Origin of the sequence: Buttiauxella sp. B2 (assembly GCF_006376615.1) — a bacterium.
Taxonomy (GTDB): Bacteria; Pseudomonadota; Gammaproteobacteria; order Enterobacterales; family Enterobacteriaceae; genus Buttiauxella.
Window position 1 is genome coordinate 57,672 of record NZ_VEXQ01000005.1, and the last position, 115,343, is coordinate 173,014.

A 115,343-nucleotide genomic window follows, 5' to 3' on the forward strand; every position below is an offset into this window, starting at 1 on the left:
CTTTTAATCCAGTTATCGCACTGCTGTGAGGATGAAACTCTTGAAGGCGTTTTAGCGGGAATGACCGGGGTAATCATGCGCGGAGAAACGCTTGCAGCCAGTGCTGGAACACGTGAGGTTTTAGGCTGGCAGAAGTAAAAATGCCCGTGCTCTTGCTTGAGTTTCAGGATGCCAAAGTTATTGGCCAGCGTTTCGGCATTGCCAAAGAACAACGCCCCATCATATTCGAGCATGGTTAACAAATTAAAATGCAGCAGGCGCCGTGTTTCGACATCAAAATAAATTGAGACGTTGCGTAGCAAAATAATGTCGAATTTCGGTTGGAGTTGTTCTTTGACAATGTTTGAACGGTGGAATTGCACCTTATTACGAATCACATCGTGCAGCTGGAACTGGTTACCGTTGCATGTGAAATAGGTTTGCTGCAATAGCGAATCAACACCCCGAAAAGAGTAGCTGGAATAATTTGCCATTCGGGCTTTATCCAGAATCTTGGTATCAATATCACAACCATGAATTTCCACGCATTGCGCAAACGCCTCGCGGTATTTCTGATGGAGTTTGATTGCCAGAGAATACGCTTCTTCACCCGATGAACAGCCTGCACTTAAAATACGCACCGGCCCGCTACGTTGCCCAAGAATGCGGGGCACCAGCAAATCGCAGACGATATCCAGCACTTCCGGCTCACGGAAAAAGTAGGTTTCGTTGATAGTCAGCAGGCTTAAAAGCTTGTCGAACTCAATCGTCGAGACGCAAAGTTTCTCATAGTATTCTTCACTGCTCTCTTTGCCCCACTCGGACATGCGCTGATGCAAAGCCGCATTGAGCAACCCTTCCATACCGTTAAAAAAATGCAGACCGACTCTGTCTTTAATCAGTGTCTTAAAGGCCGCTATATTGGGGATCATGGCAGTTTTTCCTCAGTTTGACCGAGATGCGCCATCGCCAGCAAAGCTCCTGCCAGTTTTTCCAGCGGAAGAATTTTATGGATAACGTTTTTATCAATGGCGAATTTATTCATGCCAAACACCACCGAGGTGGCTTCATCCTGAGCCAGCGTTTTGCCACCTTTTTGAAAGATGGTTTCCATTCCACGACAGCCATCGCTGCCCATGCCGGTCAAGATAAGCCCGACCGCTTTTTCACGATAAACATCAGCGACTGACTCCAGCAACAAATTACAGCTCGGGTGGTAAACGTCATTAGCTTGACGAGGAATGGAGGCTAAACGGTGGTGCTTTTTGACCACCAGATGGTGTTCCGGGGGCAAGATATACACGCGGCCCGCTTTTAAAACGTCATTCTCTTGCGCGAGTTGCACCTGAAGTTCACTGACGCTATCCAGCCATTGCACCATGCTTTTTGCGAAACCATCGGCAATATGCTGCGCGATAAGAATGGGGCATGGGAAAACCGCTGGCAGAGCCTGCAATAATTTACTCAGTGCCTGCGGCCCGCCGGTTGAGCAGGCAATGGCCAGAACATAAGGCCATTCGCGATGAACGGCCTCGATAACATCGGATGTCGAGCCGCACTTTGGCGAGGCCTCTGCATGGTGGCGCAATCCCTGGATATGGCGAATAACTTTAACACCCACCAGCATTTCGACCTGGCGGTGTAAGTCCTGGGTCGCCTGTAGTGACTCGCCCTGATTGTTGACCACTGCCAGCGCGCCATGGGTGATGTATTCCGCATCCCATTGAGCATCAGAGTAGTAACGCATCACCATGATGGGGATAGCACAGGTCGCCATAATCGTTTCAACGGTTTCCACGTTTTCACGATCCGGCGCGCCTAATGTCAGAACCAGAATATCGGGAACCATTTTTTGAACCAGGCTCGCCGCTTGTTCGCGATGCACAGCCTGGCCAACCACGGCAATATTCTTATTAATCTCAAGCTGTCGTATCAAATCATTGCGCGGTTTGCTGCCATGATCGACGATCAGCACACGGATCTTAGGCCTTATCATCAGGATTATCCGTCAATTTGAAGGACCCTGCGGCTTGGTTCAATTCTTCAGACAACTGCGTCATATCCTGGCTAATGGATAGAATGTCTTTAATTGACTGAGAGGTATAATTACTGGCTACCACGATTTCACGAAGTGCCATAACAACTTGATTACTTGCAGTTTTTTGCTGCTGAGTTGACAGGGAAATTTGCATCGCAGCCGTTGAGGTTTGTTCCGCCGTAGCAACAATGTCATGCAAGCGTTCAGAGCTGACTTTACAGGCTTTAGTCCCTGCTTTTATGCTGTTACTGCCTTTTTCGGCGTTGAGAACCAGTCGATTAATCGAATTCTGAATTTCACTGATTTTGTTTTCAATCTCAAAGGTCGATTCCGTGACCGAATCCGCCAGGCGACGGATTTCTGCGGCAACCACAGAGAAACGTTTACCGGACTCACCTGCACTTGCCGCTTCCAGTGCTGCATTAAAGGCGATGAGCTTAGTTTGATCCGCAACGTTGTTGATGATCACCATCACGCGGCTAATTTCTTTTGATTTGTTCCCCAGCATCATGATTTCTCGCATGCTTTGCTGGTTGTCACTGTCGATATCAGCCATGCGAGTGAGCAACTCGCCCATCGAATCAGAGCCTTTATTACAGTCATCGAGGGTGACATTGGCGATATCCACCACCGCGCGAGAATGTTCTGCAATTTGTGTTGAGGAGGCCGACAGCTCTTCCATCGTCGAGGTAATTTCTGCCACCGAAGAAGAGGTTTCCACGCTAGTGGAGGCTTGCCCATCCACCGCTTCAGTGATGTTTAACGCCGCTTCATGCACATGCTGAGCATGGGAAACAACCCCGCCCACCAGTGCGTGCAAAGACGCTCTCATCATTTCATTGGCGCTGAGTAACTCACCAATTTCATCATTGTGATCAACATGCACATCAACGGTGAGATCGCCCAGGGCAATAGATTGCGAAATTTTCAGCACGTTATTTAAACGTCTTGAAATCAAGATGCGGCTAGTGATGGTAATCAGCAACAGAATCACCGGCATCAACAACAAACTGAAAAGCAGCAGGCTATTGCGTACCAGATTGCTGCTTCGGGCAACGTCATCGACATAACTGGTGGTAGCGACTATCCAGTTGATACCCTCAATATGTTCAAAGACAGCTACTCTCTGACGCGGAGCAGCACCGTAACCACTGACGGTTTCGTAATAAATGGTGCCGTTTTTCTTCGCAAGAATGTCGGAGAAGCGTTTGTAGCCGTGGGCATCGGTAAGATTTTCAACATGCTGATTGGCAAGCGTTGGGTGCGAAACCATCGCACCAGGGCTAAATCCAGCATCCATCACATAAGCGTAACCCCCTTCGCCGATATGAACCGCTAACAGTTCTTTAATCACCGGCTGCAAAGCAAGCTTCACATCAAAACCAATCGCTACGGCACCCACAACCTGGCCATATTTATCGGCAATCGGTTCATAGTGGCTAATGAACTGCTTTCCGTATAACACCACCACCCCAGTGTAAGGTTTGTTTTTGATAAGCCCTGCCAATGCTGGGTTGTCATTGCTGAGCACAGTGGAGGTGGCAATTCTGCCTTCTTTGCCCTGAAGTGAAGTGGAAACGCGAACAAACTGCTCGCCTTCCCGCACGAAGGTAGAAGCGAATACGCTGGTTAATTCGGTGAAGTGAGCATTAATTTTGGTATCGCTTAATAAGGCTTTTAACGCCTCTCCATCCAAAGAATGCAATGGTGCCGGGGACATGTTCTGATAATTGTTAATATAAACGTTGCTGTAACGTCCAGCGTCCCTCGTTATCCTTTTGTATTCCGTCAAAATATTGTTATGGAAGATCCTGGTGTTGGAGCGCAGAACTTCCAACGCATTATTTTGCAGTTGCGTCGCTAAATAAGACGAGAGCAAAAACGAAGCGCCAATCAGTAGGACTGCAATGCACGAGACCAGCATTAGCCCCAGTTTCATGGCGACGCCCACGTGCAACTTATGCAGCCATGATGTGAAAAAATTTTCTTTGCCTGATGCCTGTTTCACTTCTGAACGGCTCTGCATTGTTAGAAATCTGTGCATGGGTTTCCAGTTATCTAAAGAGTTTGAATAGATGTTTCTCGCGCACAACGTGGATATCGCTTCCGCTAATTCACCCTGCAACGGCTAAATATTTGCTGTTCATACCAGCGAAAGTAACGGTACAGGCTTACCAATGTGATAACCCTGTAGCCAATCCACATTCATTCTTTCCAGACAGCGTTGGATTTTTTCGTTTTCAACATACTCGGCGACTACCTGCATATTTTTCATTTTTGCCACATGGCAAAATGATTCAACAATGTAGTGGCTGACTTCACTCTCAGTAATTTCACGAATAAAAGAGCCGTCTATTTTGAGAATATCCGCGCTGACATCCCTTAAGCGGGCATGGCTTGAAAAGCCGGTACCAAAGTCATCAATGGCGACCCGGCATCCCAGACTTTTGAGCGAACGAACCGTGTTCTGCGACTGTTCGGTATCAGACAGTGCATCAGCTTCCGTGATTTCAAAGATAATGCGCTGTGGGTTGACCCCAAATTCCGTAAGCAGTAACTGAACGTGATGCACAAAACTTCCACGGCAGACGGTCACAGGAGCCAGGTTGATTGAAAAACTGCGCTCAGGGTGCTGCTGCATCGTTTTTAAGGTGTTTCTAATCACCCACAAATCAATATCCGGGGCAAGGCCGGCTTCAGTTGCCACCGGAAGAAACCTGTCAGGTGGAATAAACCGCCCTTCCTCATCCAACATGCGCAGCAGTATCTCGTGATACCGTTCTTCCCCGCGAGTGCTGACAATGGGCTGCGCCATTAAAACGAATGCATCGTTATCCAGCGTTTTCTGCAACACCGTGCGAATATCAGTGCGCCCAACGATATAACTTTCGATGATGCGACTGGACTGCGCCTCGAGGTTTTCAGGTTTACCGTTCACCAGCGATAACCCGGAAACGATACCCAGCTTGCCGGTCAGGCTATAAACGTCATTACAAAACTGGGTCGCCCGGCAGTATCCAAGACCGCTTCGAAATCCAAGCTGCTGATTGTTATGTGAATAGCGAAACGTATTGGCTGCACCGTACAGAATGCTGAGCCGCCCCCAACTCGGTTGTTCCAGTTTAAGCAACAAGCCAAATCCCGCATGGTAGTAAACTTTTTCATCGGCATTCAGCGTGGCGCCCAAGTGTTCTGCCAATTTTTTTTGGTATCTGGCACGGAAGTGCAAACCATAACGGCGGGAGAATAATTCCATTTCCGGAACCTGAATCAGGCAAACAGTAGAGTTCGGAGAGGCTTTGATGTCTGCCTTTAATGCCCGCAGATTTGGCATGTTTGTCATCGGATCTGTCAGACCCATATGCAGCAACTGTTCGAAACGTAACGTGTTGAATCTGGCCAACACACCCATGATGACTAGAGTCAGAGTGAAAATAAAAATGACCGTTGAAACCAGCACCTGATGCAGCATGAAGTCGTCGTTTAGCGCGATATAGTTTTCGTTATTCTTCGCCAGCACGATCATCATTACTGTCCAGACGGGACTGGTAAAAACATAACCAATGCGCACTGCGCTCCATAGCATGAGCGGGAAAATGAGTATCAGGCTATAAAAAGTGAACAGGATATTGCTCTGGTATGAGATGTTCAGACAGACCATCAGGCCAATGACTAACGCTGACCACACGGTAAACTGTAAAAGACTCACATTTGCTGAAAACTGGGCTTTCATCGCCCTTGCGCAAGTAAACCAATACTTTGGGCGATCGATTATCCGCAGCACCGTATAAAACAAGGGAATACCGGTTGCACAACCATTCATAATCCCTTGTAATCTAACCAAAGTCTCAGCGCTGAAAAGATCGGAATACCTTATTGTTGAAGGGGTTCTGTGGTACATAAGCCAGCAAACTACTTCACAAAAAATAATGCTCAATACAGCATTGCAACCGCACAGCCAGACAATTCTTTTGCTTGTTAGCTGAATGCGGCCAAAACTTGCAGAACTACGCCAACCGGCACTTAAGCGGTAGAGGTAAGTACTGATGAGTGAAGCCGCCAAATAGCACAATAATTCATTCACTTCAGCTTGTGGGCGCAAGAGCAGTGTGTAAGCCGCAAGAAGAATGAATCCAGGAAAGACTCTGTAACCAAACAGCACCAACAGCGCGGTTAATGCCGCTAATTTCAGGTCATAGACCACCAAAATATGGCCTTCAAAAACCCGCTGGCTGCTGAGAAGCTGTGCTAGTAAGTAAAGCAGGCACGGGAGGATCAGCGGTAAACCCCACCTTTTATTGGTACGCGCTGCGCTGTTGCTCGTTGTAGAGTCCAAGTTTTTAACCCGTTATGTATACCCATCGTCTTTCAAGCAGCAGATGCGTTGGATATAGGCTTTAGTTACTATTCATGCAGTTTGGTACGTGCATTGTTAAATTGTTAAACATCCACGGCAGATATATTTAAATAAAGAATGCCGCAATTAATTAACATTTACACATGAGGGAAAAAGAACATGCCTGTTTTTCAAGTTAGCTTAAAAGCAAACAAGAAATTAACAACCGGCCATGAACATTTTTAATAATTTTGGTGACAAATGAAGGGAAAATCCATAACCACTCTCAAGTCATTTTTAATTGTATTCATTTTTCGAACAAAAAAGAACTGCCATATATAGGCAGAAATGGACATTTTTAAACACAAAAAAAGCATCATCCCAGCAAATAGCAGAAACCATAACAAGCTGAAAATATTGAATTATTTTATAGAAACGAAAAAGGAGTTGAGTTTTATATTGTTTATTGAAAGACAATGCCATGCGGTATCTGCCCGCTTTATTTAATAGCAGTACTAAAGAGAATCACTCAAGATCCTCGTTAGCGTTTAATATACATTCTTTATGATTGACTTGACCACAAGTGTTATCTATAGTCCCGGCGCGTCTTTTATATACCTATATTTATTAGCTCATCAATAATGTTACACAACCGTTCATTATTGTTGATACAACGCCTGACACACTTCATAAAAACTCACATATAAGCAACAGCCAGAAAATATATAACAATGAGTTAATATCAAATCTTTAATTCATGAGTCTTTCGCATTTATCAGGAAACCAACAATCTGTGGCTAAAAGTTTTTTCTCGCTTAAAAGCGTAAAAGGTTGGCACCATTCTATTGCAGGGAAAATCACCCAGTTTTTGCTGGCGGGTATTCTTATTGCGTTTGGTGCGGGTGCATGTGCCGGTTGGGGCCTGATCGACAGTTTTTCGTACCAGCAATGGGTACATCAAGCTGAAGCGAACGCTCAGATAATGACTTACATCGTGCGAAATGTTTACACCAATGTCGCGGTGGGCACCAGCCCAACGGGGCAAATTACGCGCATCGTCTCTGAGCACAAATTGGGTGACCCGGATTCCGTGATTCAAACTGGCTACAACCCTGTCGATGTGTTGGCGCTGGCCTCAGTGCAAACGCGTAACCCGACATGGCTTTTCCTTTATACGCCAGAGAAAGGTTTCCAGGGCATCAGCAATAGCTCAGAGTCACCGGAAGCAAAAATCAAGTTCAAACACGAAAGAGCCACCGAAGCCCTGGCGAACTATTACATTGGCTTTGCCTCCATCAATGGAAAGGAATGTTTTATTAGCGCAGTCCCTATTCTTGCACCGTCAGGCGAACTTCTTGGCAGCTTAATCAGCAGTATTGGCAACAAAAGCCAGCTGTACGCGGCATACGACGCCATGCTAAAGAAAACGCTGGTGATTCTGGCGCTGATTTTGCTGGGGACCCTCGCGCTGGTAACAGTGTTCATGCGCCGCATGTTCCGCCCGGTTCCATTGCTGATTAACTCTTTAACCCGCATTGCGCACGAACAAACCGATCTCATTACCCCTTATTTAGATCAGGATGACGAAATCGGTAGGTTAGCAGCAGCGATAGAAAAACTCCGCGTAGCGATGGTGGAACGCGATTACCTGCAACGTATGCAGGACATGTCGCAAAAAATGGAATACATGGCCCACCATGATTCGCTCACCGGGTTCCCGAACCGTGCTTCCTTCAGCCAGGCACTGGATAAATGCATCCGTGAAATGAATCAGAATGGACAATCATTCAACCTGCTGCTGATAGACCTCGATAACTTTAAACCGGTTAATGACACCTTCGGCCACTCCGCCGGGGATGAAGTGCTCATTGGAGTGGCACAGCGTTTGTCATTACTGTTAGGGCCGATGGACTTTGCCGCCCGCTTAGGCGGAGATGAATTTGCCATTCTTCAATGCGTGAAGTCGGACAATTGCCAGGAAGCCGCGGCGCTGTCGAAGAAAATTGTGCGCGCACTGAGCATTCCATTTACTTACGGCAGCAACTCTTTTGCTATTAGTTGCAGCGTAGGCATTGTCACAGCACCTTATCAGGGCAATAGCGCAACAACCTTAATGATTAATGCCGACCTGGCATTGTATGCCTCAAAACATAGCGGGCGCGGCTGCTACCACTTCTTTGAAGATGGCATGATGATGAAGCACACCAATAGCGTGTTCGTTAATCAGGAAATTATTAACGGCATTGATAACAATGAGTTTGTGCTGCATTACCAGCCAATTATCGACCTGGAAGATGAAAGCGTTTGTGGTTACGAATCACTTATCCGCTGGAATCATCCAACCAAGGGGCTGATATATCCAGACTACTTTATTAATATTGCCGAAGAATCCGGTCTTATTATCCGTCTGGGTGAGTGGATTATTCGCCAGTCTTGCATGGCTGCCGCCAGGTGGCCGGATACAACAAAAGTTGCGGTAAATATTTCGGCCTATCAATTACATGGCCCAGGTTTTATTGATGTGATTGTTGATGCACTAAAGACCAGCGGTCTGGCCGCTAATCGCCTGGAAATAGAAGTAACGGAATCTGAAAAACTGGATCAGTCTATCGCGCTGCCGGTATTCAAAAAAATTCGTGAGATGGGCATTTCCATTGCGATGGATGACCTTGGAACAGGATACGCGGCGCTGGATTACCTGCTTATTTATCCCTTCACGCGCATTAAAATTGCCCGCACGCTGATTATGAAACTGGAGCAAGAAAGTGCTAGCCAGTATCTGGTAGTAATGCTGATTCAGTTTGCCCAGAAATATGGCATGAGCGTGACGGCAGAAGGGGTTGAAACTGAGCAGCAGCGAACCATTTTGCGACGTATTTCCTGCCAAAATGTTCAGGGTTACTACTACAGCCGACCACTACCTGAGAAAGACTTACCGTCAACTTTTGGTGATAAAGTGCTCGATGGGGAAGTTTGCAATGTTTAATAAATCATCTTTGTCTAAAGCATCAACTATTGCGGCTTCGTTATTACTATTGGCAAGCCAAATATGTCAGGCGCACCCCATCCACAGTAATAACACGCTGGAGAAAATAGCAAAAACAAAGTCAATATCACTGGGTTATCAAGATGATGCGTTCCCATTCTCCTATCTTGATGCTCAGCGCCCTGCGGGTTACTCCATTGATATTTGTAATAAAATAGTTGATGCCGTCAAAACAAAACTAAAAATTAAAGACCTTAAAGTCCACTGGATTAAAAGCAGCACCGCGTCACAGTTCGTGTTAATCAAGAATCATGTGACGGATGTTATGTGCATCCCGGCTTTTTATTCAGAATTACGTCATCAGCAAGCTGAGTTTTCCCTGCCCTACTTTTTCTCGCGTACTCGTTTCGTTACCCGAAAAAACAACCACACTGACACAATTGAGGATTTAGCCGGGCATAGCATACTGGTTAAAAGCGGCACCATTTATGTTGAGCAGATTCATAACATCAATAGAGTTAACGATCTCAATTTAAATATCGAACTTGATAACAATAATAACGTCGCATTCAATGATATTGAAAGTGGTGAACTACCTGCATTAGTTTCAAGTACTGTTTTCCTGAAAGGAATGATTGCACTTTCTGCCAAAGCGGAAGAGCTTGAAATATCAGATGAGGCATTAAGCCCACCGATCCCTGCTGGATTATTGCTGCCATTGAATGACAGTGAGTTCAAAAACTTCCTGGACAGTACTATGCAATCACTTTTTTCCAGCAAAGATTTTACCGCCATTTATCAGCGATGGTTTCAGTCCCCAATCCCACCGAAAGCAATAAATCTAAATATTCCGATGTCGACGGATCTAAAAGCACTCATCACATCAACGTCACCTTATGTGTACTAATATGAAAAAAATATTTTCCTGTAAACTAAAACTTTTGTTCCGAACGACAATGTTGCTCGCGTTGGCTATCGTCTCCCGAAACATGTGGGCAGCCCCGGTTTCCCCCACGCTTGAGCATATTAAGCAAAGCAACACTTTAAACATTGGTTACCGTCAACTCGCGCCGTTCTCTTTCCGGGATAATGATGGAAAAGTCACCGGTTACACTATTACGTTGTGCAATTTAATTGCTGATGAATTACGCCATTCGCTGGGTCTGAAAAAGCTCGCTATTAACTACATTCCTATTTTATTTACCGATCGCGTCTCATCACTCAATAGTAGCAAGATAGATATGGATTGTAGCGTCAATACTGATGCACCCGAAAGAAAGAGCAGTGTCTCTTTTTCCAACGATTATTATGTTGCTAATATGCGGATCGTTTCCTTGGGCAAGAATAACATTAGATCGCTCAATGATTTGAAAGGCCGTACCGTGAGTGTGCCGCGTGGTTCTAAAGATCTGTTAGAGCTGAATAGAGTTAATCGTGAGAAACATCTCAGCCTCTCAATCATTACGTCAGATACGATGGAAGATGCTTTTAATATGATGGCCCAGCATAGCACCGCCGCCGTCATACTGGATGATATATTGGCTTACCCATTTATCAACCAAAGCGAACACCCTGAAGATTTCACCGTTTCGCATGAAACGGTGGGTGATAAAATGAAGTATGCGATCATGATGAAGAAACAAGACCCCATGTTTGTCGCATTTGTCGATAAAACGCTTGAGCGCATTTTAGAGTCCCCACAAAACATGCAGCTGGTGAACAAGTTGTTAGTGCAAAAAGTGGTCATAAAAAATAAGCATAGCGACTAAATACGGGCGTTTTAATTGAACTCAGTCAGGTGGTATTCCAGGTATTCTGCATCTCTCATATTTGTGGGTGTGCTGTGGTTGTTATTTGCAGGCAGCTCATTACATGCTGCCTGGGATTTCACCACCATTCAACAGCGGGCCGACAAACTGTATGGCCCGGCGAGCCAAAATGCTGAACAAAGAATTAATGGCTGGCAGCAGTTACTTATTCAGCAACGTAACGAAAGTGAGCTTGCACAGCTCAATGCGGTGAATCGATTTTTTAACCAACAACTTCACTACCGTGAAGATATCGATATCTGGCATGTAATTGATTACTGGGCAACACCAATAGAATCATTACGCAAAGGAGAGGCTGATTGCGAAGATTATGCAATAGCCAAATATTTCACACTACGTCATTTGGGTGTTTCAGGAGAAAAGCTACGTATTACCTACGTTAAAGCTATCCGCCTTAACAGGGCGCACATGGTATTAACCTGGTATGCCACACCCGATGCTATTCCAATCGTGCTTGATAGTTTGACGGATAATATTTTACCCGCCACGCAGCGCCCAGATTTATTACCGGTTTATTCCTTTAATGATAGTGGGTTGTGGTTGCCAGGTAGTCAGAATAATAAACGTGTCGGAGATAGTAAGCGCCTTTCTCGCTGGCAGGATGTATTGAAAAAAATGCGGGAAGAAGGATTCCCGATTGATGAATAGGAAAAGCCTGTGTCTCTTTTTAAACAGCTTCTTATAGCTATCTTTATGTTTATGCTGATTATTTTCAGCGGTAGTTTTATTGTTAATCTCGAAAGCTCACGGGAACAATACAATAATCAGCTTCTATCTCATGCGCAGGACGCCGCAACCGCATTGGGTTTATCGCTTACACCGCACGTTGACGATCCGGCGATGATCGAGCTGATGGTCAGTTCTATTTTTGATAGCGGTTATTACGATGCTATCCGCATTATCGATCAGGATAACGACAAAACTATTCTTGAACGTACCACGTCGTCGTCGATACCTGAGGTTCCGCACTGGTTTGTCGGCCTGGTCAATGTCGCCCCCCAAGCCGGTGAAGCCACTATTATGCGCGGCTGGCAGCAGGCAGCCCGCGTGGAAGTGGTGAGTAACCCCGAATTTGCGATAAAGCGCTTGTGGGAAAGTACGCTTGCCAATCTGTTGTGGATGCTGGCCTGTAGCGTAGTTTGCATTCTGGCTGGCGCTGCGTTACTCCGTCGCCAGTTACGCCCGCTTAACTATATGGTGAAGCAATCTCAAGCCATTACGCGCCGCGAATATCTCACTCAGCTCGATTTGCCAAATACGCCTGAGCTGCGCCGCGTGGTTGAAGCCATGAACTTGATGGTTACCAAGCTCAAATCGCTGTTTGAAGATCAAGCCGAGCATAGTGAGCGTTTACACAATGAAGCGTATCTCGACAGCCAGACAGGGGTCGCTAACCGCCGCGCTTTCGACATGCAAATGCAAACGCGTTTAAGCGATGAAGAAACGGCGTCGGGATATTTGCTGTTGCTGCGTATTCAGGATCTCGGCGGTTTGAACCAGCGTTTTGGCGGCCCGCATACCGATAACCTGCTCAAGCATGTTGCCGATATGATGAATGTGGTGAAAAACCAACATGCTAACGCAGACAGTATTCTTGCCCGTATCCGCGGGGGTGAATTCGCCCTGCTCTGCCCTGGTGTTTCCCACAACGAAATGCTGAATCTGCAACATTCGCTTAATCAGCAGCTTTCTGCTTTCTACGCTACCGGTATGTCGGACATTAATCCTGTCGCACACACCGGAATGGTGCCGTTCAGTTACGGAGATTCTCCGCAGTCGTTGTTTGTTCAGGCAGACCGTGCGTTGATGGAAGCAGAAACACACACGGCTCACGAGACGAACATAGTCCCTGAGGTTAACGCCGCCACTGAAGACCAGCATTTGTGGTTTACCCGTCTTGAGAAAGCGCTGGATAAAGAGCAATTCCAGTTATTCTTCCAGCCGGTCGTGGACTGTAAAAATCCGCAGAAAATTCTTCATTACAAAGTACTTTCGCGCATCGTTGATGAAGAAGGTAACAGCATTACCGCAGGCCGTTTCTTGCCCTGGATTCATCGTTTTGGCTGGAGCCAACGGCTTGATCAGGTGATGTTAAGTCTGACGCTGAAACAGTTGAAAAGTTATCCGGGATATCTGGCACTCAGCCTGTCGGGGAATTCCCTGGCAAATGAACAGACCATCAAAAAACTGCTCAGCCCACTGAAGCTGAAACCACAGCTTGCCAGCCGGTTAATTCTCGAACTGGACGAAAACCAACTGCCAGAACCCGAACAGATGGAAGTCTTTATTAAATCACTGAATCAATATGGTTGTGGCCTCGGACTGCAGCACTTCGGTAGCCGCTTCGATATGATTGGTCATCTGTCGCAATGGGGCCTGGCGTATCTAAAAATCGATTCCAGCTATATCCGCCATATTGATATTGAAAGCGATAAGCGCCTGTTTATTGATGTGTTACACAGTGCGACCAACAATATTGATTTGCCATTGATTGCCGAGCGCGTTGAAACGCAAGGCGAGTTACGAGTGCTGCAAGAAGTGGGGATTTATGGTGCGATGGGCCAGTTACTTGGTGAACCTGCGCCGTTTTGATCAGTCTTTGTAAAAGGCGGATATCGCTTGTGAGAATCCCTCGTACAAAACCGATATTCGTAGGGTGAGATCTGTGGCTACACAGGTTTCCCGTTCACCGGTTCGGTAGTTACATAAAACACATATCGCCTGGATGTGGCCCAAGGGCCGCATCTGTGGGTGTTGCTAAAGGGGTAATTTCAGCTTCGAGTAGACCATTTAAATCTGGTTGAGCTGCCCAACGGATGTTTGAGACTGGGCATCACAAGCCAATGTGTTTTTTTGGCCATCCGTAAAATTCAGTGTGATGCGGTTTGGTTACTGGAGCCGCGAATATTGGTATGGATTATATGGCGCCCCGAACCCTTTATTGAATCTCATCGTTATTTTTAGTTGCCCGTCATACTTCACGCAGCAGAAGTGTTGGCTGCAATTCAAATTATATTGGGTATAACACCGCAATAAATTAAATAATTAACAATATTATCTTTTCATTCACAATGCATAGCTAAAAATATAAAAGCCCATTAATGGACAGTTTCTTATTCTGAGCATTTAATAAATGTAGAAAAAAACACAGTTATTAAAATGCTATTATCCGGAGCTTGACTGAGCGTTAAATATAATCAAAAATGAGCCAAAGTGAAACATGATGTGACAAAACACTCACTACTATTTCGAATGAAAGCCTCATTCCATTCTAATTAATATAATTAGGATATTATTCCTGTGTTTGTTAGTAAGCATGATGCTTCTTGTTAAAAATTAAAATGGATATAAAGCGTGATATAGGGATATCGTTAACGCGCGTAATAAGGTTTCAGTGAAATGCAGAAGTTTTTCGTTTTTTTACTCACCTGTTTTTCAATACAGTCAGTAAACGCAGAAAGCTTACAGAACACCGTAAAGCAGGCCTTATCCAGTCATCCGGAAGTTAATGCATCGGTAAACAGCCGTTATTCTGCTGAACAAGATTTGCGTGCGGCACGCGGTGGTTATCTCCCTTCTTTGAACGTAAATGCCGAAGCAGGCCAGAAAAATATTAACGATGCGACTACGCGCGCAGGCGGCAGTAGCAATGGGATGAATCTTTCCCCGAACAATGCCACGCTCAGTCTCGATCAGAATTTATTCGACGGTTTTGCAACGACCAGCGAAGTTGGCCGTCAGAAAGCCACCGTCGACTCTCGCGCTTTCAATGTGTTGAATGTTAGCGAAACCACCGCGTATAACGTGGTTCAGGCCTATGTTGATGTGTTGCAACGTCAGGAATTTGTTCGCCTGGCACAGGATGATCTGGCAAACCATGAGCGCATCTACGACCAAATTCGTTTGCGTACCGATCAAGGCGTTGGCCGTTCTGGCGACCTGATGCAAGCAGAAGCCCGTCTGGCACAGGCTCGCAACAATTTGCTGACTGAACAGACCAACCTTGAGGATGCAAATACCTCGTTTGAAAGTGTGACGGGTGAAGCTCCTGAAAATTTAAGCCAGCCTGAAAATGTAAACACCATGCTGCCAACTTCATTGACGGATGCTAAGCGCATCATGGAATCCAACAATCCGTTGTTGAAATCAGCAAATGCGGATATTGAAGCAACCCGCCAGCAATATGAAGCTTCAAAATCAACGTTTTATCCACGTGTAGATGTTGAGCTTTCACGCAGCATCAGTAATGACACCGACACCACCCGCGCCCATACCGAAGAATGGCAAGCGATGGTGAAAATGCATTACAACCTTTACCAGGGCGGTAGCGATAAAGCAGCAATGGAATCCCGCGCATACCTGGAGAAGCAGGCTCAGGATGTGCGTAATAACACGTTGCGCCAGATGAACCAGGAAATCGGTCTGGCATGGTCGGCTTTAAATAGCGCCCGTGACCAACTGCCTGCGGCAGAAGAATATGCCGACCGTAGCGTGAAAGTTCGTATCGCATACCAGGATCAATTCAGCTTGGGTGAACGCACACTGCTTGATTTACTGGACAGTGAAAATGAAGTCTTTTCCTCAAAACGTCATTTGGTTGAATTACGTTACCTGGAAATATCAACCGGGTACCGAATTTTTGCGCGCATCGGTGAATTATTAAAAGTATTAAAAATCACGCCAACCACAGCAGGTCAACCCATCGATTCTGCCGATAAGAATGCACTGCCTGAACTTAAATAGTTCTTATTAAATGGTAATGATTATTAGCCGGATTATTTTTATTAGCCTGCCATTAATTTTTATAGCACCACTGCGTCGGGAATATTCTTACTAATGAATTCGCAAGTAGAACACATGAATACAATGTCAGAGGCACCTCCTGTTGAGGCGTCTCATTATCATGACCCGCGCAGCCGCAATGATGATCCATTACTTGATTGCCTGCTGGTTCTTTGTTCTTTGCATGGTAAATCGGCAAGCCGCTCAACATTAAGTAGCGGATTACCGCTGGAAAACGATCGACTAACGTTGCCTATTTTACCTCGAGCAGCAGCTCGAGTCGGGTTTAAAGCGCGTGTCGTAAAACGTGCGTTGGATAAAATCCCTGCGATGTCCCTGCCCGCCATCATTGAGCTCATTGATGGCGGTGCGGCAGTGTTACTAGCCTGGAACGCAGACGGCTCGGCACGCATAATGCCAAGTGAAAGCGAAGGCGGCGAAATCAACATTGGTTGTGCTGAGCTCGAGCAACTCTACGCAGGCCAGGTTATCTTTGCCCATCCTCGCCATGAATTTGATTTACAGTCTGAATCCTTCCTGCCGCGCACCAAATCCTGGTTCAAAGATACGCTGATGTTGTCGCGGTATCTCTACATGGATGCGGTGTTAGCAAGCCTGCTGATTAACCTGATTGCTCTGGGAACACCGTTGTTCACCATGAACGTTTATGATCGGGTCGTTCCCAATCATGCGACGGTGACCTTGTGGGTTTTAGCTTTAGGTATCTGCCTGGCATTTATTTTTGATTTGATATTAAAAATGCTGCGCGGTATCTGCCTGGATATCGCAGGGAAAAAGAGCGACCTGGTTATCTCTGCCACTTTGTTTGAACGCATCACAGGTATGGAGATGAAAGCACGCCCTGCCCGTGTCGGCAGCTTTGCGCAGAACATTCATGAGTTTCAGTCACTGCGTGACTTCCTCTCATCACTCACATTGACCACGCTTATCGATTTGCCATTTACGCTGTTGCTATTGCTGGTTATTGGCATCATCGGTGGCTCGCTCGCCTGGATCCCACTGCTGACTTTCCCGATAGCGTTACTGATCAGTTGGGCTTTGCAAAAACCGGTTAATGCCGCCGTTGCTAAAACGATGAGTCTGGCCAGTGAACGCCAGTCGCTGCTTATAGAAACCCTTAGCAGCCTGGATGCCATCAAAGTTAACAATGCCCAAAGCGAACGTCAGTATCAGTGGGAACAAACTCTGGGCAGTTTAAGCCGCCTTGAATTACGCGTAAAAACCCTATCAAGCCTCGCCAATAATCTGACCGGCTGGTTCCAGCAGATCTCTGGCGTCATCATGATTATCGTCGGCGTTTATATGATTATTGGCGGTAAGTTGAGCATGGGTGGGCTGATTGCCTGCTACATGCTTAATGGCCGCGCGCTGATGCCAATGGGCCAGCTCACCGGGCTTATCGCACGTTATCAGCAAGCGCGTCTGACCATTAAAAATACTGAACACATGATGTCGTTGCCGCAAGAGCGCCGTGCGGATGAACATCCGCTTAAACGCGAAAATCTCCGCGGCAGCATTGAGTTCAGAGACGTTGAATTCAGTTATCCCGAGCAGAAAAATCCGTCCTTACAGAAGATCAACCTGACCATCCAACCGGGTGAAAAGGTCGGAATTATCGGGCGTAGTGGCTCGGGCAAAAGTTCTCTGAGCAAATTGATTATTAATCTCTACCAGCCTACCGCCGGGAATATTTTGATTGACGATGTGGATGCGCGCCAGTTGGACGTTAACGATTTACGCCACAGCATTGGCTTCGTCCCGCAGGACATTCAGCTATTCAATGGAACGCTGCGCGATAACCTGGTTTCCGGTGCGCGCTATGTTGATGATGAAACAATGCTGCGCGCCGCAGAACTTGCGGGCGTGAACGAATTCGCCCGTATTCATCCTGACGGTTACAACCTGCAAGTGGGTGAACGCGGCATGCAATTGTCCGGTGGGCAACGTCAGGCAGTTTCGCTGGCACGTGCCCTGTTGCTGGAGCCGCCGGTTCTGCTGCTGGATGAACCGACCAGTTCGATGGACAACACCAGTGAAGACAAGATCAAACAAGCGTTGGTACCGTTTATTGCAAACAAAACGTTATTACTGGTCACCCACCGTGCGTCAATGCTGTCTCTGGTTGATCGTCTGATTATTGTTGATAAAGGACGCATTATCGCCGATGGCCCGAAAGCCATTGTTATGGATGCGCTGAAGAAGGGTCAAATCAATGCGTCTCGCTGAGTTATTTGGACGTTACCGAGAACAGCTTCGCCACTATTTTAACGGTCGCGATGAGAATCAAGTCGATAATATTAATGAAGTCAGTCATGCGCTTATTGATGATGCGCCACGCGTTATCCGTCTGACGCTGTGGACTATTCTTGCGTTAGTTTTGTTGGCGATATTATGGGCAGGATTTGCCAGGCTCGATGAAGTCACTCGTGGTGAAGGCAAAGCGATTCCTTCTTCACGCCTGCAAAAAATCCAGAACCTGGAAGGCGGAATTGTTACTGAACTCTTTGTTCATGAAGGACAAATTGTTAATGCTGGCACGCCGCTGTTGCATCTGGATGATACGCGGTTTGCCTCAAATGTTGGTGAAACTGAGGCCGATAAACTCGGTTTACGAGCGAAAATCGATCGTCTGACAGCAGAAGCTGAAGACAAAGACTTTGTGATATCTGATGACATCGTGAAGCTTGCACCTGATGTTGCACACGGTGAACTTGATTTATTCAACAGCCGTCGCAGGCAGTTCCAGAATGAAATTTCGGGTCTTAACGAACAGCTCGTGCAGAAGAAGCAGGAATTGCGCGACTTCCAGTCCAAGCAGGATCAATACAAGCACAGCCTGAGTTTGCTGCAACAAGAAATTAAAATGTCTGAGCCGCTGTTGGCTTCTGGCGCAATTTCTAAAGTAGAAATTCTGCGTTTGCGTAGAACAGAAGTGGAAACTAAAGGCCTACTGGATTCAATTACTTTATCCATTCCAAAAGCCGATTCCGAAGCCAAAGAAATTGACAACAAAATTGGTGAAAGCCGCAACCGCTTCCAAAGCGATGCGCTGTCTCAGCTTAATGAAGCTCGTACCAATCTGAGCAAAGCAGAATCTACAGGTAAAGCGTTGAAAGACCGGGTCGACCGTACGATGGTGGTATCCCCGGTTCGTGGCATCGTACAACAGGTGATGGTCAATACTATTGGCGGCGTTATTCAGCCAGGCAGTGATTTGGTTGAAATCGTTCCACTGGATGACAAATTGCTTATTGAGGTCAAAATCCAACCGCGTGACATTGCTTTCCTGCATCCAGGCCAGCATGCCATGGTGAAATTTACCGCTTACGATTACACCACTTACGGTGGCTTGAATGGCGAACTGGTGCAGATAAGCCCGGATACTGTGACCGATAAAGAAGGGCACAGTTATTATATTGCGCGCTTGAGAACGGATAAAAACTACCTTGGCACGAAGGAGCATCCGATGCTTATCATTCCTGGTATGGTTGCCACGGTGGATATTCTGACAGGCAAGAAATCTATTCTTAGTTATTTGCTCAAACCGATTATTCGAGCCAAAGCTGAAGCATTACGCGAACGATAAAAAAGAAGCCGCAACGGTCTACGTTGCGGCTTCTTTTTAGGCTTTTGGGCCTGCTAATATTTTATAGAGCGCCACACGTAGACAGTTTCCCGCGGTTCAGGGTTATCTTGCCTTCGTTAACAAGCTCCTGTAATACCTTATGGATAGCACTACGAGAAATGTGGTTCCGGCTAAGAATAAACGTGTAAACCGATGTTTTATCGCGAATTTCTGGGGCCAGGGACCAGATGTGCTTCACATGCTCCGTCACTATTTCGCGAATTGTTTTATGAGATCGTAGATTTTCACGCTGGAAATAGCGATGGAGATGGTGGGTTAAAATATCAAACGCATGCATCCACAAATTTTTCTTCGTAAGCAATTCATTGATATTATTGGCACCCATAACCCACACTTCGCAGTCTGTATCACAACGCATATAGTGAGATGACACATCACTACGCATCTGTGCCAGGCCCAGTATCGCAGGTGCTGTAATACTTATCGTGACAAGATCGTTTTCAACTCTGTACACAGAAATAGAGCCTTTTTCCAGAAAGAATATGTTGCCATCTTTTTTAAGCTCAATGCGTTGACGTTTTTTTCTCAGTGCGAAATATGCATTCTCTGATTTTTTTATCTCGTCACCAATGAGCATTACAGATTCATCTAAATTGATCCGGGGCATCAGTTTCTCTTATTCGGTTATGGGATTGAGATTATCGTTGAAAGCAACAATTTCCATTTTTTGTCCCTAAAAGAAATATGCCTTAAATAATTCAAGTTGTGGATAGGCGGCAAGGTAGCTTATCCACAAGCGTTTATTTTAGTAAGCGACAGGGATAAGTGAGTGAATCCAACACTCCTACAACTTTAAGTATGACGGGTATAATAACTATGGAAACATTTATGCTCTCGCAGTATTGTGCAAATAAGTATATTTACCTGTTGGTAAAAATGTAATATTTTTACTCTTTGTATCAAGCCGTTTCTCTTTGTGATTACAAAACAACCACAAAAAACATATAATTAATTGATTTTTATATATTTATTTTGTTTAAATTGGGTGTTAGTTTTGTTATGTACTTTGCGCTTGTACCAGGCAAAAAGTGGACTAATGGGCACGTGTCTATACCCTAAATAATTCGAGCGGCCGCCAGGGGATGACAAATTTGCAGGTAGCAGAATTGAACCCAGTTGCAGCAGCCCCAAAGTGTGAGGCCAAATAATCTCCAGGAGCATACTTTAGTCAATGAACAGACTTTGTGAGTGCAGCCAACACCCGTGCAATTTGAAGTATGGCGGGTATAAAACTCTGGGTTATTCCTGGGTTTATTATGTCTATAATGGGCTGGTTAAATCCTGCCTGAGTCAACGAGAGTACTGGCAACATGTCCGAAGCAGATAATTTATGCTATCTCATTGAAAATAAAATAACATTTTCACCAGAAAAACAAACTCTGGTGCATGCTGACAGCCATGAACAGATAAAACTCAAACCGACAGCTTCATTATGTTTACTGTTATTGCTCAGAAATCACGGTGAAATTGTCACACAGAATGAGTTGCTCGCTTTTGCATGGGGAGAAAGCCACCGGCAGGTTAGCTTTAACGCTTTTTATCAAAGCATTCTCTCTTTGCGAAAGTCCTTTTTACAAATGAATGTGGAGAAACAAATAATCACCACAATCCCGCGTAAGGGTCTGCTCATACAACAAGAAATAACCATAGAAAAAAAATACGAACCTGTTTTTGACGTAGAACCTGAGATAGAACCAGAAATATTACCCATAGAAATAATAAGTGATACTGCGACTTATAACGCTCCAAAGGTAAAGCGACCTCTATTGAACCTGACAGAAGCAGTTATTATTATCCTCACCGTGATAATAGCGGGCGTGATGATTTACCCTTTGATGTTTACCGGACAATACTTTTCAAGTTACGTCCCCTCTTTGAAGTATGATGGCCAATGCCACTATTTTGTTAACAACGATGCCAGCAATCGCAACCGCCACGAAGGTTTTATCAAGGAGCACCCTGAAATCTGCCGAGATGATAAATTCCTTTACCTAACGGCTTACCCCGAGACGAAAAACATTTCTATCATTCTTTGTACAACTCGTATGGAGTTGTCACATGATAATTCTTGTCAGTCCGTCTATTATCCTCGGTACGATAGTCAATGAAGATACTCTCATCGATTGCCTCTTTTAGAATGCAGACACGCATCATTTTTTTAGTATGCCTGGTGGTTCTTGCAAGCCTGGCATTGAATCTTTACCTGAACGCTGACGAGAAACAAAACAACCTCGTATGTAGAGCCACTTTGCAAATTGTCAGAGATAACGCTTCATTTCGTGGGATTGTCGATTTTAAATCCGGTGACGATAAAGGCATCGCGCACATTAACGGCATCATCAATGTTACCCCACAAGAAGAGTACACCGTCCAGCGCACCATTCTTTTTACTCACACAGATTACGGCCTCAGCCCAGTCTGGATATCTCGCCAGATTGTCATTTCCAATCGTGAGACGGCTCCTTCTGAAGTGCTCCAGCAATTCCTTCCTGACTTTTACCTGAAAAATTCCGGTGTCACCGATATCGATATTTTTGCGCTGAATAAAGATGCAAACCTCATAACCCGAGAAGGCATTCCTTACCTGTACTGCCAGAAATATAAACTTCAAGATAACCAGTAGCCCTCGTCCAGAAGGAACATCAATCTGGTTGTCTTAATTTTTGCAAAAAATCTCTTGAAGATAATAAATATATGTTTATTATCCAACAGGATATTTCTGGTTATAATAAATGCGCACACCTTTCAAGCGTAAATTTTAAGTTAAATATGTTATTTCATTATGATATTTCATTAGCATTACTCACTCTAATTATTTCGCACCTTGCTTTTTATGTCTCTTTTTGGCTGTGTAAGGCTGATTCTCGTAAAAAACGTATCCTAAATACTCATTCTTAAGCAATGGATGCTTGTGAATTCTTCTATCACTATGGAATTAGTGAATAAAAGCAGACATTGATAATGAAAGTTTCTTCGCTGTATAACAAATATAAAGATAAATGGTGGGCACTGCCCCTTGTGCTGCCATTTCTTCTCTATCCAATCACTGAACATATGAGTGCCTATGGGATGGTTGACGGGTTCGAAATACCTATCTTTTATCTCAATATGGCTCTTACCACAGCTCTCACCCTTATTTATGGCTTTAAATCCCTACCAGGGATCATTTTGTGTCTGTTCATCCGGGTCGCACCGGACCGTGGCATTGAACCTGCTTTAATGTCGTTACTGCACTATTTCACATCAGTTGCCATCAGCTGCGCCGGATATTACTGCTTCACCGGGAAAAGAGGCCGAGCCAGCTTTGGGCATTATAGCCTTACCTGGCAGCGCATGCTTTGGCTGATATTCATTAATGCCACTTTATTCCTCAATTATTTCCATGCCGAGCTTTATCTTGGACTGTATGGTGTGCATCAGACAATGATGTATGTTAGCCCGTTAACAACCGGAACATTAATTAACTTCCAGGGTATGCTAGTTGGAAATATGGTGGGATTACCAATGTGTTACCTGGTCATTCGTTCTATCAGAACACCGCTATATTTCATCAAATACATTAAAAAAATTCGGACTCAAGTTTCGGAAGACTTACGCCCATTAGAAGTCGTTTTTTTATTCAGTGCTATTATCCTGCTGACGACATTAATGATTTCCCCAAGAAGCCATACGTTAACATTGATGAACTCAATTTATACGCTGACATTATTGTTACCTGTAATGATATGGGGAACATTGCGTCTGGGTCATGCGGCTATTTCGGTAGTATGGTGGGTTGTATTGATCGTGTTGTGTAATCATTATCACAGATACATCCCTAATGATGCTAATTACAAATTGCACCTTGCAGTAGCAACCTCTTGTTTTTCGGCATTCTCAATAACAATTACTCTGATGGCAATAAACATCACCCGCCAACGTGCTTTGAATATAAAAACTAAGCGTTTGATGTATATAGATCCAGTGGTACATTTACCAAACTTACTGGCACTGGATACAGATTTGAAGAAAAAAACCATCTCTGTTTTGTGCCAATTATATATGCCAGATCTTGAGTTACTAGGCCGCCATTATGGTTTGCTGATGCAAGTACAATATAAACAAGCACTGGCACATTTCTTAAAACCCGTATTGAATAAAGACGAACTGATCTATGTTAGCTCCGGGCATGATCTCATTGTGCGCATCAATCCGTTAAATGCCGAAAAACGCATCACAGCGCTGTACGGCAAAGCCAAAGAATTTCGTTTTATTCGCGATGGTGCAAAGATTTATCCACAAATTGGTTTTAGCTACTGCACGATAAACTACCCAGTAAATCATCTTTACTTATTAATCGGTGAGCTACGTGCGCTAGCTGAGATCTCACTCGCCACAAATTTACCGGTAGACCTCAGAAAGCAAAGCAGCCGTCAGGTGCAGAATCAGGTTAAAACCAAAGTCGATATGATGAACCTGTTGCAACGGGCGCTGGAGTTGGACCGCTTTGTCTTAATGGCACAACCCATTGAAAACAAGGACGGTGATTGTTATCACGAAGTCCTGCTGAGGATGCGAGATGATAACGATGAAATTATTTTCCCAAATACCTTCCTACCAATGGCTGACGAATTTGGTATGTCATCCAGTATCGATTTGTGGGTTTTAAACAACACCATGAAATATATGGATGAAACACGCTACTCACGGCCAAACCAGCGGTTTGCCATTAACCTGACTACGGCGTCGATTTGCCGTACTGACATGGCTGGCCATATTGAGAAATTGTTGGTGAGATATGGTATTTCACCTGCTCAGATTGTTTTAGAGGTTACCGAAGCTCATGAACTTACCAACAATTTACAGGCTGAAAAAACATTAGATGCCTTGCAACGTTTAGGCTGCAAAATCGCTATTGATGATTTTGGTGCTGGTTACGCCAGCTATGCACGCTTGAAAACGATGCGTGCTGATACCCTTAAAATTGATGGCAGCTTTGTTCACAATATTATTTCCAGCGAAATAGACTACAAAATAGTCGAGTCGATTTGCGAACTCGCAAGAATGAAGAACATGACCCTGGTGGCTGAATTTGTCGAAACAGAAGATATTCGCCACATGCTATTCCTGATGGGAATCGATTATGTGCAAGGCTATTTAATTGGCAAGCCTGCACCAATTGAGACACTACAAGCGACAGTTTAGAGATATTGCGCTGACAGCAGAAAGCTCGATATTTTGGCTTTCTGCTGGTTTCGGTTAACTTCTCCTACTTAACTGGTTTGCTGTATAATAAGAACGATTTTTCCCAACACCTTCCCGCCCAAATATAGATAATATCATCGCGCTACACCCGATTAGATTCTGTAATAGCGAACTGGCGTTAAAGATCGTTGCACTCGTAATCTCAGTGAGCTGTTCGAATACGTCAGCATTATTGGTTACCCCGGCTTATGGTATGTCTTCTGATAAATATAATAAATGCGCAAGCATATGCTATTACAGTGACAGAAAACATAAATATACTTTGTGATAAATACACAGACCCGGACTGCATCAGCGGTGCACTCAATGCCTGGCCTAAAAAATATGACATGACAAAGCCACTCAATAACTGTGGGCGATAATGTACTGGGCTTCTCTCAATGACGATGCCAGTCAAGGTAGGAAGTAATATTCCGAACCCCATGCCAGCACATATGATGCTTATAACAGGTGAAATAACGCCAGGTAAAAACACGTAAGGTATTAATGCAGTCCCAAGACAAACAAAACAGAAAGCAAGAAGCCAGGCTTCACCGATATATATTTTCAATCTGTGATTGAATAAAGCGGCAAATGCAGAAATAAGGCCCATGATTGCCATTATTAATCCTATGTTTTGTGCACTTAATGAGTAGTTATTGCTCAATACAAAGGGCATATGTATTAATGTAATATAATAAATCAACATCCCGACCCCACCTAATACATAGGCTGGCAACATTGGTTTAATGGCTCGTCTGGTTATTTTATCTTCGTGCTGCATCTGTGGCGTATCGCTTATTGAAATGTACGCGAGAGCCAGTACGGGTAATGAGAATAAATATAATGAAAAAGGAACTCGCCAGTTAAGCTCTGCCAACACGCCGCTTAATAGTATGAACACTATTCCCCCAATATTCACAGCCATTGATTGCTGCGAAACCAGACGAGATCTCTCATGCCCATGAAAATGATATCCAATCAAGTGATTGATAACCGTCATACAGATACTGATAGAAGCACCGAGCAGCAGTCGACCAAACAAAAGCAGATAAAGAGAATTGCACCAGAGCCCACTACTCCCGGTCAGAGCATATAAAAAAAGCCCCATAAGCAGAGCCTTTCTTTCCCCATAACGGTTTATCAATGGCCCAACAAATGGCGAGAATATGACTACTGCTATAGCAGGGAAACTCATTAAAAGTGAAACACCAAAAACGGTATTGAATGCCTTACTGATACTCACCAGGGAAGGAATAATGGCCGCGTTCGCCATAACCAGCAGACTACTCCCAAGGAGTAAGCTTATACGTAAGAAGACGCTTTTTTTTATTTGAAATGTACTTTCTCTCGCATCTGAGAGACAAATGTTTTTTTTCATAATTTAGCTCAGGGGCAATAAATCTGGCGGTCACTATCCTTCATACTGGATTGTGCTGATAGAGGCATTTCTGGAACGCTGCGTTGCTTAACTTGAGCTATGCTTCAGATGCAAGATGCCATAAAATCGCGATCAATGAATTCTCTGCTCCCCGGATTATTCCTGCGTATTAATAATTAACTTACAGTGCAGAGTATGCAATATGGACTGGAACCTAAATGATCTACCGGTATTTGTAGCAGTTGTTGAGTATCAGGGTATAACTATCGCCGCCCACAGATTAGGGATTCAAAAATCGAGTGTCAGTCGTGCCCTCACCAGACTGGAAGCAGAGCTAGGATTCCTTTTGCTGGAAAGAAATAGTCGACATATACGGCCAACTGTTGAGGGGAAAAAACTCTATGAGCAGCTCAAGCCTACTTTAGGGAAATTAGAGGATATAGCCCACTCTTTGAATCATCGCGAATTAGATGGTGAATTTAATTTGGCTTTAACCCTGGCTTTTTCTCGTGAAATATTCTCACCATCTGTAGCAACATTTTCTGAACGTCACCCCAAAATAATTTTAAATGTCCGCACCATTGCACAAGAGCTTAGTATTTTTAACGATGATCTTGATTTAACCATTCAATTGGGGTCATTAATTCCATCAGGCTTTTATGCTCGTCACCTTTGTAAGGTTAAATTACAATGGATGACATCCCCTGGCTATCTCAATAAAAACCCTGATCTTTCTCATTCAAATATTGCTGATTTAGCCAGCCATGTACGATTTTTCCATAGTCAAAATAATTACCCAGAAAAATTCTATGTGAAACATAATACTGATGAGATTACCGAAATACGTTTCCCATTAGCAAATGTATTAGAAGATGTTCTTATGGTTCGTGAGGCTGTAGAGCATGGGGCTGGCGTAACGTTACTTCCTGATATCTATTGTCAGCGTTCCATAGCCGAGAAAAAACTTGTCATAATATCTCCACTGGTTGAAGTGACTCCTGATGTGAGCATTTATGCCGTTTATCCAGGCCGTAGTAATATGTCGCCAAGGTTGAATATTGTGCTTAACTTCCTTGAAGAAATAACATCAAATTATATAAAAAAGAACAACTGCAATCCTGATTGCTCAAGGTACAACAATACTGTTTGATCTTACCTATTTATACTTATACGCAGGGTTTTTCCTGGTATTTTTCAAGTGCGAATATTCTTGATAAGGATAAAAAAATATCTGAAAATGTAACCTGGTAGATAACCTTGAATATAAAAAAATAATGACAATCGAAAAGTGAACAAACATTTTGGAACTGTAATTTTTCTGCGCAGACCTCATCTTTAGATACTCAGATAAAGAGCCGCTATCAATCCGCAAGGACATCTTCAGGATACGGTTACTGCACGCGCAGGGCGTTTTCGATCACTTGATGTATGAATCCAGTACTTTCAGTACCACTTCAAGATCTTCCTCGCGCCTCACCTCGTCGTTCTCATGAACAATATGTTCAGTAAGATGACCTTTGATCACTTCTCGCATTAAACCGTTTACAGCACCACGTATCGCCGCAATCTGTTGCAACACTGCAGCACATTCATGCGGCTCGTCGAGCATCTTTTTCAGTGCAACCACCTGGCCCTGAATCTTATTGGTGCGTGCTTTAAGTTTTTGTTTATCCCGGATGGTATGCGACATACAGCAGCCTTAATGAGTGAAATACATGTCAGATTATAGCATTGCAATTCTACTGGGGGGTAGTATTGTCTACTGGGGGGGAGTAGAATCGCCGCTGTCGCTTAATTACTAAGAATTATTCTCATGACTGATTTTTCAACTTTGATTCAGCAAGGTAATGCCTGGTTTTTCATTCCTAGCGCTATTTTACTAGGTGCCTTACATGGGCTTGAGCCGGGTCATTCAAAAACCATGATGGCCTCCTTCATCATCGCGATTAAAGGAAGTATCAGACAAGCTGTGATGCTGGGCGTAGCTGCAACGATTTCACATACTGCGATTGTATGGTTGATTGCATTTGGCGGGATGTATTTAAGCAAACAATTTACCGCTGAATCAGTGGAACCGTGGTTACAGTTAATCTCAGCAATTATTATTCTGGGTACTGCTATCTGGATGTTCTGGCGTACCTGGAAAGGTGAGCAACTCTGGAAATTAGATCAAGAAATGGAATACCACTCGCATGATGAAACCAAAATCATCAATACGGGTCATGGTAGCGTTGAACTCTCTATTTTTGAGGAAAACCAGGCCCCACACTGGCGCTTGCGCACTCTTTCTGGCAACACATCGAAAGCGAATGAAGTTTCTCTGGTGACAAATCGCGGTGCAGGCACATTTTCGCAGATGTTCGATTTTATTGATAACGAAGGTTTCTTAGAATCGAAACAGTCCATTCCAGAACCCCATAACTTTAATGTTCGGTTGTCTTTAGGTCATCGAGGTCATGTGCATGACTACGATGTCGAGTTCCACGAGCACGGACACGATCACGACCATTCAATACTTGAAAGTTTGGATGTGAATTCTAAAGAGTACCAGGACGCACATGAACTGGCTCATGCAAACGATATCAAACGCCGCTTCACAAACCAGGAAGTGACAAACTGGCAGATCCTATTTTTTGGGCTCACTGGTGGCTTAATACCCTGCCCCGCAGCGATTACCGTGTTGCTGATTTGTATCCAGTTAAAAGCGTTTACTTTGGGTGCCGCGATGGTGGTTTGTTTCAGTATTGGCCTTGCACTTACGCTGGTTACTGTCGGAGTTGCTGCATCTGTGAGTGTGCAGCAGGCAACGAAACGCTGGAGTGGTTTTAGCTCCATAGCCAGAAAAGCACCTTATTTTTCAGGCGCATTAATAGCATTAGTTGGCCTGTATATGGGCATTCATGGTTTTATCGGGATCACGAATTAAGCGTGTTAGAAAGAGTAAATAGCACTGACAGGATTTACGTTATTTTTATAAGTTATTCAAAAAGATAGGTACTAAAAGAATGGTCATGGAGCGGGTGAAGGGAATCGAACCCTCGTATGCAGCTTGGGAAGCTGCCGTTCTACCATTGAACTACACCCGCTTTGAAGTGCGTAGGCATTATAGACGTTCAGTTTATTCAGGCAAGCGCCTTTTCATCTTATGTGGTGGATTATTAAGCAATTGTTTTTATTATAAGCTCCATTCATACCAGCATAGTGGATTGACTCCGGTCTGCTGCGCGGATTCTTACGTCTGACAGAAGGGGAAACCTTCCGGCTTCTGGTTATTAACAAGATGGTTTGCTGCCAGCCGGCGGTAGGTACCGCAGTGGATCGATTGCGGTCGCACGATAGCGAATCTGGAAATGTAGATTCACAGAGTCTGAACCGCTGCTGCCCATTGTGGCAATTTTCTGCCCTGCGGTGACTTTCTGGCTGGTATTGACCAACGTTGTTTCGTTGTGAGCATAGGCTGTGATGTAGTCTTCGTTATGTTTTATCATCACTAAGTTGCCGTAGCCACGAAGCTGGTTACCAACATAGACCACCGTTCCGGCGGCTGAAGCGTAAATGGGTTGCCCGCGTTTGCCCGCAATATCGATACCTTTGTTTCCACCGTCGCTTGTAGAGAATGGCTCAATAACTTTACCGGTAGTTGGCCACAGCCAGCATTTTGACCCGACAGGAGGCGCTGCGACTTTAGCAACAGTGCTGCCAGAAGATGAACGCGGTTTAGCGTTTTTTGCCACTACTGCTTTTTTCGACGAGGAAGAAGAACTTGAGCTGCTGACCCGTAGTTTTTGACCCACTTCCAGCGTGTAAGGAGCAGAAATTCCGTTGAGACGGGCTAGTTCGCTAACGCTTGAACCGGTCATACGTGAGATACGGTAAAGTGTGTCACCACGTTTGACGGTATAAACTGAGCCGTTATAGCTTCCTGCGGGTGCTTTAGAGGTGCTCGCTTTGTTGGATGAGCAAGCGACGAGTAACAAGCCCATGAGCAGGACGACTGCATTCAGTGTCCACTTTGTGACTATGCTTTCCTTGCGCAAACTATCCCTCTTTAAATAAAAGCAAAGCAGTGCTGGCAGAGTGACATGTTTTTCCCCTCATCCCAGCCCTCTCCCCGAAGGGGCGAGGGAGACGACCCAGGCTCGATCGTCTCCCGTTAACAACTTACTTAACCGGGCGCAGAGCCGGGAACAGGATAACGTCACGGATGGTGTGGCTGTTGGTGAACAGCATAACCATACGGTCGATACCAATACCCAGACCCGCCGTTGGCGGCAAGCCGTGCTCCAGTGCAGTCACGTAGTCTTCATCGAAGAACATCGCTTCGTCGTCGCCTGCATCTTTTGCAGAAACCTGGTCAGCAAAGCGCTGTGCCTGGTCTTCTGCATCGTTGAGCTCAGAGAAACCATTACCGATTTCACGACCACCGATAAAGAACTCGAAACGATCAGTAATTTCTGGGTTTTCGTCGTTACGACGCGCCAGCGGGGAAACCTCTGCCGGGTATTCAGTGATGAAGGTTGGCTGAATCAGATGGCTTTCTGCCACTTCTTCAAAGATCTCAGTCACTACGCGACCCAGACCCCAGCTCTTCTCAACTTTAATGCCGATAGACGCTGCGATTTCCAGTGCTTTCGCCATATCATCCAGATCCGCAATATCCGTTTCCGGGCGATATTTTTTGATAGCTTCACGCATAGTCAGTTTTGCGAACGGCTGATCGAAGTCAAAAATCTCTTCGCCATACTTCACCTGCGCGGTACCCAACACGTCATGTGCCAGTGTACGGAACAAAGACTCAGTCAGCTCAATCAGGTCTTTGTAATCCGCGTACGCCATGTAGAGTTCCATCATAGTGAACTCTGGATTATGACGCGGAGAAATACCTTCGTTACGGAAGTTACGGTTGATTTCGAATACGCGATCGAAGCCACCCACAACCAGACGCTTCAGATACAGTTCTGGTGCAATACGCAGGTACATGTCGATGTCCAGCGCATTGTGGTGAGTGATAAACGGACGAGCAGACGCGCCACCAGGGATAACCTGCATCATTGGCGTTTCAACTTCCATAAAGCCACGGTTAACCATGAAGTTACGAACACCAGCCATGATCTGTGAACGAATTTTAAAGGTTTTGCGGGATTCGTCGTTAGAGATCAGGTCCAAATAACGCTGACGGTAACGCGCTTCTTGATCCTGCAGGCCGTGGAATTTATCCGGCAGAGGGCGTAGTGCTTTAGTCAGCAGGCGCAGTTCAGTACAGTGAATAGAAAGCTCACCTGTTTTAGTTTTGAACAGCTTCCCACGCGCACCCAGGATGTCACCGAGGTCCCATTTTTTGAACTGCTCGTTGTAGATGCCTTCTGGCAAGTCATCGCGCGCAACGTAAAGCTGAATGCGGCCACCAACATCTTGCAGGGTAACGAATGATGCTTTACCCATGATACGACGAGTCATCATACGACCCGCGACGGCAACTTCGATGCCCAATTCTTCCAGTTCTTCGTTCTCTTTCGCGTCGAAATCAGCGTGCAATTGGTCAGAGGTATGATCGCGACGGAAGTCATTTGGGAAAGCGATACCCTGCTCGCGCAGGCCAGCCAGCTTCTCGCGGCGAGCTTTCAGTTCATTATTTAGATCGACCGCTTCGGTGCCCTGTGCTTGTTGTTCAGACATGTTGGTTCCTCATAACCCTGCTTTCAAACTTGCTTCGATAAATTTGTCCAGATCGCCATCCAGTACCGCTTGCGTGTTACGGGTTTCAACCCCTGTACGCAAGTCTTTGATACGGGAGTCGTCCAGTACGTAAGAACGAATCTGGCTGCCCCAACCAATATCCGATTTGTTGTCTTCCAGTGACTGCTTCTCAGCATTTTTCTTCTGCATTTCCAGCTCGTACAACTTCGCTTTCATCTGCTTCATTGCCTGATCTTTGTTCTTATGCTGCGAACGGTCGTTCTGGCACTGAGTCACTGTGTTAGTTGGAAGGTGGGTAATACGCACCGCAGATTCTGTACGGTTAACGTGCTGGCCACCCGCACCCGACGCACGATACACGTCGATGCGCAAATCCGCCGGGTTGATTTCGATATCAATATCGTCATCAACTTCTGGGTAAACGAAGGCGGAACTAAAGGAAGTATGGCGACGGCCACCGGAGTCAAACGGGCTCTTACGCACCAGGCGATGCACGCCAGTTTCAGTACGTAACCAGCCAAAGGCATATTCGCCCTGAATGCGGATAGTCACGGATTTAATACCAGCAACGTCGCCATCAGACTCTTCAATAATTTCGGTTTTGAAGCCACGCGATTCTGCCCAACGCAGATACATACGCATCAACATGCTGGCCCAGTCTTGCGCTTCGGTGCCGCCAGAACCGGCCTGAATGTCGATATAGCAGTCGGCGCTATCGTACTCGCCTGAGAACATACGACGGAATTCAAGCTGGGCCAGTTTGGCTTCCAGCTGATCTAACTCGACAATCGTTTCGTTGAAGGTGTCTTCGTCGTCGGCTTCAATAGCCAGCTCAAGCAAACCGGAAACATCTTCCAGCCCCTGAGTCATTTGATCGAATGTATCGACAATCGCTTCCAGTGAAGAACGCTCTTTGCCCAACGCTTGTGCGCGTTCAGGTTCGTTCCACACATCAGGCTGTTCCAGCTCTGCGTTTACTTCTTCCAGGCGCTCTTTCTTGGCATCATAGTCAAAGATACCCCCTAAGAACGTCGCTGCGCTCTGTCAGGTCCTGGATGCGGTTTTTTACCGGGTTAATTTCAAACATGGTCTGTATTATCTTATGTTGATGACAGAAGACGAAAATGCGGTCGTAGACCGGAAAGTTTACCGGATTTACGCCGCTTTTTATAGCGTTGGTTGCCCCTATATAGCCAAGTAATGGGGCTATATAGGCCAGATATGGTCGATTAATAACTGCACACTGCGATTACCACGGAACTCGTTTACATCGAGCTTGAAGGCCAGCTCAACTTCACGCACGCCGTTGTCTGGCCAGCATGTGGTATCCACATTGAAGGCGATGCCGTCAATTAGCGGCCCACCGCCAAGTGGTTCAACCATCACTTTAAGATGACGTTCGCCCACCAACCGTTGCTGTAACAAGCGGAATTTACCGTCAAACAAAGGCTCCGGGAACATCTGCCCCCATGGCCCGGCATCCCGCAGCATTTCGGCAGTTTCCAGTGTCATTTCCTGGGCTGTGATTGCCCCGTCTGACCAAATAACGCCTTGCAGTAAAGCAGGATCGAGCCATTCACCAACCAGGTCGCCAAAGCGCTGTCGGAAATCGTCAAATTTGGCTTCTTCCAGCGACAAACCCGCTGCCATCGCATGACCGCCAAACTTCAGCATCATACCGGGATACAAGGTATCGAGACGCTCAAGGGCATCACGCATATGCAAGCCCTGCACAGAGCGACCTGAACCTTTAAGCGTACCGTCGCCTGCTGGTGCAAAGGCGATAACCGGGCGGTTAAAACGCTCTTTAATGCGTGAAGCCAGAATCCCGACAACGCCCTGATGCCAGTCGGGATGGTACATCGCAAGACCATACGGCAGTTCATCGTGGCTATGTTCGAGCTGTTGGCACAGCGTCAGTGCTTCAACCTGCATGCCCTGCTCAATTTCTTTCCGCGTCTGGTTGAGCGCGTCCAACTCATTGGCAAGCATGCGCGCTTCACCGATGTTTTCACTGAGCAATAACGCAACACCCACGGACATATCGTCCAGGCGCCCAGCAGCATTCAGACGTGGCCCCAAAGCAAAACCCAGGTCGCTTGCTGCCAGCTTATGAGGCTCGCGGTTAGCGACTTCAAGCAGTGCCTTAATCCCCGGGCGGCATTTGCCTGCACGAATACGGCTCAAGCCTTGCCAGGTCAAAATACGGTTGTTGGTATCAAGCGGCACAACGTCAGCTACGGTACCCAGCGCCACCAGATCCAGCAGTTCTGCCAAATTTGGAATAGCTAGACCTTGTTGTTCAAACCAGCCGCAATCACGTAAATGCGCACGCAGCGCCAGCATCAGATAAAAGGCAACACCGACACCCGCGAGTGATTTTGACGGAAATTCGCAGTCGGCCAGGTTCGGGTTGATGATTGCTTCTGCCGCAGGCAGTTCTGGCCCTGGCAAGTGATGGTCAGTGACCACCACCGGAATGCCAAGCTGATGGGCACGCTCAACGCCGCTATGAGAAGAGATGCCGTTATCGACGGTTAAGATCATTTGCGCACCGCGCGCATGAGCTTGATCCACCACTTCCGGGCTTAAACCGTAACCATCTTCAAAACGGTTGGGAACAAGATAGCTGATGTTTTGGCAACCCAGGCTGCGCAAACCCAGCACACTTAACGCGGTACTTGTCGCGCCATCGGCATCAAAATCACCCACAACGATGATTCGCAGGCCTTCGCGAAAAGCGTTATGCAGCAGCTCAACGGCCTTATCCATGCCATTCAATTGCTGCCATGGCAGCATCCCTTTGACACTGCGTTCCAGGTCTTGCTCGCCACGCACGCCTCTACTTGCATAAAGACGCTTTAAAAGTGGATGCAGTTCCTGGGGTAACACCACTGATTCATCAACCGTACGGCGACGAAGTTGCGTTTGTTGTTTCACCCGTTAACTACCCGCCCACATTCGTGAGTTGCTGATGCGCATCCAACATTTGTTTCATCTCTTTCGGCCCCTGATAACCTGGGATAACTGTGCCATTGCTCAGCACAATTGCCGGAGTCCCCTGCACGCCAAATTGCACGCCGAGGTTGTAATGGTTCGCGATATTGGTGTCACACGTTGCAGCGGTGACTGCATCACCTTTCATGGCTGCATCGAAGGCTTTGTTGCGGTCTTTCGCGCACCAAATAGATTTCATATCGTTTTCAGCCGGGCTTTGCAGACCCTGGCGTGGGAAGGCCAGGTAACGCACGGTAATGCCCAGCGCGTTATAGTCTTTTATTTCTTCATGAAGCTTGTGGCAGTAACCGCAGGTGATGTCGGTAAATACCGTGATGACATGTTTCTCTTGCGGCGCTTTGTAGATAATCATCTCTTTTTCGAGCGCGTTAAGCTTACCCACCAGCAATTTGTTGGTGACATTAACCGGCTGAGCGCCGCTTACATCATACAACGGCCCCTGAATAACGTGTTTGCCGTCTTCAGTCACATACAGAACACCGCTATCGGTTAATACCGTTTTCATACCCGCTACAGGTGCTGCCTGAATGTCGGCATTTTGCACGCCTAACTTAGCAAGAGACTGCTTGATTGCTGCGTCGTCAGCATGAACAAAACTGGACACAGAAGCCGCTAATAATGGGAGCAGCCACAAACGCTTTTTCATGATGATTCCTTTATCTTCTACCACTCACGCTCGTGGGTGGTGTTGTTGATGTAGCTGACGTAAACGTTCTGTCGCTACATGCGTATAAATTTGTGTGGTGGACAAATCGCTATGTCCAAGCAACATCTGTACGACTCGTAAATCCGCACCATGGTTCAGTAAATGCGTGGCAAAAGCGTGCCTCAGAACATGGGGTGATAGCTTTTCGCTGTCGATACCGGCCTGAACTGCGTAATGTTTGATGCGATGCCAGAATGTCTGGCGCGTCATCTGTTGTGCGCGATTACTTGGGAAAACCACATCAATCGACACGCCATTAAGCAGCCAGGGTCGGCCATGCTCAAGGTAGTTTTCAACCCAATAAACCGCTTCTTCGCCCATCGGCACGAGCCGTTCTTTATTGCCTTTACCGATAACCCGCACCACGCCCTGACGTAAACTAATGTCGCTCATGGTCAGGCCGACTAGCTCCGATACGCGTAACCCCGTAGCATACAATAATTCGAGCATCGCTTTGTCACGCAACTCGATAGGCTGATCGATACAGGGAGCCTGGAGCAGACGCTCTACCTGAGCTTCGCTTAAATCTTTAGGCAAACGCTGCGGTAATTTTGGCGATGAGAGCATCACGCTCGGGTCGTCATCGCGCAATTTTTCGCGGTAGAGATACTGAAACAACCGACGAATAGCGCTCAGCATTCGTGCCGAGCTTGTTGCTTTATAGCCGCCTTCAAGGCGCTCTGCAAACAGCGACTGCAAGTCACCGGTTTGCACATTCAGCAAGTTCAGCTCATGGCGTTCAAGCCACTCCGCCACCATTTTCAGATCCCGGCGATAGGAGTCCAGCGTGTTTTGTGCCAAATTCCGCTCAAGCCAAAGCGCATCCAGGAATTGTTCGATTCGGGCCTGATCCTGTTCCACAACTGCCTCACTTTTGGTGAATTGTGTCCATTATGCATGATGCACAATGGGATCTGATACACTTGCAACCCTGCACGTTTTTAAAAGAGTTGTTAACGCGATGAACATTGGCCTTTTTTATGGCTCCAGCACTTGTTACACCGAAATGGCTGCTGAAAAAATTCGTGACATCATTGGCCCCGAACTGGTGACACTGCACAATCTGAAAGATGATTCACCCGCCATGATGGAACAGTACGATGTGCTGATTCTCGGTATTCCTACCTGGGATTTCGGGGAATTACAGGAAGACTGGGAAGCCATCTGGGATCAACTGGATAATCTGAATCTTGCTGGCAAACCGGTTGCGCTTTATGGCATGGGTGATCAGCTCGGTTATGGCGAATGGTTCCTTGATGCACTCGGTATGCTACATGAGAAACTTGCCCCGCGAGGCGCGCAGTTTATTGGTTATTGGCCAACCGAAGGGTACGAGTTTACCAGCCCGAAACCGGTTATTGCCGATGGGCAACTGTTCGTTGGCCTGGCGCTTGATGAAACCAATCAGTACGATTTAAGCGACGAGCGAATCGAAAACTGGTGTGAGCAAATTCTCGCAGAAATGGCCGAGAAATTTGCCTGACAGAGATTCAAACTTCTCCGCTTCCACTCGCCTGTTGTTGCAGCATCAGGCGACGTAAATCTCGCCACTCACCTATATCCATGCTGTCGGCAGATAACCATAAATGCTGACTGCGTTTACGCCCAACACGGCGTAAGCGCAGCATCATACCGCTGCGTAATACCCATGGTGAACCGACAATTTCCCACTCCTGATTCTGCCACCGCAGGTGGTAATCAGTCAGGAGTTTCATTTCACCCTGGCAAGCATGAATACGTCGCTGGCTGCGTACACTGTCGAATACCACCAGCGAAAGCAGAAGCATCCAGATTAACGTATAGCTCATCGGCCACGGCATCAGCAGCACAAACAGTGCAACCAGACCGTGAGCCAGAAGAGATAGCCATTGTGCACGCCAGGAGACGCGAAGATCAGATTGCCACAGGACCACGTTCTTTATTCCGCGTCTGAATCATTGTCACCATCCGTTGCAGCTCTGTATCTGCCGGTTTGCCATGATTCATTAACCAATTGAACAGGTCAGGATCATCACTTTCCAACAAACGGACAAACAACTGCTTATCCTCAGCGCTTAACGAGTCATATTCATATTCGAAGAATGGCATAATCGAAATATCCAACTCGCGCATTCCCCGGCGGCACGCCCAATGAATTCGGGCTTTGTTATTGATATCCATGTGCTCTTTCCTGGTAATCTGATATAGAAGGTACAAATCTTAGTGTAACGTGTTTTCATGATACGCATTAAATGAATGTTACTGTTTGCGCATTCTATCGTGAGAAATATCTGCAAGGCATTATCGTTACATTAACCTTGCGAGAAATCCCGTAAGCGCACGCTCCACAGTATCAAACTGCTTGCATTGCCGAATGGCTCTTTTACCATTGAGCTTATTCATCCGCTGGATAACCTGGGACATAATTATGGCTTTCACTCCATTTCCTCCACGTCAGCCTACCGCTGCAGCGCGCCTGCCGCTAACACTCATGACTCTTGATGATTGGGCATTGGCAAACGTGACGGGCAAAGATGCAGAACCGTATCTGCAAGGCCAGGTCACTGCTGACATTGCACAACTGACTCCAAACCAGCATACCCTTTGCGCGCATTGTGACGCGAAAGGAAAAATGTGGAGCAACCTACGTCTGTTCCACCGTGGCGAAGGTTTTGCACTGATTGAGCGCCGCAATCTGCGTGACGCACAGTTGGTCGAATTAAAAAAATATGCGGTATTTTCCAAAGTTAGCATCGAACCTGATGATGAAAGTGTACTTCTGGGCGTCGCTGGTTTTCAGGCTCGTGCAGCACTTGCCAATGTGTTTGGAACATTACCCGATGCTGAGAATCCAGTCGTACAAGTAGGCGCAACAACGCTGCTCTGGTTTGAGCTGCCTGCCGAGCGTTTCATGCTGGTGACCGATGAAGCTACAGCGCAGATGCTGGCTGATAAATTACACGGCGAAGCGCAGCGTAACGATAGCCAGCAATGGCTGGCTCTGGAAATTGAAGCAGGCATTCCAGTCATTGATAGTGTCAACAGCGCACAGTTTATTCCGCAGGCAACCAACATTCAGGCGTTGGGTGGCATCAGCTTCAAAAAAGGCTGCTACACCGGCCAGGAAATGGTGGCGCGCGCGAAGTTCCGTGGCGCTAACAAGCGTGCGCTGTGGTATCTCGCAGGCAATGCCAGCCGGTTACCTGAAGCAGGCGAAGACCTGGAATTGAAAATGGGCGACAACTGGCGTCGTACCGGCACCGTATTGGCAGCAAGTCAGCTTGATGATGGCCGCGTTCTGGTACAAGTGGTGATGAACAACGATCTGGAAGCCGATAGCGTACTACGTGTTCGCGATGATAGCGGCAGCCAACTGGTTATTGAGCGACTGCCTTATTCATTAGAAGACGAGTAGTAGTGATTAACCGTCGCTCCCGATTACGGGGGCGACAGATCTAGTGGATATACAGGTAAATGGCGAGGAAGTGGCAAACACTGCCGCCCAGTACAAAGCCATGCCAGATAGCATGATTGTAGGGAATGCGTTTACAGACGTAGAAAATAACGCCTAAAGAGTAAATCACGCCACCAACCGCCAGTAGCGTTACGCTGCCTGGAGCGAGTTTGATAACCATCTGGTAAATCACCACCAGCGATAACCATCCCATCAGCAGATAAGTAACGAGCGACAATACCTTAAAGCGATGCGCGATAGTTAGCTTGAAGAGTATCCCAGCCAGCGCCAGTCCCCAGATAACAATCATCAGCCCACGTGCCAGAGGTGAATCCAGCCCGACGAGTAAAAATGGTGTGTAAGTCCCGGCGATCAGTAAATAAATCGCGCAGTGGTCAAATTTCTTCAACCAGACTTTGGCGCGTTGATGCGGGATAGCGTGATACAGCGTTGAAGCGAGAAACAGCAAAATCATGCTGCCACCGTACAGGCTGTAACTGGTTATCGCCGTCACACTCGCCTTGGCATCCACCGCCTGTACTAGTAACAAAACCAACCCAACAATCCCAAACACCAGCCCAATACCGTGGCTAATACTATTGGCGACTTCCTCCGCCAGTGAATACCCTTTCTTAATTAATGGTTTATCAACCATATGGCTACTCCCGGTGAGACAAAAGAGGGAAAATACATCGCAGTTAGCATAACTGAGAATGATTCCAGCGAACACATGTACGCTAAAATAAATCTGCCAGATGTCATAACTGCCCCTATACAATCTTGCCACTAATGCTTAACGAATGGAGTACAAGGATGACGCAAATGGCCTTTGGTGCAATGAGTGAAGTGATTAACTTTCTGATGGAAATCGACAAGCTCAAACTTGTTGAGCGCCGTACTAAGATTATCGGCCATGGTCGCCAGGAAAACTCCGCAGAACACAGTTGGCATTTCGCCGTTGCCGCGATGAGTCTTGCCCCTTTCGCACCAGAAGATGTCGATATTTCCCGCGTCGTCCAGATGGCATTACTGCATGATATTGTCGAGATAGATGTTGGAGATGTCCTGGTTTACGATCTTGCCGCACGAGCAGCTATTGCCGAGAAAGAAGCCATCGCCGCTAAACGACTTTTTGGCCTGCTTCCTGAACCACAAAGCACACAATTTTTGCAACTCTGGCTAGAATATGAAGCCGGTGTAAGTGCAGACGCCCGGTTTGCTGGCGCACTGGATAGAATTTTGCCTATTCTGCAAAACTTGCATAATAAAGGGCAAAGCTGGCGCGAGAATGGAATTTCCCTTGAACAAGTATTGACGCGCAATGCGCTGGTGGGCGAAAGCTGGCCCGAATTATGGCAACATGTCGTCAGTCATTTATATTCAGCGCAAGAAAAGGGCTGGTTACGCTAAACCCTTTCTTCTTTGTAACATTCAGGAAGACGTACCATGTTTACTCATGCGGCAATTGCTAATCTCAACGGACTAGAAATGTTGGTCTACAACTTTGTCATCAAAAACCGTGACAAAGTGATGTACATGACTATCCGCGAGTTAGCCGATGCGGTAGGTGTTTCTACGACTACCGTACTGCGTTTTTGCCGCAAGCTAAAGTGCGAAGGTTATTCTGAATTTCGCGTGCGTTTTAAATTATACCTGGAACAAAACGAAGAGCAGTTAGTTAATTTTGGTCCCAGCGAAATCATCAGCTTTTTTAAAAGTACCAATAATGAAGAGTTTGATAATTTAATTGACCGCGCCGTTGATATTATTTTTTCTTCCGAACGCATTATATTTGTTGGCGCAGGAACATCCGGCGCACTAGCAAAATATGGTGCACGTTTCTTTTCTAACGTCGGGAAATTTAGTAATCATATTGATGATCCTTATTTTCCCGTCACCAATGATATGGCAAAGAATGCACTGGCGATTGTACTTTCTGTTTCCGGCGAAACCGAAGAGATCCTGCGTTTCGCCAGCCAATTCAGCCTGCACAACTGCAAGGTGTTCTCTATAACCAGCCACGAAAACTCGTCGTTGGCAAAGCTCGCCGATTTTAATATCTCCTGGCATATTCCATTGACCCGCGTCGGTGGGGTTTATGACATCACGACACAAATCCCTGTCATTTATATTCTGGAAACCATTGGCCGCAAATTGGCTAAGAAAATGGCATAAAAAAACAGTCTGTTTTTTCTATGTAACAAATCACAATAACCGTGATTTGTTATATCGTGACAATCAAATCTCATTTGTTAGACTCCAGAACAGAGCTTAATAACTTAACGCCAGAATGTGATGTATCCCACATTATTCTTCGCGCTAACCGTGAGATGAACAAATATGAAAAAACTGACCTTACAAAAAGACTTTTTATGGGGCGGGGCTGTTGCTGCACACCAGGTTGAAGGTGGCTGGAACAAAGAAGGTAAAGGCCCAAGTATTTGTGATGTGTTAACCGGTGGCGCACACGGTGTACCACGTGAAATCACTCAAGAAGTTATTCCTGGCAAATATTATCCAAACCACGAAGCCATCGATTTCCATGGGCGCTACAAAGAAGACATCGCTCTGTTTGCCGAAATGGGTTTCAAATGCTTCCGTACCTCAATTGCCTGGACGCGTATTTTCCCTAAAGGCGACGAGCTGCAACCCAATGAAGAAGGGCTGAAGTTCTACGACGACATGTTCGATGAATTACTGAAATACAACATCGAGCCAGTTATCACCCTCTCCCACTTTGAAATGCCACATTATCTGGTTACCGAATACGGTGGCTGGACTAACCGTAAAGTGGTTGATTTCTTTGTTCGCTTCGCCGAAGTGGTGTTTGAACGCTACAAGAGCAAAGTGAAATACTGGATGACCTTTAACGAGATCAATAACCAACGCAACTGGCGCGCACCGCTGTTCGGTTATTGCTGCTCCGGTGTGGTTTATACCGAACACGATAATCCAGAAGAAGTGATGTACCAGGTTCTTCATCACCAGTTCGTCGCAAGCGCAATGGCGGTGAAGATTGGTCACCGCATCAATCCAGAGATGAAGATCGGTTGCATGCTGGCAATGGTGCCGCTATATCCGTACTCCTGCAAACCAGAAGACCAGATGTACGCTCAGGAATCCATGCGAGAACGTTATGTCTTCACCGACGTACAACTGCGCGGCTACTACCCATCTTATGTACTCAATGAGTGGGAGCGCCGCGAGTTCAACATCAAAATGGAAGCAGGCGATGAGCAAATCCTGCGTGAGGGTGTGTGCGATTACCTCGGCTTCAGCTATTACATGACAAACGCCGTGAAAGCAGAAGGTGGCAGCGGCGATGCATTATCTGGCTTCCAGGGCAGCGTGCCGAACCCACACGTTAAAGCATCCGACTGGGGCTGGCAAATTGACCCCGTTGGCCTGCGTTATGCGTTGTGCGAGCTGTACGAACGCTACCAAAAACCGCTGTTTATCGTCGAAAACGGGTTTGGTGCCTATGACAAAGTGGAAGAAGACGGCTCAATCAACGACGACTACCGTATCGACTACCTGAAAGCGCACGTTGCCGAAATGATGAAAGCAGTAACCTACGATGGCGTTGACCTGATGGGTTATACCCCGTGGGGCTGTATCGACTGTGTGTCTTTCACTACCGGTCAGTACAGCAAGCGCTATGGCTTTATTTATGTGAATAAGCATGATGACGGCACTGGCGACATGTCCCGCTCACGTAAGAAGAGCTTTAACTGGTACAAAGAAGTGATTGCAAGCAACGGCGAAAATATCTGATTAATTTGATATGCCAAAAGCCCCGGGTGCACGAGCAAGCGGGGCTTTTCTTTTTAGATAGGTAAACCAAAGCGGAAACAGGCACCGGTTTCAGGTCTTTCCACCAGCGCAATATCGCTACCATGCAGCTGCAACATCTGGCGCACAATCATCAGCCCTAACCCGCCGACTCTGATGTGCGACTGATTAACAATCGAAGGCCGCACAAATAAACCCTCTTTGAGTTCCTGTGGAATACCCGGCCCGCTATCGCTAATTTGCACCATCACTTTTTCACCCTCTTTCCACAGGCGCACTGCGACGGTCCCCTTTTCCGGCGTATGACGAATCGCATTATCCAGCAAGTTGGTGAGCACCCGTTCAATCATCCCCAAATCAGCATCAATCAATGGCAAACCAGGCTGTATATCAGCCACTAATTGTAGTTGCCGTGTTTGGGTCATCAGTTCAAATTTCTGGAACACATCCTGCAATAATTCACCGAGGCAGAAATGTTCTTTTTGCGGCTTCACGACACCGTATTCAAGACGAGCCAATTCAAACAAAGACTGCGCGAGCATCCGCACTTTTTGGCTTTGCGCTAACGCAATTTCCAGATAGCGCTTTTTCTCGGCTTCAGAAAGTGTCGTTGACATTACGGATAAACTTTCCAGATAGCCGTGAAGAGACGTCAGTGGCGTGCGTAAGTCATGGGAAATATTGGCAATAAACTCGCGGCGGAGTTGGTCTTGCTGCGACAGGCGATGCCATTGCTCCGAAATTCGCCGCGCCATCATGGTAACCCCCTGGCGCAACAGTCTTATTTCGTCATTGCTCTGCTCTTTATCAAGCGGCAGCTCGGCCATCGCCTGCATTTCAGCCATACCACCGGTTTCCAGCGCGTTAACCTGACGCGAGAGCGAACGAAGTGGCCGGGTTATCCAACGAAACGCCAGTCCCCCAACAAGCAGCCCTAAAAGGACGACCAGACCGATAGAAAGCAAAACCACCCTGGAAATGGCATTAAATTGCGCGTCGCTTGCCAGCGCATTGTAATTTTCACCGAGCAAAATGACGTACAGATAACCTTTAATTTGTCCGTTTTGCCGCATCGGGGCGACACTAAAAACTTTCTTTCCATCCACACTGCGCGGGTCGTCACCGTAGATAGGATACTGACGTTCATTTAACGCCGACTGAATTGGTTCCAAATCGACGCGATGGCGTTTGATATGGTCGGGAGGTGCTGCATCACCAATGATATTGCCCTTCTCGTCTAACAGATAAACTTCCACACTTGGGTTTACCGTCATCAAATGATCAAACAGTGTACGCACGGATTCATTATTCAGGCCATCTTGCCCAAGCAATGGGTAGCTTTGGTTGATGTGTTCGGCAAGCGAACCCGAAAGTTGTTGGACAACCGCCTGGCTGTACTGCGTGCTGCTGCGAATTTGCAACCACCCCAGCAATGAGCAAGAGGTGATTAGCAGCAACGCAAACACCAGAGTCAGGCGTTGTGAAAGAGTGAGTTTTCTCATGGTTTACTCGTGTCGCGGCGCAATAAATTTATACCCTTTTCCCCACACCGTAAGAATGAACTCGGGCTCTGCGGGGTTATCTTCAATCTTGATGCGTAACCGGTTGATGTGGGTGTTAACCGTGTGTTCGTAACCTTCGTGTTGATAGCCCCAAACCTGGTTGAGCAGATTGAGGCGTGAAAAAACTTTTCCCGGATGTTTGGCAAAGAACCACAGCAGGTCAAACTCGCGCGGCGTAAGCTCAACAGGTTGCTCTCTAAGGCGAACATCACGGGCTAACGGATCGATGGTGAGCCGTTCGAATGTCAGCGTTCCTGCATCCTGCATCAAGTTCTGGCTCATGGCTTCCTGGCGGCGGAATAACGCTTTGACTCGCGCCACGAGTTCCAGCATCGAGAAAGGTTTTGCCAGATAGTCATCGGCTCCAAGCTCCAGACCCAAAACCCGGTGCGTTTCACTTGAACGGGCGCTGATCATTACGATCGGCGTGTAACGCGTCATGGTGCGCGCATGGCGACATATCTCCAGGCCATCGACGCCCGGTAACATGAGATCAAGAATCAGCGCATCCCAACCGCCCTGTTTAAGTAATTCCAGCCCCAGTGAACCATCTGCCGCATGGACAATTTCAAAACCTTCTTCTCGCAAATGCAGCTGCAAAAGTTCAGCAATATTTTCGTCGTCCTCAACAATTAATAATTTTTTGGGCTTCATCACTTCGCCTTTTATCCACCAGTTACAGGAAGTCTATACAACAAATGAGCGTCGAGTTATCACATTTAATTTAACTTTTCGTGAGACTTTGGCGAACAGATTTAGGCCACACTCATTACAACGCAATAACGGGAAATAAAACTATGGATACGCCAACGTTTCAGGTTAAACCCGCCATAGTTCATCCACGGTGGCTAAGGGTTTGCCACTGGTTGAACGCGCTCGCCATACTCATTATGGTCACCAGCGGATGGCGCATTTATAACGCCTCGCCGTTGTTTAATTTCAGTTTTCCGAATGAGTTAACACTCGGTGGCTGGTTAGGAGGCGCGTTGCAGTGGCATTTTGCAGGGATGTGGTTATTCGGCATTAATGGTGTGATTTACCTGCTGATTAATATTTTCAGTGGTCGCCTGAAACGCAAATTTTGGCCTTTATCACCACGCGAATTAATAAACGATTTTTTAGCTGCGCTGCGTGGAAAGCTGGCTCATGAGGATCTCAGCCACTACAACACGGTACAAAAATTGGCGTATCTGTTTGTGATGATCGACGGGATCATTCTGGTTTGCTCCGGCTTGGTCGTGTGGAAATCGGTGCAGTTTCCGCTGTTAAGGGAATTACTCGGCGGTTATGACACTGCGCGCATTATTCATTTCTTTGCTATGTCCGGAATGGTCGCATTTGTTGTCATTCATCTAATTATGGTGGCATTGGTTCCCAAAACTTTACTCGCCATGCTGCGTGGGCGATAAGGGAAAAAAATGAACAATAAAAATAAGATTTTTTCTGATTCCGACAAAGCTGCCATTATTCAGGATGCGACACAGCAAATTAATAAGCAGTTATCGTCTGAAGGCCGTCGCCGATTTTTAAAACAAGGTTTAACGCTCGGCGGTTTAATGATGCTGACCGGTTGCGATATTAGTGATAACAAATCAGTCGAAACCACTTTAAGCGGTATTTCACGCTTTAACGATCGCATCCAGGCGATGTTATTTAATGCCAACGATCTGGCTCCGGTTTATCCTGAAAGCATGATGACGCGCCCGTTTCCTTTCAATGCTTTTTATAGTGAGGACGAAGCTCCCGTTATAAATGGTGACGATTATCGTCTGGAGGTTGCAGGCCTGGTGGCTGATAAGCGCCCATGGACGCTAGCACAATTACACCAGATGGCGCAGGTCAGCCAAGTAACGCGCCATATCTGCGTTGAAGGATGGAGCGCTATTGGCAAATGGGGAGGTGTGCCGTTCTCTTTATTTCTTAAGGGTATTGGTGCCGATCTGAACGCCCGTTACGTTAGCTTCAAATGTGCTGATGATTATTACACCAGCATTGATATGGCAACCGCACTTCACCCACAGACCATTATTGCACTCACTTACGATGGCCAAATATTGCCACGTAAATATGGTTTTCCAATGAAATTAAGAATGCCTACCAAGCTTGGCTATAAAAACCCAAAACATATTTTGGTTATGGAAGTCACTAATCGCTACCCAGGAGGTTACTGGGAGGACCAGGGCTATAACTGGTTTGGCGGCAGCTAACAACATATCCGTCATCCTTCAAGTTGCAGAGTTATTGGCTGCAACTCAAATGCTAAAGGTTATATGTAGTTACCATCTGTAGTTAATAACACGACGAGGAAATAAAAAATGAAAAAACTCTACGCTGCTCTGATGTGCTCAGCATTATTCTTTGGTATTGCTGGCGCTAATGCGGCCGATAGTATGGCGAAAGATAGTATGGCGAAAGATAACATGGAGAAAATGTCCCATGACTGTTCTAAAGACAGTATGAAAAAAGACTGTATGTCGAAAGAGCATATGTCTAAGAATGGCATGACTAAAGATCATATGTCCAAAGACAAGATGACCAAAGATAATATGTCTAAAGACGATATGAGTAAAAAACAATAACCCGAATAATGGCAGTCACTTGAGTATTCAGGTGATTGCCATTTATTTTATTTACCGCCAGCCAAATCGAGGAAACTGCCCGTCACGTAAGAGGCTTTGTCGCTAAGCAGCCAGGCAATTGCCTGCGCGACTTCTTCCGGTTGCCCACCACGCTTCATAGGTAAGAGATCTTTTACGCGGTCGACTCGGCCTGCTTCCCCACCAGACGCGTGCATGTCGGTGTAAATAAACCCGGGGCGCACACCATTAACGCGAATACCCTGCGACGCCACTTCTAAAGAAAGCCCGGTCGTTAGCGTATCTACCGCGCCTTTTGACGCAGCATAGTCAACATATTCGCCTGGAGCGCCTAAGCGCGAAGCCGCCGATGAAACGTTAACAATCGCACCACCTTCCCCGCCATGACGGAAAGCCATACGTTTTACCGCTTCGCGGCAACAGAGAAAATAGCCCGTTACGTTGGTTGCAAGAACACGGTTAATACGTTCGGCCGTGAGCTCTTCAATGGTGGATTGCTGGAACAGAATTCCGGCGTTGTTGACCAATGCGCTAACCGGCCCGAATGCGTTGTCAATTTCCACGAACATCGCCATAACTTGCAGCTCATCGGAAATATCCGCTTTGATGGCGATGGCTTCACCGCCAGCTTCGCGAATAGTGTTAATCACCTCATCCGCCGCCTGTTTATTACGTTGATAATTTACGACGACTTTGTAACCAGATTGCGCCAACAGCAGCGATGTAGATTTACCAATACCACGGCTGCCGCCAGTTACCAGTACCACTCCCATTTCAACCTCCTGATTTACAGATAAAACAAAGGGCACCGAAGTGCCCTTAAGATACTTCATGCAACTGTTATTACTGGTATTCGCTCATTGGAACACAAGAGCAGAACAGATTACGGTCACCAAACACATCATCCAGACGTTTCACAGTCGGCCAGTATTTGTTGCCGTGGCCCGTCGGGAATACCGCCAACTCGCGGGTGTATGGATGCGTCCAGTCAGCTACGATTTCGTCCTGCGTGTGCGGGGCGTTAACCAGCGGGTTATCTTCCAATGGCCATTCACCACGCGCAACACGATCGATTTCAGTGCGGATAGTCAGCATCGCATCAATAAAGCGATCCAGTTCCAGTTTGCCTTCTGATTCGGTGGGCTCAACCATTAGCGTGCCCGCAACCGGGAACGACATCGTTGGCGCATGGAAACCGAAGTCAATTAAACGCTTAGCAATATCCAGTTCGCTAATGCCGGTCTCTTCTTTCAGTGGGCGAATGTCGAGAATGCATTCATGCGCCACGTGACCATTGCGCCCGGTGTACAGCACAGGGAAAGCAGACTTCAGACGAGTCGCAATATAGTTAGCATTCAGAATTGCCACCTGGCTTGCTTTTTTCAGCCCTTGCGCACCCATCATGCGGATATACATCCAACTGATTGGCAGAATCGATGCGCTGCCAAACGGTGCCGCAGAAACAGCACCCTGTTGGGTTAGCATCTCTTCAATTTGCACTACGCTATGGCCTGGCACGAACGGAGCCAGGTGCGCTTTCACACCGATTGGACCCATGCCTGGGCCGCCGCCGCCGTGTGGAATGCAGAAGGTTTTATGCAAGTTAAGGTGCGAAACGTCTGCGCCGATATAACCTGGTGAAGTAATCCCCACCTGCGCGTTCATGTTCGCGCCATCAAGGTAAACCTGGCCGCCGAACTGATGAACAATCTGACACACTTCGCGGATCGTTTCTTCGTACACACCGTGAGTAGACGGATAGGTCACCATGATGCAGGAAAGCGCATCTCCAGCTTGCTCAGCTTTAAGGCGCAGATCGTGAAGATCAATATTGCCTTGCTTATCACACGCAACAACGACCACTTCCATGCCAGCCATTTGTGCTGATGCCGGGTTAGTACCGTGTGCTGAGCTTGGGATCAGGCAAAGATTACGGCTGCCTTCATTGCGGCTTTCGTGGTAGCGGCGGATAGCCAACAGGCCCGCGTATTCACCCTGTGCGCCGGAGTTTGGCTGCATGCAAAGCGCGTCGTAACCCGTTAGTTTTACCAGCCAATCAGAAAGCTGGGAGATCATCTGATGATACCCTTCTGCCTGATTTGCCGGGCAGAACGGGTGCAGTTCAGCAAATTCAGGCCAGGTAATTGGAATCATCTCAGCTGCAGCATTCAACTTCATGGTGCAAGAGCCAAGCGGGATCATGGCCTGATTCAGTGCCAGATCTTTACGCTCAAGCGAGTGCATATAACGCATCATTTCGGTTTCGCTGTGGTAGCGATTAAATACCGGATGAGTCAGGATCGCGTCTTCACGCAGCATTCCTGCTGAGATCGACAGGCTATCACCCGCAACGTTTTGATCTAACTTGTCGATATCCAGGCCGTGGTTTTCACCCAATAACACACCGAACAAAGCCTGCACATCTTCACGTGTAGTGGCTTCATCAAGTGTGATGCCAACGGCATTGAGAATGTCGCTACGCAGGTTTATTTCATTGGCTTCGGCACGTGCCAGAACAGCGGCTTTATCAGCAACTTCAACACACAGTGTGTCGAACCAATGCTTGTGACGCAGTACCAGGCCTTTTTGTTGCAGGCCAGCCGCCAGAATATCAGCCAGGCGGTGAATTCGCCCTGCAATACGTTTCAGGCCAGCCGGGCCGTGGAATACCGCATACAGACTTGCAATATTCGCCAGTAAAACCTGAGAAGTACAAATATTGGAGTTCGCTTTTTCGCGGCGGATATGTTGCTCGCGAGTTTGCATCGCCATGCGCAGCGCAGTACGGCCCGCGGCATCGCGGGATACGCCGATAATACGGCCTGGCATGGAGCGTTTGAATTCGTCGCGGGCAGCAAAGAACGCGGCATGTGGGCCGCCGTAACCCATCGGTACACCAAAACGCTGTGCGGAACCAAACACAATGTCTGCACCTTGCTTGCCTGGCGCCGTCAGCAGAACCAGCGTCATGAAGTCAGCGGCAACACTCACGATGACTTTGCGTTGTTTCAGTTCGGTAATCAGGGCGCTGTAATCATGGACTTCGCCCGTAGTGCCCACTTGTTGCAGCAGCACACCGAACACATCCTGATGATCCAGCACTTTTGCCGCATCATCGACAATCACGTCAAAGCCGAAGGTTTCAGCACGCGTACGCACAACATCCAGCGTTTGCGGATGTACGTCAGCGGCAACAAAGAAACGGTTAGCATTTTTCAGTTTGCTAACACGCTTGGCCATAGCCATTGCTTCTGCGGCAGCGGTCGCTTCGTCCAGTAAAGAAGCTGAGGCAATGTCCAGCCCGGTCAAATCCAGCGTCACTTGCTGGAAGTTGAGCAGAGCCTCAAGACGGCCTTGAGAAACTTCAGGTTGATACGGCGTGTACGCGGTATACCAGCCTGGATTTTCCAGCATGTTGCGCAGGATAACCGGCGGAGTTTGCACCGCGGTGTAACCCATGCCGATGTATGTTTTGAAACGCTTGTTACGGCTGGCAATGGTCTTTAATTCAGCCAGGGCCGCGAATTCTGTAGCAGCCTCACCCACCTGTGGTGGCTCGGCAAGCTGGATATCAGCCGGAACGATCGACGCGATCAGCTCGTTTAACGAACGAGCGCCCACCGTCTCCAGCATTTCATGTTGCTGCTGTGCGTTCGGTCCAATGTGACGGTCGATAAACGCTTCGTGATTTTCAAGCTGACGTAAAGACTGGGTCATGAGCGGTGATTCCTGAAACATGCATTGAGGCGAAACGGTATGCCCCCTCTCGTGAGGAGAGGGGGCAATAAAAGACTTACTCGTCTTCTAACAGGGCTTCATACGCGGTGGCATCCAACAAACCGTCCAGTTCGGACTCATCGCTGGCTTTGATCTTGAAGATCCAACCCGCGGTGTATGGTTCGCTATTGATAAGCTCTGGGGTGTCGCTGAGTTCGTTGTTCACGGCGATGATTTCACCGCTGATTGGCGCATAAATATCGGATGCGGCTTTTACAGATTCAGCAACGGCACAATCATCGCCAGTGCTTACTGTTGCGCCAACGTCAGGCAGGTCAACAAACACCATGTCGCCCAACAGCTCTTGCGCATGCTCGGTGATACCTACGGTGTAAGTCCCATCAGCTTCTTTACGCAGCCACTCGTGCTCTTTGCTGTATTTCAATTCGTTCGGCACATTGCTCATTGTTCTTCTCCTGATTTCAAAATTCACTGCGCGACAGCTTTACCGCCGCGAACAAAAATAGGTTTAGTCACTTTTACAGGCATTTCTCGGTTGCGGATTTGAACAATTGCCGTTTCGCCAATACCTGCCGGTACACGCGCCAGAGCGATGCTGTAACCCAACGTCGGCGAGAAGGTTCCGCTAGTGATAACGCCTTCATGGATGTTGCCTGATTCATCAGTAAAACGAACAGGCAGCTCATTACGTAATACGCCTTTTTCCGTCATGATCAAGCCAACGAGCTGGTCAGATCCCTTCTCGCGCTGTTGTTCCAGCGCTTCACGGCCGATGAAGTCGCGGTCTTCAGGCTGCCAGGCGATAGTCCAACCCATATTCGCCGCCAGTGGAGAGATGCTCTCGTCCATTTCCTGGCTGTACAGGTTCATGCCGGATTCCAGACGCAGCGTATCACGTGCACCCAATCCGCAAGGTTTCACGCCAATTTCGACCAACTGCGCCCAAAACTCAGCAGCTTTTTCGTTTGGCATGGCAATTTCGTAACCCGCTTCACCGGTATAACCGGTAGTCGCAATAAACAGGTCGCCCGCCTGAACGCCAAAGAATGGCTTCATACCAGCAACGGCATTACGTTGTTCTTCAGTGAAAAGTTGCGCGGCTTTGGCTTGAGCGTTTGGCCCTTGAACGGCAATCAGCGATAGGTCATCACGCACGGTGACAGAAACAGAGAACGGTTCGGCATGTTGATTAATCCAGGCCAGATCTTTTTCGCGAGTAGCGGAGTTCACTACAAGGCGGAAATAGTCTTCAGTCTGGAAATAGATAATCAGGTCATCGATAACACCGCCGGAGGCATTCAGCATTGCGGTGTAGAGGGCTTTACCCGGCTGGGTCAGTTTGGCGACGTCGTTTGCCACTAAGTAACGCAGGAATTCGCGGGTACGGCTACCTTTCAGGTCGACGATGGTCATGTGGGAGACATCAAACATCCCGGCATCGTTGCGCACTGCGTGGTGCTCATCAATCTGCGACCCGTAGTGCAATGGCATCATCCAGCCATGGAAATCCACCATACGCGCACCGCAGAGATTGTGCTGTTCAAACAAAGGGGTCTTTTGAGTCATTTTTTCCTCTTTAACCATCTGGTTGAAAAGCGCTGTTCGCTTTTCATTTCGTCAGACGAAACCCGGCACCGCCACCGATCCCGATAGCGACGCAAACGTTACCTTTTGCCTGAACTTACCACTGAATCGGGGAGTAAACCATAAGGGGGAAATGGTCATTGCATTAGCTTATGACCAAAACCAGAGGTGTGACATGCAGAGTATTCAACTGCAAAAATGCGAAGCACTACGCATAAACTAGAAGTGTTTTAGTTAGAATTTAGCGTTAGCTAACATTTACGACCATTTCAGAAACAAATTCACTACATCACAAAAATCATGACATTAAAAAAAGTAATCCGAAATAATGCGTGAGATTAGAATTTTTCAAATGAGGTAATGTGATCTCACCCACATTCAATGCTCTAAATAATTCGAGTGGCAGGTAGGCGGCAAGGGAGATGATCCCCAGAAGCTTACTTGAGTAAGTGACTGGGGGTCAGTGAGTGCAGCCAACACCCCTGCAACTTGAAGTATGACGAGTATTTTAACGAAGCCAGGAAGGCAGATCGTGCAACCCCATCGCCTGGCGAACTAATTGCGGTTTCACACCCGGAAGTGTGTCTGCCAACTTCAGTCCGATATCACGCAGCAGTTTCTTGGCTGGATTACTTCCGGCAAATAAATCGCGGAAGCCTTGCATGCTTGCAAGCATCATCGCTGCACTGTGTTTACGGCTACGTTCATAGCGGCGCAGATACAAATATTGCCCGATATCCTTGCCCTGACGATGCAAACGACGCACTTCATCAATCAATTCTGCAGCATCCATAAAGCCCAGGTTCACACCTTGCCCTGCCAGCGGATGAATGGTATGCGCCGCGTCGCCAACCAGCGCCAGGCGATGTGCGGCAAAATTGCGTGCATAGCGGCCCGTCAGCGGGAAAACCTGGCGTTCGCTTTCAACGCTGCACAACCCCATACGCATATCGAAAGCAACGGACAGTGCCTGATTAAATTCGTTAGCACTTACCTGCTGCATGCGTTCTGCTTCAAGCGGTGACAGCGACCAGACTATTGAGCATAAATGCGGATCGCTTAATGGCAGGAAAGCCAGAATACCATCGCCGTGAAACACCTGGCGGGCAACTGCTTCGTGCGGTTCAGCCGTGCGAATTGTGGCAACTAATGCATGGTGGCGATAATCCCAAAAAGTCAGCGGGATATCAGCCTGGTTACGCAGCCAGGAATTTGCTCCATCTGCCCCAACGACCAGGCGCGCGGTCAGCATTGCGCCATCTTTCAGAGTAATAAATGCTTCGTTTTCACCCCAGGCGACTTGCTGCAACTCGACAGGAGCCATCAGAGTCACGTCGCTACACTGTTCGGCACGTTGCCACAAAGCATTATGGATAACCGCGTTCTCGATGATGTGGCCGAGATGGCTGAAACCAAAGGATTTATCATCAAAAGCAATATGCCCGAAGCTGTCCTGATCCCAGACTTCCATGCCATGATAGCAACTGGCACGCTGGGCTATAATCTTCGGCCACGCGCCAAGATGGGTCAGCAGTTTTTCGCTGGCAGCATTGATAGCCGAGACACGTAATGCCGGTGCAGATTCAGGTGCTAGCGGCTGCGGGAGATGGTTCTCGAGCACCGCAACACGCAAGCCACTGCCTTGCAGGCCACAGGCAACCGCCAGTCCAACCATGCCACCACCAACAATCGCCACATCAACGCTTTGCAAATTGACTCTCCTGTAAACCTGGTCACCAGGCGTATATGTTGCAGCCTGTTTGTTCCGAAATGCGCGGAAAAACCGGAGCGTACTAAAGTACGTGAGGATTTTGAGCACATTCCGGAGACAAAATGGCAAATAAATAAGGCTGGAGGCAGATTTTAACGCGCAACCCAACCGAGGGTACGCTGTGCCAACACATCACGTGCTGGGGTAAAATATTCCATCGCCATCAGCCCAAGATTGCGCCCCACAACCAGCGGAGCCCAACGGTTCGCAAACAACTGAACTAAGCCATCTGTCACGCCAATGGTGGCATTTTTATCTTCACTACGGCGTTGCTGGTAGCCGGCCAAAATGGCATAACTGCCAATATCCTGAGATGCCGCGTGTGCTGCTGCCAAATTTTCAGCAAGCGACATGACATCTCGCAAGCCAAGGTTGAAGCCCTGCCCGGCAATAGGATGAAGGGTTTGTGCCGCATTCCCTACCAATGCAACGCGATGTGATACCGACTGTGAAGCCGTAGTCAACGACAGAGGATATTGTGCTCGAGCGCCTGTATGCGTGATCCTCCCAAGCCGCCAGCCAAATGCACGCTGCAATTCATTGCAGAAACGTTCATCGTCCCACTGAGAAATATCAACCTGAGCTTCCTGCGGATGGCACCACACCAATGAACAGCGCCCATCAGACATTGGCAACATTGCTAACGGACCATGTTCGGTAAAACGTTCAAACGCCCGCCCGTTGTGAGGTTCTGAGGTAGTGACGTTGGCAATAATGGCAACCTGGCGGTAATCCTGTTGCTGCCAGGTCATGCCACACTGCGCGGCAAGCGGCGAACGCGAACCATCAGCTGCCACCAGCAACTTGCCTTCAATGAGCTCACCGTTATCAAGCTGGACGCTGACTTTATCCGTTTCACGCGTAAACGAGGAGACGCGCTGTGGGCAATGTACAGCCACACCCGGGGTTTTACGTAGCAAGGCAAATAGTCGCATTCCGACATCATGCAGTTCTACCACCTGACCTAACGCAGGAATCTGGTAATCCTGCGCGTCCAGCGTGACAAAACCCGCATGCCCGCGATCGCTGGCATGAACAGTAGTGATGGCAGTCGCGCAGTCTTTAATAGCCGGCCATACGCCAATACGCGTTAATTGCTGGCAAGTTCCTTGAGCAATGGCTATAGCGCGGGCATCAAAACCAGGATGTGCCGCAGATTCAGGGGACGCCGCCTCAATCAAATGAACCGGCAGTTTTCCATTGGTTAAATGTGATATCGCCAGCGCAAGTGTTGCTCCGGCCATGCCACCACCGACAATAATCACGCTCATAGCTGACGAGCCGCCGCCATTAATGCTTCGATATGGTCCGCGGACTTCACCACGCTTGCAGTCAGGTTTTCGTTACCGTCGGCAGTGATCAGAATATCGTCCTCAATACGAATACCGATCCCGCGATACTCGGCAGGCACATCCGCATCTGGGGCAATATACAAACCTGGCTCAACGGTGATAACCATTCCAGGTTCAAGCACGCGTGAACGATCCGGGCCGTACGCGCCTACGTCATGCACATCCAACCCCAGCCAGTGGCTCAGGCCATGCATAAAGAACGGGCGATGAGCGTTTTCGGCAATAAGTTTGTCAACGTCACCGTGGAGAATACCGAGCTTAACCAGACCAGTAACCATAATGCGTACCACTTGCGCGGTAACTTCCTGCATTGAGGTGCCAGGGCGGTAGAGTTGGAGCGAGTTTTCGAGTGATTCGAGTACGATGTCGTAAATCGCACGCTGTGGCACCGTGAATTTACCGTTTACCGGGAAGGTGCGGGTGATGTCACCGGCATAGCCTTTGTATTCACAACCCGCGTCGATTAACACCAAATCACCATCACGCATTTGGCTTTCGTTTTCGGTGTAATGCAAAATACAGCCGTTTTCGCCACTGCCTACAATGGTATTGTAAGATGGGAAACGCGCCCCATGACGGTTAAATTCGTGAAGAATTTCGCCTTCCAGTTGGTATTCAAACATGCCCGGGCGGCACTTTTCCATCGCACGTGTATGCGCAAGTGCGGTGATTTCCCCGGCGCGACGCAAAGCGATGATTTCTTCTTCGGACTTAAATAAACGCAGCTCGTGAACCCATGGACGCCAGTCAGTCAGCGTCGCAGGTGCCTTAAGATTCTGGCGTGATCCACGGCGAAGTTTATCAAGAGCGGCAAAAACGATGCTGTCTGCATAAACGTATTCGCCTTGCGCGTGATACACAACATCAAGACCATTCAGCAATTGATGTAGCTGTTCGCCGATTTCGGAGAACGCCAGCGCACGATCAACGCCTAGTTTTTCTGGTGCAGCTTCCTGACCAAGACGGCGACCAAACCAGATTTCCGCTGTTTTGTCGCGCAGACGGTTAAATAGAACGCTGTGGTTATGTGTTTCGTCGCTTTTAACCAACACCAATACGGCTTCAGGTTCGTTAAAACCGGTGAAATACCAGAAATCGCTATTTTGGCGATACGGGTATTCGCTATCTGCACTGCGTATTGCCTCGGGAGCGGCAAAAATGAGCGCGGCGCTTGCCGGAGCCATTTTGGCCAACAACGCCTGACGGCGACGGCGAAATTCGTGCTGATTCATTACACCTCCTGAAGCTTATTATTTTTAGTGTAGTGTTGGTTTGCGCACTTCTGGCGCTGTCGGAACGGGACGCGTGAAGGTGTCGTGGCAAAGTAACGCGGCTACACGAACATACTCGACAATCTCCTCGAGCGACATTTCCAGCTCTTCTTGATCTTCGTCTTCGTCGTAACCCAACTGCGCAATATTACGCAAATCGTCGATAGCTTCACCGGTTTCGCCAGTGACTTTATCAAGCTTAGGTTGGGTTACGCCCAGACCCAGCAGGAAGTGGTTTACCCAGCCTGCCAGTGCATCAGCACGGTCAAACACCGAAACATCATCACCATCTGGCAGGTAAAGCTGGAACAGAAAGCCGTCATCTTCGAGCGAATCAGATGTCGCACTGTGCATTTGGCGCAAAGTGTCGGCAAGGTTTTGACCAAAGGCCAATCCTTCGTTGGTCAGATCGTGTAGCAACGGTTGCCAACTGGTGTCTTTGTTGCCACCACATAGCATGCCACTGATTAAGCCGTGCATTTCTGCGGACGTTAGGCCCACACCTTGTTGGTTCAATAGTTGGCCTACTAGGTCGTAGTCCGGCATCGTGTTTTGTATTGACATGCGCATTCGCCATCGTTGGCAGGGATAGTTCATGTTATGCTACCACCAGGGACCTCAAGGCACCAGAAAGGGCTTGTATCTTCATTTCGGGATAGCTATAGTGACGCCCCTTTCGTTACCAGGTACGGTTAACGAAGGCTGGCGAGTTAACAGCAGGAAGGTGGCATGTCTGCACAACCAGTCGATATCCAAATATTCGGTCGTTCATTGCGCGTGAATTGTCCGCCTGAACAACAGGATGCACTAAACCTTGCAGCTGAAGAGCTTAATCAGCGGTTGCAAGATTTAAAAGTTCGCACTAGAGTCACAAATACTGAGCAGTTAGTTTTCATCGCAGCATTGAACATTTGCTATGAGTTAGCTCAGGAAAAATCGAAGACCCGTGACTACGCAGCCAACATGGAAGAGCGAATTCGAATGTTACAGCAGACCATCGAACAAGCGTTGCTTGAGCAAGGTCGCATAACAGAAAGACAGGGTCCAAATTTTGAATAACACTTCACAGTTACCTATGGTAGAGTGACTTTGAAGACCAAATTTCTCTGAGATGTTTGCAAGCGGGCCCGTCCCCTGAGCCGATATTTAATACCACCAGAATGTGGTGCTCCAGAGTCTGTGTGCATGCTCGGTCCGTCCGAGAAGCCTGATGATTTTGACGCTGCATTCACCTTGAACCAAGGGTTCAAGGGTTACAGCCTGCGGCGGCATCTCGGAGATTCCCTCTTTCTACCAATCAGTCATCATCATGACGAAAACTCAGTTAATCCCATCGCTTCGCCAGGAAATCCGACAACAGATTCGGCAACGTCGCCGCAAACTCACGTTCGATGAACAATGCCATTTCGCTGAACTTGCCGCTGAACGCATGCTCGCTTATGAGCCAGTGGTGAAAGCCGCTACAGTCGCATTGTTTTTGTCTTTTGATGGTGAACTGGATACCACGCCGTTAATCCGCGCGTTATGGCAAGCAGGCAAAGCCGTTTATCTTCCGGTGCTTCACCCTTTCAGCAAGGGCAATTTGCTGTTTCTACACTATACCGAAAACAGCCATCTGGTGATGAATCGCCTGAAAATCCTTGAGCCTAAACTTGATGTCCGCGACGTATTGCCGCTGGATAAACTAGATGTGCTTATCACGCCGTTAGTGGCGTTTGATGAACAAGGGCAGAGGCTAGGAATGGGTGGCGGTTTCTACGATCGCACATTGCAGAACTGGCAGCAGCACGGTTTATGGCCTGTCGGACTAGCGCATGATTGCCAGCATGTACCAACGTTGCCTGCCGAAGAGTGGGATATTCCCTTGCCTGCGGTAGTAACACCTTCACGGACTTGGGAATGGTAATACCCTCCCCCTCGACCGAGGGAGAAGGCCGGTGTTTATTGAACTATCAGTAAAGCAAACGAGCGCGAATAGTACCCGGAATCGCTTTCATCGATTTCAACGCAGCTTCAGCAACATCTTCTTCAGCATCCACATCGATGACCACATAACCCATATGCGCAGTGGTTTGCAGATACTGTGCGGCGATGTTGATGCCCTGCTCGGCAAAAATCTGGTTCAGTGCGGTCAAAATACCCGGGCGGTTTTCGTGAATGTGCAGCAGACGACTGGTGCTTCCACCGTGCAGTGGCAGGGAAACCTCAGGGAAATTCACTGCTGACAAGGTAGAACCGTTATCGGAGTATTTCGCCAGCTTGCCAGCCACTTCCAGGCCGATATTTTCCTGCGCTTCCTGAGTTGAACCACCAATGTGTGGAGTCAGGATCACGTTATCAAACTCACACAATGGAGACGTAAACGGATCACTGTTGGTTGCAGGTTCTGTTGGGAATACGTCGATTGCCGCACCCGCCAGATGTTTACGAGCCAGCGCATCACACAGTGCCGGAATATCCACGACGGTGCCACGCGCGTCGTTGATCAACAGCGCGCCAGGCTTCATTAGTGCCAGCTCATTGGCACCAATCATATTCTTAGTGGATGCATTTTCAGGGACATGCAGGCTGACCACATCGCTCATATTGAGCAAATCGGACAGATGTTGCACCTGAGTTGCATTACCCAACGGTAGTTTGTTTTCGATATCGTAGAAAAAGACATTCATGCCCAGAGCTTCAGCCAAAATCCCCAACTGAGTCCCGATATGGCCATAACCTATGATGCCAAGTTTTTTGCCGCGCGCTTCATAAGAACCCACCGCCAGCTTATTCCACACGCCACGGTGTGCTTTCGCGTTAGCTTCTGGTACACCACGAATCAGTAGTAATAGCTGGCCGATAACCAGCTCAGCAACAGAACGCGTGTTGGAGAACGGAGCATTAAATACTGGCACGCCGCGTTTAGCCGCAGCATCCAGATCAACCTGGTTAGTACCAATGCAGAAACAGCCCACAGCAACCAGCTTTTCAGCTGCCGCCATAACATCTTCAGTGAGATTGGTACGGGAACGCAGACCGATGAAATGCGCATCACGGATCGACTCTTTCAGTGCGTCGCTGTCCAGCGCGCCTTTATGGTATTCGATGTTGGTGTAGCCTGCTGCGCGAAGATTCTCCACGGCTTTCTGGTGTACACCTTCCACCAGCAGGAATTTAATCTTGTCTTTATCCAGTGATACTTTTGCCATTTCCCGACCCTATTTTTAGAACTGATGTTGTGCTGTGTGATAAGACACCCTTCTGCCAAAATATCAAAAATTACGGGCGGGGCAATATAAACGATTGCGCAGTCATTTCATCCCAAACGGAATAAGCCGCTATAGGCAGCACAAAATACCAATCAGGAGAGAGAACCAGGAATGAACAACAGGCCGTTGTTAAGAATGTGACATATGTCACCAAATTTGCCGTTAGATTATTTTGTCATTTTTTATGCGGAATCTGGGGCGCGTACTACGCCCCAGTCAGATCATTTTACAATAGTTTTCACGCCATCAGCCGTACCAATCAGCGCAACATCCGCACCTCGGTTGGCAAACAGACCCACAGTAACCACACCTGGCAGGCCGTTAATCGTATTTTCCAGCGCAATCGGGTTGATGATGCTCAGGCCATAGACATCCAGAATGATGTTGCCGTTATCGGTCACGATACCCTGGCGATATTCCGGACGACCGCCAAGTTTGACCAGTTCGCGAGCCACACAGCTACGCGCCATTGGAATTACTTCTACAGGCAGCGGGAAATTACCCAGAATATCGACCTGCTTGGATGAATCGGCGATACAAATAAACTTTTCCGCCACAGATGCGATGATTTTCTCGCGCGTGAGTGCAGCACCACCGCCTTTGATCATTTGCATCTGGCCGTTGATCTCATCTGCGCCATCAACGTAGATTCCGAGAGAATCGACTTCGTTGAGATCATAAACAGTGATGCCAAGGCTTTTCAGTTTGGCGGTGGAAGCGTCGGAGCTAGAAACGGCGCCATCAATCTGATGTTTGATAGTCCCGAGAGCATCAATAAAGTGCGCGGCGGTTGAGCCGGTACCCACACCAACGATAGTGCCCGGCTGCACGTATTGTAATGCTGCCCAGCCGACTGCTTTTTTCAGTTCATCCTGCGTCATGGTTTTTGCCTGTGCTGTGAAAACTGACGCGCATTATAGTGCAAGCCCCGCGAGGTTGTCCCAGGGAATGGCAGAACTCATCCGATCTTTGTGGATTTGGTCTGGATCGACTGCAAATTTATGTCATAGTGCTGACATAATAAAAACAGGAGTTAGCTAACAATAATGAAACGCCCGGACTATAGAACGCTACAGGCGCTGGATGCTGTGATTCGTGAACGAGGATTTGAGCGCGCAGCGCAAAAGCTCTGCATTACTCAATCAGCGGTTTCACAACGCATCAAGCAACTGGAAAATATGTTCGGCCAGCCATTGTTAGTGCGCACGGTACCACCGCGTCCAACCGAGCAAGGGCAAAAGTTGCTGGCATTATTGCGTCAGGTCGAATTGCTTGAAGAAGAGTGGCTGGGCGACGAACAAACTGGCTCCACACCTCTGTTGCTGTCACTAGCTGTGAACGCCGATAGTCTCGCAACCTGGTTGCTGCCAGCATTAGCCCCTGTACTTGCCGATTCCCCTATCCGCCTGAATCTTCAGGTTGAAGATGAAACCCGAACTCAGGAACGCCTGCGCCGCGGTGAAGTGGTTGGCGCGGTATCTATTCAGCCACAGCCGTTGCCTAGTTGTTTGGTCGACCGGCTTGGCGCTTTGGATTATCTGTTTGTTGGTTCTAAAGATTTTGCCGCTCGTTATTTCCCGAATGGCGTCACACGCTCTGCATTGCTAAAAGCGCCCGCCGTAGCGTTCGACCATCTTGACGACATGCACCAGGCGTTCTTACAGCAGAACTTCGATTTGTCCCCGGGCAGCGTACCGTGCCATATCGTTAACTCGTCAGAAGCCTTTGTGCAATTGGCCCGCCAGGGCACAACATGCTGCATGATCCCGCATCTGCAAATAGAACGAGAACTGAAAAACGGTGAATTAATCGACCTGACCCCAGGGCTGATGCAGCGCCGGATGTTGTACTGGCACCGCTTTGCGCCAGAAAGCCGCATGATGCGTAACGTAACGGACGCGCTGCTAGAGTACGGGCACAGAGTTTTACGACAGGATGCTGAATAATAAAAAGCCCGCTGAATAATAAGCGGGCTTTTTTTTTGCCGGGCTGACCCGTCCAATAAATTATTGTGCTGCCTGAGCCTGTGCACGTTCCAGCTCAAACACTACATCAACCTGATCATCAAACTGGATGGTCTGCTGATCATAAGTATCCTGGGCAGAAACTGGTGGCGCTGCATCCGCTTTCATCATCCGCACCATTGGCGCTGGCTGATAGTTAGAGACATGATACCGCACGCTATAAACTGGCCCCAGCTTGCTGCTAAAGCCTTCGGCTAATAGTTTCGCCTGACGCGTTGCATCGTCGATGGCGGCTTTACGCGCTTTGTCTTTGTATTGCTCTGGATTTGCTACACCCAGCGAAACGGAACGAATTTCGTTAAGACCTGCTTTCAAGGCCCCATCAAGCAACTCGTTCATTTTGTCTAGCTTGCGCAGCGTGACATCAACCTGACGCACGGCACGATAGCCTTTCAGCTGCGTTTTGCCGTCTTTCAGGTATTCATATTCTGGTTGAGTGCGCAGGTTAGCGGCATTAATGTCTTTCTTCTCGACACCACTTTGCTGCAAGAATGTCAGATACTGTGCGACACGATCGTCAGCTTGCTTTTTGGCTGATGCCGCATCTTTGGCAGACACATTGACTTCGATAGCGAGCGTGGCAATGTCAGGAATAGCATCCACGCTTGCGGTGCCGGATGTCACAACATGCGGGCCATTTGGCAACTCATCGGCCAATGCCGGAACCGAACCTAATCCCACTAAAGCGGCTAATGCCAGGGTTTTAAACTTCACTGTAAATCCTCCATGCTACATTCCACTGTCATTACGCCCGTAAAATACACGGACGTCTGGCAGCAAGCTTAGCCTGGAATGGTAACTTGTCTATCGGATTTAGGCTAATTAACCCATCAGTGCAGTGATATGGCGAACACCATCCGCCGCGAGTTGCAATGCGATAAACCACATTACTACCCCGACTACGCCGTTAATAATGCGCTGGGCTTTCGCGGTCCGCAGACGCGGTGCAAGCCATGCTGCCAGTAATGCCAGGCCGTAGAACCAGAGGATAGAAGCACTGGCTGTACCTAAAGCAAACCAACGTTTTGGTTCATCTGCGAGCTGCCCGCCAAGACTTCCTAAAACCACAAAGGTATCAAGATAAACATGCGGATTAAGCCACGTCACAGCCAGCACGGTGGCGATAATCTTCCAGCGCCCTTGCTTCATAACTTCCGCGGAAGCCAGTTCCACACTGCTGCTCATCGCTGTACGCAGCGCACCCCAGCCGTACCACAGCAAAAATGCCACTCCGCCCCAGGTCACGATCGCGAGCAACCATGGCGACTGCATCAGAAGCGCACTACCACCAAATATTCCGCCGCAAATTAGCAACAAATCGCTTAATGCACAAAGAGAAGCGATCATCAGATGGTATTGACGGCGTATGCCCTGATTCATGACAAAGGCGTTTTGCGGGCCTAGTGGCAGAATTAGCGCGGCACCCAAAGTAAGACCTTGAAAATAATAAGATAACACGATGATTCACTCTTCAATGTTTAGCAATTGAGGAAGAGTGTAATAGGGAAAAATTATTAGAGGAAATGGATAATTTTAATGGTTTATTAGTATTACTAATAATGAAAGAGCCAGCCGAAGCTGGCCCTGTAAATCAGTTTTGCGCAGGTTCTTTAACTCGTTTGAAATTCACATCCATCTGCGGATAAGGGAAGCTGATCCCTTGAGCATCAAACTCTCTTTTAATGCTTTCCAGCACATCCCAGTAGACGTTTTGCAGGTCGCTACTGTTGCTCCAGGCACGCACCACAAAATAAATTGCTGAAGGGCCAAGTTCATTAAGACGCACCGTAATATCGCGGTCTTTCAGCACTCGCTCATCGCTGGTAACGATGTCGGTCAGGATTTTTTTAACCTGGTCGATATCTGAATCGTACGACACGCCAATAACGAAATCATTGCGGCGCACCGGTTCGCGGGAGAAGTTAATGATATTGCCCGCGATAATTTTACCGTTTGGCACCACAACAATTTTGCCGTCCAGTGTGCGTAACGTGGTAGAGAAGATCTGCACGTTAAGAACCGAACCTGCAATACCGCCGAGATCCACATACTCCCCTGCTTTGAACGGGCGGAAAGTAACAAGCAACACGCCTGCTGCCAGGTTGGACAGCGAACCTTGCAACGCCAAACCGATAGCTAAACCTGCGGCGCCCAAAACAGCGATGACTGATGCGGTTTGTACGCCCACACGCCCCAGCGCGGCAATCAACGTGAAGGCGATGATGCCATAACGCACAAGAGCAGAAAGGAAATCAGCTACAGTTGCATCAATACTACGAGCAACCATCACACGATTGAGGGCATTGGATACTACGCGAGCCACGATCATCCCGACGATAATAATAGCTATCGCCGCCACAATGTTGACTGCATAGCTCAGCAGTAGCGCCTGGTTGCGCACCAGCCATCCACCGGCATTGTTGATACTGTCGACTACGTTAAGATCTTCCATTCAACCTTCCTTATGCTTACCCAAACGGGAAAAATTTAACCATCCCAAAGAAAATGGCATGTTATTAAAGGGTAAGCAAAAAAACACACTAGTGCCAGGACCCGATTGTTTAGTTTGCCCTAATAAAAAAGGCCGCTAGTGTCAGCGGCCAAAGGATGAGGATGGAATCGTCTACAAAGCGTGCGTGAAGGTGCGGGAGATAACATCCTGCTGCTGCTCGCGAGTTAGAGCATTAAAGCGCACGGCATAGCCGGAAACACGAATCGTCAGCGTCGGATAGTTTTCAGGATTATCGATAGCATCAAGCAGCATTTCTCGGTTCATGACGTTCACATTCAAATGTTGCCCACCTTCGGTTCTCACATCGTGATGGAAGTAACCATCCAGCAAGCCAACCAGATTTAATTGGCGCACTGCGTCATCTCTTCCAAGTGCAGCAGGGACAATAGAGAAGGTGTAAGAGATACCGTCTTTCGCATAGCTGAACGGGAGTTTGGCAACTGACGTTAATGAAGCTACCGCACCTTTGCGATCCCTTCCATGCATAGGGTTTGCCCCCGGCGCAAAAGGCGCTCCGGCACGGCGTCCGTCCGGTGTATTACCCGTTTTTTGGCCATAAACAACGTTGGATGTGATGGTCAGGATAGATTGCGTCGGCACCGCATTGCGATAAGTTGGCAGCGCCTGGATCTTCTTCATAAAGCGCTCAACCAAATCACAGGCAATGGCATCAACACGATCATCATTATTACCGTATTGCGGATAATCCCCTTCAATCACGAAATCAACCGCCAAACCGTTTTGGTCACGAACGGGTTTCACCGTGGCGTACTTAATTGCGGAAAGTGAATCCACCGCCACCGACAACCCGGCAATGCCGCACGCCATAGTGCGATAAACATCTCTATCGTGCAGTGCCATCAACGAGGCTTCGTAGCTGTATTTGTCGTGCATGTAGTGGATGAGATTCAGCGCAGTAATATATTGCTTCGCCAGCCAATCCATAAAATGGTCGAGGCTATTCATCACCTTGTCATAATCAAGCACATCATCAAGCAACATTGGCATTTTTGGCCCGACCTGGATTTTTAGTTTTTCATCCATGCCACCGTTGATGCAGTACAAAAGCGTTTTTGCCAGGTTGGCACGCGCGCCAAAGAACTGCATCTGTTTACCGATAACCATTGGGCTAACACAGCAGGCAATTGCATAGTCATCGCTGTCAAAATCGCTGCGCATCAGGTCGTCGTTTTCATATTGCAGTGACGATGTTTCAATGGAAACTTTCGCCGCATAGACTTTGAACGGCTTCGGTAACGCTTCCGACCAGAGAATGGTCAGGTTCGGCTCCGGTGCAGGTCCCATGGTGTAAAGCGTATTCAGATAGCGGAAGGCATTTTTGGTGACCAGAGTGCGCCCGTCGAGCCCCATTCCACCGATAACTTCTGTCGCCCAGATAGGATCGCCGGAGAAAAGTGAGTCGAACTCAGGCGTACGCAGGAAACGCACCATACGGATCTTCATAATGAAATGATCGACCAACTCTTGTGCCTGTTGCTCCGTCAGCAAGCCTGCTTTTAGATCGCGTTCGATATAAATGTCGATAAAGGCTGTGGTGCGCCCGAGTGACATCGCCCCACCATTTTGTGATTTCACTGCGGCCAGGTACGCAAAATAGAGCCATTGCACCGCTTCCTGGGCATTACGTGCCGGCCGCGAAATATCAAAACCATAGTTCGCTGCCATCTCCTGAATTTGCAGCAAAGCGCGGCGATGCTCAGACAACTCTTCACGCAGGCGGATAACAGCTTCAAGATCTTCACCGCGCTCAAGTTGGCCTTGTAGATCGGCAAACTGCAATTCACGTTCGCGAACCAGATACGTTATCCCATAGAGTGCCACACGGCGATAATCGCCGATAATGCGACCGCGTCCGTAACCATCCGGTAAGCCAGTCAGTACTCCCGATTTACGGCAGCGCAGAATATCCGGTGAATAAACATCAAATACGCCCTGGTTATGTGTCTTACGCAACGAGGTAAACTGGTATTCGAAGTCTGGATCCATTTCTCGACCATAAGCTTCAAACGAGCTTTTGATCATATTGATACCACCATAAGGATGCAGAGCGCGCTTCAACGGTTTATCCGTTTGCAAACCTACAATCTTTTCATGCTCTTTGAGGATATAACCCGGCGCATGTGCGGTGATGGTCGTGGCAATATTGGTGTCGAAATCTACAGGCGCATGGGTGGCATTTTCAATACGAATACCCTCCATCACCTTTTCCCACAGTTTTGTAGTTGCCGCCGTTGCTCCGGCTAAAAATGATTCATCACCTTCATATGGCGTATAGTTCTGCTGGATAAAATCCCGAACATTAATTTTCTTTTTCCATTCATCGCCCGAAAATTGCTGCCAGGCATGGGAATAATTATCGTTGGTAATATCAATATCCACGTTCATTACTTCGTCCTTCTGTAAATATGTATACACCCTAAATAATTCGAGTTGCAGGTAGGGAGCAAGGAAACAAATCTCCAGTCACTCACTGTAATAAATGACTGGAGTTTGTTAGTGAACTTAATACCTCTGCAACTTGAAATATGGCGGGTATAATTCAGGCGTATTCCGCAAATCGGCATTCTTTACCTAAGTGCAGGGCATCAAGTGCAATCATTTTTTCTTCGTTAGTAGGAATCACAGCACAGACTCTCGGTGAGTTATCAGCTGAAATTATTCGCTCACCTATGCGGTTGGGCTGATTGTTTCTATTAACATCCAGTTTAAAACCAAATACGTACAGGCGTTCGGTAACAAGTTGGCGAATGAGTATTGAATTCTCGCCAATACCTCCGGTAAAAATAACGCCATCAAAACGGTCCAACGAAGCCGCATGTGCACCAATGGTTCGGACAATACGATGAACAAAAGTTTTTATTGCCAATTGCGCACGCACATCGTCGCTGTGCCAGGCTTTTTCCAGAGTGCGTAAATCTGAAGACAAACCTGAAAGCCCCAGTAACCCGGACTCTTTATTTACCACCTGTTCAAGGTCATCGATAGATTGTCCCGTTTGACGGGCAAGCCAGGCCATCGCTCCAAAATCCACATCACCGCAACGTGTGCCCATGATCAAGCCTTCGAGCGGCGTCATGCCCATTGATGTATCGACACTTTCGCCATTTTGCACAGCACACACTGAAGCCCCATTTCCTAAGTGAGCAATCACTAACCCTGAATTTTCTACATCCAGGCTTAATAACTCACATGCCTGCTGAGCAACATAGCGATGCGAAGTACCATGGAATCCATAGCGGCGTACGCCATACTCTTCGAAATAACGATATGGCAAACCATACAGATAAGCTTCTGGCTTCAAGGTCTGGTGGAAGCTTGTATCAAATACTGCAACTTGTGGAACGTCAGGGAAACGTAGCCGCGCAGATTCCACCCCATGCAAATTGGCATAATTGTGCAGTGGGGCCAACGGTGAAACCTGCCTAATTTGTTCTATTACTTCATCCGTAATTAATGCCGACTCACTAAATAAAGAACCGCCATGTGCAATACGATGACCGACAAAAGCAACACTTTCAATTAAGTTTCTTTTTTCCAGTTCAGAGGATATTGCACTCAGTGCATCTTCATAATTCTGGCGAGCCAGAATAACTGGCTCTCCATCGTTAACGGTTAAAAATGCAAGGTCAGTATTAATGCCTTCACATATTCCGGATAAAAGAACATCGCAAGTTTCTGCATCTAAAACTGAAAACTTTACCGAAGAAGAACCACAGTTAATCGTCAAAACCACAGGGTAATCATTCATTTTTAAATTCCACTCATCCTGAGTAAATCGAAATAATTAGAGTAACTTGTAGACAATATTAAGAATGGTCAGCAAACCAATGACGGTGACAAAAATGTTCTCAGGTCTACCTTTATATTTCGCCAGTGCAGGGGTTTTGCGAATTGCATACATCGGCAGCAAGCAAAGCAATGATGCAATAATCGGTGCACCCATAGCTTCAATTAAATCAAGAATGTTCGGATTGGCGTATGCCACAACCCAGGTTGATCCCATGATGAAGACCATACTAATGAGGTTGAGTTTTCCGCCAGAAACTTTGGTTTTATCGCCCTTATAGCCAAATTTGAGGATAAGTCCATTAAGCCCTTCCAGCGTGCCAAGATAGTGGCCGAAGAAGGATTTGAAAATAGCCACCAGAGCAATGATCGACGCGCCATATTCCAGCGTCGTCGCAAAAGTCGATTTTTCACCCGACATCGACGAGAAGTGGTTCGCCAGATAAGAGAGCACAGGGATGTTCTGCGCTTTAGCTTCGGCCATATTCTGCGGGGAAAGTGTGAACAGACAGCTAAAGGCAAAGAACATCACAACGGCAACCATCAACATGCTGGCGCGGGAAATGATTTTCGAACATTTATCTTCAGTAAACTGTCGGCCAAAGTCCTTCTCGTACTCTTCACGCTTGGAAACGACAAAGGAAGAGACAATCGGCGAGAAGTTAAAGGAGAAGACCATAATAGAAATACCCAGCCATACCGTCACCAGAATACCGTCACTTCCGGTGAACGAAATATCACTCAGACTCACCTGTTCGACAACCGCGGAGTTCCAGTAAGGGACCAGTGACACTGAAATCAAGATTAGGCAGGCAATGAATGGGAATACCAGATAGCTCATGACCTTGACCATCAGATCCTTGCCGAAGTAGATAACAAAAGCCATCAACAGCAACAAGAAGAGTGCCACCACACCACGGTTAAGCGGCATGAGCTGGAGTTGGTTCTCCCAGAAAGTCATGAACGTATTCGTTATCGTGACGCCATAAATCCACAACAAAGGGCAGATGGCGAAAAAATACAGGAAAGTAATGACCACGCCGCCAGTCTTACCGAAATGCTCTTCTACCGTTTCAGTGATGTTTCCTGAAGGGTTGCTGCCGGAAAGACACAAACGCGCCAGAGCCCGGTGGCAATAGAATGCAATTGGGAAAGCGAGGAACAGCATAATCAATATTGGAACTAAACCGCCGTAACCTGCACGTATTGGGAAAAATAAAACTCCAGCACCAATGGCCGTACCAAATAAACCGAGTGTCCAGGTCGTATCAGATTTACGCCATTGCGATGTTACTTCTTGGCCAATAAGAGTGGTATCTATATTACTCATAATTAAATTCCTTAAGTAATTTTATATTCTAACTAATTCGAGTTTCAGGAAGGCGGCAAAGGAGTTATCACCCAGAAATTACTAAAGTAAGTGACTGGGTGAGCGCAAGCAACCAACACACATGCAACTTGAAATATTACGAATATATCAAATATCCGCTGAGCCTGTGATTTGCGAAACACGAGAGAGATCAATATTCCCACCGGAGATAATACTTACCGTCTTGCGCCCTTTAATGTAATGATCCAACTTGCCGCTTAATAATGCCGCAGTCGCTAATGCACCAGCACCTTCAGTGACCACTTTATTACGTTGGATAAGTGCCACCATACTATTGCGAATATCATCTTCGCTGACTAAAACAATTTCGGTAACGAGTTTCTTCACTATTTCAAAAGTGAGTCTGCCAGGGCGAGAAACATCACAACCATCGGCTAAAGTACCAGTAGTACGATGTGCCATTAACTCACCTTTATAAAAAGATGAGGCCATGCCGTGTACGTTTTCTGCCTGAACACCGATAATATTGATTGTCGGGTTGATTGATTTAATGGCCAGAGCAATACCAGCAATTAAACCACCGCCACCAATAGGAACAATAACGTTATCCACATCATATAAATCTTCAAGAATTTCGAGGCCAATAGTGCCTTGCCCGGCAATAACTTTTTCATCGTCATACGGTGGGATGAAGATGCGCCCTTCCATCTCAACAATTTCGCTAACTTTGGCAATGGTGTCGTTGAAGTTATCACCATGCATCACAACCTGTGCAGAGTAGTCGGTAGTGGCAGCGACTTTGGATTTAGGTGCACCATTTGGCATCACAACCTTGCCATTGATTCCCAGGATGGCACAGGAGAGCGAAACACCCTGCGCATGGTTACCTGCGGAACAAGCAACCACACCTTTTTTTCTCTCTTCTTCAGTTAAAGAACTGAGTTTATTAAAAGCACCGCGTATTTTAAATGAACCTGTGCGCTGCATGTTTTCAAACTTCAGAAATATTTCACCCTTACAGCATTCGCTCAGATAATTAGATCGAGGCATGCCTGTTTTATAAATATATCCAGTAAGTCTTTTTTTCGCTTCAAGAACATCAATAATAGTAACAGGAAGTTCATAGTCGATATGCATGTAGACCTCTGCATTAAAAATAAAATAAATATAGGGGAGATGACTATTTATTTAAATAATCATCTTAAATAAATTATATGCATTGTCGTTAACTAAACTAAGCTAAGCGACCTCAGTTAATTTATTAAATTGAAACTGGCTTCGTAGCGAATGTTTTTTTGCTAACTCGACTAATGTTGCGGCAGATCGGTTAATTCGATAGTTTTTAGACCACACGGCAGCATAGCGAGCTACAGGTAATTTATCTTTAACAGGAATTTTAATGAATTGGTTTGAACCGAATGGGGAAACCATATCTCGGGGAATAACCGTCAGGAAACCTGCATTAAGAACAAGATTATAAATCGTCACTACAGAATCTGTTTTAACAATATTTTCGCTTTTGATATTGTTTTTTTGCAGTGTGGTAAGAAGCTCGCTGTAATATCCCATTTCTGTTTGCGGCAACACCCATTGCTCATGGCTTAGTGCGTTTAGGGTTGTCGTTCCTTTGATTACCCGTGTCCGGTTTGCCACCAGAATAAACTCTGATTCAAACAACTGTTCAATATGGAGATCTTGTAGCAGCATTTCATCGCTCAATGTCCCTATAGCAAAATCCAGGCGCCCATCGCGGATTGCAGGTAAGAAAGAAGAGAGTTGAGCTTCAAACATAGAAACCTGAGCCTGAGGGAAGAGCTCTTTGAATTCTTTCATCATGCCAGGCAAAAAAGTAAAGCCAATCAGAGAGGGATAACCAAATGATACGTCGACCACACTATTGCCGGTCATACGATTCATTTCGCTGCACAGATTCCTCAATTCACGGGTGATAGATTCAGAGTGAGTCAGTAGAACTTTACCCGCTTCAGTCAATTTTACACCGGTATTTTTTCTAATGATAAGTTCTAAGCCAAAATAGGTTTCCATCTCGCTAATAATCTTGCTGATTGCCGGTTGGGAAAGACCAAGTTGTTTTGCCGCAGAACCAAATGAGCCACTTCTGACAACTTCCTGGAATACCATCAGATGTTGTGTTTTTGGTAACGTATTATTATCCATGAAGCTCTGCACCCAAGTAACTTTCCATGCAGAAGATCATAACGAATTGCATAGCAGATGTTATGTGGCTTGACTCACAAATACTCGAAAGCTAATTGCATGAAAAACAAAAAAATAAAATAAAACCTTTAAAAACAATAAGTTATAAAAACACAATCTACCGTTAACATGACCAGTATCAACCTTGAATGCTCTGATAAAATTAAGTTATGGAGATAATTTAATCATATAACCAATAATAACCCGCTGTTTATACTGTTTTTTATAATAGCAAGAGAATATTTATCTTAGGGAAATCAAATAAAACCATAACTATTTTTGTTATTTTTAAACAATAATTAATAATTCCGACGTTGCATTTTGATTAATTAATGAACTTAACCCAAGAATTATTCAGAAAATAAATAACAAACCAGCTGCGGAATTTCACTTTAAAATATAGAGATAAAACGATTGCGTTCTCATAATTAAATATAAAAAAAAGTCCGCGCGAGGCGGACTTTTCGATACATCACTTAGGAGGCAACAATTACAGAACGTCTACTGCGTTCAGTTCTTTGAAAGCCTGCTCCAGGCGGGTGATCATGGAAGTCTGTGCAGAACGCAACCATACGCGTGGATCGTAGTATTTCTTGTTCGGCTGGTCTTCACCTTTAGGGTTGCCCAACTGGCCCTGCAGGTAAGCTTCGTTAGCTTTGTAGTAGCTCAGAATACCTTCCCAAGTAGCCCACTGGGTGTCGGTATCGATGTTCATTTTGATAACACCGTAGCTCACGGAATCTTTGATTTCTTGAGCAGTAGAACCGGAACCGCCGTGGAATACGAAGTTCAGGGAGTTGTGCGGCAGGTTGTGTTTCTTAGAAACATAATCCTGAGAATCGCGCAGGATAGTCGGGGTCAGAACCACGTTGCCTGGTTTGTAAACACCGTGAACGTTACCGAAAGAAGCCGCGATGGTGAAACGTGGGCTGATTTTGCTCAGCTCAGTGTACGCGTAATCAACGTCTTCTGGCTGAGTATACAGAGCAGAAGCGTCCATATGGCTGTTGTCTACGCCATCTTCTTCACCACCAGTACAACCCAGTTCAATTTCCAGCGTCATGCCGATTTTGGACATGCGAGCCAGATATTTAGAGCAGATCTCGATGTTTTCTTCCAGAGACTCTTCAGACAGGTCGATCATGTGAGAAGAGAACAGTGGTTTACCGGTAGCAGCGAAGTGTTTTTCACCCGCGTCTAACAACCCATCAATCCACGGCAGCAGTTTCTTAGCGCAGTGGTCAGTGTGCAGGATTACAGGCACGCCGTAATGTTCAGCCATCTGGTGTACGTGATGCGCGCCAGAAATAGCACCCAGGATTGCAGCCCCCTGAGGAACGTCAGTTTTCACGCCTTTACCAGCGATGAAAGCAGCGCCACCGTTAGAGAACTGAACGATAACGGGTGCTTTAACTTTCGCAGCGGTTTCCAGTACGGCGTTGATAGAATCGGTGCCTACGCAGTTAACTGCTGGCAGAGCAAAGCTGTTTTCTTTTGCTATCTGGAAAACTTTCTGTACGTCATCACCAGTGATCACACCAGGTTTTACGAAATCAAAAATCTTAGACATGTTTGGTTGTCCTGTATCGTCGGCCGTTAGAAAAAACGTTTGTGCCACCTAATACTTAGCAGCGGCAAAAAATCAACGGGCAGGAAATCCTGCCCGTAATCATTACTTCTTAGCGCGCTCTTCGAGCATCGCTACTGCTGGCAGTACTTTACCTTCCACGAACTCGAGGAATGCGCCGCCACCAGTGGAGATGTAGGAGATCTTGTCAGCAATGCCGAACAGGTCGATTGCTGCCAGAGTGTCACCGCCGCCTGCGATAGAGAATGCTTCGCTGTCTGCAATTGCATTAGCAACGATTTCAGTACCTTTACGGAAATTCGGGAATTCGAACACGCCAACCGGACCGTTCCACAGAATAGTTTTCGCATTCTTCAGGATTTCAGCCAGTTGCTCAGCTGAAGCATCACCGATATCCAGGATCTGCTCGTCAGATTTCACATCGTTAACAGATTTCAGGGTTGCAGCAGCAGACTCAGAGAACTCAGTCGCAACACGAACGTCAGCTGGAACAGGGATATCACAGATAGTCAGCAGGCGTTTAGCTTCTTCAACCAAGTCTGCTTCGTACAGGGATTTACCGACGTTGTGGCCTTGGGCAGCAACGAAGGTGTTCGCGATGCCACCACCAACAATCAACTGGTCAGCGATTTTGGACAGTGAATCCAGAACGGTCAGTTTGGTAGAAACTTTAGAACCGCCAACGATTGCAACCATTGGGCGAGCGGGGTTACCCAAGGCTTTGCCCAGAGCTTCCAGTTCTGCAGCCAACAGTGGGCCTGCACACGCAATAGGAGCAAATTTGCCAACACCGTGAGTAGAAGCCTGTGCACGGTGAGCCGTACCGAATGCGTCCATTACGAATACGTCGCACAGAGCAGCGTATTTTTTAGATAGGGTTTCGTCGTCTTTCTTTTCGCCTTTGTTAAAGCGAACGTTTTCCAGAACAACCAGCTCACCTGCAGCAATTTCAACGCCATCGAGGTAATCTTTAGCCAGACGAACAGGAGAAGACAGTTTGTCTTTCAGATAGTTAACTACTGGCAGTAAAGAGTACTCTTCGTTGTACTCACCCTCGGTCGGACGACCCAAGTGAGACGTTACCATTACTTTAGCGCCTTGCTTCAGGGCTGCTTCAATGGTCGGCAAAGATGCGCGAATACGTGCATCAGACGTCACTTTCCCTTCTTTAACTGGTACGTTCAGATCAGAACGGATCAATACACGCTTACCAGCCAGATCCAGATCGGCCATCTTAATTACAGACATGGTGAACCCTCTCGTTGATTCTTAAAGTTTTGCAGGCGCATGAAACGCCCTACCTGAAACCACTTGCAGCCATGACTAACGTCGTGTCGAGCATTCGGTTAGCAAAGCCCCATTCGTTATCACACCAGACTAGAGTTTTAATCAGATGTTGCCCACTGACCCGGGTTTGCGTGCCATCAACAATGGCACTATGCGGATCGTGGTTAAAATCAGTCGAGACCAACGGTAATTCCGTATAGTCAACTATACCATGAAATGAATCTCGCGCTGCTTTTTGCAGCAACAGGTTGACTTCATTGGATTTTACCGCATCTCTCACAATGACACTTAAATCAATCGCGGTGACGTTAATCGTCGGAACTCGCACCGCAATCGCTTCAAAACGATCGTTGAATTTCGGGAAAATACGCGTAATCCCCGCCGCCAGACGCGTATCAACTGGAATGATCGACTGGCTGGCTGCACGGGTGCGTCGTAGGTCAGGATGATAAGCATCAATAACCTGCTGATCGTGCATCGCTGAGTGAATCGTTGTCACAGTACCCATCTCAATGCCGTATGCATCATCAAGCAATTTTATGATAGGAATAATGCAGTTGGTGGTGCAGGAAGCATTCGAGACGATGCGGTGTTCGGCAATCACCTCTTCGTGGTTAACACCATAAACCACGGTAGCATCAAGATCGTTACCACCAGGATGCGAGAAGAGAACCTTTTTAGCGCCGGCTTCCAGATGAGCGATACCGTCTGTGCGGGAACCAAATACACCGGTGCAGTCGAGCACTACATCAACGCCTAGCTCACGCCACGGCAACGCGGCAATCGTCGGCTCATGCAGCAAACGAACGGTATCTTCGCCGATCCAAAGTTGATCGCGCTCCTGACGAACGTCCCAGGCAAATCGCCCATGACTGGTGTCGTACTTCAGCAGATGCGCCATGCCCGCAGCATCAGCCAATTCATTGATTGCTACGACGGTAATTTCCGCACGGCGACCGGATTCGTACAAAGCACGTACCACGTTGCGCCCAATGCGACCGAAGCCATTAATTGCGATGCGTACGGTCATATCTCTCCTGCCAGAATCCCTGAAACTGAGTTGCTGACAGAGTAATCCAGCAACCGCCTGAGGGGAATCCTCGCACTCACGAAACTGCAATTGTTTGCTTAATTGTCGATTTATTAATCGACTGAAACGCTTCAGCTATGGTAAGCGAAACGAGGAATAAAGTGAACGTCATCCCTGATCAGCAAACCAATCTTCTGACGTATGTCACAAATTTGATGGAATAAATGCAACGTGATTCCAGCGATGGATGAATAATAGTCCGCTAAAATCGAAAATGATGGAAAACGGTAAGGTCGTATTACCGACCCCGCCGTAATTAACAAAGGGAGTAGCCACCTTGCTCGCACATGCGCAACTGCACATCGGCAGACTGGCTATGATTCAATACACACAGCACATTTGGGCCGTCTGTAGCGTGGAAAAATTCCTCAGCCTGATCTCGTGTCAAGCCACCACGTATTTTTCTGCCAATTAAACGTTCGAAAAGCTGTTCGGGTGATGCGGAAATAAAGATTGAGTAATCGCAAAGTGAGCGCAAGGCCTGCCATTCAGGCTGATTGAGCAGCAACCAGTTACCTTCGACCACCACAATCGGTGCTTCCACTGCAATCGCGTTTTCGACAGGGTCATGCAGATTGCGGTCGTACTGTGGCCAGTAGCTGCCTGGTGTTTGCAAACTGCGCAACGCGTTAGTTAGCTTTTGCACATTAAATGTTTGCGGCGCACCTTTGTGCTGCTTGAGATTGTTCGCCAGCAAATACTCGTTGTAATGATGAAAACCGTCCATTGGCAAAGCCTGGATAGCGGGCAAAGTTTCATCCAGCGAACTCAGATATTCCCAAAATGACACCAGGGTAGATTTCCCTGTTCCCGGAGGTGCTGCGAGAAAGACCACCAACCGACGCCCCAGCGCTTTTTGCTTTTCAGCAAACAACGCCAATAAAGGCTTATGTAACGATTCAACTTCATCATCTTTAAAACAGGCTTGCGTCTCTAACCCATTAATTATCAATGTGGTATTCACCAAACTAGCTCCTTCAACAATGAAGTTACCGCCAGAGATAACGCTGTTTTCACCAGGCTGCCATAACGCGCTTCGGAATAGATTGAGAAGTCCGAATATTTCATGCTTTTTATCGCATTAAAAAGTGTCGCGTTTTGGGTAATCGAATTCAGGTTCACAATAAAATCGTAAGTGACATCATCATGAAACTGAACGGTCTCTTTGCTGTGCTGCACAAAATCGCAAAATTGAGCAAAACAGGTAATGTCGGCATAAAGCCATTTATCCATTTTCCCCAGCGCGTAAATCAGGCGTAGCGCAACGTCGATATCATCAAGCGGCCCACTTCTGGCAAGCAACGGTTTAACAGCGTACTCAAGGATCTCTTCATCATTATCAACAAATAGCGAAGGTAAAAATTGCCGGATGCCGGAAAGCAAAATCTCGTGAGCGACGCTCATAAATGAGGCCAGCGAACTTTGCGCTTCTAGCCGTTCAAGCACATCATCTTCGTTCAATGCGGTCATCAATAGCTCAGTACATTAGAGGTGATGTAGAGAGTCTATAATATTACAGGTACGCTCTATACCATTAATCAAGAGCGTCTGAGTGCGCACAACATCCCCTTCTTCTCGCACACCTTGCAGAATATCGCCCCCCGTAACACCTGTGGCAGAGAAGAGAACCTCATCGCTTTTGACTATTTCATCCAGGCTATAAATGCGGTTTATTTCTACCCCCATTTCGGCGCAACGACGCAATTCAGAATCAGCAATTTGACGATGTTCGGGTGATTCCCCTTTTGCCTGACAGAAATCCAACAGCTCAACCTGCATTTCTCCCCCTAGCGCTTTAACAGCGCAGGCAGAAATCACACCTTCTGGCGCACCACCGATGCTGTACATCACGTCATACTGATTTTCCAGCAGGCAAGTCATGACACTTGCCGCAACATCTCCATCCGGCAGAGCCATGACTTTTACGCCAAGGCTTGTAGCCTGGGCTATCAGCTCCTGATGACGTGGCTTATCGAGTGTGACCATTCGCAGCCGTTCAAGCGGTTTCCCCAGCGCCCTCGCAATATTTCGCAGATTATCCTCAAGCGAGGCAGCCAAATTAATGACACCTTTAGCCTTCTTACCGACCACCAGTTTCTTCATATACATGTCTGGTGCATGAAGCAAAGTGCCCACGGGCGCACAAGCCATCACCGCCAGTGCATTATTCTGCCCCATTGCCACCATACGAGTGCCTTCTATGGGATCAACCGCGATATCAATTTGCGGACTCTGGCCGTTACCTAACATTTCGCCTATAAACAGCATGGGAGCATGATCAATTTCCCCCTCGCCAATGACAATTCTCCCTTGCATATCAATTTGATTAAGCGCATTCCGCATCGCCTGCACTGCAACTCCATCAATACGATTCTTGTCACCGCAGCCGATGAGTGGCCAGGCAGCTAATGCTGCCTGTTCCGTGGTACGGAAAAAAGGATAAGCCAACGCTTTCATAGTTAAGCTTCCTCTCCGATATCAACACCAAAATGCGCTAATAAATACTTTTCTGCGGCCTCGTTCCATACACCATGTGTTTGCGCGATGAGTTCGGCGAGGTGGTGGAATAGCGGATCGGTTTTCCCAAGCTGTTCAAAATCAGTTAGCGCAGTCAGCGGCATTGTGACACCGTTATAAATCAGCTTTTTACCCCCCTGAATATTCGGAAGATTGAGCACCGTTTCAGGCACAGCATCCAGACCGCCGATATGGGTGACCATGAATGAAGGCTGAATTTTCCCCAGTGCCGAAAGTGCAATCGCCTCTTTCATGTCATCCGTTGAACCGCCAGAAGTTCCCACAATATGCGTACTACCGTAATGAACGTTGTAGAAATTAAATGGCACTTTAAAGTTCTTATCTGTCGGCCCAGCAAAGAAATTAAGACAACCATCATCTGCAAGTAAATCGTCGCCAAGCTCAATAACAGAAGGCACAGCGGCATAGACGAATACATCATCAAAACCTGCGCCACCGGTCATCTCACGTAATTCTTCAGCAGGGTTACTAAGCGACTTACTATTCACATAGATAAGTTCAATGCCTTTGCGAGCAGCCATTTCGACCGGCAACAGTTTTTGCGCTTGCGCCAGGCGAGCTTCATCAATATCCACTACCACAATTTTTCCCGGCTTAATATTACCGTTAATTGCATAATCAATAGCACCCATCCCCATTGGCCCTGCGCAGGCCAATAATGCCAAATTGCCACCGGCTTTAATTCCCATCCGGTGTTCATAGACATATTGAGTCGTGTGATAATTGGCTTTGTAAGCACCAATGATACAGCACATTGGTTCGGCTAATGAAGCCGCAGCAAAATAAGATCCGTGATACGGCAAAACACAACCCAGATCGATTGCCTGTTTTGGGATAATCATATAAGTGGCGTTGCCGCCAAAATATTCGTAGCTGTATCCTGCAGAATAACCGCTTGGCAATCCCATTGCCGGTTGCAGAACATAGCGTTGACCTTTTTTATACTCTGTGGTCAGATTTTTACCCACTTCCACAATGACACCGGCACATTCATGCCCGGTAATAACGGGATGATTCTCTAAATCATCAGGAACACGTTTATGTTCGCTAGCCAGTAATGCTGCTTTCCATGTCGATAAACAAACACTATCTGAAATTACGCTCACCAATAATTCATCATCGTTGATATTAGGTAATTCGAATTCGCGGATGCGGACATCCCGCTTGCCATAAATGGCAGCAACTTTCGTTTTCATGTGAATCCTTATTATTTAGTTTGCGCAGTTAATTCAGTAAACAGCACATCAAGTTTTGGGTCGCCAATATAGTTATTTATCAGCACCAAAGGTTTATTCGTCACGAGCTTCACACGCCCCTCCAGGCTTGCGTGAGTGACGATAATCTCGGCATGCTCAGGCACATTCTCAATAGAATAATGTTTAACTTCGGTTGTCATTCCTTGCTTCTCAAGGCGCTTACGGAAAGTCGTTGCCCCCATCGCACTGGACCCCATACCCGCATCGCAAACAAAGGCCACCAACTTCACTGGCATGGTACCCCATGCGCCTTCTTGCTTCATCGTTTTCATGGCGCTCGCCGTCTCATTGAAGCTGTCTTCTGCCTCGACTTCTTTACTACGGTCCATTTTCAGGATGAACGAGGTGATAACAAAAGACACGGCGGTTGCAACAGTCACACCTGCAATGGTGGCAAAGAAGGAGCCGCGTGGTGTCAGTGCCAGATAAGCAAAGATGGAACCAGGACTTGGGCCAGCAACTAAACCTGCACCTAACAAATTGAAGGTATAAATCCCTGACATACCGCCCGCAATCATGGCAATCAGCGTGAGGGGTTTCATCAGCACATACGGGAAATAGAGTTCATGAATACCGCCCAGGAAGTGAATAATCATCGCGCCCGGTGCTGATTTCTTTGCCATTCCTTTGCCAAAAATCGCAAAGCCGAGCAACAAACCAAGCCCTGGTCCCGGATTCGACGCCACCATAAAGAAGATGGACTTACCGGTATCTGATGCCTGCTGCATTCCTAACGGGTAATAAACACCTTGATCAATAGCATTGTTAAGAAAGAGTACTTTTGCCGGTTCATTTATCACAGACAGCAGCGGTAAATAACCGGTACTGACCAGCCATTCAATGCACTCTTTGACAAAGTTGTTGGCCACCAGCACCGCAGGGCCAATAATCTCGAAGGCGAACAGGCAAAGCAGCATCCCCGCGATACCCAGCGAGAAGTTGTTAACCACCATTTCAAAACCGGCCGGGATACGCTTTTCGAGTTTGTTATCGATGAATTTGATAATCCAACCGCCGAGTGGCCCCATAATCATCGCACCGATAAACATCGGAATATCTGCACCGACGATAACTCCGATAGTACCAATCCCACCCATTACAGCACCGCGTTTACCACCAACCAAATGACCGCCAGTAGAACCAATCATCACCGGCAATAAATAGGTGATCATCGGCCCGACTATTTTGGCAAAGTGCTCATTAGGCAGCCAACCGGTGGGAATAAATAACGCGGTAATAAATCCCCACGCAATAAAAGCGCCAATGTTTGGGATCACCATAGCAGTAAGGAATCCCCCGAATGCCTGGACTTTGGCTCGAGTTGATTTATTTTTCATATTTATCCTGACGAAAATAAGATTACCCTTGAGCGATAATATCCACCAACTGTCGCTCGGTATTTGCATTTAATAAAGCTTCAATCTGTGACTCTTCGCAAAATATTTCGCTTAATGCCTGAATAGCACCAATATGCTCATCAGAATCAGCGGCAGATAAACCAATTAATAATTTAACCGGTTCTTTACTCTCACCAAAGGCAACTGCATTTTTAAGTAACGTTAGAGACAACCCGGTTTTTACTGCTCCGCATTCTGGTCTGGCATGCGGCATTGCAATAAATGGAGCCAATATATAATACGGTCCTATTTCAAGTGTGGTTTTTTTAATGGAGTCAACGTAGCCTGATGTGACATAGCCTTTTTTCAAAAGAACTTCCATTGAATAATCCACTGCCTGCTGCCAGTCCTCGGCGTTGTCCTTTATTGAAATGGAAGCATCAGGGAAATAATCGATCAACCGCATACTCACTTCCTCTTTTGTGTCGGGTACTTTTTATTTTAATTAAAGTATTCCTGTACAAAAAATAAATCAAATGAGGGGGCTCAGAGTCATTAACTCAACCGATAAAATATTTAATCTTTATTTTCAATTAGTTAATACATTAACCTTATAATTATTTGAATTGTCAATAGCGTTAATTTGACACCAGTCACAGTTTAAATATTTATATTGCTATCAAATTTGTGACGATCATAACAATTAATCTATTGCCTGATTCTAAAAAAGCGATCTGAGAACTATTTGAATGACCATTTTTGAACATTAAGAAGGAGCAACAGTTTATCTTAAAAGCGGGCTGGTGAGGATCGATTTCACTATGGCTGCGTTTTCCTGATTTGTATCAGTAATCACTCCGAACGATCCCCCTAGAATCTCACCACGTCCGAGTTCGGAGTAAACGAGTATCCCATGACAACACGCCTGATATCCCCTGCGTCTCCCGCACATTTCTATGCATTGCGTTTGCTTCCCGGCCAGGAAGTTCTCAGCCAGTTACGCGATTTTATTCAACAACATCAGCTGCAGGCAGGCTGGATCGCGGGCTGTACCGGCAGCCTGACTGATGTAGCACTGCGCTACGCGGCTAAAGAAGAAACCACGTTGTTGAACGGTAAATTCGAAGTGACCTCGCTTAGTGGAACACTGGAATTAACCGGCGAACATTTACACCTTAGCGTTGCCGATAAAAATGGCAATTTGATCGGCGGCCATATGATGCCAGGTTGTACGGTGCGCACCACGCTTGAACTGATCCTGGGTGAGCTGACGTCTCTGTCGTTCAGTCGCCAACCCTGCCCCGCATCGGGTTACGAAGAACTGGTTGTCACATCCCGCTAATTTTCTTTAAAAATGAGGTCACTATGGCTCGCCGCCAATTCTCAAGCCAGGCACTGGCATTAATTGTTATTTGTGTTGCCATCAATATGACGGGTGGGCAGATAGTCAGCATGCTCAAGCTACCTATTTTTCTCGATTCTATAGGCACTATTATCAGCGCCGTATTACTCGGCCCAGTCATCGGCATGTTGACCGGTTTACTAACCAACCTGCTCTGGGGCTTACTGACCGACCCGATAGCCGCAGCCTTTGCCCCCATCGCCATGATTATCGGTTTAGTCGCCGGATGGATGGCGCGTTTGGGCTGGTTCAAAACCCTACCTAAAGTTATCGTCACCGGCATTGTGATTACTCTTGCAGTCACCGTTTCAGCCGTACCGTTGCGCACCTACTTATTTGCGGGTGTGACGGGCAGTGGCGCAGATCTGTTTGTTGCCTGGATGCACACTATGGGCAAAGATCTGATGGAGTCAGTCGCTATCACGGTACTGGGTGCAAACCTGGTAGATAAAATTCTGACGGCAATCATAGTGTGGGTTTTATTACGCCAACTGCCGTTGCGTACTCTGCGCCACTTCCCTGCTATGTCGGCTGTACGCTGAATGCATCCCTTTACATCCCTTACGCTATGGGGCCTGGCAGCCTGTTCCGCACTGCTGATGCCCACAGGAATTGGGTTAAATGTTTGTGCCGTTACGGCTTTTACCAGCTTGCTGGTGATTCGCGCCACACGCCATCGTGCGCGTTACGTGGCCTGGCTGATGTTGTCACTGGGTGCCGGCCTGTGGTTGATTCACGGTGGTTGGTTGGCGCACTGGTTTAACGGTCAGCCACGTGACCCAGCCCAGTGGACAATGGCCGTAACGCTTTGGATGCGAATTCTGACGATTGTTTCCACCTCGCAACTATGGATGCAATTTGTGCCCGTGCGCCAGTTTATACGGGCACTTTTTGCTAGTCGTTTACCGCCAGGTCTCGCGTATCTGCTTTCGGGGCCACTGTTGGTCGTTGAACAGCTCAAACACCAGTTGTACACCATCCATGAAGCACAACGGGCGCGAGGTGTACCGCTGGATGGACGGTGGTATCAGCGCCTCCGGGCAATTCCGACGCTGATTGTTCCACTCACTCACAACGCGCTTAACGATTTGGCGGTACGTGGTGCGGCACTGGATATGCGCGCGTTTCGTCTGCATCGCAGGCGTACTACGCTGTGGGCACCCAAAGACAGCATTTTCCAGCGAAATCTGCGCTATGGCATGGTGGTGTTGATGGCGGCAGAAGCAGGAGGGTGGATATGGTTACGCTAGAAGATTTTTGCTACCAACCGATGCACGGTAATTCGCCTCCACGCCGCTTAAATTTTAGTTATACACAACCTGGAGTAATAGCCATTATCGGTGGTAATGGCAGCGGTAAGAGCACGATGGCACAACTACTCGCTGGATGGTATCCAGACTTTTTACCTGGCACGATTAGCGGTACTGGCAACTTGCTCGGTAATCCAATCGGGCAGCTTTCGCTAACTGAACAGGCACAAACCATTCAGTTGGTACAGCAGTCGCCGTATCTACAGCTTTCAGGCTGTACGTTCAGCGTTGAAGAAGAGGTCGCATTTGGCCCTGAAAACCTCTGCCTGAATGAGCAGGAAATCCTTGCACGTATTGATATGGCGCTGGCATTCACTGACTGCCAGCCGCTGCGTCACCGTCATCCCAGCACGCTATCTGGCGGCGAGGCTCAGCGCGTGGTAATTGCCTGCGCCCTGGCCATGAAACCAAAAATCCTGCTGTTGGATGAAACCTTCAGCCGCCTGACAGAACAAACAACACATCGCCTTCTTGAACGCCTTTCCAGTTGGGCAAATGCTGAAGGTGCGTTGGTTATTTTGTTTGCTCATAAACCTGAGCCGATGCTCAGCTATTGCCAACATGCATGGCAACTCCGAGCAGGAGAGTTGGTTTCATTATGTTGAATCTTGAAAACGTGGATTTTCGCTGGCCTCACGCGACACAACTCTGCTTGAAAGGGTTATCGCTAAACATTCAACCACAAGAGTGGGTGGCGTTATCCGGAGACAACGGTGCGGGTAAATCCACCTTGTTACGCTTGATGGCTGGGTTACTTTCCCCCTGCGCGGGAATAATTAAAGTTCAAGGACATACGCTTGCGCAACTAAAAGCAAAGCAACGGGCGGCCATTATCGGGGTATTATTTCAGGAAGCGGAGAACCAGGTTCTCCACAGCAAAGTGATTGATGAAGTCGCCTTCGGATTGCGTTTGCAAAAATTGCCATTGGATGAAATCGAACGTCGTACAACAGCAGCACTCACGTTGTGTGGCTTACTGGATGAAGCCCTGGCACATCCATTGGATTTACATGTAGCGCAACGACGCATGGTTGCTGTTGCTAGTCTGGAAGTAATGGCACCACCGCTGCTTCTGCTGGATGAGCCGAGCCGAGATTTTGACGAACACTGGTTGGGACTTTTTGAATCCTGGCTTGCCGTTTGCCAACGGCGTGGAACCACAATTCTTGCCATCAGCCACGATCAGGACTTTACCCATCGCCACTTTCCCAGAGTCATCCGGCTTGCCGAAGGTTCAATAACAAGCGATGGTTCCCCTGCGTAAATCCTCAGTTAGATTCAGGCAAAAAAAACGGGCCGCCTGAGCGACCCGTTTATCATACGTACAGCAATTACAGAACTGCTTTAGCCTGTTTCACCACGTTTTCTACGGTGAAGCCAAACTCTTCGAACAACAGCTCAGCTGGTGCAGATTCACCGAAGGTGGTCATGCCCACAACCGCGCCGTTCAGGCCAACGTATTTGTACCAGTAGTCAGCGATGCTGGCTTCGATGGCAACACGCGCAGCAACTGCTTTAGGTAACACTGCTTCACGGTAAGCTGGATCTTGTTTGTCGAATGCATCGGTAGACGGCATGGAAACCACGCGTGCTTTGATGCCTTCAGCAGACAGCTGATCCCAGGCTGCAACAGCCAGTTCAACTTCAGAACCGGTCGCGATCAAAATCAGTTCAGGCTGGCCTGCACAATCTTTCAGGATGTATGCGCCGCGAGCGATATCCGCCAGTTGCTGCTCAGTACGATCTTGCTGTGCCAGGTTCTGGCGGGAGAAGATCAGAGCGGTCGGGCCGTCGTGACGTTCTACTGCGTATTTCCACGCAACCGCTGATTCTACCTGGTCACACGGACGCCATGTGCTCATGTTTGGCGTCACGCGCAGGGCAGCAAGTTGCTCGACCGGCTGGTGAGTCGGGCCATCTTCGCCCAGACCGATGGAATCATGGGTATACACCATCACCTGGCGTTGTTTCATCAATGCTGCCATACGCACCGCATTACGGGCATATTCAACAAACATCAGGAAGGTAGAGGTGTACGGCAGGAAACCACCGTGCAACGCGATACCGTTCGCAATTGCCGTCATACCGAATTCACGTACACCGTAATGGATGTAGTTACCGGCAAGATCTTCGTTGATCGCTTTAGAACCAGACCAGATAGTCAGGTTAGAAGGCGCAAGATCTGCAGAGCCGCCGAGGAATTCAGGCAACATATGGCCGAATGCTTCGATGGTGTTCTGGGATGCTTTACGGCTGGCGATTTTTGCAGGGTTAGCCTGCAGGTTCGCGATGAACTCTTGCGCTTTAGCGGCAAAATCAGCAGGCATATCGCCTTTCATACGACGGATGAATTCGGCTGCTTCTTGCGGGAAAGCTTTAGCGTAGGCAGCGAACTTCTCGTTCCATGCCGCTTCTTTCGCCTGGCCTGCTTCACGCGCATCCCACTGAGCATAAATGTCTTGTGGGATTTCGAACGGCGCGTGTTTCCAGCCCAGCGCTTCACGGGTCAGCGCGATTTCTGCATCACCCAAAGGTGCGCCATGTGAATCGTGCGTACCGGCTTTGTTTGGTGAACCGAAACCGATGATGGTTTTGCACATCAGCAGTGAAGGTTTGTCGGTTACAGCTTTAGCTTCTTCAACAGCGCGTTTGATAGCGTCTGCATCGTGGCCGTCCACGCCGCGCACTACGTGCCAGCCGTAGGCTTCAAAACGTTTCGCCGTATCATCGGTGAACCAGCCTTCAACATGGCCGTCGATAGAAATACCGTTGTCATCATAGAAGGCAACCAGTTTACCCAGACCCAGCGTACCCGCCAGCGAGCAGACTTCATGGGAGATACCTTCCATCATGCAGCCATCACCCATAAAGGTGTAGGTGAAGTGGTCAACGATGTCATGACCAGGACGGTTGAACTGTGCAGCCATAGTACGTTCAGCAATCGCCATACCTACGGCGTTCGCAACACCCTGACCCAGCGGGCCAGTTGTGGTTTCTACACCGGCGGTGTAGCCCACTTCCGGGTGGCCCGGAGTTTTGGAATGCAGCTGACGGAAGTTTTTCAATTCTTCAATCGGCAAGTCATAACCTGTGAGATGCAACAGGCTGTAAATCAGCATTGAGCCGTGGCCGTTAGAAAGAACGAAACGGTCGCGGTCAGCCCATGCAGGGTTCTGCGGGTTATGGTTCAGGAAATCGCGCCACAGGACTTCGGCAATGTCGGCCATGCCCATAGGGGCACCCGGGTGACCGGATTTGGCTTTTTGTACTGCGTCCATGCTGAGTGCACGAATAGCATTGGCAAGCTCTTTACGAGAGGACATTTTGACTCCAGATCGGATGGTTGAAGGTCACGCCTTGACTACTATGCGTAATGGGCTACGCCCAAAAAATTGCCATCAATGTACCGCAAGCCGTGTGCCATGTACATGGAGCATCCTTTTGTCTGGTTAAGAAATCTCTGGAACCTGCTCGCATGTTGCGCAAGTTACTGCGCGTGTCTGATTAACTTCTTTATACTAAAGCCGTAAGCCCGCTCTGCGCGGCTCAATCCCCCCTGAGAAGTTGTCACTAATTAAGGATATTGGCATGAAATTGCGCCCAATTTTACTAAGCCTGAGCGTTGCCGCCCTACTGAGCGGTTGCCAGAACATGGATTCTAACGGCCTGCTGGCTTCCGGTGCGGAAGCATTTCAGGCGTACACATTAAGTGATGCACAGGTAAAAGATCTGAGTGACAAATCCTGTGCCGAACTCGATAGCAAAGCGAGCATCGCTCCAGCCAGCAGCGAATATGCACAGCGCCTGACCAAAATTTCCGCTGCTCTGGGCGACAACATCAACGGTATGCCAGTGAACTACAAGGTTTACGTCACTAAAGACGTGAACGCCTTTGCAATGGCTAACGGCTGTATCCGCGTTTACAGCGGTCTAATGGACATGATGAACGATAACGAAGTCGAAGCCGTTATCGGCCATGAAATGGGCCACGTTGCTCTTGGTCATGTGAAGAAAGGTATGCAGGTCGCGTTGAGCACTAACGCTGCACGTGTTGCAGCGGCCTCAGCAGGCGGTGTGATTGGTAGTTTGTCGCAGTCTCAGCTGGGTGATTTAGGTGAAAAACTGGTAAATGCACAGTTCTCCCAGCGCCAGGAATCTGAAGCCGATGACTACTCGTATGATTTGTTAAGAAAACGCGGAATCAACCCAATTGGGCTGGCAACCAGCTTTGAAAAACTGGCTAAAGCGGAAGAAGGCCGCCAAAGCTCAATGCTTGACGACCACCCTGCTTCTGCCGAACGTGCGCAACATATTCGCGACCGTATGGCAGCAGATGGCTTGAAATAAATGCCTGGCCGCCCTTACTCAGGGCGGCCAAAACACTATTCGCCTTTTTTAGCAGCCTGGATGTAGAGCATTTCCAGAGCCAATGTCGCCCCTGCCAACGCAGTGATTTCAGATTGATCGTAAGCTGGAGAAACTTCCACTACATCCATACCTACGATGTTCAAATCTTTCAAACCGCGAACCAGCTTCAGAGCGCGATCGGTCGTCAAACCACCGATAACCGGCGTACCGGTACCTGGCGCAAATGCAGGATCCAGACAGTCGATGTCAAAGGTCAGATAAACAGGCATATCACCCACAATCTGTTTCACCTGAGCCAGTACATCATCAACGGTACGATCATTGACCTGGCCTGCATCAAGCACGGTAAAACCGTTATCTTTGTCGAACTCAGTACGGATACCAATCTGCACAGAATGGTGTGGGTCGATCAACCCTTCGTTTGGCGCGGTGTAGAACATGGTGCCGTGGTCAAACTCGCAACCGTTCGCGTAGGTATCTGTGTGGGCATCAAAATGCACCAGCGCCATTTTACCAAAGTGCTTAGCGTGAGCGCGCAGCAGTGGCAAAGTCACAAAGTGGTCGCCACCGAAAGAGAGCATACGTTTACCAGCAGCCAGCAGTTTTTCGGCGTGGGCTTGCAGGCGCTCGCTCATATCACGCGCGTCACCGAAGGCGTAAACCAGGTCGCCACAGTCAACAACATTCAAACGTTCGCGCACATCAAAGTTCCACGGAAAGCGGTTGCCTTCCCATGCCAGGTTGGTAGAAACCTGGCGGATAGCCGCAGGACCATGACGCCCACCCGCACGGCCAGAAGTTGCCGCATCAAAGGGCACGCCAGTGATAACCCAATCAGCATCGCTGTCGTATGGCATGAAGTTCAGTGGAAAACGTAAAAAACCGAAGGCATTGGATACCAGGGAGTTATCGTATTGATGGCCTAAGGTGCTCATTGTCTGACCTCGCGGTGGATAGTTGAAATTATGTCAAAAAAAATCCCTTCCGCGTCGTTAAACCCGACGAGGAAGGGACTGGATGAATTCGCAGACTGCTTGTTGGCGCGGATTATCGCCGTAAATTCGTTCGGGTTCAATAGCGCAGAATTCATTCGCGTTTGGGCGAATAAACCTGCGCATCCGCTAATCCTTACTCATCTTCCAAATAAGTATAGCCGTACAATCCAGCCTCAAATTCTTCAAGGAACTGCTGCTGTAAACCTTCATCCAGATCAGTTTGTTTCACCTGGTCGCGGAAATGCTTCAGCAGAGTATTTGGATCAAGCTGTACGTATTGCAGCATATCCGCAACGGTGTCACCTTCATCAGAAAGCTCAACTTCTACGCTGCCGTCAGGGAAGACAAACACGTCAACCGCTTCGGTATCACCGAATAGGTTGTGCATGTTGCCCAGAATTTCCTGGTATGCGCCAACCATAAAGAAGCCCAGCAGCGGCGGGTTTTCCGCATCGTATTCTGGCATTGGCATGGTGGTCGCAATACCGTCACCATCGATGTAGTGATCGATAGCACCGTCGGAGTCACAAGTGATATCCAGCAGCACAGCACGACGCTCAGGAACCTGGTTTAACCCTTCAAGCGGCAGTACCGGGAACAGCTGATCGATGCCCCACGCATCCGGCATTGACTGGAACAGTGAGAAGTTGACGTAAATCTTATCCGCCATACGTTCTTGCAGTTCATCAATAATAGGACGGTGCGCACGGTTGCTTGGGTCCAGCAGGCGCTGGATTTCATGGCACATGCTCAGATAAAGCTGCTCCGCCCAGGCACGTTCTTGCAAAGAGAAACTCCCTGCCGCATAGCCGGTGTGGATATCATGCAAATCAATCTGGCTGTCGTGCAACCATTCACGCAGCGAGCGGCGGTTGTTCGGCTCGTGCATTTCACCCCAGGTTTCCCACATGCTTTGCAGCGCACGTGGTGCGTCTTCAGCAGGAGCCGTTGGCGTAGTGTATTCGTTGCGTTCAACACCGATGATGTTCGACACCAACACAGTGTGGTGAGCAGTAACCGCACGACCCGATTCGGTAATCACCGTTGGATGCGGTAAACCGTTTTCTTCACATGCATCACCGATTGCCCAAATGATGTTGTTGGCGTATTCGTTCAAGCCATAGTTGACCGAACAATCTGACTGAGAACGCGTCCCTTCATAGTCCACGCCCAGACCGCCGCCCACGTCGAAGCACTCAATGTTGACGCCCATCTTATGCAGTTCAACATAGAAACGAGCAGATTCACGAACGCCGGTTGCGATATCGCGAATGTTCGCCATCTGCGAACCCAAGTGGAAGTGCAGCAATTGCAAGCTGTCGATACGACCGGCTTCACGCAACATTTCAACCAGTTGCAGAACCTGAGTCGCCGCCAGACCAAATTTAGATTTTTCGCCGCCAGAAGATTGCCATTTGCCGGAGCCTTGTGACGCCAGGCGCGCACGCACACCAAGGCGTGGCACTACATTCAAACGCTCAGCCTCTTCCAGCACAATGCGAATTTCTGACATCTTCTCGATGACCAGATAGACCTTATGGCCCATTTTCTCGCCGATAAGCGCCAGACGGATATATTCACGGTCTTTATAACCGTTACAGACAATCACCGAACGCGTCATGCCCGCATGCGCCAGCACAGCCATCAATTCAGCTTTAGAGCCAGCTTCAAGGCCCAGCGGTTCACCGGAATGAATCAAAGATTCAATGACGCGGCGGTGCTGGTTCACCTTAATCGGGTAAACGAGGAAGTAGTTGCCGTTATAACCGTAAGATTCACGAGCACGTTTGAACGCGGCATTAATAGAACGCAGGCGGTGCTGCAAAATCTGCGGGAAGCAGAACAGTGCAGGTAAACGCTGCCCCTGTGCTTCACGGGCTTTTACGAGCTCAGCAAGATCAACACGCGCCTCTGGGACATCCGGGTCCGGGCAAACGGTAATGTGACCTAATTCGTTGACGTCGTAATAGTTATTGCCCCACCAGGCAATATTGTAAGTACGCAGCATTTTGCTGGCTTCCTGGGAGCTCATGGCAACCTCCTGCATGGAGCGGTGTACATCCTGCTCGCCCACTGACGAACCCGAAACAGAAGAGATTTTGTCAGACATGGCGAACCTCAAATTTATACGAATGTGCAAAACAGTTGACTACTATCGCAGGGGTATCCCGCAATAACAACCCATTAACAGCGTGTAGCGGCAGCATAAGACGCTGACAGACAAACTGTGCGACCGGTTTCTTTTTCATATCATTGTAAAACACGTTACCGAGCTCCGTAGGACGGGTCGGTGAAACCACGAGAATACTCCTGTCAAAGACAAGAGAGCCCTTGTTCAGTTATCACGGAGATCAATGACCAGCCCGAGAATCCTGAGAAGCGCCGAGATGGGTATAACATCGGCTGGAAAGTAGCATAGAGATGCAGGTTGCGAGGGGCATTTGCGCGACCAAGTTGGTCGTCAGATTTTGCGAGTTACAGCGGTTCATCAATCGTATCACCCCCACACACGCGGTTCAGGCGTGCGACAAGCCAAAGCTAAGATTTTTGCTCAACCCGGCTGGAAGTGGGCATCACGAATAGAAAAATCGTGTGCTTGTTGAATGAGCCGCGCGCGCCGCTTTATACCGATAACAGACCATAATTGCAAAACAAAAATCCCTGGATTGCAAGGCTGTCGGTAAAATTTGCCACCTGAGTTTATTTGCTGAAACTTGCAGACGCAAAAATCACTGGTAATCTGATTAATGGATAACCTAGAATAGACGTCCAGATGTTAATCCATCTATACCGATTAACTGTTAGACTGCCTGAAATTAAACCTGCGGCAAAAACTCCATAAATCAGTACATCGAACTGATGTGAGTGCCAATTAGCGGTAGTCTGCACTAACCTAATTCTCTTAGGGTGAATAAAACATGGCAAAACACCTCTTTACGTCCGAGTCTGTATCAGAAGGGCATCCCGATAAAATCGCTGACCAAATCTCCGATGCGGTACTTGACGCAATCCTCGAACAGGATCCGAAAGCACGTGTAGCGTGTGAGACTTACGTCAAAACTGGCATGGTTTTGGTCGGTGGCGAAATCACCACCAGCGCATGGGTTGATATCGAAGAAATCACTCGTCAAACGATTCGTGAAATCGGTTACGTGCATTCTGATATGGGCTTTGATGCCAACTCTTGTGCAGTATTAAGCGCTATCGGCAAACAGTCTCCGGACATTAACCAGGGCGTTGACCGCACCGACCCGCTGGAGCAAGGCGCGGGTGACCAGGGTCTGATGTTTGGTTATGCGACCAACGAAACCGACGTGCTGATGCCAGCGCCAATCACTTACGCACACCGTCTGGTTCAACGCCAGGCTGAAGTTCGTAAAAACGGCACACTGAAATGGTTACGCCCGGATGCAAAAAGCCAGGTCACCTTCCAGTACGACAATGGCAACATTGTCGGTATTGATGCAGTTGTTCTGTCTACACAGCACTCTGAAGATGTGTCGCAAAAAGATCTGCATGACGCGGTCATGGAAGAGATCATTAAGCCGGTTCTGCCTGCTGAATGGCTGACTGCCAGCACCAAATTCTTCATCAACCCAACTGGCCGTTTTGTTATCGGTGGCCCAATGGGTGACTGCGGTCTGACGGGTCGTAAAATTATCGTTGATACCTACGGCGGCATGGCTCGTCATGGTGGTGGTGCGTTCTCCGGTAAAGATCCGTCTAAAGTTGACCGTTCTGCGGCGTACGCGGCTCGTTATGTGGCGAAAAACATCGTTGCTGCGGGTCTTGCAGATCGCTGTGAAATTCAGGTTTCTTACGCAATCGGCGTGGCTGAGCCAACCTCTATCATGGTTGAAACCTTCGGTACTGAGAAAGTCTCTACCGAACAACTGACCCTGCTGGTGCGTGAGTTTTTCGACCTGCGTCCATACGGCCTGATCCAGATGCTGGATCTACTGCACCCAATCTACAAAGAAACCGCAGCATACGGTCACTTTGGTCGTGAGCATTTCCCTTGGGAAAAAACCGACAAAGCAGAATTGCTGCGTGATGCTGCCGGTCTGAAATAAAACCTACCAGTACACTAAACTTTAAAGGCCAGCGCTCTGCTGGCCTTTCGCTTTTCTATCCCCAGAACCATTCCCTGACCTTCCTGAAGTAATTTCGTCCCAGACAAGCAAAAGAAGTGAAAGCGGTTACATCTATGCTGATGGAGTGTTAATTAAGATTATTCTCCATGACAATAGCTTGTTGCTGCGCTAGTTACAAAATCTTTCAGATTAGTCCTGATCGCTAGTTTTTGCTTTTATTTTACGCAAATAACTCACTGTTTTACATAATAAATTTAAACACACACTTCTTGACATTAGTGTAACCGATTACACTAACGTGAGTTGTGTCACACAATTTCACGTCGCGTTAACCTACCCTTAAGTACAGGTAAAGTTACTAATTCAACTGGAGAGCATTATGCCTGACATTAAAAAACAAGGGCGCTCGAACAAAAGCATGACCTTTTTTGTCTGTTTCCTTGCAGCCCTGGCCGGTTTGTTATTTGGCCTGGATATTGGCGTTATTGCCGGTGCATTACCGTTTATCGCAAAAGATTTCCAGATAACTGCACATCAGCAAGAGTGGGTTGTTAGCTCAATGATGTTCGGTGCAGCAGTCGGTGCCGTGGGTAGTGGCTGGCTGTCCTTCCGTATCGGACGTAAATACAGTCTGATGATTGGTGCCGTGCTTTTCGTTGCCGGTTCATTGTGTTCGGCTTTCGCACCCAATACCGAAATCCTGATTATTTCCCGCGTATTGCTGGGTCTGGCTGTGGGTGTTGCGTCTTATACTGCACCGCTTTATCTGTCCGAGATTGCACCGGAAAAAATCCGCGGCAGCATGATCTCGATGTACCAGTTGATGATTACCATTGGTATTCTTGGCGCATATCTTTCCGATACCGCATTTAGCTACAGCGGCTCATGGCGCTGGATGCTTGGTGTTATCACCATCCCGGCGTTGATTTTACTGGTTGGCGTCTTTTTCCTACCGGACAGCCCACGCTGGTTCGCTGCGAAACGCCGATTCCACGATGCTGAGCGCGTGCTAATGCGCCTGCGCGATACCAGTGCAGAAGCTAAACGTGAGCTGGAAGAAATCCGTGAAAGTCTGCAAGTTAAACAAAGCGGCTGGTCACTGTTTAAAGAAAACAGCCACTTCCGTCGTGCCGTATTCCTGGGTGTTCTACTGCAGGTGATGCAACAGTTCACCGGTATGAATGTCATCATGTACTACGCACCGAAAATCTTCGAAATTGCTGGATTTGCCAACACCACGCAGCAAATGTGGGGCACCGTCATCGTTGGTCTTATCAACGTTCTGGCAACCTTCATTGCAATTGGCCTGGTGGACAGATGGGGCCGTAAACCAACGCTGGTGCTGGGCTTTATGGTTATGGCCGTTGGTATGGGTATTCTCGGCACAATGCTGCATGTGGGTATTCACTCCCAAGGCGCGCAGTACTTTGCCATCGCCATGTTGCTGATGTTCATCATTGGTTTTGCGATGAGTGCTGGCCCGTTGATTTGGGTCCTGTGTTCTGAAATTCAGCCGCTCAAAGGCCGTGATTTTGGTATCACTTGCTCTACAGCAACCAACTGGATTGCGAATATGATTGTTGGCGCAACGTTCCTGACGATGCTTAACACGCTGGGCAATGCGAATACCTTCTGGGTCTACGCGGCGTTGAACCTGTTCTTTATTGTTCTGACTCTGTGGCTGGTTCCAGAAACCAAACACGTATCTCTGGAACACATCGAACGTAACCTGATGAAAGGTCGTCGGTTACGTGAGATTGGTACTCACAACTAAGAATCACAAGCCCCTCTTCTCAACCGAGAGGGGCTTGCACCGTGCTTCGCCTCGCACTATTCTCTGCCGTTATGAAATCTCCAAGACTCCCTATAGCTATCCAACAGGCCGTTATGCGCTGCCTGCGGGAAAAACTCCAGCAGGCAAACCTACACTTAGGCCGTAACTACCCGGAGCCGAAACTGGTTTATCAGCAGCGTGGTACAGCTGCGGGTACGGCGTGGATGGACAGCTACGAAATTCGTCTCAACCCCGTGTTGTTAATGGAAAATCAGCAGACTTTTATAGATGAAGTTGTACCGCATGAACTGGCACACCTGTTGGTGTGGAAGCACTTTGGCCGCGTAGCACCACACGGCAAAGAGTGGAAGTGGATGATGGAAACCGTACTCGGCGTTCCTGCCCGCCGCACCCATCAGTTTGAAGTACAATCCGTGCGCAAAAATACCTTTCCTTATCGTTGCCTTTGCCAACTGCATCAACTCACCGTCCGCCGCCATAATCGGGTGGTTCGAGGCGAAGCGGAATATCGATGTGTGCATTGTGGTGACTTGCTAAAACCCGACGCTACAACTCACTGTAATTAAAAATATTAATCTAAAAGTTTCCTGATTTAGCTTATTGAATCCCAATAACGCTTCAAGTAGGGTGCGGGCATGTTTTAGTAAGGATTCTGGAAATGTCTCGCAAATATATTTTGGTTGTTGCAGTTGTTGCAGCCCTCTCCTCTTTCTCCGCTTTTAGTAACGGTATCAATAGCTTTTCACAAGCCAAAGCGGCTGGCGTAAAGGTTAACGCCGATGCACCAGGCAGCTTCTATTGCGGATGCAAAATTAACTGGGAAGGTAAAAAAGGGGTTCCCGACCTTCAGTCCTGCGGCTACAAAGTACGTAAGAATGAAAACCGTGCATCACGCATTGAATGGGAACATGTCGTCCCGGCCTGGCAGTTCGGCCATCAACGTCAGTGCTGGCAAGATGGAGGTCGGAAAAACTGCGCCAAAGACCCGGAATATCGCAAGATGGAAAGCGATATGCACAACCTGCAACCTGCTGTAGGTGAAGTGAATGCTGACCGTAACAACTTCATGTACAGCCAGTGGAATGGTGGCGAAGGCCAGTACGGCCAATGTGCAATGAAAATAGACTTCAAAGAAAAGGCTGCAGAGCCACCAGCTCGTGCTCGTGGTGCTATCGCCCGCACCTACTTCTATATGCGTGACCAATACCAGATAAACCTCTCCCGCCAGCAAACTCAGCTGTTTGAGGCATGGAATAAACAATATCCGGTCACAGCCTGGGAGTGTGAACGTGATGAGCGCATTGCCAAACTACAGGGCAATCATAACCCATACGTGCTACGGGCTTGCCAGGCACAAAACAGCTAACCTACACTAGCGGCAATTGTTTAACACAGTGCTGCTTTTAATCCCCGCGCACCAAAGGCGTGGGGAAACGCCGGCCTTCAGAAACTGGACTCTAATTTTCATGCGAATCCCCCGCATTCATCACCCAGATTTACTCACCATCGGCCAGGATGTGGCACTTTGTGAAGATGCTGCTAATCATGTGGGCCGTGTGCTGCGCATGGGTGCAGGCCACGCACTGCAGCTATTTGACGGCAGCAATCAGGTCTTTGACGCAGAAATTGTGCAGGCTGATAAGAAAAGCGTCCGCGTAAAAATTCTTGCGGCGAACATTGATGACCGTGAATCGCCACTGCATTTGCATCTTGGCCAGGTCATGTCCCGCGGTGAGAAAATGGAGTTCACTATTCAGAAAGCCGTCGAACTCGGCGTGAATGTGATTACACCTTTGTTTTCTGAACGCTGTGGCGTAAAACTGGATGCCGAGCGCTTGAATAAGAAGCTCTCGCAATGGCAGAAAATTGCTATTGCGGCCTGTGAACAATGCGGTCGCAATATCGTACCGGAAATTCGCCCAGCAATGGACCTTGAAGACTGGTGTGCTGAAGTGGATAACAGTTTAAAGCTGAATCTGCATCCCCGCGCCAGCGCCAGCATCAACACTTTGCCGCAACCTGTTGAACGAGTTCGGCTGTTGATTGGCCCTGAAGGCGGTTTAACAGCTGATGAGATTGCCATGACCGCACGTCATCTGTTTACTGATATTCTGTTGGGACCTCGCGTTCTACGTACTGAGACTACCGCGCTCACCGCCATTACCGCGCTACAAGTGCGATTTGGTGACCTGGGCTAAAGGAGAAAAAATGATCAAGCTCGGCATCGTGATGGACCCCATCGCAAACATTAACATCAAGAAAGACTCCAGTTTTGCCATGCTGCTGGAGGCACAGCGCCGTGGTTACGAACTGCACTATATGGAAATGGCAGATCTGTATTTGATCAACGGTGAAGCGCACGCACGCACTCGCTTGGTTACTGTCGAGCAGAACTACGATAAGTGGTACGAATTTGGTAGCGAGCAAGATATCCAGCTTGCCGATCTCGACGTGATTTTGATGCGTAAAGATCCACCATTTGATACTGAATTTATCTATGCGACCTACATTCTTGAGCGCGCAGAAGAGCAAGGCACACTGATCGTTAACAAACCGCAAAGCCTGCGCGACTGTAACGAAAAGCTATTCACCGCCTGGTTTGCGGATTTGACTCCAGAAACTCTGGTAACGCGCAACAAAGCTCAACTTAAAGCGTTCTGGCAAAAACACGGCGACATTATCCTCAAACCGTTGGACGGTATGGGCGGCACTTCAATCTTCCGCGTTAAAGAAGGCGACCCTAACATCGGTGTCATTGCTGAAACGCTGACTGAACTCGGTAATCGTTACTGCATGGCGCAAAACTATCTGCCGGCGATTGTCGACGGCGACAAACGTGTTCTGGTCGTTGATGGCGAACCCGTACCGTACTGCCTGGCACGCATTCCGCAAGGCGGCGAAACCCGTGGCAACCTGGCTGCCGGTGGTCGTGGTGAACCGCGTCCACTGACAGAAAGCGACTGGGAAATTGCCCGCCGCGTTGGCCCTACGCTCAAAGCGAAAGGGCTCATTTTTGTTGGTCTGGATATTATCGGCGACCGCCTGACTGAGATTAACGTCACCAGCCCTACCTGTATCCGCGAAATCGAAGCCGAATACCCGGTATCGATCACTGGTATGCTGTTTGACGCTATCGAAAATCGTCTGGCTAAATGATCCTCATGAGCGGGACTCGTCCCGCTCAATAGTGATAAACTGACTATTCTTCGCGCGTTAAATGCCGCTTTTTCAACCGGGACCATAACCTCTGACAATGAATTTACAGCATCACTTTCTAATTGCCATGCCGGCGCTCCAGGACCCTTTGTTTAAGCGTGCCGTCGTTTATATCTGCGAGTACAACGACGAAGGCGCAATGGGGATAATCATTAATAAACCCCTCGAAAACCTTCAGATTGACGGTGTTCTGGGAAAACTGAAAATCGAACCTGAACCTCGTGACCCAGCTATTCGCCTTGATAAACCAGTATTTATTGGTGGCCCACTGGCGGAAGACCGTGGTTTTATTTTGCATTCACCGCCAGACTGTTTCACATCAAGCATCCGCATTTCTGATGACACCGTGATGACCACTTCCCGCGATGTGCTCGAAACCATTGGCACCGCAAAGCAACCAGCGGATGTGATTGTCGCGCTCGGTTACTCTTCCTGGGAAAAAGGCCAACTGGAACAAGAGATTTTGGACAACGCCTGGCTAACCGCACCAGCAGATGCATCCATTATTTTCCACACCCCAATTTCTGAACGCTGGCGTGAAGCCGCGAAATTAATCGGGATAGATATCTATAATATGCCAAGTGAAGCGGGGCATGCTTGATGAGCAGTGGAACATTGTTATCCTTTGATTTCGGCACCAAAAGCATTGGTGTCGCCATTGGCCAACGCATTACAGGTACCGCACGCCCATTGACTGCGATTAAAGCGCAAGATGGAACACCAGACTGGAACGTCATCGAGAAAATCCTTAAAGAGTGGCAACCTGATGAAGTCATCGTTGGCCTACCGCTCAATATGGATGGCACAGAGCAACCGCTCACCGCCCGCGCCCGTAAATTTGCTAACCGCATACATGGTCGTTTTGGTGTAAAAGTCTCTTTGCAGGATGAGCGTCTTAGCACCGTTGAAGCACGCGCAGGATTGTTTGAGCAAGGCGGTTTCCGCGCCCTGAACAAAGGCAGTATTGACTCAGCCTCAGCCGTTATCATTCTTGAAAGCTGGTTTGACTATAATCCGTAGTTAGGGTCATTCTCGTTTCACCCTCGGCATTGAGAGGGTGAAAGACATGCCATTAGCGCCGCCTCACTCTGAGCAAAACTCCGCATGCCATGCTGTTGCCCAGTTTGTATCAACCCTGGTAACTGATGTGTTTTTCCTTCACGTATAAGACTTGCCACGGCGGGTGTATTCACCAACAGCTCATACAGCGCTACCCTTCCGCCGTTTGTGTCTGGCAGTAATTTTTGCGCCAGTACTGCGTTTAAGCTGCCAGCCAGTTGGCTGCGCACCATATTTTTCTCTTCAGCGGGAAAAACATCGACCAGCCGTTCCACAGCTTGCGCCGCACCGCGTGTATGAAGTGTCGCCAGTACCAGATGCCCTGTTTCTGCGGCAGTGAGCGCAAGACGTATGGTTTCGCTGTCACGCAATTCCCCCAGCAAAATCACATCCGGGTCTTCGCGTAGTGCCGCGCGTAAACCTGCGGCAAAAGAGCGGCAATGTTCACCAGGTTCGCGCTGCTGAATCAAACAACGTTTCGAGTGATGAACAAACTCAATGGGATCTTCCAGGGTAATAATATGCCCATCAAGTTGATGATTAAGATGATCCACCATCGCCGCAAGCGTGGTGGATTTACCGCTGCCAGTGGCACCGGTCACCAGAATCAGGCCGTCTTGAGATGCCAGTAATTCAGGAACTATCGCAGGCACGTTTAGCGCCTCGAGTTTTGGGCAATGAGAAGCCAGCAATCGTAAGGCGATTGAATACCCTTGCCGCTGGCGAAAAGCATTAGCACGTAGCCGTACTCCCTCTTTGAGGGTAATAGCAAAATCTAACTGCCCAGCCGCTTCCAACTGTTCTCGTTGTTCGTTGGTAATCCAGGTATCCAGCAATGTTTCTGGCGCTGGTGCGCATTCAGGTAGAGGTTCAAGCCGTCCTTGCCTGCGCCAGCGAGCAGGAAGCTGTGCACACAGGTGTAGATCAGAGGCGTTATGCTTTACACTAAGGGCCACAATTTCTTCGATATCCATATCACTTTCCAACCTATGAACGAGATAGCGCACAATCTGGCACAGGTTCAGCACAAAATCTTAGCGGCGACTGAACGCTGCGGCCGTGCTCCAGAAGAAGTTACATTGCTTGCAGTAAGTAAAACAAAGCCTGTAAGCGCCCTCGCAGAAGCGATTGCTGCCGGGCAGCGAGCTTTCGGTGAAAACTACGTGCAGGAAGGCGTGGACAAAATTCGTTACTTTGCTGAAAACGGTGAAGAAGCACTGGAGTGGCACTTTATTGGCCCATTGCAGTCGAACAAAAGTCGTCTGGTTGCAGAGCATTTTGACTGGTGCCACACCGTCGATCGTTTGCGCATTGCAACCCGTTTAAGCGAACAGCGTCCGGTTGAACGGCCACCACTTAACGTGCTGATTCAAATCAATATCAGTGATGAACAAAGCAAATCAGGTATTGCACTGAGTGAGCTTGAAACGCTTGCTTCGGATGTTGCCGCTCTGCCCGGTTTGGTATTACGAGGTTTGATGGCTATTCCTGCCCCTGAACCTGATTACGAGCATCAGTTAGCGGTTTGCCAGAAAATGGCAGCGGCTTTCGAGTTGCTCAAAAACCGCTATGCAACGGTTGATACGTTGTCCCTGGGCATGACCGATGACATGGACGCCGCGATTGCCGCTGGCAGCACCATGGTGCGCATTGGAACCGCTATTTTCGGCGCGCGGGATTACTCCGCTCGTTAATCATTAAATTTTGAGGAACGCCATGCTGACGTTGACTTTCCTGGTCAAAACACTGATTGAACTGTATGTGATGGTGCTGTTGATTCGCATCTGGATGCAGTGGTCGCGTTGTGATTTTTACAATCCTTTTGCACAATTTATCGTCAAAATTACTCAACCGATTGTCGGTCCACTTCGCCGCATTATTCCGTCCATCGGGCCGATTGATACTTCATCTTTGTTGGTGGCGTTTATCCTCGTCACACTGAAATATCCGTTGCTACTGCTGATTCAGGTAGGCGCTTTGTCTCTTGACCCTATGAACCTACTGGTCGGCCTGTTATCGCTGCTGAAGTCCGCAGGCTCACTGGTATTCTGGGTGATCATCATTCGTTCTCTGATGAGCTGGATTAGCCAGGGACGCAGCCCGGTAGAGTATGTATTGATGCAACTGACTGAACCGATGATGGCACCTATTCGCCGTATTATTCCGGCCATGGGCGGCATTGATTTTTCCGCAATGGTGGTGATTTTAATTCTCTATATGCTGAATTATCTCGGTATGGATTTGTTCCCGGGGCTTTGGTATTTGCTGTGAGTGCAGTAAGCCAAACCGCAGATGGGCTGGTTTTACGGCTGTTTATTCAGCCTAAAGCCAGCCGCGATAGCATTATCGGGTTACATGGCGACGAGCTAAAAGTCGCCATCACCGCCCCGCCGATAGACGGCAAAGCCAACGCTCATCTGGTAAAATATCTGGCTAAACAGTTCAAAGTCGCCAAAAGCCAGGTGTTGGTTGAAAAAGGTGAGCTAGGCCGCCATAAGCAAATTAAGATTATCAACCCGCAACAAATCCCGACGGAAGTCGCGGCATTGCTTGATTAATTATCGAATTTCACAGGATTTTCTCATGATGCAAAAAGTTGTCCTCGCGACGGGTAATGCCGGTAAAGTGCGTGAACTCGCTGATTTACTGAGCGATTTTGGCCTGGACGTTGTCGCGCAAACCGAATTAGGCGTGGAGTCTGCTGAAGAAACTGGCCTGACGTTTATCGAAAATGCCATTCTGAAGGCTCGCCATGCGGCGCAAGCCACTGGAATGCCTGCCATTGCTGATGACTCCGGTCTGGCGGTTGATGTGCTGGGCGGCGCTCCTGGGATTTACTCTGCACGTTTTTCAGGCGTTGATGCCACGGATCAACAGAATCTGGAAAAGCTGCTGGTTACACTGAAAGATGTGCCGGATGAACAGCGCAAGGCGCGTTTCCACTGTGTGCTGGTGTATATGCGTCATGCGGAAGATCCAACGCCACTGGTATGTCACGGAAGTTGGGAAGGCCAGATTACTCGCGAAGCAGCAGGTGCTGGTGGCTTTGGCTACGACCCAATTTTCTTTGTCCCAACCGAGGGCAAAACCGCAGCAGAACTCACTCGCGACGAAAAACGTGCCATCTCTCACCGTGGACGAGCGCTAAAACTGTTACTGGAAGCAATGAAAAATGGCTAATTTGCCACCACTGAGTCTCTATATTCACATCCCGTGGTGCGTGCAGAAGTGCCCCTACTGTGACTTCAATTCTCATGCACTTAAAGGCGACGTTCCACACGACGAGTATGTTGCCCACTTGCTGCGCGATCTGGGTAACGACGCGCCAATGGCACAAGGACGTGAAGTAAAGACCATCTTTATTGGTGGCGGTACACCTAGCTTGCTTTCAAGCGAGGCGATGCAAACGTTGCTCGATGGCGTGCGTGCACGTCTGCCGGTGGCCGCAGATGCAGAAATTACGATGGAAGCAAATCCAGGCACTGTCGAAGCCGACCGTTTTGTTGGCTACCAACGTGCTGGTGTGAACCGTATTTCCATCGGTGTGCAGAGCTTTAGCGAGACAAAACTCAAACGTCTGGGCCGTATTCATGATTCTGGTGAAGCGAAACGTGCGGCCAATCTGGCAAACGGATTAGGTCTGCGCAGTTTCAACCTGGATTTGATGCACGGCTTGCCGGATCAGTCGCTTGAAGAAGCGCTGGACGATTTGCGCCAGGCAATTGACCTCAATCCACCGCATCTTTCCTGGTATCAGTTGACGATTGAGCCGAACACCTTGTTCAGCTCGCGCCCACCCAAATTACCGGACGACGACGCGCTGTGGGATATTTTCGAGCAAGGCGACAAATTACTTACCGCTGCGGGTTATCAGCAATACGAAACCTCAGCCTATGCAAAACCGGGGTATCAGTGCCAACACAACCTTAATTACTGGCGCTTTGGCGACTATCTGGGTATTGGTTGCGGTGCGCATGGCAAAGTGACGTTTGAAGACGGGCGTATTGCGCGCACCGCTAAAACACGCCATCCACGCGGCTATATGGAAGGGAAATATCTCGACCGCCAGCACGATGTGGAACAAGTCGACAAGCCGTTCGAGTTCTTTATGAACCGCTTCCGTTTGCTGGAAGCCGCACCACGCAATGAATTTAGCCGGTACACAGGGCTCGATGAGGCGGTGATTCGCGCGCAGTTAGATGAGGCGATTGCTAAAGATTACCTGGTAGAAACGCAAGAATACTGGCAGATAACCGAGCACGGTAAGCTGTTCCTGAACTCGCTGTTGGAGCTGTTTTTGGCAGAATAAATAGAAGGTGGATATTGGCTAATCCACCTTCTATTCAACTTAAATATTCTTCACTCTACTGGTCAAAATCAGCGCCAGCACTGAAAGCCCGGCAATCAACCAGTACACTGAATGGTGCCCGAAACTCTCCGCCAGTGTCCCTTGTAAAACCCCAGCTAAAATCACGCCCGTCGAAATACTATTGGTAAATAGAGTGGTCGCTGAACCCGGTCTGCCGGGCATTAAATCCTGGAACCACAACATGCCGATACCGGCGACAATGCCAATGAATACCGCGTTAAATAGCTGCAGTAACAGCAGCGCCGTTCGGCTATGGAACAGAATCAGCCCTACGTAAAACAACACTCCAGCCGCAACCGCTATCACCATCATGCGGCGCTTTCCAAAACGTTTCACGTAGTAGCCCGCAAGGATCATCGCGGGGATTTCAAGCCCTGCCGCCGTTCCCATTAAAAGGCCAGCGAGTGACTCTGGCAGCCCTAAGTCACTGCTCACCCATAACGGCATATCAATGATGTACATGGTGTTACAGGTCCACATCAACATCGATGCGATAAACAACATGCGTACATTTTTATCTTTCCAGCCGCTGACCTGAGTCAGCGCCACATCAGCAGGCTGTTCAATCCTGTTTACCGATGGGAGAGCGAAGAAAATTAGCGCCAGCGAGATAACGAATATCCCCGCAGCGATAAGAAACATGGTGGTGAAGCCGTAATTTAGCGCCAGCATGAACGATAGCGGCGGGCCAATAACCCAGGCAAGCGACAACTGCGCACGCATTATCGAACTGAACATCACCACTTCACGCGCGGAACTGTCGGCATATTCACGGGCAAGGGCAAAAATTTGCGGCATTGCCGTGTTAGCGATTGAAGCGAACATGACGCCAATGGTAATTAACGTCAGATAATGGCGGTTAAAAGCGAACAAGATGCAGTTTGCCACGGCCATTGCACAGCAAACCATAATCAGCTTACGTCTGTCGCCCCGGCTATCTGAACGTTTTGCCAGCATCAGGCTGACCATAATACCGGCTATTGCATTGACGGTGTAAAACAGCCCGACCCAGAACGGTCGCACTTGCACTTCACGCGTTAAAAACAGGCTAAGAGTGGGTGCCTGAAGTGCACCAGCAATCCCCATCATAAAAGCCACTGCCATAAATGCAGCGTATACCGGATTGAGGCGTCGTCCTTTTGTCAGAAACCAGGCCATGCAATGAGATCCTTTTGCTCGAGCGGATGATAAATGTGCAAGCCGTCCACTATACCCTAAATAATTTGAGTTACAGGCAACACCCCTACAGCTCGAAGTATGACGGGTATAAAAAAGCCAGCAGTAATAATCTGCTGGCCAGGTGAACATCACCAATTCTCAGTCACACATGATGTATACCCAAAATAATTCGAGTGGTGGGTAGGCGGCAAACTTACGAATCCCCAGGAGCTTACTAAAGTAAGTGACTGGGTGAGTAAGTGCAGCCAACACCCCCACAACTTGAAGTATGACGGGTACGGCGAGTTAGTGCTTCCCGGTCACTGGAGAGGTTATCTCCCACTGCATCAAGTCTTCGAGCACCCTCAGACGTTGCGCCGCTGTCAGGCGGGCCAGCCATCCAGCAGAAACACTTTGTGTTGCGGCAAAATACTGTTGATAAAACTTAACAACTGGCGACCGTTTCATATACACCTCCTCGCTTTCATCGTTGATAATTATTGGCGTAATATGAGGAAAGTTAAATTGATGAGTTTCTGTCGGGAGTTCCTCTTTTCTACCCTTTAGCCGCTAGCGGCAAGAGAGGGAGTCCTCGAAGCTTACTTGAGTAAGTAACTGGGGTGAGTAAGTGCAGCCTACACCCCCGCAACTTGAAGGATGAAGGGTATATGTCGAGTGGTCGTCTGCAACAACAGTTCATCCGCCTGTGGCAATCCTATGAAGGCAAGCCGCAAGAAACGACGTTAAATGAATTGGCCGAACTGCTGAATTGTTCCCGCCGCCATATGCGTACGTTACTCAGTGCAATGCAGGATAATGGCTGGCTAAGCTGGAAAGCTGAGGCCGGGCGTGGCAAGCGATCAAAGCTTGAATTTCTGTACACGGGCCTTGCGCTTCAGCAACAGCGAGCAGAGGATCTTCTCGAACAGGATCGTATTGATCAGCTGGTGCAGATCGTTGGAGATAAAGCCGCGGTGCGCCAGATGCTAATTTCCCACCTCGGGCGCAGCTTCCGCCAGGGGCGGCATATTCTGCGCGTGCTTTACTATCGCCCACTGCTAAATCTTCTACCTGGGTCAGCATTACGCCGTTCAGAAACCCATATTGCCCGCCAAATTTTCAGCGGGCTAATCCGTATAAATGAGGAAAATGGGGAACTGGAAGCGGATATAGCGCATCACTGGCAACAAATTTCCCCATTACATTGGCGTTTTTATCTTCGCCCAGGCATTCATTTTCATCATGGCCGCGAGCTGGATATGCTGGATGTGATGACATCATTGCAGCGTATTAATACGCTGCCGCTTTACTCGCACATCACGCAAATCACTTCGCCCACCGCCTGGACTCTGGATATCACCCTTTCACAACCAGACAAATGGCTTCCCTGGCTGCTTGGCTCCGTTAACGCGATGATTTTGCCACGTGAGTGGCAGACATTGAGCCATTTTGCCCGGCAGCCAGTGGGATCCGGCCCGTATTCTGTGGTGCGAAATAACAATAACCAGCTGAAGATTCAGGCTTACGACGATTACTTTGGTTATCGCGCACTGATAGATGAGGTGAATTTCTGGGTGCTGCCGGAAATTGGCGAGGAAGTCAGTTGCGCCGTGCAACTGTCCGGTATGCCAGACAGCGAAAAAGCCGTCGAAAGCCGCCTTGAAGAAGGGTGTTACTACATTTTATTTGATTGCCGTTCAAAATCTGGAGGCAACGGTGAAGTGCGTCGCTGGCTCAGCCATGTTCTGGCACCTATTCATCTACTTTATAGTACGGGTGAACAAAACCAGCACTACTGGTTCCCGGCTTACGGTTTACTGCCACGCTGGCACCACACACGCCCACAGTCAGCGCTTGAGAAACCTGCCGGGCTTGAATCCGTGACGCTGACGTTTTATCGCGATCATGTAGAACACCGGGTTATCAGTAAAGTCATGGAGAAGCTGCTGTCTCGCCATGGCATTAAACTTATCGTGCAGGAAGTCAGTTATGAGGAGTGGCATCAAGGTGATGCTGAGAGCGATATTTGGCTCAACAGCGCGAACTTCACCCTGCCGCTGGAGTTTTCACTCTATTCTCATCTTTATGAAGTGCCACTGATTCAAAAGTGTATTGCGATTGACTGGGAAACAGATACCCGTAAATGGCATAACGGAGAACTTTCTCTGCCCGAGTGGTGCCAGAAACGCGTTGAAAACAATGAAATTTTACCGTTAATCCACCACTGGCTGCGCATTGAAGGGCAGCGCAGTATGCGTGGCGTGAGAATGAACACATTGGGATGGTTCGACTTTAAATCCGCCTGGTTTGCGCCACCTGAACCGTAATCCTTTCGAAATATTCACAAAGTCACTACAATGCACGCGTTCTCAACGGGGTGCTAAGACGAAAGTCTGGCTGAGATAATACCCGTCGAACCTGATCCGGATAACGCCGGCGAAGGGATTTGGGGCTCAATTCTCAAAGTCCTTTGCCACCCCTAATCCCAAGAGGTGCAAAGTGTTCAAAAAATTCCTGCCGTTACTGGCGCTCATCGCAGCCCCTGTTTTCGCAAAACCCCTGCTGACTGTTTACACCTATGACTCCTTCTCCGCCGACTGGGGTCCAGGCCCTGCGGTGAAAAAATCCTTCGAAGCTGACTGCAATTGCGAACTGAAATTCGTCGCACTGGAAGATGGTGTTTCTTTGCTTAACCGTCTACGAATGGAAGGTAAAAATAGCAAGGCTGATGTCGTTCTGGGCCTGGATAACAACCTGCTGGAAGCAGCAGCGCAAACCAAGCTGTTTGCACCGAGCAATGTGGATACAAGCGCTCTGAAAATCCCTGGCGGCTGGAATAACAACACCTTCGTGCCATTCGATTACGGCTACTTCGCCTTTGTGTACGACAAAAACAAACTGAAAAACCCACCAAAAAGCCTGAAAGAACTGGTTGAAAGCGACCAAAAATGGAAGGTGATTTATCAGGACCCACGCACCAGTACGCCAGGTCTGGGCCTGCTGCTGTGGATGCAAAAAGTGTATGGCGATAAATCGCCAGAAGCGTGGCAGAAGCTGGCGAAGAAAACCGTCACTGTCACCAAAGGTTGGAGCGAAGCCTATGGCCTGTTCCTGAAAGGAGAAAGTGATTTAGTCATGAGCTACACCACCTCTCCGGCGTACCACATTATTGAAGAGAAGAAAGATAACTACGCGGCGGCGAACTTCAGCGAAGGGCATTATTTGCAGATCGAAGTCGCGGGCCGTTTAGCCTCCAGCAAACAACCTGAACTTGCTGAAAAGTTCATGAAATTCATCACTTCGCCTGGTTTCCAGGACACAATCCCAACCGGTAACTGGATGTATCCGGTTACTGATGTGAAATTGCCTGAAGGTTTTAACGGCTTAGTCAAACCGCAGACGACGCTGGAATACAGCGCCCAAGACGTTTCTAAACAACGCGCAAACTGGATCAGCGAATGGCAACGCGCAGTCAGCCGCTAATCCCCGGCTGGCTGTTCCCAGGGCTATTTGCTTCCACACTCGTGGTGGTTGTAGCCCTGGCGGCTTTTATAGCGCTGTGGTTTAACGCACCGCAAACTGATATCAGCGCGTTGGTGCTGGATAGCTATTTGTGGCACGTGCTGCGTTTCTCTTTCTGGCAGGCGTTTCTCTCGGCCATCCTTTCAGTATTCCCGGCGATCTTTCTTGCCAGGGCACTTTACCGCCGCCGTTTTCCTGGCCGATTAGCGTTATTGCGTCTTTGCGCCATGACGTTGGTTTTACCGGTATTAGTAGCCGTATTCGGTATTCTTACGGTTTACGGGCGCGAAGGTTGGCTGGCCTCATTGTGTGCCAGACTGGGATTCGAGTGGGCATTCTCGCCGTACGGTTTAAAAGGCATTTTATTAGCACATGTCTTTTTCAACATGCCGATGGCGACACGTCTTCTACTCCAGGCGTTAGAAAACATCCCCAGCGAACAACGCCAGGTTGCCGCACAGCTTGGAATGCAGGGGTGGAATTTCTTCCGTTTTGTCGAGTGGCCATGGTTGCGCCGCCAGATCCTTCCGTCTGCCGCGCTGATTTTCATGCTCTGTTTCGCAAGCTTTGCCACCGTGCTTTCTTTAGGTGGCGGGCCGCAAGCAACCACCATCGAACTGGCTATTTTCCAGGCGCTAAGTTACGACTACGATCCCGCTCGTGCAGCATTGCTCGCTTTGGTGCAAATGGTTTGCTGTTTGGGTCTGGTACTAATGAGCCAACGCCTGAGCAAAGCGATTCCTGTTGGTATCAGCCAAATGCAAGGCTGGCGTGACCCGCAAGATAACTTGCGCCGCAAACTGTGCGACGGGCTGTTAATTTCACTCGCACTGTTGCTGTTATTACCCCCACTTCTGGCAGTGATCATTGATGGTATCAATAGTGGATTTAACACGGTGTTGTCGCAGCCGATTCTTTGGCAAGCACTGTTCACCTCATTAAGAATTGCCGTGGGTGCCGGATTAATCTGCGTGGTCATCACGATGATGTTGTTGTGGAGCTCACGAGAATTGCGCCTGCGGAACCGTGCATTAGCCGGCCAAGCGCTGGAACTGAGCGGCATGTTAATTCTGGCGATGCCAGGTATTGTGCTGGCGACCGGCTTTTTCCTGCTGCTCAACAACACCGTAGGCTTACCGCAATCGGCAGATGGCATTGTGATTTTCACCAATGCGCTGATGGCTATCCCTTACGCGCTGAAAGTACTGGAAAACCCAATGCTGGATGTCGCAGAACGCTATAACAAACTGTGCCAGTCGCTGAATATTAGCGGCTTAAACCGACTGCGCTACATTGAATTGCGTGCCCTCAAACGCCCACTGGCGCAGGCGCTGGCTTTTGCCTGTGTGCTGTCGATTGGTGATTTTGGCGTAGTGGCGCTGTTTGGTAATGATGATTTCCGCACACTACCGTTTTATCTCTATCAACAAATTGGTTCATATCGCAGCCAGGATGGGGCCGTAACCGCCTTGATCCTGCTGATACTATGCTTTGTTTTATTCACATTGATTGAAAAACTTCCGGGACGCCATGCTAACGCTGACTGATGTAACCTGGCTATATCACCATTTGCCGATGCGTTTTTCGATAAAGATTAACGCCGGAGAACGCGTTGCGGTACTGGGACCGAGTGGGGCGGGGAAAAGTACGCTGCTCAGTTTGATTGCCGGTTTTCTGGCACCCGCCAGCGGGCGGATTATGCTGCATGGCGACGACCACACCCGTACCGCTCCGGCGCAGCGTCCGGTGTCGATGCTGTTCCAGGAGAACAATCTTTTCACGCATCTGACAGTGCGCCAGAACATTGGTTTGGGGCTCAATCCCGGGTTAAAACTCAATGCCGTGCAACAACAGCGCCTAACAACGATTGCCAGCCAAATGGCGATTAGCGATTTACTCGACAGACTGCCATCGCAACTTTCCGGCGGCCAGCGCCAGCGTGTCGCCCTCGCCCGCTGCCTGGTGCGCGAACAACCTATTTTACTGCTGGATGAACCGTTCTCGGCGCTGGATCCGGCGCTGCGCCAGGAAATGCTCCAGTTGCTTGATGACCTGTGCCGCCTGCAACAGCTGACGCTGTTGATGGTTTCACACAGTATTGAGGATGCGGCGCGAATTGCGCAAAAATGCCTGGTGGTGGTCGACGGCCGTATCGCCTGGGATGGTGACACGGCCACGTTATTGAGTGGAGAAGCCAGCGCCTCTGCACTGTTAGGTATCAGCCGTTAAGCGTGGCTGGTGAGCACTTTCCAAAGAATGCTGCGATAAATCGGCATTAACGGGTGCATTTGAATCGCAACAAAACTGCCCACTGCCAGCACAGCCATTAATGGCGCTAACCAATGCAACCGCGCACGTGGTAAGTACTGAGTTAAGCGGTCGGTGCTTGCTTTGCCGCTACGCCACCAGCGCCAGCAAAGCCACGCCGCCAGCCAGATAGCCAAAGCCACCAGCAGCAAAAGCCATTTAAAGCTGCTGCTTTGCATATCCGCAGGAATATCAATCGCCGCCCCCGCCAGAATCCCCGGTAAGAAATAGATAGGAGGCCAAAAGATACAGCCGATAATATTCGGGATGATAAATTTAGAAACGGGGAGATCTAACATGCCTGCGACCATGGGTACCAGCGGGCGCGTCGGGCCAACAAAGCGGCCAACCAAAATGGTAAACATGCTGTGCTGGTGTAACGCATGCTCGGTTTTATCCAGCAGCGCTTTGTTCTTTTTCATAAACGACCAGCGATGCAATGGCCCTTTAAAGCGTCCCCCAAGCCAGAACGAAATCCAGTCGCCCAGCAAACAACCGATAATCCCCGCAGCCCAGGCGTGATAAAACCCCACCTGGCCGCCGCCAATCAGCGCACCAAGCCCCGCCATCATGACTGTGCCAGGAAGAATCAGCCCGACCAGCGCCAGTGATTCCAGAAAGGCCACCAGCATCACCGCAAAGAGCGAGTACGCCACTGACTGAGTAATAAAGTGTTCCAGCAAAGCTTCCATAAAGCATCCGTCGAGAAACGAGTGGGCGATTCTCCTGAGTGAGTATCAAGCCGTCAAGACATCATTTGTATGAATCAATTATAGATACTTAAGTCATTCTAGCTGTATCGCGGCGGCAAGAGAGCGAGTCCCGATGCGCTTACTAAAGCAAGTGATTCGGGTGAGCAAACGTAGCCAGCAAAGAAACTGCTTGAAGTACGAAGGGTATAGTTATTCACAACCCGCACGAAACTCACTCGGGCTGGCGCCTGTACACTTCTTAAATACGCGCGAGAAATAGAGCTGATCTTCAAAACCGACATTGCGACCTACGCTTGCAATTGGCATGCGGGTGGTGCTCAGCAACAGTTTTGCCTGAAGAATACGCTGATCCTCACGCCAGCTTAAAACGCTGACTCCAAGCTGCTGACGGAACAGATGTGACAACCGCGAAGGCGATAAACAAACATGCTGCGCGACGCTGGCAATATCAAAATGGTTGTCAGCCAGATGGTCGCTAATGTACTGACAGGCATCGCGGACACGGTTATCGAGCGGTGGATTAAGCGAGGCACTTAATACCTCCATTCGCCGCAACAGCAACTGCTCTAATAGGTTAATCGCCAGCAATTCTGCATAACGCCCTTCCGCCTGCCCGGCTTCAATAATTTGGCCAAACAGCTGGGAAAAACTTTGCTGATGAGCGTCATCCGGGCGGAAAAATCCGGTGTGAGCGAAGATAGGATCCCAGTTTAACCATTCCTGCCAATATGCCCGTGGGCGGAAGTATACCCACTGGTGATACCACTCTTTGCTGTCTGGAGCACGGCCATAGTGATGCACTTCCCCCGGAGGAAACAGCAATATATCGCCCGGGCGACAGACGTAATTTTTCCCCTGGTTATTGATAACGCCTTCACCACGAACCGTTAAATTCAGAATGTAACCTTTCATCCCTAAAGGACGGTCGATGAAAAAATCCAGCGGCCCTTCGGCTTCAATTGGCGTTAGCCCCGCAACTAAATGGGCATTAAAAGAGTAACCCGGTAACAGGGGATCATTTTGCATTTCAGGCATCATCAAGCTCGCTATTCAATTGGGATAACAGGAACAATTTGTCCATATCCATGTCACTCATCACCAGAGCCGTACTGTCGAAACAACAAACAGCCCGATTTTCATCATAAAGCCGCAATTTACCTGAACCTATGCTTTTTATCTGGCAAGCGAAGGGATTTCTGAAGATAACCAAAGTGTTTATAAAAGTAGCAGAAATGTCCACATCGATTATTTGCGGAGCGTCACACTTCTCAACGGAACAGCACATTTCTCCATAACTACAGCGAATACGACCTGACGGTTTTTCTGCATAAAAACTAATGTCATTTCTATAGATAACCAGGTCAGGGAGTAAAACAATGTCGATAGCACTGGGGCTCGATTTTGGTAGTGATTCCGTCCGCGCTTTAGCCGTAGATTGTGAAAACGGTACAGAGCTTGCGACAAGTGTTGAGTGGTATCCGCGCTGGCAGGAAGGACAATACTGCGATGCCGCCAACAATCAGTTTCGCCACCATCCTCGGGACTACATTGAATCCATGGAACGGGCGGTAAAAACTGTTCTCGCCGAACTTACCGCCGAGCAACGCGCTCGTGTTTGTGGCATCGGTGTAGACAGCACTGGCTCAACACCCGCTCCCATTGATGCCAAAGGTAATGTGCTGGCTCTAAAACCTGAGTTTGCCGACAACCCCAATGCCATGTTTGTGTTGTGGAAAGACCATACCGCGGTTGAAGAAGCCGAAGCGATCACTCGCTTGTGCCATCAGCCAGGAAAAAATGACTATTCCCGCTACATTGGTGGCATTTATTCCAGTGAATGGTTCTGGGCGAAAATTCTGCACGTCACTCGCGCCGACCAAAAAGTGGCACAGGCCGCAGTATCGTGGATTGAACTGTGCGACTGGGTTCCTGCACTGCTTTCCGGCACCACTCACCCACAAGATATTCGCCGTGGACGCTGTAGCGCCGGGCACAAATCGTTGTGGCATGAAAACTGGGGCGGTCTGCCTCCGGCCAGCTTCTTTGATGAATTAGATCCGGTCATTAACCAGAGCCTGCCTTACCCAATGTTCAGTGAAACATGGACTGCCGATATTCCGGTGGGAAATCTTTCTGCTGAATGGTCTGAACGCCTTGGCCTACCACAAAGCGTGGTGATTTCCGGCGGCGCGTTTGACTGCCATATGGGTGCTGTTGGAGCTGGCGCACAACCGAACACGCTGGTGAAAGTCATCGGCACATCAACCTGCGACATTCTCATCGCTGACAAACCGACCGTGGGCGACCGCGCAGTAAAAGGCATTTGTGGGCAGGTCGACGGCAGCGTGGTTCCTGATTTTATCGGCCTTGAAGCCGGGCAATCTGCTTTTGGCGATATGTACGCCTGGTTTGGCCGTGTACTTAGTTGGCCGCTGGAACAACTGGCGCAACAGCATCCAGAACTGCGCGAGCAAATTAATGCTAGTAAGAAACAACTCCTTCCGGCACTCACTGAAGCCTGGGCAAAGAACCCCTCCCTTGAGCATCTACCTGTCGTGCTTGATTGGTTTAATGGCCGTCGCACACCGAATGCCAACCAACGGCTGAAAGGTGTGATTACCGATTTAAACCTGGCAACCGACGCACCAGCGCTTTTCGGTGGGCTGATTGCCGCCACCGCCTTTGGTGCCCGCGCGATTATGGAATGCTTTACGGAACAAGGTATTCCCGTCACCAACGTGATGGCTTTGGGCGGTATTGCGCGTAAATCGCCAGTCATCATGCAGGTGTGCTGCGATGTATTAAATCGCCCATTGCAGATTGTCGCCTCAGACCAATGTTGCGCATTAGGTGCTGCCATTTTTGCCTCCGTTGCCGCAGGCAAGCATGAGGATATCGCCCAGGCACAGCTTGCAATGGCGAGCCAAATCGAAAACACCTTACAACCGATTCCTCAAAGTGCTGAGCGCTTTGAGCAGCTTTATCAACGCTATCAGCAATGGGCTGTCAGCGCGGAACAACACTATCTCCCTTCAGCCCTGAGCCATTAAGGACAAGATAATGAACATTTTTGAACAATATGAAGTGTGGTTTGTAATTGGTAGCCAGCATCTCTACGGTGCCGAAACGTTGCGTCAGGTAAATCAGCACGCAGAGCAGGTGGTAAATGCACTGAATAAAGAAGCCAAGCTGCCGTGCAAACTGGTGCTCAAACCACTGGGGACAACCCCTGATGAAATTACAGCTATTTGCCGCGATGCCAGCTACAACGACAAATGCGCCGGGATGGTGGTGTGGCTGCATACCTTCTCACCAGCCAAAATGTGGATCAACGGTCTAAGCATTTTGACTAAGCCGCTGCTGCAATTCCACACCCAGTTCAATGCGCAGATCCCATGGGACAGCATGGATATGGACTTTATGAACCTGAATCAGACCGCTCACGGCGGCCGTGAATTCGGTTTCATCGGCGCACGTATGCGCCAGCAGCACACCGTGGTGACGGGTCACTGGCAAGATCCGCAGGCTCATCAACGTATTGGTTCATGGATGCGCCTGGCGGTATCTAAACAAGATACCCGCCAGCTTAAAGTGGTTCGTTTCGGCGACAATATGCGTGAAGTCGCCGTGACTGACGGCGATAAAGTGGCCGCACAGATGAAGTTTGGTTTCGCTGTTAATACCTACGCGGTAGGCGATCTGGTGCAGGTGGTTAATGCCGTCAGCGACGGCGACGTAAATGCCCTGGTCGACGAATATGAAAGCAGCTATCGCTTAACAGCCGCCGCGCAAGTTAACGGTGAAAAACGCCAGAACGTGATTGATGCCGCGCGTATCGAACTGGGTATGAAACAGTTCCTGGTCCAGGGCGGATTTAATGCTTTTACCACCACTTTTGAAGACCTGCACGGCCTGAAACAATTACCAGGTCTGGCAGTTCAACGTCTGATGCAGCAAGGCTACGGCTTTGCGGGCGAAGGCGACTGGAAAACTGCAGCTCTGCTTCGCATCATGAAGGTGATGTCAACCGGTCTTGCGGGCGGCACCTCTTTCATG

104 protein-coding genes, 1 tRNA gene, 1 other RNA gene and 1 riboswitch (2 of these 107 cut by a window edge) are annotated in these 115,343 nt (G+C 48.2%); of the genes, 50 read left to right on the plus strand and 56 right to left on the minus strand.

All coding sequences use genetic code 11. The features are described 5' to 3' along the window. The 4 genes from FH968_RS08045 to FH968_RS08060 all read right to left on the minus strand — a co-directional run. Positions 1 to 911, minus strand: the 5' portion of a protein-coding gene (locus FH968_RS08045; protein ID WP_139878629.1) for a protein-glutamate O-methyltransferase CheR. 508 nt of this gene lie to the left of the window's left edge; the window shows 911 of its 1,419 coding nt (coding positions 1-911); it begins with the start codon at positions 909 to 911; its stop codon lies beyond the left edge, outside the window. Next, positions 908 to 1,975, minus strand: coding sequence for a chemotaxis protein CheB (locus tag FH968_RS08050; RefSeq protein WP_139878630.1), 1,068 nt, complete (start codon positions 1,973 to 1,975; stop codon positions 908 to 910). The genes FH968_RS08045 and FH968_RS08050 overlap by 4 nt, the downstream gene beginning before the upstream one ends. After that, positions 1,962 to 4,061, minus strand: a complete 2,100-nt coding sequence (locus FH968_RS08055; RefSeq protein ID WP_139878631.1) for a Cache 3/Cache 2 fusion domain-containing protein — start codon at positions 4,059 to 4,061, stop codon at positions 1,962 to 1,964. Before FH968_RS08055 ends, FH968_RS08050 begins: the two co-directional genes overlap by 14 nt. A gap of 99 nt (positions 4,062 to 4,160) precedes the next feature. Then, complete coding sequence (locus tag FH968_RS08060; protein WP_139878632.1) at positions 4,161 to 6,353, minus strand: EAL domain-containing protein; 2,193 nt, start codon at positions 6,351 to 6,353, stop codon at positions 4,161 to 4,163. Between the two features lie 793 nt (positions 6,354 to 7,146). Here FH968_RS08060 and FH968_RS08065 point away from each other — a divergent pair. The 8 genes from FH968_RS08065 (at position 7,147) to FH968_RS08100 (ending at position 19,557) form a co-directional block, all read left to right on the plus strand. Beyond that, the gene (locus tag FH968_RS08065; RefSeq protein WP_139878633.1) at positions 7,147 to 9,339 is read left to right on the plus strand and encodes a bifunctional diguanylate cyclase/phosphodiesterase; all 2,193 of its coding nucleotides are present in this window, start codon (positions 7,147 to 7,149) and stop codon (positions 9,337 to 9,339) included. Continuing rightward, positions 9,332 to 10,246, plus strand: a complete 915-nt coding sequence (locus tag FH968_RS08070) for an amino acid ABC transporter substrate-binding protein (RefSeq protein ID WP_139878634.1) — start codon at positions 9,332 to 9,334, stop codon at positions 10,244 to 10,246. Before FH968_RS08065 ends, FH968_RS08070 begins: the two co-directional genes overlap by 8 nt. Position 10,247: 1 nt before the next feature. Beyond that, positions 10,248 to 11,108 carry a transporter substrate-binding domain-containing protein gene (locus FH968_RS08075; RefSeq protein WP_223271300.1) on the plus strand — a complete coding sequence of 287 codons (861 nt, stop codon included), beginning with the start codon at positions 10,248 to 10,250 and terminating at the stop codon, positions 11,106 to 11,108. Positions 11,109 to 11,123: 15 nt separating this feature from the next. Continuing rightward, a complete protein-coding gene (lapG, locus tag FH968_RS08080; protein ID WP_370451486.1) occupies positions 11,124 to 11,816 on the plus strand; it encodes a cysteine protease LapG in 693 nt (230 codons plus the stop codon). Between the two features lie 9 nt (positions 11,817 to 11,825). After that, complete coding sequence (gene lapD / locus FH968_RS08085) at positions 11,826 to 13,760, plus strand: cyclic di-GMP receptor LapD (protein ID WP_139878636.1); 1,935 nt, start codon at positions 11,826 to 11,828, stop codon at positions 13,758 to 13,760. An 807-nt stretch (positions 13,761 to 14,567) separates the two neighbouring features. Continuing rightward, the gene (locus tag FH968_RS08090; RefSeq protein WP_139878637.1) at positions 14,568 to 15,911 is read left to right on the plus strand and encodes a TolC family outer membrane protein; all 1,344 of its coding nucleotides are present in this window, start codon (positions 14,568 to 14,570) and stop codon (positions 15,909 to 15,911) included. A 114-nt stretch (positions 15,912 to 16,025) separates the two neighbouring features. Then, positions 16,026 to 18,197: a type I secretion system permease/ATPase gene (locus tag FH968_RS08095; protein ID WP_223271301.1), complete on the plus strand. Its 2,172-nt coding sequence runs from the start codon at positions 16,026 to 16,028 to the stop codon at positions 18,195 to 18,197. Further along, positions 18,184 to 19,557, plus strand: coding sequence for an HlyD family type I secretion periplasmic adaptor subunit (locus FH968_RS08100; RefSeq protein ID WP_139878639.1), 1,374 nt, complete (start codon positions 18,184 to 18,186; stop codon positions 19,555 to 19,557). Before FH968_RS08095 ends, FH968_RS08100 begins: the two co-directional genes overlap by 14 nt. 61 nt (positions 19,558 to 19,618) lie before the next feature. Here the strand turns inward: FH968_RS08100 and FH968_RS08105 are convergent, their stop codons facing one another. Continuing rightward, positions 19,619 to 20,194, minus strand: a complete 576-nt coding sequence (locus tag FH968_RS08105) for a helix-turn-helix domain-containing protein (RefSeq protein ID WP_223271302.1) — start codon at positions 20,192 to 20,194, stop codon at positions 19,619 to 19,621. Positions 20,195 to 20,927: 733 nt separating this feature from the next. Between FH968_RS08105 and FH968_RS08110 the strand changes: the two genes are divergently transcribed. The 3 genes from FH968_RS08110 (at position 20,928) to FH968_RS08120 (ending at position 24,801) form a co-directional block, all read left to right on the plus strand. Further along, complete coding sequence (locus FH968_RS08110) at positions 20,928 to 21,725, plus strand: winged helix-turn-helix domain-containing protein (RefSeq protein ID WP_139878641.1); 798 nt, start codon at positions 20,928 to 20,930, stop codon at positions 21,723 to 21,725. Then, entirely contained in the window at positions 21,722 to 22,240 is a 519-nt protein-coding gene (locus tag FH968_RS08115) for a hypothetical protein (protein WP_139878642.1), read from the plus strand. The genes FH968_RS08110 and FH968_RS08115 overlap by 4 nt, the downstream gene beginning before the upstream one ends. A gap of 338 nt (positions 22,241 to 22,578) precedes the next feature. After that, on the plus strand, positions 22,579 to 24,801 hold the full coding sequence (locus tag FH968_RS08120; RefSeq protein ID WP_139878643.1) for an EAL domain-containing protein: 2,223 nt from the start codon (positions 22,579 to 22,581) through the stop codon (positions 24,799 to 24,801). A gap of 229 nt (positions 24,802 to 25,030) precedes the next feature. Here FH968_RS08120 and FH968_RS08125 read toward each other — a convergent pair whose 3' ends face one another. Then, on the minus strand, positions 25,031 to 26,221 hold the full coding sequence (locus FH968_RS08125) for an MFS transporter (RefSeq protein ID WP_139878644.1): 1,191 nt from the start codon (positions 26,219 to 26,221) through the stop codon (positions 25,031 to 25,033). A 202-nt stretch (positions 26,222 to 26,423) separates the two neighbouring features. On the opposite strand from FH968_RS08125, the gene FH968_RS08130 reads away from it, so the two are divergent. Then, positions 26,424 to 27,371 carry a LysR family transcriptional regulator gene (locus FH968_RS08130; RefSeq protein WP_139878645.1) on the plus strand — a complete coding sequence of 316 codons (948 nt, stop codon included), beginning with the start codon at positions 26,424 to 26,426 and terminating at the stop codon, positions 27,369 to 27,371. 267 nt (positions 27,372 to 27,638) lie between these two features. On the opposite strand, the gene rcnR is transcribed toward FH968_RS08130, so the two are convergent. Continuing rightward, positions 27,639 to 27,911, minus strand: coding sequence for a Ni(II)/Co(II)-binding transcriptional repressor RcnR (rcnR, locus tag FH968_RS08135; protein ID WP_139878646.1), 273 nt, complete (start codon positions 27,909 to 27,911; stop codon positions 27,639 to 27,641). Between the two features lie 123 nt (positions 27,912 to 28,034). Here rcnR and FH968_RS08140 point away from each other — a divergent pair, with 123 nt between their 5' ends. Next, positions 28,035 to 29,147 carry a nickel/cobalt efflux protein RcnA gene (locus tag FH968_RS08140; RefSeq protein WP_139878647.1) on the plus strand — a complete coding sequence of 371 codons (1,113 nt, stop codon included), beginning with the start codon at positions 28,035 to 28,037 and terminating at the stop codon, positions 29,145 to 29,147. A gap of 86 nt (positions 29,148 to 29,233) precedes the next feature. Here the strand turns inward: FH968_RS08140 and FH968_RS08145 are convergent. From FH968_RS08145 to xerD, 7 genes are all read right to left on the minus strand, one after another. Then, positions 29,234 to 29,307: transfer RNA gene (locus FH968_RS08145), tRNA-Gly, on the minus strand. Positions 29,308 to 29,493: 186 nt separating this feature from the next. After that, positions 29,494 to 30,204 carry an amidase activator ActS gene (gene actS / locus FH968_RS08150; protein WP_139878792.1) on the minus strand — a complete coding sequence of 237 codons (711 nt, stop codon included), beginning with the start codon at positions 30,202 to 30,204 and terminating at the stop codon, positions 29,494 to 29,496. Positions 30,205 to 30,382: 178 nt separating this feature from the next. Continuing rightward, positions 30,383 to 31,897 (minus strand): lysine--tRNA ligase, encoded by a 1,515-nt coding sequence (lysS, locus tag FH968_RS08155; RefSeq protein ID WP_139878648.1) that lies wholly within the window; start codon positions 31,895 to 31,897, stop codon positions 30,383 to 30,385. A 9-nt stretch (positions 31,898 to 31,906) separates the two neighbouring features. Beyond that, a protein-coding gene (prfB, locus tag FH968_RS08160; protein WP_139878649.1) for a peptide chain release factor 2 occupies positions 31,907 to 33,005 on the minus strand; the annotation gives its coding sequence in 2 pieces (ribosomal slippage) (positions 31,907 to 32,929 and positions 32,931 to 33,005; 1,098 coding nt in all). Between the two features lie 119 nt (positions 33,006 to 33,124). After that, the gene (gene recJ, locus FH968_RS08165; RefSeq protein WP_139878650.1) at positions 33,125 to 34,858 is read right to left on the minus strand and encodes a single-stranded-DNA-specific exonuclease RecJ; all 1,734 of its coding nucleotides are present in this window, start codon (positions 34,856 to 34,858) and stop codon (positions 33,125 to 33,127) included. A 7-nt stretch (positions 34,859 to 34,865) separates the two neighbouring features. Beyond that, on the minus strand, positions 34,866 to 35,582 hold the full coding sequence (gene dsbC / locus FH968_RS08170; protein ID WP_139878651.1) for a bifunctional protein-disulfide isomerase/oxidoreductase DsbC: 717 nt from the start codon (positions 35,580 to 35,582) through the stop codon (positions 34,866 to 34,868). Between the two features lie 24 nt (positions 35,583 to 35,606). Next, positions 35,607 to 36,503, minus strand: coding sequence for a site-specific tyrosine recombinase XerD (gene xerD, locus FH968_RS08175; RefSeq protein WP_139878652.1), 897 nt, complete (start codon positions 36,501 to 36,503; stop codon positions 35,607 to 35,609). 100 nt (positions 36,504 to 36,603) lie between these two features. On the opposite strand from xerD, the gene fldB reads away from it, so the two are divergent. Further along, entirely contained in the window at positions 36,604 to 37,125 is a 522-nt protein-coding gene (gene fldB / locus FH968_RS08180; protein ID WP_139878653.1) for a flavodoxin FldB, read from the plus strand. Positions 37,126 to 37,132: 7 nt separating this feature from the next. Here fldB and FH968_RS08185 read toward each other — a convergent pair whose 3' ends face one another. Together FH968_RS08185 and sdhE are read right to left on the minus strand one after the other, a co-directional pair. Then, positions 37,133 to 37,555, minus strand: coding sequence for a protein YgfX (locus FH968_RS08185; RefSeq protein WP_139878654.1), 423 nt, complete (start codon positions 37,553 to 37,555; stop codon positions 37,133 to 37,135). Further along, positions 37,536 to 37,802 (minus strand): FAD assembly factor SdhE, encoded by a 267-nt coding sequence (gene sdhE / locus FH968_RS08190; RefSeq protein WP_139878655.1) that lies wholly within the window; start codon positions 37,800 to 37,802, stop codon positions 37,536 to 37,538. The genes FH968_RS08185 and sdhE overlap by 20 nt, the downstream gene beginning before the upstream one ends. 247 nt (positions 37,803 to 38,049) lie before the next feature. On the opposite strand from sdhE, the gene ygfZ reads away from it, so the two are divergent. Beyond that, positions 38,050 to 39,036, plus strand: coding sequence for a tRNA-modifying protein YgfZ (gene ygfZ / locus FH968_RS08195; RefSeq protein WP_139878656.1), 987 nt, complete (start codon positions 38,050 to 38,052; stop codon positions 39,034 to 39,036). Between the two features lie 40 nt (positions 39,037 to 39,076). Here ygfZ and FH968_RS08200 read toward each other — a convergent pair whose 3' ends face one another. Then, positions 39,077 to 39,730 carry a hemolysin III family protein gene (locus FH968_RS08200; protein ID WP_139878657.1) on the minus strand — a complete coding sequence of 218 codons (654 nt, stop codon included), beginning with the start codon at positions 39,728 to 39,730 and terminating at the stop codon, positions 39,077 to 39,079. 158 nt (positions 39,731 to 39,888) lie between these two features. On the opposite strand from FH968_RS08200, the gene FH968_RS08205 reads away from it, so the two are divergent. The 3 genes from FH968_RS08205 to FH968_RS08215 all read left to right on the plus strand — a co-directional run bounded on the left by FH968_RS08205 (position 39,889) and on the right by FH968_RS08215 (position 42,849). After that, positions 39,889 to 40,485 carry an HD family hydrolase gene (locus FH968_RS08205; RefSeq protein ID WP_223271303.1) on the plus strand — a complete coding sequence of 199 codons (597 nt, stop codon included), beginning with the start codon at positions 39,889 to 39,891 and terminating at the stop codon, positions 40,483 to 40,485. Positions 40,486 to 40,521: 36 nt separating this feature from the next. Next, on the plus strand, positions 40,522 to 41,250 hold the full coding sequence (locus FH968_RS08210; RefSeq protein ID WP_139878658.1) for a MurR/RpiR family transcriptional regulator: 729 nt from the start codon (positions 40,522 to 40,524) through the stop codon (positions 41,248 to 41,250). A gap of 165 nt (positions 41,251 to 41,415) precedes the next feature. Then, positions 41,416 to 42,849: a 6-phospho-beta-glucosidase gene (locus FH968_RS08215; protein WP_139878659.1), complete on the plus strand. Its 1,434-nt coding sequence runs from the start codon at positions 41,416 to 41,418 to the stop codon at positions 42,847 to 42,849. 53 nt (positions 42,850 to 42,902) lie between these two features. Here the strand turns inward: FH968_RS08215 and FH968_RS08220 are convergent, their stop codons facing one another. Together FH968_RS08220 and FH968_RS08225 are read right to left on the minus strand one after the other, a co-directional pair. Beyond that, positions 42,903 to 44,369, minus strand: coding sequence for an ATP-binding protein (locus FH968_RS08220; RefSeq protein WP_139878660.1), 1,467 nt, complete (start codon positions 44,367 to 44,369; stop codon positions 42,903 to 42,905). 3 nt (positions 44,370 to 44,372) lie between these two features. After that, positions 44,373 to 45,086, minus strand: coding sequence for a response regulator transcription factor (locus tag FH968_RS08225; RefSeq protein ID WP_139878661.1), 714 nt, complete (start codon positions 45,084 to 45,086; stop codon positions 44,373 to 44,375). Positions 45,087 to 45,226: 140 nt separating this feature from the next. Here FH968_RS08225 and FH968_RS08230 point away from each other — a divergent pair, with 140 nt between their 5' ends. The 3 genes from FH968_RS08230 to FH968_RS08240 all read left to right on the plus strand — a co-directional run bounded on the left by FH968_RS08230 (position 45,227) and on the right by FH968_RS08240 (position 47,008). Beyond that, positions 45,227 to 45,838: a cytochrome b/b6 domain-containing protein gene (locus FH968_RS08230; protein WP_139878662.1), complete on the plus strand. Its 612-nt coding sequence runs from the start codon at positions 45,227 to 45,229 to the stop codon at positions 45,836 to 45,838. Between the two features lie 9 nt (positions 45,839 to 45,847). Continuing rightward, on the plus strand, positions 45,848 to 46,636 hold the full coding sequence (locus FH968_RS08235; RefSeq protein WP_139878663.1) for a molybdopterin-dependent oxidoreductase: 789 nt from the start codon (positions 45,848 to 45,850) through the stop codon (positions 46,634 to 46,636). Positions 46,637 to 46,744: 108 nt separating this feature from the next. Further along, positions 46,745 to 47,008, plus strand: a complete 264-nt coding sequence (locus FH968_RS08240) for a pentapeptide MXKDX repeat protein (protein WP_139878664.1) — start codon at positions 46,745 to 46,747, stop codon at positions 47,006 to 47,008. 47 nt (positions 47,009 to 47,055) lie between these two features. Here FH968_RS08240 and FH968_RS08245 read toward each other — a convergent pair whose 3' ends face one another. The 8 genes from FH968_RS08245 to FH968_RS08280 all read right to left on the minus strand — a co-directional run bounded on the left by FH968_RS08245 (position 47,056) and on the right by FH968_RS08280 (position 57,306). Continuing rightward, positions 47,056 to 47,799, minus strand: coding sequence for an SDR family oxidoreductase (locus tag FH968_RS08245; protein ID WP_139878665.1), 744 nt, complete (start codon positions 47,797 to 47,799; stop codon positions 47,056 to 47,058). A gap of 70 nt (positions 47,800 to 47,869) precedes the next feature. Then, complete coding sequence (gcvP, locus tag FH968_RS08250; RefSeq protein ID WP_139878666.1) at positions 47,870 to 50,743, minus strand: aminomethyl-transferring glycine dehydrogenase; 2,874 nt, start codon at positions 50,741 to 50,743, stop codon at positions 47,870 to 47,872. Between the two features lie 76 nt (positions 50,744 to 50,819). After that, positions 50,820 to 51,209, minus strand: a complete 390-nt coding sequence (gcvH, locus tag FH968_RS08255; RefSeq protein WP_139878667.1) for a glycine cleavage system protein GcvH — start codon at positions 51,207 to 51,209, stop codon at positions 50,820 to 50,822. Between the two features lie 23 nt (positions 51,210 to 51,232). Beyond that, on the minus strand, positions 51,233 to 52,330 hold the full coding sequence (gene gcvT / locus FH968_RS08260) for a glycine cleavage system aminomethyltransferase GcvT (RefSeq protein WP_139878668.1): 1,098 nt from the start codon (positions 52,328 to 52,330) through the stop codon (positions 51,233 to 51,235). A gap of 526 nt (positions 52,331 to 52,856) precedes the next feature. Next, positions 52,857 to 54,059: an FAD-dependent 2-octaprenylphenol hydroxylase gene (ubiI, locus tag FH968_RS08265; protein WP_139878669.1), complete on the minus strand. Its 1,203-nt coding sequence runs from the start codon at positions 54,057 to 54,059 to the stop codon at positions 52,857 to 52,859. 152 nt (positions 54,060 to 54,211) lie between these two features. Beyond that, positions 54,212 to 55,390, minus strand: coding sequence for a 2-octaprenyl-6-methoxyphenyl hydroxylase (gene ubiH / locus FH968_RS08270; protein WP_139878670.1), 1,179 nt, complete (start codon positions 55,388 to 55,390; stop codon positions 54,212 to 54,214). After that, complete coding sequence (gene pepP / locus FH968_RS08275) at positions 55,387 to 56,703, minus strand: Xaa-Pro aminopeptidase (RefSeq protein WP_139878671.1); 1,317 nt, start codon at positions 56,701 to 56,703, stop codon at positions 55,387 to 55,389. Before pepP ends, ubiH begins: the two co-directional genes overlap by 4 nt. Before the next feature lie 24 nt (positions 56,704 to 56,727). Then, entirely contained in the window at positions 56,728 to 57,306 is a 579-nt protein-coding gene (locus FH968_RS08280; protein ID WP_139878672.1) for a YecA family protein, read from the minus strand. Between the two features lie 165 nt (positions 57,307 to 57,471). On the opposite strand from FH968_RS08280, the gene zapA reads away from it, so the two are divergent. The 3 genes from zapA to FH968_RS08295 all read left to right on the plus strand — a co-directional run bounded on the left by zapA (position 57,472) and on the right by FH968_RS08295 (position 58,648). Next, the gene (gene zapA, locus FH968_RS08285; RefSeq protein WP_139878673.1) at positions 57,472 to 57,801 is read left to right on the plus strand and encodes a cell division protein ZapA; all 330 of its coding nucleotides are present in this window, start codon (positions 57,472 to 57,474) and stop codon (positions 57,799 to 57,801) included. A 41-nt stretch (positions 57,802 to 57,842) separates the two neighbouring features. Continuing rightward, a non-coding RNA gene (gene ssrS / locus FH968_RS08290) (6S RNA) lies at positions 57,843 to 58,026 on the plus strand. A 25-nt stretch (positions 58,027 to 58,051) separates the two neighbouring features. Continuing rightward, positions 58,052 to 58,648, plus strand: a complete 597-nt coding sequence (locus tag FH968_RS08295) for a 5-formyltetrahydrofolate cyclo-ligase (RefSeq protein ID WP_139878674.1) — start codon at positions 58,052 to 58,054, stop codon at positions 58,646 to 58,648. Positions 58,649 to 58,694: 46 nt separating this feature from the next. Here FH968_RS08295 and serA read toward each other — a convergent pair whose 3' ends face one another. Continuing rightward, positions 58,695 to 59,933, minus strand: coding sequence for a phosphoglycerate dehydrogenase (gene serA / locus FH968_RS08300; RefSeq protein WP_139878675.1), 1,239 nt, complete (start codon positions 59,931 to 59,933; stop codon positions 58,695 to 58,697). A 281-nt stretch (positions 59,934 to 60,214) separates the two neighbouring features. After that, the gene (gene rpiA, locus FH968_RS08305) at positions 60,215 to 60,874 is read right to left on the minus strand and encodes a ribose-5-phosphate isomerase RpiA (protein WP_139878676.1); all 660 of its coding nucleotides are present in this window, start codon (positions 60,872 to 60,874) and stop codon (positions 60,215 to 60,217) included. A 165-nt stretch (positions 60,875 to 61,039) separates the two neighbouring features. On the opposite strand from rpiA, the gene argP reads away from it, so the two are divergent. Then, on the plus strand, positions 61,040 to 61,939 hold the full coding sequence (gene argP, locus FH968_RS08310; RefSeq protein WP_139878677.1) for a DNA-binding transcriptional regulator ArgP: 900 nt from the start codon (positions 61,040 to 61,042) through the stop codon (positions 61,937 to 61,939). A 60-nt stretch (positions 61,940 to 61,999) separates the two neighbouring features. On the opposite strand, the gene FH968_RS08315 is transcribed toward argP, so the two are convergent. The 17 genes from FH968_RS08315 to cmtB all read right to left on the minus strand — a co-directional run bounded on the left by FH968_RS08315 (position 62,000) and on the right by cmtB (position 81,445). Then, positions 62,000 to 62,731, minus strand: coding sequence for an oxidative stress defense protein (locus FH968_RS08315; protein ID WP_139878678.1), 732 nt, complete (start codon positions 62,729 to 62,731; stop codon positions 62,000 to 62,002). Positions 62,732 to 62,839: 108 nt separating this feature from the next. Continuing rightward, positions 62,840 to 63,475, minus strand: coding sequence for an arginine exporter ArgO (gene argO, locus FH968_RS08320; protein ID WP_139878679.1), 636 nt, complete (start codon positions 63,473 to 63,475; stop codon positions 62,840 to 62,842). A gap of 133 nt (positions 63,476 to 63,608) precedes the next feature. Then, positions 63,609 to 64,469, minus strand: a complete 861-nt coding sequence (mscS, locus tag FH968_RS08325) for a small-conductance mechanosensitive channel MscS (RefSeq protein ID WP_139878680.1) — start codon at positions 64,467 to 64,469, stop codon at positions 63,609 to 63,611. Positions 64,470 to 64,640: 171 nt separating this feature from the next. Next, positions 64,641 to 66,935, minus strand: coding sequence for a formate C-acetyltransferase (gene pflB, locus FH968_RS08330; RefSeq protein ID WP_139878681.1), 2,295 nt, complete (start codon positions 66,933 to 66,935; stop codon positions 64,641 to 64,643). 154 nt (positions 66,936 to 67,089) lie between these two features. Then, positions 67,090 to 68,298, minus strand: a complete 1,209-nt coding sequence (gene tdcD, locus FH968_RS08335; protein WP_139878682.1) for a propionate kinase — start codon at positions 68,296 to 68,298, stop codon at positions 67,090 to 67,092. A 36-nt stretch (positions 68,299 to 68,334) separates the two neighbouring features. Then, complete coding sequence (gene tdcC / locus FH968_RS08340) at positions 68,335 to 69,666, minus strand: threonine/serine transporter TdcC (RefSeq protein ID WP_139878683.1); 1,332 nt, start codon at positions 69,664 to 69,666, stop codon at positions 68,335 to 68,337. A 147-nt stretch (positions 69,667 to 69,813) separates the two neighbouring features. Then, positions 69,814 to 70,803 (minus strand): bifunctional threonine ammonia-lyase/L-serine ammonia-lyase TdcB, encoded by a 990-nt coding sequence (gene tdcB, locus FH968_RS08345; protein ID WP_139878684.1) that lies wholly within the window; start codon positions 70,801 to 70,803, stop codon positions 69,814 to 69,816. Positions 70,804 to 70,905: 102 nt separating this feature from the next. Continuing rightward, positions 70,906 to 71,844: a transcriptional regulator TdcA gene (tdcA, locus tag FH968_RS08350; protein ID WP_139878685.1), complete on the minus strand. Its 939-nt coding sequence runs from the start codon at positions 71,842 to 71,844 to the stop codon at positions 70,906 to 70,908. A gap of 529 nt (positions 71,845 to 72,373) precedes the next feature. Then, complete coding sequence (gene fbaA, locus FH968_RS08355) at positions 72,374 to 73,453, minus strand: class II fructose-bisphosphate aldolase (RefSeq protein WP_139878686.1); 1,080 nt, start codon at positions 73,451 to 73,453, stop codon at positions 72,374 to 72,376. 102 nt (positions 73,454 to 73,555) lie between these two features. Further along, entirely contained in the window at positions 73,556 to 74,719 is a 1,164-nt protein-coding gene (pgk, locus tag FH968_RS08360; protein WP_139878687.1) for a phosphoglycerate kinase, read from the minus strand. A 49-nt stretch (positions 74,720 to 74,768) separates the two neighbouring features. After that, on the minus strand, positions 74,769 to 75,788 hold the full coding sequence (gene epd, locus FH968_RS08365; protein ID WP_139878688.1) for an erythrose-4-phosphate dehydrogenase: 1,020 nt from the start codon (positions 75,786 to 75,788) through the stop codon (positions 74,769 to 74,771). A gap of 316 nt (positions 75,789 to 76,104) precedes the next feature. Further along, the gene (locus FH968_RS08370) at positions 76,105 to 76,812 is read right to left on the minus strand and encodes a nucleoside/nucleotide kinase family protein (RefSeq protein ID WP_139878689.1); all 708 of its coding nucleotides are present in this window, start codon (positions 76,810 to 76,812) and stop codon (positions 76,105 to 76,107) included. Continuing rightward, positions 76,809 to 77,318: an MltR family transcriptional regulator gene (locus FH968_RS08375; protein WP_139878690.1), complete on the minus strand. Its 510-nt coding sequence runs from the start codon at positions 77,316 to 77,318 to the stop codon at positions 76,809 to 76,811. Before FH968_RS08375 ends, FH968_RS08370 begins: the two co-directional genes overlap by 4 nt. Before the next feature lie 15 nt (positions 77,319 to 77,333). Continuing rightward, on the minus strand, positions 77,334 to 78,305 hold the full coding sequence (glpX, locus tag FH968_RS08380; RefSeq protein ID WP_139878691.1) for a class II fructose-bisphosphatase: 972 nt from the start codon (positions 78,303 to 78,305) through the stop codon (positions 77,334 to 77,336). 2 nt (positions 78,306 to 78,307) lie between these two features. Beyond that, positions 78,308 to 79,582, minus strand: a complete 1,275-nt coding sequence (locus FH968_RS08385; RefSeq protein ID WP_139878692.1) for a zinc-binding dehydrogenase — start codon at positions 79,580 to 79,582, stop codon at positions 78,308 to 78,310. 11 nt (positions 79,583 to 79,593) lie between these two features. Next, a complete protein-coding gene (locus tag FH968_RS08390) occupies positions 79,594 to 80,979 on the minus strand; it encodes a PTS mannitol transporter subunit IICB (RefSeq protein WP_139878693.1) in 1,386 nt (461 codons plus the stop codon). Positions 80,980 to 81,001: 22 nt separating this feature from the next. Then, positions 81,002 to 81,445, minus strand: a complete 444-nt coding sequence (gene cmtB / locus FH968_RS08395) for a PTS mannitol transporter subunit IIA (RefSeq protein WP_139878694.1) — start codon at positions 81,443 to 81,445, stop codon at positions 81,002 to 81,004. 447 nt (positions 81,446 to 81,892) lie between these two features. Here cmtB and FH968_RS08400 point away from each other — a divergent pair, with 447 nt between their 5' ends. Genes FH968_RS08400 through FH968_RS08420 form a run of 5 tightly spaced genes read left to right on the plus strand, consistent with a single transcriptional unit; the run spans position 81,893 to position 84,955 of the window. Further along, a complete protein-coding gene (locus FH968_RS08400; protein WP_139878695.1) occupies positions 81,893 to 82,321 on the plus strand; it encodes a PPC domain-containing DNA-binding protein in 429 nt (142 codons plus the stop codon). Positions 82,322 to 82,344: 23 nt separating this feature from the next. After that, positions 82,345 to 82,923, plus strand: a complete 579-nt coding sequence (locus FH968_RS08405; protein ID WP_139878696.1) for an ECF transporter S component — start codon at positions 82,345 to 82,347, stop codon at positions 82,921 to 82,923. Next, positions 82,924 to 83,631, plus strand: coding sequence for an energy-coupling factor transporter transmembrane component T (locus FH968_RS08410; RefSeq protein ID WP_139878697.1), 708 nt, complete (start codon positions 82,924 to 82,926; stop codon positions 83,629 to 83,631). It begins immediately after the preceding gene. Then, positions 83,619 to 84,296, plus strand: coding sequence for an ABC transporter ATP-binding protein (locus FH968_RS08415; RefSeq protein WP_139878698.1), 678 nt, complete (start codon positions 83,619 to 83,621; stop codon positions 84,294 to 84,296). Before FH968_RS08410 ends, FH968_RS08415 begins: the two co-directional genes overlap by 13 nt. Continuing rightward, a complete protein-coding gene (locus tag FH968_RS08420) occupies positions 84,290 to 84,955 on the plus strand; it encodes an energy-coupling factor ABC transporter ATP-binding protein (RefSeq protein ID WP_139878699.1) in 666 nt (221 codons plus the stop codon). The genes FH968_RS08415 and FH968_RS08420 overlap by 7 nt, the downstream gene beginning before the upstream one ends. Before the next feature lie 67 nt (positions 84,956 to 85,022). Here FH968_RS08420 and tkt read toward each other — a convergent pair whose 3' ends face one another. Beyond that, positions 85,023 to 87,014 carry a transketolase gene (tkt, locus tag FH968_RS08425; protein ID WP_139878700.1) on the minus strand — a complete coding sequence of 664 codons (1,992 nt, stop codon included), beginning with the start codon at positions 87,012 to 87,014 and terminating at the stop codon, positions 85,023 to 85,025. A 265-nt stretch (positions 87,015 to 87,279) separates the two neighbouring features. Between tkt and FH968_RS08430 the strand changes: the two genes are divergently transcribed. After that, positions 87,280 to 88,038: a M48 family metallopeptidase gene (locus FH968_RS08430; RefSeq protein WP_139878701.1), complete on the plus strand. Its 759-nt coding sequence runs from the start codon at positions 87,280 to 87,282 to the stop codon at positions 88,036 to 88,038. 35 nt (positions 88,039 to 88,073) lie between these two features. On the opposite strand, the gene speB is transcribed toward FH968_RS08430, so the two are convergent. Genes speB through yqgB form a run of 4 tightly spaced genes read right to left on the minus strand, consistent with a single transcriptional unit; the run spans position 88,074 to position 91,303 of the window. Beyond that, complete coding sequence (gene speB, locus FH968_RS08435; RefSeq protein WP_139878702.1) at positions 88,074 to 88,994, minus strand: agmatinase; 921 nt, start codon at positions 88,992 to 88,994, stop codon at positions 88,074 to 88,076. A gap of 57 nt (positions 88,995 to 89,051) precedes the next feature. Then, a complete protein-coding gene (locus FH968_RS24065) occupies positions 89,052 to 89,177 on the minus strand; it encodes a hypothetical protein (RefSeq protein WP_255431485.1) in 126 nt (41 codons plus the stop codon). Between the two features lie 10 nt (positions 89,178 to 89,187). After that, positions 89,188 to 91,164, minus strand: a complete 1,977-nt coding sequence (gene speA, locus FH968_RS08440) for a biosynthetic arginine decarboxylase (protein ID WP_139878703.1) — start codon at positions 91,162 to 91,164, stop codon at positions 89,188 to 89,190. Then, entirely contained in the window at positions 91,157 to 91,303 is a 147-nt protein-coding gene (gene yqgB, locus FH968_RS08445) for an acid stress response protein YqgB (protein ID WP_139878794.1), read from the minus strand. Before yqgB ends, speA begins: the two co-directional genes overlap by 8 nt. Positions 91,304 to 91,972: 669 nt before the next feature. Between yqgB and metK the strand changes: the two genes are divergently transcribed. From metK to ruvX, 8 genes are all read left to right on the plus strand, one after another. Next, entirely contained in the window at positions 91,973 to 93,127 is a 1,155-nt protein-coding gene (gene metK / locus FH968_RS08450; protein WP_139878704.1) for a methionine adenosyltransferase, read from the plus strand. A 400-nt stretch (positions 93,128 to 93,527) separates the two neighbouring features. Beyond that, on the plus strand, positions 93,528 to 94,922 hold the full coding sequence (locus FH968_RS08455; RefSeq protein ID WP_139878705.1) for a sugar porter family MFS transporter: 1,395 nt from the start codon (positions 93,528 to 93,530) through the stop codon (positions 94,920 to 94,922). 71 nt (positions 94,923 to 94,993) lie between these two features. Beyond that, positions 94,994 to 95,509, plus strand: coding sequence for a SprT family zinc-dependent metalloprotease (locus tag FH968_RS08460; protein WP_139878795.1), 516 nt, complete (start codon positions 94,994 to 94,996; stop codon positions 95,507 to 95,509). 92 nt (positions 95,510 to 95,601) lie between these two features. Further along, a complete protein-coding gene (gene endA, locus FH968_RS08465) occupies positions 95,602 to 96,309 on the plus strand; it encodes a deoxyribonuclease I (RefSeq protein WP_139878706.1) in 708 nt (235 codons plus the stop codon). 100 nt (positions 96,310 to 96,409) lie between these two features. Next, complete coding sequence (gene rsmE / locus FH968_RS08470; RefSeq protein ID WP_139878707.1) at positions 96,410 to 97,141, plus strand: 16S rRNA (uracil(1498)-N(3))-methyltransferase; 732 nt, start codon at positions 96,410 to 96,412, stop codon at positions 97,139 to 97,141. Positions 97,142 to 97,151: 10 nt separating this feature from the next. Next, on the plus strand, positions 97,152 to 98,099 hold the full coding sequence (gene gshB / locus FH968_RS08475) for a glutathione synthase (protein ID WP_139878708.1): 948 nt from the start codon (positions 97,152 to 97,154) through the stop codon (positions 98,097 to 98,099). Positions 98,100 to 98,196: 97 nt separating this feature from the next. Next, positions 98,197 to 98,760 (plus strand): YqgE/AlgH family protein, encoded by a 564-nt coding sequence (locus FH968_RS08480; RefSeq protein WP_139878709.1) that lies wholly within the window; start codon positions 98,197 to 98,199, stop codon positions 98,758 to 98,760. After that, positions 98,760 to 99,179 carry a Holliday junction resolvase RuvX gene (ruvX, locus tag FH968_RS08485; protein ID WP_139878710.1) on the plus strand — a complete coding sequence of 140 codons (420 nt, stop codon included), beginning with the start codon at positions 98,760 to 98,762 and terminating at the stop codon, positions 99,177 to 99,179. The genes FH968_RS08480 and ruvX overlap by 1 nt, the downstream gene beginning before the upstream one ends. A gap of 17 nt (positions 99,180 to 99,196) precedes the next feature. Here the strand turns inward: ruvX and FH968_RS08490 are convergent, their stop codons facing one another. Next, the gene (locus FH968_RS08490; RefSeq protein WP_139878711.1) at positions 99,197 to 100,192 is read right to left on the minus strand and encodes a type IV pilus twitching motility protein PilT; all 996 of its coding nucleotides are present in this window, start codon (positions 100,190 to 100,192) and stop codon (positions 99,197 to 99,199) included. A gap of 15 nt (positions 100,193 to 100,207) precedes the next feature. On the opposite strand from FH968_RS08490, the gene FH968_RS08495 reads away from it, so the two are divergent. The 5 genes from FH968_RS08495 to hemW are packed head-to-tail and all read left to right on the plus strand — an operon-like array spanning position 100,208 to position 103,527. Then, on the plus strand, positions 100,208 to 100,912 hold the full coding sequence (locus tag FH968_RS08495; protein ID WP_139878796.1) for a YggS family pyridoxal phosphate-dependent enzyme: 705 nt from the start codon (positions 100,208 to 100,210) through the stop codon (positions 100,910 to 100,912). 22 nt (positions 100,913 to 100,934) lie between these two features. Next, positions 100,935 to 101,489, plus strand: coding sequence for a YggT family protein (locus FH968_RS08500; protein WP_139878712.1), 555 nt, complete (start codon positions 100,935 to 100,937; stop codon positions 101,487 to 101,489). Continuing rightward, entirely contained in the window at positions 101,486 to 101,776 is a 291-nt protein-coding gene (yggU, locus tag FH968_RS08505; protein WP_139878713.1) for a DUF167 family protein YggU, read from the plus strand. The genes FH968_RS08500 and yggU overlap by 4 nt, the downstream gene beginning before the upstream one ends. 28 nt (positions 101,777 to 101,804) lie before the next feature. Continuing rightward, the gene (locus FH968_RS08510) at positions 101,805 to 102,398 is read left to right on the plus strand and encodes an XTP/dITP diphosphatase (protein WP_139878797.1); all 594 of its coding nucleotides are present in this window, start codon (positions 101,805 to 101,807) and stop codon (positions 102,396 to 102,398) included. Then, entirely contained in the window at positions 102,391 to 103,527 is a 1,137-nt protein-coding gene (hemW, locus tag FH968_RS08515) for a radical SAM family heme chaperone HemW (RefSeq protein WP_139878714.1), read from the plus strand. Before FH968_RS08510 ends, hemW begins: the two co-directional genes overlap by 8 nt. Before the next feature lie 39 nt (positions 103,528 to 103,566). Here the strand turns inward: hemW and FH968_RS08520 are convergent, their stop codons facing one another. Next, positions 103,567 to 104,745 (minus strand): sugar efflux transporter, encoded by a 1,179-nt coding sequence (locus FH968_RS08520; protein WP_139878715.1) that lies wholly within the window; start codon positions 104,743 to 104,745, stop codon positions 103,567 to 103,569. Positions 104,746 to 105,051: 306 nt separating this feature from the next. Next, complete coding sequence (gene sgrT, locus FH968_RS08525) at positions 105,052 to 105,213, minus strand: glucose uptake inhibitor SgrT (protein WP_139878716.1); 162 nt, start codon at positions 105,211 to 105,213, stop codon at positions 105,052 to 105,054. Positions 105,214 to 105,413: 200 nt separating this feature from the next. Here sgrT and sgrR point away from each other — a divergent pair, with 200 nt between their 5' ends. The 4 genes from sgrR (at position 105,414) to thiQ (ending at position 110,496) form a co-directional block, all read left to right on the plus strand. After that, positions 105,414 to 107,072: an HTH-type transcriptional regulator SgrR gene (sgrR, locus tag FH968_RS08530; protein WP_139878717.1), complete on the plus strand. Its 1,659-nt coding sequence runs from the start codon at positions 105,414 to 105,416 to the stop codon at positions 107,070 to 107,072. A 36-nt stretch (positions 107,073 to 107,108) separates the two neighbouring features. Beyond that, positions 107,109 to 107,208: riboswitch (TPP riboswitch) on the plus strand. A 36-nt stretch (positions 107,209 to 107,244) separates the two neighbouring features. Next, complete coding sequence (thiB, locus tag FH968_RS08535; protein WP_139878718.1) at positions 107,245 to 108,228, plus strand: thiamine ABC transporter substrate binding subunit; 984 nt, start codon at positions 107,245 to 107,247, stop codon at positions 108,226 to 108,228. Next, positions 108,204 to 109,814, plus strand: a complete 1,611-nt coding sequence (gene thiP / locus FH968_RS08540; protein ID WP_139878719.1) for a thiamine/thiamine pyrophosphate ABC transporter permease ThiP — start codon at positions 108,204 to 108,206, stop codon at positions 109,812 to 109,814. The genes thiB and thiP overlap by 25 nt, the downstream gene beginning before the upstream one ends. After that, positions 109,798 to 110,496 (plus strand): thiamine ABC transporter ATP-binding protein ThiQ, encoded by a 699-nt coding sequence (gene thiQ, locus FH968_RS08545; RefSeq protein WP_139878720.1) that lies wholly within the window; start codon positions 109,798 to 109,800, stop codon positions 110,494 to 110,496. The genes thiP and thiQ overlap by 17 nt, the downstream gene beginning before the upstream one ends. On the opposite strand, the gene FH968_RS08550 is transcribed toward thiQ, so the two are convergent. Both FH968_RS08550 and araC read right to left on the minus strand, forming a co-directional pair. Continuing rightward, the gene (locus FH968_RS08550) at positions 110,493 to 111,266 is read right to left on the minus strand and encodes a DedA family protein (protein ID WP_139878721.1); all 774 of its coding nucleotides are present in this window, start codon (positions 111,264 to 111,266) and stop codon (positions 110,493 to 110,495) included. The two genes, thiQ and FH968_RS08550, sit on opposite strands and share 4 nt — an antisense overlap. Before the next feature lie 210 nt (positions 111,267 to 111,476). Further along, entirely contained in the window at positions 111,477 to 112,322 is an 846-nt protein-coding gene (araC, locus tag FH968_RS08555) for an arabinose operon transcriptional regulator AraC (RefSeq protein WP_139878798.1), read from the minus strand. Between the two features lie 341 nt (positions 112,323 to 112,663). Between araC and araB the strand changes: the two genes are divergently transcribed. Next, positions 112,664 to 114,337 (plus strand): ribulokinase, encoded by a 1,674-nt coding sequence (gene araB, locus FH968_RS08560; protein WP_139878722.1) that lies wholly within the window; start codon positions 112,664 to 112,666, stop codon positions 114,335 to 114,337. Between the two features lie 10 nt (positions 114,338 to 114,347). Then, on the plus strand, positions 114,348 to 115,343 hold the 5' portion of the coding sequence (gene araA / locus FH968_RS08565; RefSeq protein WP_139878723.1) for an L-arabinose isomerase. It continues 507 nt past the right edge of the window; 996 of the gene's 1,503 nt are visible here — the first part of the coding sequence; the start codon lies at positions 114,348 to 114,350; its stop codon lies off the right edge, out of view.

Coding starts and splice junctions, on each gene's coding strand:
- FH968_RS08050 (WP_139878630.1), bottom strand. CDS start 1,975: ATGATAAGGCCTAAGATCCGTGTGCTGATCGTCGATCATGGCAGCAAA.
- FH968_RS08055 (WP_139878631.1), bottom strand. CDS start 4,061: ATGCACAGATTTCTAACAATGCAGAGCCGTTCAGAAGTGAAACAGGCA.
- FH968_RS08070 (WP_139878634.1), top strand. CDS start 9,332: ATGTTTAATAAATCATCTTTGTCTAAAGCATCAACTATTGCGGCTTCG.
- FH968_RS08075 (WP_223271300.1), top strand. CDS start 10,248: ATGAAAAAAATATTTTCCTGTAAACTAAAACTTTTGTTCCGAACGACA.
- FH968_RS08090 (WP_139878637.1), top strand. CDS start 14,568: ATGCAGAAGTTTTTCGTTTTTTTACTCACCTGTTTTTCAATACAGTCA.
- FH968_RS08095 (WP_223271301.1), top strand. CDS start 16,026: ATGAATACAATGTCAGAGGCACCTCCTGTTGAGGCGTCTCATTATCAT.
- FH968_RS08100 (WP_139878639.1), top strand. CDS start 18,184: ATGCGTCTCGCTGAGTTATTTGGACGTTACCGAGAACAGCTTCGCCAC.
- FH968_RS08105 (WP_223271302.1), bottom strand. CDS start 20,194: ATGCTCATTGGTGACGAGATAAAAAAATCAGAGAATGCATATTTCGCA.
- FH968_RS08110 (WP_139878641.1), top strand. CDS start 20,928: ATGTCCGAAGCAGATAATTTATGCTATCTCATTGAAAATAAAATAACA.
- FH968_RS08115 (WP_139878642.1), top strand. CDS start 21,722: ATGAAGATACTCTCATCGATTGCCTCTTTTAGAATGCAGACACGCATC.
- FH968_RS08120 (WP_139878643.1), top strand. CDS start 22,579: ATGAAAGTTTCTTCGCTGTATAACAAATATAAAGATAAATGGTGGGCA.
- FH968_RS08125 (WP_139878644.1), bottom strand. CDS start 26,221: ATGAAAAAAAACATTTGTCTCTCAGATGCGAGAGAAAGTACATTTCAA.
- FH968_RS08130 (WP_139878645.1), top strand. CDS start 26,424: ATGGACTGGAACCTAAATGATCTACCGGTATTTGTAGCAGTTGTTGAG.
- rcnR (WP_139878646.1), bottom strand. CDS start 27,911: ATGTCGCATACCATCCGGGATAAACAAAAACTTAAAGCACGCACCAAT.
- FH968_RS08140 (WP_139878647.1), top strand. CDS start 28,035: ATGACTGATTTTTCAACTTTGATTCAGCAAGGTAATGCCTGGTTTTTC.
- actS (WP_139878792.1), bottom strand. CDS start 30,204: ATGGGCTTGTTACTCGTCGCTTGCTCATCCAACAAAGCGAGCACCTCT.
- lysS (WP_139878648.1), bottom strand. CDS start 31,897: ATGTCTGAACAACAAGCACAGGGCACCGAAGCGGTCGATCTAAATAAT.
- dsbC (WP_139878651.1), bottom strand. CDS start 35,582: ATGAAAAAGCGTTTGTGGCTGCTCCCATTATTAGCGGCTTCTGTGTCC.
- fldB (WP_139878653.1), top strand. CDS start 36,604: ATGAACATTGGCCTTTTTTATGGCTCCAGCACTTGTTACACCGAAATG.
- sdhE (WP_139878655.1), bottom strand. CDS start 37,802: ATGGATATCAATAACAAAGCCCGAATTCATTGGGCGTGCCGCCGGGGA.
- ygfZ (WP_139878656.1), top strand. CDS start 38,050: ATGGCTTTCACTCCATTTCCTCCACGTCAGCCTACCGCTGCAGCGCGC.
- FH968_RS08200 (WP_139878657.1), bottom strand. CDS start 39,730: ATGGTTGATAAACCATTAATTAAGAAAGGGTATTCACTGGCGGAGGAA.
- FH968_RS08205 (WP_223271303.1), top strand. CDS start 39,889: ATGACGCAAATGGCCTTTGGTGCAATGAGTGAAGTGATTAACTTTCTG.
- FH968_RS08210 (WP_139878658.1), top strand. CDS start 40,522: ATGTTTACTCATGCGGCAATTGCTAATCTCAACGGACTAGAAATGTTG.
- FH968_RS08215 (WP_139878659.1), top strand. CDS start 41,416: ATGAAAAAACTGACCTTACAAAAAGACTTTTTATGGGGCGGGGCTGTT.
- FH968_RS08220 (WP_139878660.1), bottom strand. CDS start 44,369: ATGAGAAAACTCACTCTTTCACAACGCCTGACTCTGGTGTTTGCGTTG.
- FH968_RS08230 (WP_139878662.1), top strand. CDS start 45,227: ATGGATACGCCAACGTTTCAGGTTAAACCCGCCATAGTTCATCCACGG.
- FH968_RS08235 (WP_139878663.1), top strand. CDS start 45,848: ATGAACAATAAAAATAAGATTTTTTCTGATTCCGACAAAGCTGCCATT.
- FH968_RS08240 (WP_139878664.1), top strand. CDS start 46,745: ATGAAAAAACTCTACGCTGCTCTGATGTGCTCAGCATTATTCTTTGGT.
- FH968_RS08245 (WP_139878665.1), bottom strand. CDS start 47,799: ATGGGAGTGGTACTGGTAACTGGCGGCAGCCGTGGTATTGGTAAATCT.
- gcvP (WP_139878666.1), bottom strand. CDS start 50,743: ATGACCCAGTCTTTACGTCAGCTTGAAAATCACGAAGCGTTTATCGAC.
- gcvH (WP_139878667.1), bottom strand. CDS start 51,209: ATGAGCAATGTGCCGAACGAATTGAAATACAGCAAAGAGCACGAGTGG.
- gcvT (WP_139878668.1), bottom strand. CDS start 52,330: ATGACTCAAAAGACCCCTTTGTTTGAACAGCACAATCTCTGCGGTGCG.
- ubiH (WP_139878670.1), bottom strand. CDS start 55,390: ATGAGCGTGATTATTGTCGGTGGTGGCATGGCCGGAGCAACACTTGCG.
- pepP (WP_139878671.1), bottom strand. CDS start 56,703: ATGAATCAGCACGAATTTCGCCGTCGCCGTCAGGCGTTGTTGGCCAAA.
- FH968_RS08280 (WP_139878672.1), bottom strand. CDS start 57,306: ATGTCAATACAAAACACGATGCCGGACTACGACCTAGTAGGCCAACTA.
- zapA (WP_139878673.1), top strand. CDS start 57,472: ATGTCTGCACAACCAGTCGATATCCAAATATTCGGTCGTTCATTGCGC.
- FH968_RS08295 (WP_139878674.1), top strand. CDS start 58,052: ATGACGAAAACTCAGTTAATCCCATCGCTTCGCCAGGAAATCCGACAA.
- serA (WP_139878675.1), bottom strand. CDS start 59,933: ATGGCAAAAGTATCACTGGATAAAGACAAGATTAAATTCCTGCTGGTG.
- rpiA (WP_139878676.1), bottom strand. CDS start 60,874: ATGACGCAGGATGAACTGAAAAAAGCAGTCGGCTGGGCAGCATTACAA.
- argP (WP_139878677.1), top strand. CDS start 61,040: ATGAAACGCCCGGACTATAGAACGCTACAGGCGCTGGATGCTGTGATT.
- mscS (WP_139878680.1), bottom strand. CDS start 64,469: ATGGAAGATCTTAACGTAGTCGACAGTATCAACAATGCCGGTGGATGG.
- pflB (WP_139878681.1), bottom strand. CDS start 66,935: ATGAACGTGGATATTGATATTACCAACGATAATTATTCCCATGCCTGG.
- tdcD (WP_139878682.1), bottom strand. CDS start 68,298: ATGAATGATTACCCTGTGGTTTTGACGATTAACTGTGGTTCTTCTTCG.
- tdcC (WP_139878683.1), bottom strand. CDS start 69,666: ATGAGTAATATAGATACCACTCTTATTGGCCAAGAAGTAACATCGCAA.
- tdcB (WP_139878684.1), bottom strand. CDS start 70,803: ATGCATATCGACTATGAACTTCCTGTTACTATTATTGATGTTCTTGAA.
- tdcA (WP_139878685.1), bottom strand. CDS start 71,844: ATGGATAATAATACGTTACCAAAAACACAACATCTGATGGTATTCCAG.
- fbaA (WP_139878686.1), bottom strand. CDS start 73,453: ATGTCTAAGATTTTTGATTTCGTAAAACCTGGTGTGATCACTGGTGAT.
- pgk (WP_139878687.1), bottom strand. CDS start 74,719: ATGTCTGTAATTAAGATGGCCGATCTGGATCTGGCTGGTAAGCGTGTA.
- epd (WP_139878688.1), bottom strand. CDS start 75,788: ATGACCGTACGCATCGCAATTAATGGCTTCGGTCGCATTGGGCGCAAC.
- FH968_RS08375 (WP_139878690.1), bottom strand. CDS start 77,318: ATGACCGCATTGAACGAAGATGATGTGCTTGAACGGCTAGAAGCGCAA.
- glpX (WP_139878691.1), bottom strand. CDS start 78,305: ATGAAAGCGTTGGCTTATCCTTTTTTCCGTACCACGGAACAGGCAGCA.
- FH968_RS08385 (WP_139878692.1), bottom strand. CDS start 79,582: ATGAAAACGAAAGTTGCTGCCATTTATGGCAAGCGGGATGTCCGCATC.
- FH968_RS08390 (WP_139878693.1), bottom strand. CDS start 80,979: ATGAAAAATAAATCAACTCGAGCCAAAGTCCAGGCATTCGGGGGATTC.
- cmtB (WP_139878694.1), bottom strand. CDS start 81,445: ATGCGGTTGATCGATTATTTCCCTGATGCTTCCATTTCAATAAAGGAC.
- FH968_RS08400 (WP_139878695.1), top strand. CDS start 81,893: ATGACAACACGCCTGATATCCCCTGCGTCTCCCGCACATTTCTATGCA.
- FH968_RS08405 (WP_139878696.1), top strand. CDS start 82,345: ATGGCTCGCCGCCAATTCTCAAGCCAGGCACTGGCATTAATTGTTATT.
- FH968_RS08410 (WP_139878697.1), top strand. CDS start 82,924: ATGCATCCCTTTACATCCCTTACGCTATGGGGCCTGGCAGCCTGTTCC.
- FH968_RS08415 (WP_139878698.1), top strand. CDS start 83,619: ATGGTTACGCTAGAAGATTTTTGCTACCAACCGATGCACGGTAATTCG.
- FH968_RS08420 (WP_139878699.1), top strand. CDS start 84,290: ATGTTGAATCTTGAAAACGTGGATTTTCGCTGGCCTCACGCGACACAA.
- tkt (WP_139878700.1), bottom strand. CDS start 87,014: ATGTCCTCTCGTAAAGAGCTTGCCAATGCTATTCGTGCACTCAGCATG.
- FH968_RS08430 (WP_139878701.1), top strand. CDS start 87,280: ATGAAATTGCGCCCAATTTTACTAAGCCTGAGCGTTGCCGCCCTACTG.
- speB (WP_139878702.1), bottom strand. CDS start 88,994: ATGAGCACCTTAGGCCATCAATACGATAACTCCCTGGTATCCAATGCC.
- FH968_RS24065 (WP_255431485.1), bottom strand. CDS start 89,177: ATGCGCAGGTTTATTCGCCCAAACGCGAATGAATTCTGCGCTATTGAA.
- speA (WP_139878703.1), bottom strand. CDS start 91,164: ATGTCTGACAAAATCTCTTCTGTTTCGGGTTCGTCAGTGGGCGAGCAG.
- yqgB (WP_139878794.1), bottom strand. CDS start 91,303: ATGAAAAAGAAACCGGTCGCACAGTTTGTCTGTCAGCGTCTTATGCTG.
- metK (WP_139878704.1), top strand. CDS start 91,973: ATGGCAAAACACCTCTTTACGTCCGAGTCTGTATCAGAAGGGCATCCC.
- FH968_RS08455 (WP_139878705.1), top strand. CDS start 93,528: ATGCCTGACATTAAAAAACAAGGGCGCTCGAACAAAAGCATGACCTTT.
- FH968_RS08460 (WP_139878795.1), top strand. CDS start 94,994: ATGAAATCTCCAAGACTCCCTATAGCTATCCAACAGGCCGTTATGCGC.
- endA (WP_139878706.1), top strand. CDS start 95,602: ATGTCTCGCAAATATATTTTGGTTGTTGCAGTTGTTGCAGCCCTCTCC.
- rsmE (WP_139878707.1), top strand. CDS start 96,410: ATGCGAATCCCCCGCATTCATCACCCAGATTTACTCACCATCGGCCAG.
- gshB (WP_139878708.1), top strand. CDS start 97,152: ATGATCAAGCTCGGCATCGTGATGGACCCCATCGCAAACATTAACATC.
- FH968_RS08480 (WP_139878709.1), top strand. CDS start 98,197: ATGAATTTACAGCATCACTTTCTAATTGCCATGCCGGCGCTCCAGGAC.
- ruvX (WP_139878710.1), top strand. CDS start 98,760: ATGAGCAGTGGAACATTGTTATCCTTTGATTTCGGCACCAAAAGCATT.
- FH968_RS08490 (WP_139878711.1), bottom strand. CDS start 100,192: ATGGATATCGAAGAAATTGTGGCCCTTAGTGTAAAGCATAACGCCTCT.
- FH968_RS08495 (WP_139878796.1), top strand. CDS start 100,208: ATGAACGAGATAGCGCACAATCTGGCACAGGTTCAGCACAAAATCTTA.
- FH968_RS08500 (WP_139878712.1), top strand. CDS start 100,935: ATGCTGACGTTGACTTTCCTGGTCAAAACACTGATTGAACTGTATGTG.
- FH968_RS08510 (WP_139878797.1), top strand. CDS start 101,805: ATGCAAAAAGTTGTCCTCGCGACGGGTAATGCCGGTAAAGTGCGTGAA.
- hemW (WP_139878714.1), top strand. CDS start 102,391: ATGGCTAATTTGCCACCACTGAGTCTCTATATTCACATCCCGTGGTGC.
- FH968_RS08520 (WP_139878715.1), bottom strand. CDS start 104,745: ATGGCCTGGTTTCTGACAAAAGGACGACGCCTCAATCCGGTATACGCT.
- sgrT (WP_139878716.1), bottom strand. CDS start 105,213: ATGAAACGGTCGCCAGTTGTTAAGTTTTATCAACAGTATTTTGCCGCA.
- sgrR (WP_139878717.1), top strand. CDS start 105,414: ATGTCGAGTGGTCGTCTGCAACAACAGTTCATCCGCCTGTGGCAATCC.
- thiP (WP_139878719.1), top strand. CDS start 108,204: ATGGCAACGCGCAGTCAGCCGCTAATCCCCGGCTGGCTGTTCCCAGGG.
- thiQ (WP_139878720.1), top strand. CDS start 109,798: ATGCTAACGCTGACTGATGTAACCTGGCTATATCACCATTTGCCGATG.
- FH968_RS08550 (WP_139878721.1), bottom strand. CDS start 111,266: ATGGAAGCTTTGCTGGAACACTTTATTACTCAGTCAGTGGCGTACTCG.
- araC (WP_139878798.1), bottom strand. CDS start 112,322: ATGCCTGAAATGCAAAATGATCCCCTGTTACCGGGTTACTCTTTTAAT.
- araB (WP_139878722.1), top strand. CDS start 112,664: ATGTCGATAGCACTGGGGCTCGATTTTGGTAGTGATTCCGTCCGCGCT.